Origin of the sequence: Paraglaciecola psychrophila 170 (assembly GCF_000347635.1) — a bacterium.
Lineage (GTDB): Bacteria > Pseudomonadota > Gammaproteobacteria > Enterobacterales > Alteromonadaceae > Paraglaciecola > Paraglaciecola psychrophila.
On sequence record NC_020514.1, the window covers coordinates 2,537,543 to 2,652,885 of the forward strand.

Annotated in this window: 89 protein-coding genes, 1 tRNA gene and 7 pseudogenes (1 of these 97 cut by a window edge); 64 read left to right on the forward strand and 33 right to left on the reverse strand. The window is 39.8% G+C overall.

Going from position 1 to position 115,343, the window contains the following annotated elements; all coding sequences use genetic code 11:
* Positions 1–300 precede the first annotated feature (300 nt).
* The 4 genes from C427_RS27460 (at position 301) to C427_RS24100 (ending at position 2,728) form a co-directional block, all read left to right on the forward strand.
* A complete protein-coding gene (locus C427_RS27460) occupies positions 301–585 on the forward strand; it encodes a hotdog family protein (protein ID WP_015430843.1) in 285 nt (94 codons plus the stop codon).
* 103 nt (positions 586–688) lie between these two features.
* Positions 689–1,666 (forward strand): hypothetical protein, encoded by a 978-nt coding sequence (locus tag C427_RS11130; protein ID WP_007635333.1) that lies wholly within the window; start codon positions 689–691, stop codon positions 1,664–1,666.
* 238 nt (positions 1,667–1,904) lie between these two features.
* Positions 1,905–2,276, forward strand: a complete 372-nt coding sequence (locus C427_RS24090; protein WP_015430844.1) for an alpha/beta hydrolase — start codon at positions 1,905–1,907, stop codon at positions 2,274–2,276.
* A 245-nt stretch (positions 2,277–2,521) separates the two neighbouring features.
* A complete protein-coding gene (locus tag C427_RS24100) occupies positions 2,522–2,728 on the forward strand; it encodes a hypothetical protein (RefSeq protein WP_015430845.1) in 207 nt (68 codons plus the stop codon).
* Positions 2,729–3,227: 499 nt separating this feature from the next.
* On the opposite strand, the gene C427_RS11140 is transcribed toward C427_RS24100, so the two are convergent.
* Positions 3,228–4,229, reverse strand: coding sequence for an AraC family transcriptional regulator (locus C427_RS11140; RefSeq protein WP_007635334.1), 1,002 nt, complete (start codon positions 4,227–4,229; stop codon positions 3,228–3,230).
* 139 nt (positions 4,230–4,368) lie between these two features.
* On the opposite strand from C427_RS11140, the gene C427_RS24105 reads away from it, so the two are divergent.
* Positions 4,369–8,250: a molybdopterin-dependent oxidoreductase gene (locus tag C427_RS24105; protein ID WP_051075191.1), complete on the forward strand. Its 3,882-nt coding sequence runs from the start codon at positions 4,369–4,371 to the stop codon at positions 8,248–8,250.
* Between the two features lie 772 nt (positions 8,251–9,022).
* Positions 9,023–9,430 carry a DCC1-like thiol-disulfide oxidoreductase family protein gene (locus tag C427_RS11150; protein WP_007635336.1) on the forward strand — a complete coding sequence of 136 codons (408 nt, stop codon included), beginning with the start codon at positions 9,023–9,025 and terminating at the stop codon, positions 9,428–9,430.
* 118 nt (positions 9,431–9,548) lie between these two features.
* Here C427_RS11150 and C427_RS11155 read toward each other — a convergent pair whose 3' ends face one another.
* Positions 9,549–11,195 (reverse strand): class I adenylate-forming enzyme family protein, encoded by a 1,647-nt coding sequence (locus C427_RS11155; RefSeq protein ID WP_226991056.1) that lies wholly within the window; start codon positions 11,193–11,195, stop codon positions 9,549–9,551.
* A 375-nt stretch (positions 11,196–11,570) separates the two neighbouring features.
* On the opposite strand from C427_RS11155, the gene C427_RS11160 reads away from it, so the two are divergent.
* The gene (locus C427_RS11160; protein WP_007635338.1) at positions 11,571–11,810 is read left to right on the forward strand and encodes a hypothetical protein; all 240 of its coding nucleotides are present in this window, start codon (positions 11,571–11,573) and stop codon (positions 11,808–11,810) included.
* Between the two features lie 320 nt (positions 11,811–12,130).
* Here C427_RS11160 and rho read toward each other — a convergent pair whose 3' ends face one another.
* Entirely contained in the window at positions 12,131–13,096 is a 966-nt protein-coding gene (rho, locus tag C427_RS11165; protein WP_007635339.1) for a transcription termination factor Rho, read from the reverse strand.
* A gap of 715 nt (positions 13,097–13,811) precedes the next feature.
* Positions 13,812–15,803, reverse strand: a complete 1,992-nt coding sequence (locus tag C427_RS11170; RefSeq protein ID WP_007635341.1) for a metallophosphoesterase family protein — start codon at positions 15,801–15,803, stop codon at positions 13,812–13,814.
* A gap of 394 nt (positions 15,804–16,197) precedes the next feature.
* Between C427_RS11170 and C427_RS11175 the strand changes: the two genes are divergently transcribed.
* Positions 16,198–17,376, forward strand: coding sequence for a PrnB family protein (locus tag C427_RS11175; RefSeq protein ID WP_007635343.1), 1,179 nt, complete (start codon positions 16,198–16,200; stop codon positions 17,374–17,376).
* Positions 17,373–18,509, forward strand: a complete 1,137-nt coding sequence (locus C427_RS11180; RefSeq protein ID WP_007635345.1) for an aminotransferase class V-fold PLP-dependent enzyme — start codon at positions 17,373–17,375, stop codon at positions 18,507–18,509. Before C427_RS11175 ends, C427_RS11180 begins: the two co-directional genes overlap by 4 nt.
* Before the next feature lie 113 nt (positions 18,510–18,622).
* Here the strand turns inward: C427_RS11180 and C427_RS11185 are convergent, their stop codons facing one another.
* Positions 18,623–19,177 carry a hypothetical protein gene (locus C427_RS11185; protein ID WP_007635348.1) on the reverse strand — a complete coding sequence of 185 codons (555 nt, stop codon included), beginning with the start codon at positions 19,175–19,177 and terminating at the stop codon, positions 18,623–18,625.
* Positions 19,178–19,456: 279 nt separating this feature from the next.
* Here C427_RS11185 and C427_RS27465 point away from each other — a divergent pair, with 279 nt between their 5' ends.
* The 6 genes from C427_RS27465 to C427_RS11205 all read left to right on the forward strand — a co-directional run bounded on the left by C427_RS27465 (position 19,457) and on the right by C427_RS11205 (position 24,858).
* Positions 19,457–19,909, forward strand: a complete 453-nt coding sequence (locus tag C427_RS27465) for a DUF3336 domain-containing protein (protein WP_015430847.1) — start codon at positions 19,457–19,459, stop codon at positions 19,907–19,909.
* Complete coding sequence (locus C427_RS11190) at positions 19,909–20,943, forward strand: patatin-like phospholipase family protein (RefSeq protein WP_015430848.1); 1,035 nt, start codon at positions 19,909–19,911, stop codon at positions 20,941–20,943. Before C427_RS27465 ends, C427_RS11190 begins: the two co-directional genes overlap by 1 nt.
* Before the next feature lie 152 nt (positions 20,944–21,095).
* Positions 21,096–21,968, forward strand: coding sequence for an SMP-30/gluconolactonase/LRE family protein (locus C427_RS11195; protein WP_007635350.1), 873 nt, complete (start codon positions 21,096–21,098; stop codon positions 21,966–21,968).
* Between the two features lie 463 nt (positions 21,969–22,431).
* The gene (locus C427_RS28220) at positions 22,432–22,980 is read left to right on the forward strand and encodes a serine hydrolase domain-containing protein (protein ID WP_015430849.1); all 549 of its coding nucleotides are present in this window, start codon (positions 22,432–22,434) and stop codon (positions 22,978–22,980) included.
* A complete protein-coding gene (locus C427_RS24925) occupies positions 22,913–23,701 on the forward strand; it encodes a serine hydrolase domain-containing protein (protein WP_269079245.1) in 789 nt (262 codons plus the stop codon). The genes C427_RS28220 and C427_RS24925 overlap by 68 nt, the downstream gene beginning before the upstream one ends.
* Before the next feature lie 503 nt (positions 23,702–24,204).
* Entirely contained in the window at positions 24,205–24,858 is a 654-nt protein-coding gene (locus tag C427_RS11205; protein WP_007635352.1) for a DUF2989 domain-containing protein, read from the forward strand.
* 473 nt (positions 24,859–25,331) lie between these two features.
* On the opposite strand, the gene C427_RS11210 is transcribed toward C427_RS11205, so the two are convergent.
* Both C427_RS11210 and C427_RS11215 read right to left on the reverse strand, forming a co-directional pair.
* On the reverse strand, positions 25,332–26,621 hold the full coding sequence (locus tag C427_RS11210) for an O-acetylhomoserine aminocarboxypropyltransferase/cysteine synthase family protein (protein ID WP_007635353.1): 1,290 nt from the start codon (positions 26,619–26,621) through the stop codon (positions 25,332–25,334).
* 158 nt (positions 26,622–26,779) lie between these two features.
* Positions 26,780–27,440, reverse strand: a pseudogene (locus C427_RS11215) (tRNA-uridine aminocarboxypropyltransferase).
* A 99-nt stretch (positions 27,441–27,539) separates the two neighbouring features.
* Here C427_RS11215 and C427_RS11220 point away from each other — a divergent pair.
* Positions 27,540–28,088, forward strand: coding sequence for a GNAT family N-acetyltransferase (locus tag C427_RS11220; protein ID WP_007635355.1), 549 nt, complete (start codon positions 27,540–27,542; stop codon positions 28,086–28,088).
* Positions 28,089–28,113: 25 nt separating this feature from the next.
* Here C427_RS11220 and C427_RS27470 read toward each other — a convergent pair whose 3' ends face one another.
* Positions 28,114–28,935, reverse strand: coding sequence for a M1 aminopeptidase family protein (locus tag C427_RS27470; RefSeq protein ID WP_236613755.1), 822 nt, complete (start codon positions 28,933–28,935; stop codon positions 28,114–28,116).
* Positions 28,929–29,213, reverse strand: a complete 285-nt coding sequence (locus C427_RS27475) for a hypothetical protein (protein WP_236613756.1) — start codon at positions 29,211–29,213, stop codon at positions 28,929–28,931. Before C427_RS27475 ends, C427_RS27470 begins: the two co-directional genes overlap by 7 nt.
* 903 nt (positions 29,214–30,116) lie before the next feature.
* Here C427_RS27475 and C427_RS11230 point away from each other — a divergent pair.
* From C427_RS11230 to C427_RS11265, 8 genes are all read left to right on the forward strand, one after another.
* Positions 30,117–30,524, forward strand: a complete 408-nt coding sequence (locus C427_RS11230) for a DUF2750 domain-containing protein (protein ID WP_007635358.1) — start codon at positions 30,117–30,119, stop codon at positions 30,522–30,524.
* A complete protein-coding gene (locus C427_RS11235) occupies positions 30,524–31,066 on the forward strand; it encodes a DUF6942 family protein (RefSeq protein ID WP_007635359.1) in 543 nt (180 codons plus the stop codon). Before C427_RS11230 ends, C427_RS11235 begins: the two co-directional genes overlap by 1 nt.
* Positions 31,067–31,221: 155 nt before the next feature.
* Positions 31,222–31,857, forward strand: coding sequence for an ANTAR domain-containing response regulator (locus C427_RS11240; protein WP_226991058.1), 636 nt, complete (start codon positions 31,222–31,224; stop codon positions 31,855–31,857).
* Positions 31,858–31,874: 17 nt separating this feature from the next.
* Positions 31,875–32,999, forward strand: coding sequence for a CmpA/NrtA family ABC transporter substrate-binding protein (locus C427_RS11245; protein WP_015430855.1), 1,125 nt, complete (start codon positions 31,875–31,877; stop codon positions 32,997–32,999).
* 530 nt (positions 33,000–33,529) lie between these two features.
* Positions 33,530–34,870 carry a CmpA/NrtA family ABC transporter substrate-binding protein gene (locus C427_RS11250; RefSeq protein ID WP_407636111.1) on the forward strand — a complete coding sequence of 447 codons (1,341 nt, stop codon included), beginning with the start codon at positions 33,530–33,532 and terminating at the stop codon, positions 34,868–34,870.
* Positions 34,871–34,946: 76 nt separating this feature from the next.
* Complete coding sequence (locus C427_RS11255; RefSeq protein ID WP_407636112.1) at positions 34,947–35,912, forward strand: ABC transporter permease; 966 nt, start codon at positions 34,947–34,949, stop codon at positions 35,910–35,912.
* Between the two features lie 73 nt (positions 35,913–35,985).
* A complete protein-coding gene (locus C427_RS11260) occupies positions 35,986–36,843 on the forward strand; it encodes an ABC transporter ATP-binding protein (protein WP_007635364.1) in 858 nt (285 codons plus the stop codon).
* Between the two features lie 101 nt (positions 36,844–36,944).
* Positions 36,945–38,171, forward strand: a complete 1,227-nt coding sequence (locus C427_RS11265; protein WP_007635365.1) for an alginate export family protein — start codon at positions 36,945–36,947, stop codon at positions 38,169–38,171.
* Between the two features lie 126 nt (positions 38,172–38,297).
* Here the strand turns inward: C427_RS11265 and C427_RS11270 are convergent, their stop codons facing one another.
* Complete coding sequence (locus tag C427_RS11270; protein WP_007635366.1) at positions 38,298–38,714, reverse strand: DoxX family protein; 417 nt, start codon at positions 38,712–38,714, stop codon at positions 38,298–38,300.
* A gap of 85 nt (positions 38,715–38,799) precedes the next feature.
* Here C427_RS11270 and C427_RS11275 point away from each other — a divergent pair, with 85 nt between their 5' ends.
* Complete coding sequence (locus C427_RS11275; RefSeq protein WP_007635368.1) at positions 38,800–39,153, forward strand: VOC family protein; 354 nt, start codon at positions 38,800–38,802, stop codon at positions 39,151–39,153.
* 50 nt (positions 39,154–39,203) lie between these two features.
* Here C427_RS11275 and rnhA read toward each other — a convergent pair whose 3' ends face one another.
* A complete protein-coding gene (rnhA, locus tag C427_RS11280; RefSeq protein ID WP_007635370.1) occupies positions 39,204–39,665 on the reverse strand; it encodes a ribonuclease HI in 462 nt (153 codons plus the stop codon).
* Between the two features lie 151 nt (positions 39,666–39,816).
* On the opposite strand from rnhA, the gene dnaQ reads away from it, so the two are divergent.
* From dnaQ to C427_RS11315, 7 genes are all read left to right on the forward strand, one after another.
* Positions 39,817–40,524, forward strand: a complete 708-nt coding sequence (gene dnaQ / locus C427_RS11285) for a DNA polymerase III subunit epsilon (protein ID WP_007635372.1) — start codon at positions 39,817–39,819, stop codon at positions 40,522–40,524.
* A 24-nt stretch (positions 40,525–40,548) separates the two neighbouring features.
* Positions 40,549–42,030: a TIGR03503 family protein gene (locus tag C427_RS11290; RefSeq protein WP_007635374.1), complete on the forward strand. Its 1,482-nt coding sequence runs from the start codon at positions 40,549–40,551 to the stop codon at positions 42,028–42,030.
* 174 nt (positions 42,031–42,204) lie between these two features.
* A tRNA-Asp gene (locus tag C427_RS11295) sits at positions 42,205–42,281 on the forward strand.
* A gap of 150 nt (positions 42,282–42,431) precedes the next feature.
* The gene (locus tag C427_RS11300; RefSeq protein WP_015430856.1) at positions 42,432–43,505 is read left to right on the forward strand and encodes a CNNM domain-containing protein; all 1,074 of its coding nucleotides are present in this window, start codon (positions 42,432–42,434) and stop codon (positions 43,503–43,505) included.
* A gap of 15 nt (positions 43,506–43,520) precedes the next feature.
* Positions 43,521–44,246 carry a lipoprotein-releasing ABC transporter ATP-binding protein LolD gene (gene lolD, locus C427_RS11305; protein ID WP_007635376.1) on the forward strand — a complete coding sequence of 242 codons (726 nt, stop codon included), beginning with the start codon at positions 43,521–43,523 and terminating at the stop codon, positions 44,244–44,246.
* Complete coding sequence (locus tag C427_RS11310; RefSeq protein WP_007635378.1) at positions 44,246–45,481, forward strand: lipoprotein-releasing ABC transporter permease subunit; 1,236 nt, start codon at positions 44,246–44,248, stop codon at positions 45,479–45,481. Before lolD ends, C427_RS11310 begins: the two co-directional genes overlap by 1 nt.
* Positions 45,482–45,569: 88 nt before the next feature.
* Positions 45,570–47,864 carry an FdhF/YdeP family oxidoreductase gene (locus C427_RS11315; RefSeq protein ID WP_007635379.1) on the forward strand — a complete coding sequence of 765 codons (2,295 nt, stop codon included), beginning with the start codon at positions 45,570–45,572 and terminating at the stop codon, positions 47,862–47,864.
* Positions 47,865–48,023: 159 nt separating this feature from the next.
* On the opposite strand, the gene efpL is transcribed toward C427_RS11315, so the two are convergent.
* Positions 48,024–48,596, reverse strand: a complete 573-nt coding sequence (efpL, locus tag C427_RS11320; RefSeq protein ID WP_007635380.1) for an elongation factor P-like protein EfpL — start codon at positions 48,594–48,596, stop codon at positions 48,024–48,026.
* A 173-nt stretch (positions 48,597–48,769) separates the two neighbouring features.
* Here efpL and C427_RS11325 point away from each other — a divergent pair, with 173 nt between their 5' ends.
* From C427_RS11325 to C427_RS11380, 12 genes are all read left to right on the forward strand, one after another.
* Entirely contained in the window at positions 48,770–50,713 is a 1,944-nt protein-coding gene (locus C427_RS11325; RefSeq protein WP_007635384.1) for an ATP-dependent DNA helicase, read from the forward strand.
* A complete protein-coding gene (gene tsaB, locus C427_RS11330) occupies positions 50,710–51,396 on the forward strand; it encodes a tRNA (adenosine(37)-N6)-threonylcarbamoyltransferase complex dimerization subunit type 1 TsaB (protein WP_007635385.1) in 687 nt (228 codons plus the stop codon). Before C427_RS11325 ends, tsaB begins: the two co-directional genes overlap by 4 nt.
* Before the next feature lie 111 nt (positions 51,397–51,507).
* Positions 51,508–51,810: a hypothetical protein gene (locus C427_RS11335; protein ID WP_007635386.1), complete on the forward strand. Its 303-nt coding sequence runs from the start codon at positions 51,508–51,510 to the stop codon at positions 51,808–51,810.
* Between the two features lie 113 nt (positions 51,811–51,923).
* Positions 51,924–52,565, forward strand: coding sequence for a Slp family lipoprotein (locus C427_RS11340; RefSeq protein ID WP_007635387.1), 642 nt, complete (start codon positions 51,924–51,926; stop codon positions 52,563–52,565).
* A 99-nt stretch (positions 52,566–52,664) separates the two neighbouring features.
* Positions 52,665–53,504, forward strand: coding sequence for an alpha/beta fold hydrolase (locus tag C427_RS11345; protein ID WP_007635388.1), 840 nt, complete (start codon positions 52,665–52,667; stop codon positions 53,502–53,504).
* 161 nt (positions 53,505–53,665) lie between these two features.
* Positions 53,666–55,321 (forward strand): long-chain-fatty-acid--CoA ligase FadD, encoded by a 1,656-nt coding sequence (gene fadD / locus C427_RS11350; RefSeq protein ID WP_007635389.1) that lies wholly within the window; start codon positions 53,666–53,668, stop codon positions 55,319–55,321.
* 79 nt (positions 55,322–55,400) lie between these two features.
* Positions 55,401–56,567 carry a ribonuclease D gene (rnd, locus tag C427_RS11355; protein ID WP_007635396.1) on the forward strand — a complete coding sequence of 389 codons (1,167 nt, stop codon included), beginning with the start codon at positions 55,401–55,403 and terminating at the stop codon, positions 56,565–56,567.
* Positions 56,567–56,842, forward strand: coding sequence for a YcgL domain-containing protein (locus C427_RS11360; RefSeq protein WP_007635397.1), 276 nt, complete (start codon positions 56,567–56,569; stop codon positions 56,840–56,842). The genes rnd and C427_RS11360 overlap by 1 nt, the downstream gene beginning before the upstream one ends.
* Complete coding sequence (locus tag C427_RS11365) at positions 56,842–57,822, forward strand: lytic murein transglycosylase (protein ID WP_007635399.1); 981 nt, start codon at positions 56,842–56,844, stop codon at positions 57,820–57,822. The genes C427_RS11360 and C427_RS11365 overlap by 1 nt, the downstream gene beginning before the upstream one ends.
* A gap of 4 nt (positions 57,823–57,826) precedes the next feature.
* Positions 57,827–58,492 (forward strand): fumarylacetoacetate hydrolase family protein, encoded by a 666-nt coding sequence (locus C427_RS11370; protein ID WP_007635401.1) that lies wholly within the window; start codon positions 57,827–57,829, stop codon positions 58,490–58,492.
* Between the two features lie 194 nt (positions 58,493–58,686).
* The gene (locus C427_RS11375) at positions 58,687–58,875 is read left to right on the forward strand and encodes a hypothetical protein (protein ID WP_007635404.1); all 189 of its coding nucleotides are present in this window, start codon (positions 58,687–58,689) and stop codon (positions 58,873–58,875) included.
* Between the two features lie 24 nt (positions 58,876–58,899).
* Positions 58,900–59,391 (forward strand): YcgN family cysteine cluster protein, encoded by a 492-nt coding sequence (locus C427_RS11380; protein WP_007635405.1) that lies wholly within the window; start codon positions 58,900–58,902, stop codon positions 59,389–59,391.
* A 154-nt stretch (positions 59,392–59,545) separates the two neighbouring features.
* Here C427_RS11380 and C427_RS11385 read toward each other — a convergent pair whose 3' ends face one another.
* The gene (locus C427_RS11385; protein ID WP_007635406.1) at positions 59,546–60,919 is read right to left on the reverse strand and encodes a dicarboxylate/amino acid:cation symporter; all 1,374 of its coding nucleotides are present in this window, start codon (positions 60,917–60,919) and stop codon (positions 59,546–59,548) included.
* Between the two features lie 162 nt (positions 60,920–61,081).
* On the opposite strand from C427_RS11385, the gene C427_RS11390 reads away from it, so the two are divergent.
* Positions 61,082–63,361 (forward strand): Ig-like domain-containing protein, encoded by a 2,280-nt coding sequence (locus C427_RS11390; protein WP_007635407.1) that lies wholly within the window; start codon positions 61,082–61,084, stop codon positions 63,359–63,361.
* A gap of 81 nt (positions 63,362–63,442) precedes the next feature.
* On the opposite strand, the gene astB is transcribed toward C427_RS11390, so the two are convergent.
* Entirely contained in the window at positions 63,443–64,780 is a 1,338-nt protein-coding gene (gene astB, locus C427_RS11395; protein ID WP_007635408.1) for an N-succinylarginine dihydrolase, read from the reverse strand.
* 310 nt (positions 64,781–65,090) lie between these two features.
* Between astB and topA the strand changes: the two genes are divergently transcribed.
* From topA to C427_RS11410, 3 genes are all read left to right on the forward strand, one after another.
* Complete coding sequence (topA, locus tag C427_RS11400; protein ID WP_007635410.1) at positions 65,091–67,733, forward strand: type I DNA topoisomerase; 2,643 nt, start codon at positions 65,091–65,093, stop codon at positions 67,731–67,733.
* An 81-nt stretch (positions 67,734–67,814) separates the two neighbouring features.
* Complete coding sequence (locus C427_RS11405; protein WP_007635411.1) at positions 67,815–68,384, forward strand: DUF2058 domain-containing protein; 570 nt, start codon at positions 67,815–67,817, stop codon at positions 68,382–68,384.
* A 1,359-nt stretch (positions 68,385–69,743) separates the two neighbouring features.
* Complete coding sequence (locus tag C427_RS11410) at positions 69,744–71,921, forward strand: exonuclease domain-containing protein (RefSeq protein ID WP_015430858.1); 2,178 nt, start codon at positions 69,744–69,746, stop codon at positions 71,919–71,921.
* Between the two features lie 251 nt (positions 71,922–72,172).
* Here the strand turns inward: C427_RS11410 and C427_RS11415 are convergent.
* From C427_RS11415 to C427_RS11455, 10 genes and pseudogenes are all read right to left on the reverse strand, one after another.
* Positions 72,173–73,903, reverse strand: a pseudogene (locus tag C427_RS11415) (cation:proton antiporter); the annotation flags it as partial.
* Positions 73,904–73,967: 64 nt separating this feature from the next.
* Complete coding sequence (locus tag C427_RS11420; RefSeq protein WP_007635419.1) at positions 73,968–74,219, reverse strand: hypothetical protein; 252 nt, start codon at positions 74,217–74,219, stop codon at positions 73,968–73,970.
* A gap of 291 nt (positions 74,220–74,510) precedes the next feature.
* Positions 74,511–75,758, reverse strand: coding sequence for an ABC transporter permease (locus C427_RS11425; RefSeq protein ID WP_007635423.1), 1,248 nt, complete (start codon positions 75,756–75,758; stop codon positions 74,511–74,513).
* Between the two features lie 29 nt (positions 75,759–75,787).
* Positions 75,788–77,103: pseudogene (locus C427_RS11430) on the reverse strand (ABC transporter permease).
* A gap of 18 nt (positions 77,104–77,121) precedes the next feature.
* The gene (locus tag C427_RS11435) at positions 77,122–77,835 is read right to left on the reverse strand and encodes an ABC transporter ATP-binding protein (protein ID WP_007635425.1); all 714 of its coding nucleotides are present in this window, start codon (positions 77,833–77,835) and stop codon (positions 77,122–77,124) included.
* 54 nt (positions 77,836–77,889) lie between these two features.
* On the reverse strand, positions 77,890–79,182 hold the full coding sequence (locus C427_RS11440) for an efflux RND transporter periplasmic adaptor subunit (RefSeq protein WP_007635426.1): 1,293 nt from the start codon (positions 79,180–79,182) through the stop codon (positions 77,890–77,892).
* A gap of 117 nt (positions 79,183–79,299) precedes the next feature.
* Positions 79,300–80,562 carry an ABC transporter permease gene (locus C427_RS11445; protein ID WP_007635427.1) on the reverse strand — a complete coding sequence of 421 codons (1,263 nt, stop codon included), beginning with the start codon at positions 80,560–80,562 and terminating at the stop codon, positions 79,300–79,302.
* Positions 80,559–81,299 carry an FtsX-like permease family protein gene (locus tag C427_RS27485; protein WP_015430862.1) on the reverse strand — a complete coding sequence of 247 codons (741 nt, stop codon included), beginning with the start codon at positions 81,297–81,299 and terminating at the stop codon, positions 80,559–80,561. The genes C427_RS11445 and C427_RS27485 overlap by 4 nt, the downstream gene beginning before the upstream one ends.
* Positions 81,268–81,864 (reverse strand): ABC transporter permease, encoded by a 597-nt coding sequence (locus C427_RS27490; protein ID WP_015430863.1) that lies wholly within the window; start codon positions 81,862–81,864, stop codon positions 81,268–81,270. Before C427_RS27490 ends, C427_RS27485 begins: the two co-directional genes overlap by 32 nt.
* Positions 81,864–83,162, reverse strand: a complete 1,299-nt coding sequence (locus C427_RS11455) for an efflux RND transporter periplasmic adaptor subunit (protein ID WP_007635430.1) — start codon at positions 83,160–83,162, stop codon at positions 81,864–81,866. The genes C427_RS27490 and C427_RS11455 overlap by 1 nt, the downstream gene beginning before the upstream one ends.
* Before the next feature lie 187 nt (positions 83,163–83,349).
* On the opposite strand from C427_RS11455, the gene C427_RS11460 reads away from it, so the two are divergent.
* The gene (locus tag C427_RS11460; protein ID WP_187292389.1) at positions 83,350–85,518 is read left to right on the forward strand and encodes a molybdopterin oxidoreductase family protein; all 2,169 of its coding nucleotides are present in this window, start codon (positions 83,350–83,352) and stop codon (positions 85,516–85,518) included.
* A 77-nt stretch (positions 85,519–85,595) separates the two neighbouring features.
* Here C427_RS11460 and C427_RS11465 read toward each other — a convergent pair whose 3' ends face one another.
* The 3 genes and pseudogenes from C427_RS11465 to C427_RS11475 form a co-directional block, all read right to left on the reverse strand.
* Positions 85,596–86,771 carry a hydroxymethylglutaryl-CoA reductase gene (locus C427_RS11465; protein ID WP_007635433.1) on the reverse strand — a complete coding sequence of 392 codons (1,176 nt, stop codon included), beginning with the start codon at positions 86,769–86,771 and terminating at the stop codon, positions 85,596–85,598.
* Positions 86,772–86,914: 143 nt separating this feature from the next.
* Complete coding sequence (locus C427_RS11470) at positions 86,915–87,427, reverse strand: RNA methyltransferase (RefSeq protein WP_007635435.1); 513 nt, start codon at positions 87,425–87,427, stop codon at positions 86,915–86,917.
* A 59-nt stretch (positions 87,428–87,486) separates the two neighbouring features.
* A pseudogene (locus tag C427_RS11475) lies at positions 87,487–88,504 on the reverse strand (aldo/keto reductase).
* Between the two features lie 173 nt (positions 88,505–88,677).
* Here C427_RS11475 and C427_RS11480 point away from each other — a divergent pair.
* Positions 88,678–89,043: a tellurite resistance TerB family protein gene (locus C427_RS11480; protein ID WP_007635439.1), complete on the forward strand. Its 366-nt coding sequence runs from the start codon at positions 88,678–88,680 to the stop codon at positions 89,041–89,043.
* Between the two features lie 205 nt (positions 89,044–89,248).
* On the opposite strand, the gene C427_RS11485 is transcribed toward C427_RS11480, so the two are convergent.
* From C427_RS11485 to C427_RS11495, 3 genes are read right to left on the reverse strand one after another with little or no spacing between them, the layout of a single operon-like run.
* Complete coding sequence (locus C427_RS11485; RefSeq protein ID WP_007635441.1) at positions 89,249–92,338, reverse strand: efflux RND transporter permease subunit; 3,090 nt, start codon at positions 92,336–92,338, stop codon at positions 89,249–89,251.
* On the reverse strand, positions 92,331–95,729 hold the full coding sequence (locus C427_RS11490) for an efflux RND transporter permease subunit (protein WP_007635443.1): 3,399 nt from the start codon (positions 95,727–95,729) through the stop codon (positions 92,331–92,333). Before C427_RS11490 ends, C427_RS11485 begins: the two co-directional genes overlap by 8 nt.
* Positions 95,730–95,738: 9 nt before the next feature.
* Positions 95,739–96,881 carry an efflux RND transporter periplasmic adaptor subunit gene (locus C427_RS11495; protein ID WP_007635450.1) on the reverse strand — a complete coding sequence of 381 codons (1,143 nt, stop codon included), beginning with the start codon at positions 96,879–96,881 and terminating at the stop codon, positions 95,739–95,741.
* Between the two features lie 523 nt (positions 96,882–97,404).
* On the opposite strand from C427_RS11495, the gene C427_RS28525 reads away from it, so the two are divergent.
* The 6 genes and pseudogenes from C427_RS28525 to C427_RS11520 all read left to right on the forward strand — a co-directional run bounded on the left by C427_RS28525 (position 97,405) and on the right by C427_RS11520 (position 103,496).
* Complete coding sequence (locus C427_RS28525; protein ID WP_007635452.1) at positions 97,405–97,575, forward strand: hypothetical protein; 171 nt, start codon at positions 97,405–97,407, stop codon at positions 97,573–97,575.
* Positions 97,576–97,662: 87 nt separating this feature from the next.
* Positions 97,663–97,770, forward strand: a complete 108-nt coding sequence (locus C427_RS28530) for a YfbK domain-containing protein (protein WP_307528076.1) — start codon at positions 97,663–97,665, stop codon at positions 97,768–97,770.
* A gap of 258 nt (positions 97,771–98,028) precedes the next feature.
* Positions 98,029–98,244: pseudogene (locus C427_RS11500) on the forward strand (VWA domain-containing protein); the annotation flags it as partial.
* 277 nt (positions 98,245–98,521) lie between these two features.
* Positions 98,522–98,740 (forward strand): hypothetical protein, encoded by a 219-nt coding sequence (locus C427_RS11510; protein WP_007635458.1) that lies wholly within the window; start codon positions 98,522–98,524, stop codon positions 98,738–98,740.
* Between the two features lie 892 nt (positions 98,741–99,632).
* Entirely contained in the window at positions 99,633–100,079 is a 447-nt protein-coding gene (locus C427_RS11515; RefSeq protein WP_007635465.1) for a YaiI/YqxD family protein, read from the forward strand.
* 240 nt (positions 100,080–100,319) lie between these two features.
* On the forward strand, positions 100,320–103,496 hold the full coding sequence (locus tag C427_RS11520; RefSeq protein ID WP_007635466.1) for a TonB-dependent receptor: 3,177 nt from the start codon (positions 100,320–100,322) through the stop codon (positions 103,494–103,496).
* 364 nt (positions 103,497–103,860) lie between these two features.
* On the opposite strand, the gene C427_RS11525 is transcribed toward C427_RS11520, so the two are convergent.
* A complete protein-coding gene (locus tag C427_RS11525) occupies positions 103,861–105,177 on the reverse strand; it encodes a DEAD/DEAH box helicase (RefSeq protein ID WP_007635467.1) in 1,317 nt (438 codons plus the stop codon).
* Positions 105,178–105,393: 216 nt separating this feature from the next.
* A pseudogene (gene rne / locus C427_RS11530) lies at positions 105,394–108,272 on the reverse strand (ribonuclease E).
* Positions 108,273–108,888: 616 nt separating this feature from the next.
* On the opposite strand from rne, the gene rluC reads away from it, so the two are divergent.
* Together rluC and C427_RS25920 are read left to right on the forward strand one after the other, a co-directional pair.
* Entirely contained in the window at positions 108,889–109,842 is a 954-nt protein-coding gene (gene rluC, locus C427_RS11540; RefSeq protein ID WP_007635469.1) for a 23S rRNA pseudouridine(955/2504/2580) synthase RluC, read from the forward strand.
* Between the two features lie 31 nt (positions 109,843–109,873).
* Positions 109,874–110,471, forward strand: a pseudogene (locus tag C427_RS25920) (HAD family hydrolase).
* On the opposite strand, the gene C427_RS11555 reads toward C427_RS25920, so the two are convergent.
* On the reverse strand, positions 110,460–111,086 hold the full coding sequence (locus C427_RS11555; RefSeq protein ID WP_007635475.1) for a Maf family protein: 627 nt from the start codon (positions 111,084–111,086) through the stop codon (positions 110,460–110,462). The pseudogene C427_RS25920 and the gene C427_RS11555 sit on opposite strands and share 12 nt — an antisense overlap.
* Before the next feature lie 117 nt (positions 111,087–111,203).
* On the opposite strand from C427_RS11555, the gene yceD reads away from it, so the two are divergent.
* The 6 genes in view from yceD to fabG are tightly spaced (at most 31 nt apart) and all read left to right on the forward strand, a layout consistent with a single transcriptional unit that may run on beyond the window.
* Positions 111,204–111,731 carry a 23S rRNA accumulation protein YceD gene (gene yceD, locus C427_RS11560; RefSeq protein WP_007635477.1) on the forward strand — a complete coding sequence of 176 codons (528 nt, stop codon included), beginning with the start codon at positions 111,204–111,206 and terminating at the stop codon, positions 111,729–111,731.
* A gap of 10 nt (positions 111,732–111,741) precedes the next feature.
* On the forward strand, positions 111,742–111,912 hold the full coding sequence (gene rpmF / locus C427_RS11565) for a 50S ribosomal protein L32 (RefSeq protein WP_007635479.1): 171 nt from the start codon (positions 111,742–111,744) through the stop codon (positions 111,910–111,912).
* Between the two features lie 17 nt (positions 111,913–111,929).
* Entirely contained in the window at positions 111,930–112,958 is a 1,029-nt protein-coding gene (gene plsX / locus C427_RS11570) for a phosphate acyltransferase PlsX (protein ID WP_007635481.1), read from the forward strand.
* The gene (locus tag C427_RS11575; protein WP_007635483.1) at positions 112,959–113,918 is read left to right on the forward strand and encodes a beta-ketoacyl-ACP synthase III; all 960 of its coding nucleotides are present in this window, start codon (positions 112,959–112,961) and stop codon (positions 113,916–113,918) included. It abuts the gene before it with no gap.
* Between the two features lie 23 nt (positions 113,919–113,941).
* Complete coding sequence (gene fabD / locus C427_RS11580; RefSeq protein WP_007635484.1) at positions 113,942–114,868, forward strand: ACP S-malonyltransferase; 927 nt, start codon at positions 113,942–113,944, stop codon at positions 114,866–114,868.
* A 31-nt stretch (positions 114,869–114,899) separates the two neighbouring features.
* Positions 114,900–115,343, forward strand: the 5' portion of a protein-coding gene (gene fabG, locus C427_RS11585) for a 3-oxoacyl-ACP reductase FabG (RefSeq protein WP_007635486.1). The gene runs 294 nt beyond the window's last position; the window shows 444 of its 738 coding nt (coding positions 1–444); it begins with the start codon at positions 114,900–114,902; its stop codon lies beyond the right edge, outside the window.

Genomic DNA, 115,343 nt, shown 5'->3' on the forward strand with positions numbered 1-115,343 from the left:
ATTGATATTGTTTGGTAATATCTCAATTTTGCAGGCTTCTGATGCTTTGTGAGTGACCATCTTAAGCGCCCATTGTAATGTAATTAAATATTTTATCTTTTTAGGCGTCGCTATGAAAAATGAAGCATTTCAAGAATGTTATCCGGATGACTTAAGTCATTGTTATGGTTGTGGCAAAAATAATCACAGGGCCATCATTTAAAAAGTTATTGGCATGGTCAGCAGACTATCGCTCATTTCACTCCTGAGTCTTATCATACAGCGATCCCAGGTTTTGTTTATGGCGGTCTGATTGCCTCATTGATTGATTGTCATGGCACGGGCAGCGCTGCAGCAATGGCATTTCGTAATGAAGACAGAGCCATGGATACACTGCCAGCGATACGATTTGTGACAGGTGCCTTGAATGTTAATTATTTAGCACCCACACCGCAAGGAGTTGAGCTTGAATTAATGGGTTCTTTTTCAGAGATCAAAGCACGTAAAATCATTGTTGATATTGTCGTTTCAGCCAATGGTGTTGTATGTGCCAAAGGCACTGTCATTGCGGTGAAAATGCCTCAAAGTATGGCAATAAAAACTTAATTAGGAAACTTAATTAGGCCACCCATAATAATTTGACGTTTTTTGTTCTGCGCTAAGCTTTAATAACACCAATTGAAATAGCATAAATTGAAAGGAGTCTCTTATGCCTAAGCCTCGTTCATCTCAGGTCAGCCTTATTTATACCCCCTATTACCATTGCGTATCACGGTGCGTTAGACGCGCCTTTTTATGTGGTATTGATAAATATTCAGGTACGAGTTACGAGCACAGACGGGCGTGGGTAGAAGATAAGGTATTGTGGTTATCGTCAGTATTTGCCATTGGTATATGTGCATATGCAGTGATGAGCAATCATGTGCATTTGGTGCTGTGTGTGGATAAAGACAAGGCCATGTCTTGGTCAGATAAACAAGTGGTAGGCCGCTGGCATCGGTTACATAGAGGTACGTTACTGAGCCAGAAGTTCATGCGTAACGAGTTGTTAAGTGAAAATGAATGGATAAGCCTTAAAGAGACTATTGGCGTATATCGTCAGCGTTTGTATGACATCAGTTGGTTGATGGCCAGTTTAAGCGAGCCTATTGCCAGGCAGGCCAATAAAGAAGACGGCTGCACAGGCAGATTCTGGGAAGGCCGCTTTAAATCCCAAGCGTTGTTAGATGATGCTGCAGTCTTATCCTGTATGGCGTATGTCGACTTAAACCCGATTAGAGCTAAGATTGCGAAAACTCCTGAAACCTCACAGCACACCAGTATTCAAAAACGAACTGAGGCCATACAACAGCACAAACGCCAACCTTATAAGTTATTACCCTTTGTCGGTAACCCCAGACAAGATATGCCCCAAGGCATTGCTTTTTCTTTACAAGATTACTGTGAACTGGTTGACACCACAGGCCGCATTATCCGAGCAGATAAAGCAGGTACTCTCGACTCAGCACACAGTCCAATTCTGAGCCGATTAGGTTTATCAGAAGAGCAATGGATAACCCTGACTACCGAATTCGAACAACACTTTTGTTATGCAGCGGGCGCAGAGCAGATGATGCAAGCATTCAAAACCCATACCCACAGAAAACGAATAGGTGGGATGAAGCAGGCCAAACGACTGCTATCGTAGGAATACCCAACAAAGATTTACCCTGTTTTGTACTTTTTAAATTGAAGAGGACAAAATATGCATAAAAATCAGGGTTTCACTCTAACTACCCAAAATACAGCCAACATAAACAAAGTTTTCCCGCTGCTTTTACCCATCTAATATTTTAAGTCCAAAATTAAGTAAGAAATATGTACTTTTTATTTAATTTTATTATGGGTGGCTTATTAAGAGTAATGAAAACTACAATAAATGGGGAATGTCTGGAGGCGCGAATAATTTTCTAGATTTTATCGAAAAAGAACTTATCCCTTATGTTAATAAAAGCTATCGTACAAACAATTTCAAAATACTATCTGGTCATTCTTTAGGTGGATTACTAACTGTTTATGCATTGCAGTCTAGACCATACCTGTTTCAAGCCCACTTTGCCTTTAGCCCAAGTTTATGGTGGCATAATCAAGTAATATTTGAAGATGCAAAAAACTTTTTAGCAAACACGCCGCAATTAAATAACTACTTATATTTAAACTTGGGGAACGAAAAGGGAGATATGTTTAGCGCTTTTAATAAATACACTGACTTATTGAAAACACATACCCCAAAGGCTTTAGCTATAATTCAGAGATAGATGAACAAGAAAGTCACGGTACAACAGCTCTTGTTGGCCAAACTCACGCGTATCGTTATCTATATAAATCATTACAGTGCCCAGATGAAGTTATTGCCGAAGGTTTACCTGCTATTAAAGGGTTTTTCAAAACACAATCTGAAAAATACGGCTACGAAATCAAACCTACTTACCGAGCAATTAACCAAGCTGGCTATATTGCTTTAAATAAAAAAGTCTTTAACAAGGCAATAAAGCTATTTGAAATGAACGTGAAAAACTACCCATACAAAGCTGATGCATATGACAGTTTTGCTGACGGGCTTGAAGCGAGTAAACAGCTCAATAAGGCGTTAAACATGAGGAATATGGCTATTGAAAAAAGTATAAATGAAAATGTTGAAAATAATGCTTATCAAACTCGTCTAGCCAACTTAGTAGCCTTAATTAAAGAAAATGCGCAAAGCAATTGAGTTGCCTACTCAATTGTATTCAAATAAAACTAAACGGTTGATTACCCTGTGCAAAATTTGAAATGCCCTCGATTAACTTTTATCTAAGCGGAGGGTATATCAATGTTCAGACTGAATCGTCACGTAAACTGAGTCAACAAACATTCACCATATGGCAGCTTCACGCTTAAACTGATCGTAAACATAGAATATCGACATAGCTAATGTCACACTAACTATCACTAATTAAAGAATGACTCGACTGTCCGGTATTAGGCTCGAAGCTGCCGTTGGAATTCTACTTATGAACGCTAATTTTTGCCACATTTCAGAAGTTTTTGTACCTCGAAACCAGGTCAATTTAAGATCCGCTCCCAAGACTATAGAGGTCATTTCTGTAACTAATATATTATGGCCTAGTAAGTGTTGTATCAGTTCTTCTAGATAACCGGGAAAGTTCAACAATATCAAAGCTAAATTGATGTGACTTTTCGGCTTTATAAATCAAAAAATTTAACGTTTATTTTACTGATATGAGATATTCACCAGGTGTAATGCCCATCCACTCTTTAAAAGCTCTAATAAATGCGCTTTGCTCTGAATATCCAAGTAAAAAGGCTATCTCTAAAGATGTAAATTCGCCATCAACTAGATACCGTTTAGCTAACCGACAACGTGAGTCTGCGAGTATAGAGCGATAATTATGATCGTTGTTACTTAGTTTTCGATAAAATGATCGAAGTGAAAATCCCATTTTTACACAAACAGTGCTCGCACGAGTATCACCGTCTTTCATCGCGACCAATATTTGTTCTCGTAATTTTAAGAGAAAAGGTTCAAACGTTTCATTTTGATATTTTGTTTCTGTTAATAAAAATCTAGCTTGTTGATCAAAGATTTTAAGCAGTGATGGATCACTTGTTGAAATATTCAATAACATTAAATATGTAGGTATATTTACCCGTAATGTAGGAGAGTTAAATTCAACTGGGCAGCCTAAAATCGCTTGATAAATATTAATGTCTTTAGGTTCTTTAATGGGTAAAGCGACAGATACAGGTGCAATTTTCCGATTAATTAACGATTGGTAAAGTGTAATAAATATTATCAAACCAAATTCATATAACAGCCGGTTATCTACACCTCGTAACATCCATTGATGACTACAAGCATTTTCTTGAATTTCTATTTTAGCTGCCAAATCAGTTAATATTAATGTTTGGTATCGACCATATCTAATTAACGCTTGTTTAAGCGTGCTGCATGATGTTATTAAATTTCCAACTAAGCCAAAATCTTCCGGTTTTGCCATTGCCCCAATGCGTAACCCTAATGCTGGTAGAGGAGTTAACTGATAAATTTGATCTAATAATTGTGAAAACGTCAGCGTATCGACGCGTTTTACTTTAGATAGTTCTTGAAGTGTTTCTCTTAAGCTTTTTGCTTCTAATGCCTGCTCATCTATGTATCGCGTTAAAATATTAAGGAAGCTAATGGGAACATAAGCTTTGTATTGTGTCATTTGTTTCTAAAAAAGTGCGATTAATTTTATTAGACTAGCATGTTGGCACGTTATGTCAAAGGCTAGTAAAATTGTCAATATTTACCTAACGATAGAGCATAAAATAATATTCTTTCATCAATAGCATCTGGAGATTATTATGGCTTATGTTGTAACACAATCATGTATAGGAAATAAGCATACCGATTGCGTAGACGTTTGTCCTGTTGATGCATTTAGGGAAGGTCCTGAAATGCTCTACATTGACCCTAATGTATGTATTGATTGCAATGCTTGTATCACAGCATGTCCAGAACGTGCTATTTACTCAGAAAGTTCTGTTCCTAATTTAATGCGAAATTTTATAGCCTTGAATGCGGAAAAATCTTTAATATATCCTGTAATAACAGAAAGTATTAGCCATAATATTGCAGTATCACCAATGGTTAAGTTCTCAGGTCATTTTGCAGTCATCGGCTCAGGACCGTCCGGTTTTTATACCGCTGAAGAAATATTTAAACAAATGCCATTAGCTAAAGTCGATATGTTCGAACGTTTACCAACACCTTTTGGCCTTGTTCGTTATGGGGTTGCTCCAGATCATCCTCGTATTAAATCTGTATCATCTAGCTTTGAGCGTATTGCACAGAATGAGCGGTTTCGTTTTTTCGGCAATGTTGAGTTGGGCCGTGATATTCAACGAAACGATTTACTTGACCAGTATGATGCGGTTGTTTATGCAACCGGAGGCTCTAAAAGTCGACCTTTATCAATTCCGGGGGCTGAATTACCTAATATTTTCGGCTCTTCTACCTTTGTTGGTTGGTATAACGGCCACCCTGATCAAAGTAAACTTTCTGTAGACTTGTCATCACAGACCGCTGTTGTTATCGGTATGGGGAATGTGGCATTAGATATTGCTCGAATGTTAGTATTATCATCCGAGCAACTTGAAAAAACAGACGTTGCAGATGAAGCGTTAAGTGCCTTTAAACAAAGCTCAATACAAGAGGTAATTTTAATAGCTCGTCGGGGTATTGCTGAAGCGGCTTTCACGCCCAAAGAATTAGAACAATTAATGGGACTTGATGATGTAGACTTAATTATTGATGCTAACGATTTAGCATTAGATCAACAAAAAATTGTTCATACAGAACTACCTGAGTTTAGTGAAGTAAAACAAAACATTAACTTGCTTAAAGTAATTTCTCAACGTCAGCAGTCTGATAATATTCAGCAGAATAAAAAACGCATCCGCTTTATATTTTGCCATAGTCCAGACTATATTGATAACGATGTAAATGGGCACAAAACATTACATCTTACCCGTAATGAAATTATTCGAGATGATGATGGTCGTATTTCTATTAAAACAACCCGCGAAAAATCACTTATCAATGCCAACCTCATCGTACATGCTATTGGTTATCAAGGTGATGCGATTGAAAACGTAGCCTTCGATGAACAACGTGGCGTTATTCTTAATCAACAAGGTCGAGTAGATATTGTTAATCATAGTTCACAAGTTAAGTCCGAAGGGAGTGCTTTAAACCAGGAGTATGCCGTTGGGTGGATAAAACGTGGCGCTAGTGGTGTAATAGGCAGTAATAAGCATTGTGCTCAAGATACCGTAAATCAATTAATCACCGATTTTGTTGATGCAAATATCTCGTCTGCAAAAGTCGTCCGTCAAGATACTGAGGATTTTCTTGTAGAACGTAACGTTGAATATATAAGTTTTAGCGATTGGCAATTACTTGATCAATATGAACAAGAGCAAGGACATTTATTAGGCCGGCTACGACGTAAAGTGACTAATATCAAGCGAATGTTAGATATAATTAGGGACACTCGCACAGAAAAGTTAGCCAAAGAACAGCAAAGAACAAATTTACCAATTAAAACCCATCTACGAAACTGTACGCTTTGTGAAGCGATGTGCGGTATTCAAATCAAATATCAAGGCGATAAAATTATATCTATCGCGGGTGATAATGAAGACCCACATAGTGGCGGGCACATTTGTCCTAAAGGCTATTCCTTACAAGATTTGCATAACGACCCTGATCGTTTAAAAACACCAATACAAAAAGTTAACGGTCAATGGTTACCCATTAGTTGGGATGATGCATTTGACCGCGTCAGTAAAGAAATAGTCAATATTCAAAGTCAATATGGTGATGATGCAATTTCCGGGTATTGGGGGAATCCTGCATCTCATAACTTTGGGATATTGACAGCGATAGGTAAATTTCGTAAAGCCTTAGGCTCTAAAAACATGCATTCAGGTGGTTCATTAGACCAAATGCCACATCAACTTATGTCTTATTTAATGTTTGGCCATGGACAATTATTTACTATACCGGACATAGATCGTACAGATTATATGTTAATGCTTGGTGCAAACCCAGCAGCCTCAAATGGTAGCTTAATGACGGCTGGTGATGTGCTTAAACGTTTAGAAAGTATAAAAGATCGCGGTGGAAAATTAATCTTAATAGACCCACGCAAAACCGAGACTGCACTATATGCATCTGAACATTTATTTATAAAACCAGGCACCGACCCGTTATTTATTTATGGTCTGATTCAATATGTTATTCAACAATCTTTGTATGACCCAGCTCACTTATCACCTATTTTAGATGGCTTCGATCAGCTACTTGGGATGTTTGATCAGTTTACTCTCGCTGAAATAAGTGATGTTTGTGGTATATCTGAAGAAAATATTAAACGTATAGCAACAGAATTTGCTATCGCCGATAGTGCTATTTGTTATGGAAGAATGGGCTTGTCCACACAAAATTTTTCAACGTTAAATCACTGGTTGGTAAATATCTTAAATATTATTACCGGTAATTTAGACAGAAAGGGTGGAATGATGTTTACTAAACCTGCTGTAGATATGGGAGTTCAAGCGTCTACAGCCGGAAGTTTTGCTCAATACCATAGCCGAGTTAGAGGCTTGCCAGAATTTAGTCGTGAACTACCTACATCTATCTTAGCTGAAGAAATGTTGACACCTGGCGTAGGGCAAGTGAAGGGGTTTATTTGTACTGCCGGAAACCCAGTATTATCTGTTCCTAATGGCCGTCAGTTAGATGAAGCCTTAGAAAATTTAGATTTTATGGTTTCTATTGATTTTTACTTAAATGAAACGTCTCGTCATGCTGACATTATTTTGCCACCTACAGGGCCGTTAGAACATGAGCATTATGATTTGGTTTTTAACCTTTTAGCCGTACGCAATGTCGCTAAATATTCAGAAGCACTATTTGAACACGCTGAAGATGAACGTTCTGATTTCGATATTATGACAGGTTTAATGCAACGAATTAACGCGCTAAAACGTGGCATTGTCGATACGGGTAAACACCCTAAGATGACTACTGAACAGATTCTAGACTATAGTTTGCGCAATGGTCCCTATGGAAAATCTTTTACTTCTTATGAATCAGGTAAAGAAATTAAACATGATTACGGTCTAAGTTTAGAGGTATTAAAACAATACCCTCACGGTTTAGATCTTGGGCCTTTACAGCCGTGCTTACCTGAATACTTGTTTACTAACGATAAACTTATTCATTTATTACCTGAGCCAATACTAGATGACTTTCAGCAAATGAAAGTACAATTTTCAAGTAAAGCATCCAAGTCGTTGATGATGATAAGCCGTAGAGATTTACGTACAAATAACTCATGGATGCACAACAGCCAGCGTTTAATTAAAGGCAAAGACCGCTGTGCTTTGTTAATTCATCCTGAAGATGCAAAAGAAAAAGGTATTGTCGATAGAGGCAAAGCGTTCTTGAAATCAAGGGTTGGGGAATTGAAAGTTGATGTAGTTATTACAGAAGATGTTATGCGAGGTGTTGTTTGTTTACCCCATGGTTGGGGTCATGATAGAGAAGGTATTGCTCTGCGTGTAGCGCAAACTAATCCAGGGGTCAGTATGAATGACTTAACAGATGATCAACGGGTTGATAGTTTGTCAGGAAATGCAATATTCAATGGCGTACCTGTCGAAATAGCACCTTGTTAAAAGTCATTTTTTGATTCAGTTCAGTAATGAACTATCGCAGGCTGTTGAGAAGTATGAATTAACGTCTATTCAACGACATAATGAGATAAAAGGAAACGGTGATCAGGCTTTAGTTCTATAAAATCAATTTTTCTTTTTTGGCCAAGGAATGAGTCTTAAAACCTATTGCGTCAATGGCCAATAAGTCGAATATTCCAGCCTGACCTATCATCCTGCTTAGTTCAAATAGAGGGGGGGTAGTTCTCTATCAGGATAAAGTTAGAGCTACTTCTTCTGAATACTGCTACACAGCTCAAAAAGCTATCGATGCTAATGTCCTCTTTCGTATCAAAGTGACTGAAAAATGCCTTAAAAATTGTGCATTGCTAATGACGGCTTCAGGTCGATTTAAGCCTTTTCTAGACTAGAACCTTATGTCGACTTTTGGCACAAATTTTTCCTTCAGGTTTAACACTCGACTGTCCGGTTTAGGCTGTGAGATCAATCGGTCACTAGCTAATAAGCTAGCAAAAGTATGATTCTTAATTGTAAGGTATGACACCTTATTGTCGGCCTTCAGCATAACGCTGTCTTTGTGGCATTTTGCAGCCATATGCAAAAGTAGGAAGTAGCAATGAGTAAAGATCTTTTTGAACATAAAGTGGATATGTTTGATGAGATGATCATCGCGTTTAAAATGTCGAAAATATGGTTAATGCTATAGTGGGAAGTGTCAGTTTAAATCATCAGATGCATGTCATGCGTTTTATACCTTAAAAGGCGAGGGGACCCGATGCTCCGTGAAGAAATTTTACTCGTATATGATCGTGAATGCCCAGCTTGTAATGCTTATTGTCAAATAGTGAGGATCAAGCAATGTGTGGGTGATTTACGTATTGTGGATGCAAGGGAAAATAGCGAGGTGATGAATGAAATCACCGCACAAGGTCTCGACATCGACCAGGGCATGGTTTTGAAAATGGGAGAGCAACTTTATTATGGTGCTGATGCTATACACATGCTGGCATTGATAGGCAGTCGTTCCGGAATTTTTAATCGCTTTAATCATTGGATGTTTAAATCAAAAACGATTTCAAAAATTATCTATCCACTTCTTAAACTTTGTAGAAACCTGCTACTAAAAATACTACGGAAAACAAAAATCAACAATCTGAAGAATAAAGCGAATGAAAAATTCTAACGGTGTTTTGGAAATTACGCGTCACCCATGGTGAACATCATCAAATGACTCTAAATATTTGATAACATTACAATGGGCATCAGCATGTTTTATTGGCGTGTTTCACATAAAATTATACTTACCGAAGCGCTTTTTTATCAATTTTCCCTACTGCTGTCAGTGGTATGGCGTCAATAAAGTGAATATGTTTGGGGGCTTTAAAGGCAGCCATGGATTCACGGCAAAAGGTTAATATTTTATCTTTCACTGTGTTTTGATCCGCATCTTTATAATGGGCTGATAACTCAACATACAAGTTGACTATATCGTTGCCCGGACGCCCTTTATCTTCGGTACCAATTACCGCACAAGCCCCAATTTCAGGTATTGCAGAAAGCTTATCTTCTACTTCAACTGAGAATACTTTATAACCACCAACAATTAGCATGTCTTTGGCGCGATCACACAGAAAAATGTAACCATCTTCGTCCATATACCCGACATCTCCGGAAAACATCCAGCGCTCCCCATCAATCTCTCGCAATGCTTTAGCTGATTCGTTAGGTAAGTTCAAATATCCTTTCATGACTTGAGGCCCGGTACAAACAATCTCTCCTGGTTCGCCGAAGGGCATGTCATGATTACCTGTCTCAACATCACGAATACGTACTTTCGCATTAGGCACAGGGAAGCCAATTGACCCAAGTTTATATTGCTTAGGTGGATTTACCGTGTAGCAAGGTGCAGTTTCGGTCATACCAAAAGCATCAGATATCTTCTTTTCGCCAATAATAGCTGAAAGAGCGTCGTAACTGCCGCGAGTGAGTGGGGCGGCTCCGGATACAGCCACTCTTAGTTTAGAAAAGTCGATGTCAGCAAATGCAGGGTTAGCAACCATCATGTCGTATAATGCTGGGACACCAATCATTACATTTGGAGGGTTATTTTTAAGTTGAGCACAAATAAAATCTGTATCCCGTGGATTGGGTACTAGAATCATCTTGCCACCATAAATTGCTGAGGCAATAGCATTGGCAAGTCCTGCAATATGAAACATTGGAAACGCGCTTAAGAGTGTCTCTTGGCCTGCATCAAAAGGGTTCACGGCTGAAGATTGCGCTGTATTATGCATCACATTTCGCTGAGACAACATTGCACCTTTAGGTTTGCCTGTAGTGCCCCCTGTGTATTGGATCATGAAGGTATCGTTCCAATGGACATCGGTTTGAATATATTCATCTGATGCCGATTGAGTGAGACTTAAATAAGATAACACTTCACAATCTTTAATTTTTGGAAGATCAAAATCTGTTGGCGCTAGAAGGTCTGTCGCTGCTGTTACAATTGCATATTCTAAGCAATCTGGCGTTTTAGGCATGGCTGATAATACTAATGAAAGTTCGCTTAGCGTGATAATGACTTTAATGCCAGCGTCTTGAATTTGATATGCCACTTCTGGCGGTGCTAAGAGCGGCGAAATACCCGAACCGATTGCACCTATTTTACTGATTGCCGCTAGCGTGATGGGATATTGTGGAATATTTGGTAAATGAATGCCTACCACATCACCTTTATTAACACCCAAATTAACCAAAGCATTGGCTAAGCGATTGGCTTGTTCATTGTATTCTGAATAGCTAATTCCACGTGCTACATACCACATAGCGATTGAGTCTGGCTGAGTACGGGCATGTTCCTCAATGAAACTACCAAAAGGTTTATCTTCAAACTCCGGGGTAATAATGCCCAAAGATTCATAGTGTGCTAACCATGGTAAATTCATCATGCGTTCCTTTTAGTTTAATGATTATAAAGTTATGTTTAAGCGTTTCAATAACTTATAAATGTTAATGTAATGTGTCAGGTTATTTACAATGCGTCTACTTCTTTCATTCCGCTAATTAAATTTTTTCATGATATTCAATAAGTATCATATTAAGTAATCTGAGCCTAAGACGGTTGAATTTGTGCCCGTCGATTTGAATTGTAGATAGTCTATTGAACTAAACCGTTACCAAACCACCCAATGTAAATATGCTCAGGTGACTCTAAATATTTGATTATGTTACGCAAGCCTCTGTATGCTTTGTGTGTATAGCCATATCAAAATGAGTTTTATGCAGTTTTGCCAAGCATTTACTTTGTGTCATTAAGGATTTATATGCGGTATGAGATGTTGTTAAGTGGTTTTATAGTGATAGGTTTAAGTGCCTGTGCGCAACCAAGAGTGGTTGCTGCGGATCCTACTGAAGGTGGGAAAATTAATATTAACCAAGCATTTGGTGAAAAATGTGAGAATGCCAAATATCAACTTGATAAAACGGTTCAAGAAGGCCAATTATCTGAATTGAGAGAACTAAAACGTAATATTGAATTGTATTGTGTTTGGCGCAGAAATTAATATTTATAACTGTGAATTGGGTACGCTTAAAACGTGCGTATTTATCATTTTTTTGGTTTGAATAAGCAGCGTGTTGACCCCCTATGTTTTACAAAATACCGTGTGTCAGATACCTAGAACTGCATGCTTTTTATTGATCTTACTTTTGAATAAAAATAAATGACAATTGTTCTGCTTTTTTTTGCGATAAGTCTGTTTGTTCAATGCGGTGTAAAGCGCCTGTCTTTTGATTAAAGACAGTATCTCGTTATGAATAAACCAACTATTGTAAAAAGGGGCAAATGATTGTAAATATTTAATCTAGCTACAATTAGGGTGGATTATAGTTCGGGTTTTGGTATAAAACAGTTTAATAGCTCTGCATTTGTTGGATATTTCTCAAGTAACTCAGCCAATTTCCTAGCGCCTTCTAAAGGTTTTAGATGGGAAAGTGCCCTACGCAAAACTCTGACTTTTTCGATATCTTTCGGATCTAAAAGCAGCTCTTCACGGCGGGTACTACTTTTGGCAATTTCTAGAGCAGGGAAAATTCGCTGATCTGCAATACTCCGTGATAAAACGATTTCCATGTTCCCAGTGCCTTTGAATTCTTCAAATATCACCTGATCCATCTGGCTTCCAGTATCAACCAGTATGGTCGCTAAAATAGTGAGTGAGCCACCATTTTCAATCTTTCTAGCAGAGCCAAACAGTTTTCTTGGTACTTCTAAGGCTCTAGAGTCAAGCCCGCCGGACATTGTTCGACCGCTGCTCTTTCTACTTGCATTATGCACTCGAGAGAGCCTTGTAAGAGAATCGATGACAATCATAACGTCATGACCTTCGCCTGCTTGCTTGCGAGCGGAGTTAAGCAGTTGATTCGCTACGCGTACATGTTGCTCATAGCTTGAATCAGTAGATGAGGCGTGAACTTCCGCTGGCACACTACGCTTAAAATCAGTCACTTCTTCTGGGCGTTCATCTATAAGTAAGGCATAAAGCTTTATTTCGGGATAGGCTTTTCCTACCGCCTGACAAATATGCTTTAAAATGGTGGTTTTTCCGCAGCCCGGTGGAGCAACAATTAAACCTCGTTGACCCATTCCTATCGGCGTGATCAAATCCATCGCTCGGGTAGTGAATTCTTCAGAGCCTAATTCTAGGTGAATACATTGAGTTGGATTGACGGCTACGCCATTTAAAAAACGTTTTTGTGGATCATCGTGTTTTAAATCTTTGGCCACTTTATTAACTTGTTTAGGTTCTTCATTTCTTTTAACTTTCAAAGATAATATTTTTCTTGTCATGATATCGCTTTATAACTTTAGAGGATTTGGTGTTTTCTAGCTACTTGAGTCAATTATCTTAAGTGTATATTTAATTGTTTTTAACAACAGATAACATAATAACAAGGCTCGTGTGTGCACACCCGAGATGTCAACTCACTAGTGTCCCTTATGCTGAGTAGCAACATAAAGTTTTGTTTTTCTTGTTCCAGCTTGACTAATGCTCTGTAGCTAAACCTAAGAGTGGTTTAATTTTGACATATTTTAAGGCTCTTAATGAAAATAATATGGAAATAATTTTCATGGAAATAGATCTTAATATTTCAGACCTTAGATATAGTCTAAGGTGAATACCTTATGGATTGCAACTATAGGATACATCATACCTTAATGACCTTACATTCATCCATCGTGAATATTGTCTGAGTTTAGTCTAATGACCGCCTTATAGGCTTAATTATTAAATTGCGAGCGTTTTCTTCATCATACTCAACCATTATTCGTAGTACTACCTCACAACAGAAAACGGTGGATGCGTATCATTATCGCTAATTTGTAGTGTTATCTTAAGTATCAATACCTGTTGGGGAAGGGTGGTAACGCTCATCTTAAAACCCTAACACAGAATATAAAATTAGGAAGGGATGGACGTATTACACTCGATATTGGGTTGATATTAATAAAGTAACAAGGAGCCAAGCAGGCTCCTTGTTAAAGTTGAGACCTAAATAGTCTTTTAGCGTTTTATTAATGCCAGTTGTGTATCTTGATTAAGTACTACCCACCAACGGTTCCCATAGTTATTATCGACGCCAACTAATGGTTCCTCGGCGCAATTATCTGGTCGGCTAGGTGTTATGTCGAGCATGGTATCTGACCAAGGTAGTTCAACAATACACTCTGCTTTGGTAATAGGTTGCCAGATACCCGCTACTTTATGTGCAAGATTCACTGTGCTTGCATCCATTTTAGCTACGCCTGTAAATTGCACTGCATAGGTGTCAGATACCGCATCACTGATATCCCACTTTTTACTAGCCGTTGTCGGCAACGTTACTGCTGATTTAGCGCTTCCATCTGTTTGTGATCTGGCTAAACCTGTGTCCACGGTAATGTCTTTGTTGCCACCATAGGCATTTTGATACATACCTGTTTGGTTTTGTGTGCCGCTGACAATCAAAATATCAGATTCAGTCTCGTTAGCAGTTAACCAACTTAAGGTAATATATTCTTTTAAGTCGATGGATGTTTCGGGAATGATTAATTCATTTGCAGCTTCATCCGGTATGGCGCGATTTGGGCTATTAAGGTTTGGGGTCCATTTTTCGTGGTAAACAAATAACCATTGGTAAGCAAGACGAGTAAGGTCCATTAACGTTTCTGCGCGGCTAAATCCTGGCGTAAAACTAAAATCTCTAGTGCGGGTATCGGTTCGATTAAAAGTATCATTACTGCCCCCTACTAATCTTGCAAATGAACCGTCATCACCGTAACAATCGTTGCTTAAATATTGGGTTTGAAAAACAAGGACAGGACGTGTACCAGCTGCAATAGAGTTCGGGTAGACCATGGTTTCACAGCGGTTTGTGGTACGTGAAAATTTGTCCATTAAATGCCAATCAGCAGTAAACGCATAACTGTCATCATTGCTTTTAGCTTGATGCTCTGCGTAGTAGGCCTCATAATCAACTTGTTCACCTTGAAAGGTTAACATTGCTGAGTTGACATCATAATGATCAGAACCATTTCCTTGGTTATAAGTGGCATTTTTTTGTGAAACTAACATTTGTACCAGCTCACGTTCGCCATATCGATATTCATAACCCTTATATGATGCATTCCCAGACATAATTTGTGTATAAGCACCCATACGGTAATTTCCACCAGTAGGAGTAGAACTCGATGGTAAGGTCTCTAACGTATTTTTGGCTGTAATGAGCGAGCGTTGATATTGATGTTCGTGCCCTTGAACGTAAATAACATCGTTGTCTGAAAAAAATTGACGGATTTCTGGCTGAACATCGTAAACCCAATTGTCATCTTTTGTACCATCAACGATTTGTTCACGTGTTTGGCCATATTTGGCTCCAATCAAGCCGTCGTGGCTGGCAACAACAATGTGTCTAATATTGTCTTGTTTTGATAGTATCGTGTCTTTTATCCATTGAAACGCAACCGGTAAGTTGTAATAGGCTAAACCGAAAATCAGTACGTTTTCACGTACCACATAATAGTTCATCCACTCATATCCTGGCATGTGAACTGCATCTTCGGGAATGTAGTTTTTCATGTTGTCTATCCATTCGACAGTATATGCGTGACTGGTTTCGTGATTCCCCATAACAGGTAAAAACTCGATGCCTTTATCTTTGTATTGTTTGGCGACCGATATCCATTCTGCAAATTCTTCGGTACTGCCACCATCAGTTAAATCACCCAGTGCCAGTACCATATCAACACCGGCAGATTTTTGGTGACTAAGGACGTTTCTCATGGGGTGCAATGCTACATGTGTTTGGCCTGTTTCGTCGCTTCCTCCCTGTGTGTCAGGTAATAGGCCAATAATAAATTTGGGAGCTGGAATTGGCGCTGGTAGCAAGCTAGGTATGGGTTTAACAGGGATTTCTACAAAACTGTCAGTGCCTGAACCGCAGGCAAAAAGAGTCATTGCTAATGCTATTGATATAGGTGCTTGCAGAGTTTTACGGATATTAATACTGTTTTTCATGATTTCACTTATCTTTGATTACGGTTAGTAAAAAACAAGTTAATCAATAAAGTATTACTGAATAGGTTTATTTGTATGAATATTTTATTAAGTTTATAATGAGCGGCATTGTAGTTTGCTGTAAACACTTCTGCTCAATCATGCCTAATTATTGAGCAGAAGTGATCAAGGTGACTATTCAACTAAAAGGCAGCAGCTGAGAGGTGTTTTCTTAGATTAGCTAAACCCACCAAAATCTAACGACATATTTACGCCTTGGTCCTTATCAGATTTGGGCATGTTGTACTATTGCAGCTGTTAACTTGCTTATTTTTACAATGGTTGGCAACATATTTCTATATTTTCAAGAGTTGGTATGACTCGCACGGGAAACGAACATAATTACTAGGAAAACATGAAATTACTGACGCCAAAAACACAAGCCTTTGATAGCTGGATCCGCAGCCAGTTTGTGCAGCTTAATGATGAATTAGAAGGTCTCTATTTCCAACAAGAAGACAAGTCTAATGTCCAGGGAATAGGTGATGATACAAAACAAACATTGGAGAGAGAAGGACGAGATTTAATAATAGAATTATTGGCTGAGGGTAATACTGATCAGGGCTTTGACAGCGCTTTTGATTTATTAGGGAATGTGGGCCTTTATATGGCTGCCTGCCGCCGCCACGAAATTACTGAGCCTAGTCGTGAGACGACTTCACCGTTAGTTGAAGCTTCCGCTTTAGCCATGCATATTGGTGCCTCGATTGGCGTTACACCGCGTTTCGCTACAGCCCATTTAACTACTCATAATAGTGCCCAAAATGGCACATATAAACGCTTCACTAGTTTGCAAGATGAAAAGCTATTTTTAGATTATAATACCCGCGGAATTTTGGCTTACAAAAGAGCTGCAGAGGCACTTTTAAAAATTCAACCGCTGGGGATTTCGCATCCTATCTGCCATGATTTATTGGTATCATGTCAAAAGGCATTGCAGGAAGTAATAGATTCGAATGCTATCTTATTTGAACGCTTAGATGCGACTCGCTTTTTCTATTGTGTTCGTCCTTACTATAAACCTTACCGTGTGGGTTCCCAAGTTTTTCGTGGCGCCAATGCTGGCGATTTTGCGGGTATCAATGTTATTGATATGCAGTTGGGTTTGTGTTTGGCAAACGACCCCGATTATTCTCAGTTATTAGTGGATAAGTTTCTCTACATGATGCCCGAGGATCAGACTTTATTACGTGACTGTATGCGACGCGAAAGTCTTATGAACAAATTTCTGGAAGCTGAAAATCATTCCGATCAAGACTGGTATCAGGCCAACGTATCCCAATTCTTTAAAGCGTGTACCTTACATGGCGAAACAGCTAATCAGCATCATGAACAATTGGTCAATAAGTATATTACACAACCTGCCAGTCAGTTAACTCAAACCCATTTAAGCACCGTGACGGCTAGTGGTCCTCCTCTAGCTTCTTTGCTAAGCGGATTAGAAAAACTCAAAGATAAACGCATGGCAAATGAGAGAAGCGATATTCTGACTCGCTTTGATGATCTCAAAATACTTAAGGCTAGCCTTAGATGACATTAGCATTATCTAGCAAGGATTATAAAACAGACTTTTGCTTACCTGAGAAAGGCTGTTATCTGCTGAATCACTCGGTTGGTCGCCCCCTTAAAAGCGCACAACAGTTTTTTCAGGAGGCATATTTTAGCCCTTGGCAAAACCTGAGTACAGAGCCTTGGCAGCAATGGCTTAGCAGCATCGAAACATTTCAGTCTGCATTGGGGCTTCTATTCAACCACGGGCCGGAAAATTTTTGTCCTCAGGCCAATTTATCTAGTGCCTTGTGCAAGCTTGTTATGTCACACCCCAGGTTGACGAAGCCATTCGCCAAGGTGCTAATGAGTGAACAAGATTTCCCCAGTATGGGGTTTGCAATTAGTCATGCTTTACCTGAATGTGATATTTCTTTTATCCCTAAAAACTTAGACATTACCTCAGCAGACGTGTGGCACTCACATTTAAGCCAAGACATAGACTTAGTGTTTATCAGTCAAGTCTATTCTAACTCTGGGCAACAGGCGCCCGTTAAATCCATAGTCGAAGTAGCTAAACAGCAGGGCATTCTGAGTCTAATAGATGTGGCACAATCGGCAGGCCTAATTCCTTTAGACTTAACCGAAATAGCCCCTGACTTTATGATTGGCTCATCTGTGAAATGGTTATGTTCAGGTCCAGGTGCGGCTTACTTATGGGTACATCCTAGTCAGATAAACCATTGTGAACCAAAAGATGTCGGTTGGTTTTCCCATGACAACCCCTTTGAGTTTGACATACACAACTTTCAATATCGTGAGGGGGCATTACGTTTTTGGGGCGGGACACCGTCAGTGACTCCCTTTATTCTGGCGGCTCACGGTATAGGTTATGCTAACCAAATAACGCCCGGCCTAGCCAGACAGCATAATCTTAGGCTTTTAGCTCTGCTGGATAAAGCGTTTGGGGAGCAACTTGTGTCACCTAAGGATGCCCAAAAATGCAGTGGCACAGCCATACTTCAGTTTGGTAAAGCGCAAAGCTCCGTACTCAATGCTTTAAAATTAGCTCAAATAGGGGTTGATGCTAGAAGTTTAGGGATCCGGGTCTCGCCACATATCTATAATGATGAAGATGATATCGAGTATTTGATCCAGGTGATCAATCAAGCCTGTTAATATTAGAGGGCATTTTCCCCAAAACATACATAGACATTATTGCTTATGAAAGATAGCCGACTAATGGCTGCCGCTAGTCATAGAGGGTAAGTACTTAAATTTAAAACATTATTTTAGGCACCATTTAAAGTACTATTTAAGGCATCTTTTGCTTCAGGAAAAAGCTGTACGATACCACTTTTCCCATCCCAGTCAGCGACTAGCCAAATTTGTTCAAAAGGATGAGTAGAGGGAATTTTTATACAATGTTGCTGAGTTAGGATTTCCTTCTTGTCCCAAGCTGGATGAGTATTCCTGATCACTAACCAAACCCGTTTGGTTTTATAGCGCTTATAGGACTTATTAAATAGAATTCGGTTTAGGGCAGTTAAGAGTCGAGCATCAGGCTCAGTGGTTTTTTCTAATTGTTGCAGTTCTTGATGGGTTTGCTCACTTAATTCCCGTTGCAGTATTTGCATAGCTTCTTGCTCACTGCCATATAAATGTGCCACTTCTAAATCTAAGCGCTCTCCTTGAAAACAACAAGACACATCTGGTTTGGCGGGGCGGTTATGCCAAAGGTGGTGTATTGGATTGCCAGTCTCGTGTTCATGCCAGCGCATAAATAGTTTTGCCGCCTGATGCTCCAGCTCTATTTTTTCATACTCACTGTTATTTAATTCAGACACTAGAGGATTTCCTAGTCCAATTGGCCATAAATTAGCAACAAAGATGGCCAAAGAAAAGTATTGTTGTGACAAATTCTGACATCGTCATATATGAGTGGTGTTGGGTTAATGAAGATTAAAAATAAATGATTGATTTTTGATAGATGCTGGCGAAATTCTTTAAAATACCATTAATCCTCATTTTTTCTTTTATGTTTATATCAGTTATCTTGATGGTTCCCCCTTTTTATTTTGATTATACTGTTTCATGCATTTTTATTATTGTGGAACACTGGCTACATGCTGTCTATTTCTTCTAGTTTTTCTCTTACCCGTTTGGAGCGTAAAATGCTTCGCGCCGATAGTTATGCTGACTGGAAAGTTGCAGCGCTTGAGCATGACGCTAAGTCTGGTTTTGATACATGGAAAAGCAAGGAAGAGTCAAAAAGTTATGATTATGTGAATATTCGTTCCAGAATAGACGCACTAAAACAGCTCAGACGTCAGGGAGACGACATTGGGCTACTATTCGCTTTAAACGAGGGAATTCATGGTAATCAGGGAGGGATGGGCAAATCTATCCTTTATGAAAAAGCTAAATTTGGCACTAAAAATCTTATTGAAGAGTACGTTGATGAAATAGTAGGTGCCCTCGAGCACATATCTAACATTCCTGAGTCTAGTGACGTCACCAAGGAAGATAAGCTGGATTTTTTGAACGTGCCAGTCATTGTTTTGGCCGTTCTGCTTTGATGTTGAGCGGTGCCGGATCACTGGGGCATTTTCATCGTGGGGTCATAAAGACCTTATTTGAACATAAAGTGTTACCTACCGTTATATCTGGTTCAAGCGCGGGTGCAATCTCTGCTGCCATACTAGGTACCTATTCTGACGAAGAATTACCGTCTGTATTAGAAGGTGAACAGGTACTTGATCCGCTACAGGCTGAGATTGATAATCGTCCTAAAAGCCTTCTCCGTAAGCAGTCTGATCCAGCATCCTTGAAAATAATGTTAGAGGCAATTATTCCTGACATCACCTTTCAGGAAGCCTATGAAAAGACAGGTCGAATGATCAGCATCACTATTGCGCCTTATGAAGAACACCAGTCTTCTAGGCTAATGAATGCCATCACTGCACCAAATGTTTATGTGCGTTCGGCAGTCATGGCGTCTTGTGCGGTGCCGGGTGTCTATCCACCTGTGATGTTGATGGCGAAAAATGTTTACGGTGAGGCTCAACCTCATTTACCGGATCGTCGTTGGGTAGACGGAGCCGTTACAGACGATTTACCCGCTAAAAGACTCGCCAGACTTTATGGCGTTAATCATTATATTGTCAGTCAGGCGAATCCGTTAGCGCTAGCCATTATGAAGGGTGAACAATATATACCTGTGTCTGAAGGGGCAAAAAAAGTTTTACGATTATCCACACACGAAATTCTGAAGAGTGGTGAAAAATTTAGTCGACGTTATTTGAGAAAAATTCCTGATGTGGGTAAAACGATGAGTATGTTCTATTCGGTTATGGCTCAAGATTACAAAGGTGATGTGAATATTGTCCCTAACTTTAATTTTGTCGATCCTCAAAAACTTCTAGGGCAACTCACCTCTGATGAAATCCAAGAATTGGTTATTGAAGGAGAGCGATCTACCTGGCCACAATTAGAGCAGATTAAAATTTGTTCTAAAATTGGACATAAATTAGATGAAATACTCGATCACCACACCGAGCACAATATCAAACGTTTTTACAAAAAACGCCGCGGGGTCGTAACGAATATTTAGTGCATGTTTAGAAAATATGGCGGAGTTAACGTAAATACATCTTTATTATAATTATACTAAAATTATCGATTAAATCTATTAAATCGACGCTTGTTGGGGAGAATGAACCGATTGTTCATTCTTTGGATCTAAATTTATAAATCAGGATACTAATGACACATTCAACCACATTAATCGACGGACTTTATTTTGGCGAAAGCCCACGCTGGCAAAATGACCGCCTCTGGTATAGTGATTTTTACGACCAAGCAGTGAAATCTGTTGATCTGCAAGGCGACAGTAGATTGGAGTTACAATTAGATGAGCAACCTTCTGGTCTCGGTTGGCTACCCGATGGACGTTTACTAGTTGTATGTATGGAGTCCTTAGCGTTAATGCGGCTTGAAAAAGACGGTTTGGTTTTACATGCTGATTTGTCTAAATACTCAACACATCTATGTAACGATATGGTGGTTGATAAGCAAGGTAATGCCTATGTAGGTAATTTTGGTTTTAACTTGGATGAGGAGATGCAAGCTCGTGGTGTAGAGTCAGTGATTGCTGATCATCCCAAGGCCAATATTGTGAAAGTGACACCACAAGGAGATGTGAGTATTGCCACTGGTGGTATGAGTTTCCCTAATGGCTCTGTCATTTCAGCTGATGGCAAAACCTTAATTGTCGCCGAAACGTTGGGACTGTGTTTAACCGCGTTTGATATTCTTGAAAATGGCTGTCTTGACAATAGAAGAGAGTGGGCTGCGACAGGTGCACGAGTACCCGATGGGATCTGTCTGAATGCCGACGGTAATATATGGATCGCAAACGCGGTTAGCAACGAATGCGTCCTCTTTGCACCAGGCGGTGAGGTGTTAGAGATAGTCAATACCAGTCAAAATTGTTATGCCTGTATGCTGGGCGGAGATGATGGTAAAACCTTATTTATGCTTACAGCTCAGAGCTCTCAAGCAAAAATAGTTAGCGTAACGAGAGCTGGAAAAATTGAAGTGGCTAATGTTGCATCGCCTGGGGCGGGTCGTCCTTAAATCTGGTTTGGATTATACTTTAGACATTATTACAGTCAGAGATAATATCTTAATGGCTTATGCTGCTTTGAGTTTATCTCTGATTTCGCCTTTATTTAGCCACCTCATAGACTACTTGAGTCATAATAATTATTACCTGAGAGTAAAGGGTCAACATAACCTGATTCGAGTATTTGATAATTTAAGCAATCTTTTTCTAAGAGTTAAGTGTCAGTTTAAGTGTCTAGGGTCACACTAAATCACTTAGTACACTCTTTTCCTCGCTGCAGCTAACAATGGCTTTTAATTTTCATCATTTTTTTGATTATCCGGTCCACAGACTTTAAGTTGAATAGACTCAGTACATCGTTTACTGTTCTGACGCTTAGTTGTGTTTTATGTAACTAGGCAGAGTTAAAATCAAGCAGTTCAATGCCGCTGGATTCATTGCATATATTATAAAAAACGACTTGGATTAAACACAATGACAAAGAAAATTACGCAGATAATTAAAATTAACAAAATCAATAGAGTCATTGTTTTTGCTTTACTGCTTTTTAGTCCTGTATTACTTGCGAAGGATTATAATTTTACTGCTGCCGAGAGTATTATAAATGGATATGTAGACACTCATAAAATTGCCGGGGGAGTCATTCTTGTTATGAAAGATGGTAAGGAACTTCTGCATATAGCCGTCGGTAAACAGGATGTTGAAGCTGACAAAGACATGAAAATTGATAGTTTGTTTCGTATTGCTTCGCAAACTAAAGCGCTCACCTCAGTAGGCGTAATGATATTAAAAGAACGAGGACTCATTAACTTTACAGATCCTATCTCAAAATATATTCCTTCCTTCAAAAAGACTAGCGTTTTAGTTGTGCATAAAGATAAGTCTTATACTGAAGTGCCTGCAGTACGCGAAATAACTGTACATGATCTCCTTACCCATTCTGCGGGCATAAGTTATGGATGGGGGGATAATAGAAGAAAAATGGAAGGAGATTGGACTTCACGGCTGGTATTTTGCAGATAAAAAACAGACCATGAAACAGGCCTTAGCGCCGCTGACAACTTTACCTCAACAAGCTCAGCCGGGTTCAGAATTTGTTTATGGTCATAGCACCGATTTACTGGGTGTTATAATCGAATCCATATCAGGGAAAAATTTAAAAGAATTTTTTGAGACAGAAATCACCGGTCCTCTGGGCATGATTGATACACATTTTTATATTCCGAAAAGTAAACTAAGTCGCCTGGCTGCTGTATATAACGCCACTGATAGTCATATAAAAAGAGCAAGTGATACCAATACAGCAGAAGATTATATGCTTAGCCAAGGTCATTATGCTGCTGGACCAATGCAAGCATTCTCGGGTGGTGCTGGGTTGGTATCAACCGCTAGTGATTATTCAAAATTACTCTTAATGTTACTGAATCAAGGAACGTTGAATGGAACCAAGATACTCTCGCCTTCATCTGTAGTAGAAATGACAAGCAATCAAATACCTTACATTGATATGGATTGGAACGATGGTTTTGGTTATGGTTTTGCTTTAACAATAGGCAAAGCAGGGGATTTAAAAGGGAAAACACTGCAATATGAGTGGGGCGGTGCATACAATTCAAAATATTATGTTCGGCCTGAAGATGGGGTGATAGTGATTTATCTTACCCAGTTAATACCAACAAGTGGGCTTAAAGACTGGGAAGAAATTAATGCCGTTATTAAAATAGCATTGGGTATAGCCCCTTAAATTAATAACCTCAACCTACTGCATAAATCCAAAAGTGCTTCAGCACAGAATCACGCTAAAATTACTTACGTCAAAATTATGAAAAGGCAAAGGGGTTGTGCATTTGGAGCCACTCTAGCCGAATATTTCCTCCGTTACCTAGTATGTGAATATTAAATCGGTCTGATATCCACATGCTAGCTAAACCGCTAAATTGCGATTTGATAAGCTTAATTTATCTTAATGTATTTTACTGGATGTGGATGCACCTTACAGCATGCTAATGTTGGGCCATGGCTTATTCGCTATACCTCCATCGTCATATGAGTCAAAACGCAACAAACAATGCATAATACAAAACACTCAGTTTGTTCCCATTGTTTAGATCACTGATAACGTTTATTCTGAACACACACAATAATCTTTTTTGTGAAAACTTAATTCGTAATATCCTACTTATCTTTATATCTGTGTTCATACAGTCATGCTCAAAAGAGGGGAGTGAGAGTTTTCTCGGCTCCAGCATGCTGATATGTAAAGATAAAAAATATCAACAGATATGTGATTTAACCCATGATGGTGCTTTATGCAGTAAACAAAGAATTGACTCTATTAACTCACTGGTTATGCAACAAAATGAGAAAAGTGTTAAGAATGGTTATGCTGCACTTACCCAGCTCGATACTTATAAGGCATGCCTCGAGAATTCAGTGTTAGCACAAAGCAGCAGGGAAAAATCTGATGAGGTATCTCGTTATTTCGCTATTGCTAATATATCCGACTATCAAAATAAAATAGTGATAGAAACAATAGGCATCAGACCCGAAATCAATTTGTGGCTTTACCAGAAGACTGGCAATACTGATCATTGGGAATCAATGGTAAATGGTGTGGCAATGACAGAGAGCGTTCATAGAGATGTTTACTTTGTGATGATGGCTAATGCGTCTAGTCGAAGTATGGATGAGGCTAAGAAAATCGCTGGCTTACAGCTTGCTCGTACAGAATTATTGAACGAATTAAACCCCGATGTTTATGAGTTTTATGTCAGGTATCACACAAATAAAGCCGATAATTTTAGAGCCGCTGTTTGGTATGGTCTGCATGCAGAATATGTAGAAAATACCCACGGGATAAATAATCAATATTTTAAGCTGTATGAAAAAATGAAAAAATGAAAAAATGAAAAAATGAAAAAATGAAAAAATGAAAAAATGAAAAAATCAAAGTTAGATGATGCTCAGAAGTTAGTTGATAGCATTGTATTTGATACAGATTGGATGGGGTTGAAGATTAAGGATTTTGTTAAACTGATTTGAATAAGCAATCATAACCCCCCAGTTCATCGTGCAGTAAATTCACGTGATTTGTCATTATCAATTAGCCTAAGCTAATTGTGTCATATGCCATAATTACTTCATGTCCCAACAAATAAAGTACTTATCGCTGATGTAAACCACGTTAATTCAGTTGTGACATATGGGTTTGAAAGCCTAAATCAATATAAAAGGTTAGAGAATTTTAAGGAGGCTTAATGAGAGTGAATACTCTGACATCGTGCTTTTCCATTGGCTTTACTGAGTTGTTGCTAACCTATTAATATATGTGGTTGGACGTACCAATTTGTTCGTCCAACCTTTTTCTGTTTTTTCTATTTCACTGAATCAAGAGCCTGACTAACATCTGCAATGATATCGTCAATGTTTTCAATACCGACTGAAATTCTGACTAGATCTTCACTAACACCCGCTTTCGCCAGTTCTTCTGGATTTAGCTGCCGATGAGTAGTGGACGCAGGATGGCATGCTAAGGATTTAGCGTCGCCAATGTTTACCAGTCTCAAAATCATTTGTAAGGCATCAATAAACTGACCGCCAGCGACTTTGCTGGAACATTCAGCGGTGGTTTTGATACCAAAGCTTAAAATACCTGATGCTTTGCCATCCGTTATCTTTTTGCACGTTGCTTGGTATGGACTATCTGCTAATGCAGCGTAATTAACCCAGCTTACTTTTGGATGGTCAGACAAATAGACAGCTAGTTTCTCAGCGTTTTCGCAATGGCGTTCCATACGCAAGCCTAGTGTTTCAAGTCCCATTAAAATATTGAACGAGTTAGTAGGCGAAATAGCTGCGCCGGTATTACGAAGCGGAGCAACACGACAACGACCGATATATGCCGCCGCACCCAGTGCTTCAGTATATACCACTCCGTGATAAGACGGGTCAGGTTGATTTAATATTGGGAAACGCTCTTTGTTAGCTACCCAGTCAAATTTACCTGAGTCAACAATAATGCCTCCAATCGAGTTGCCATGGCCGCCTATATATTTGGTTAACGAATGAATAACAATGGCTGCACCATGTTCAAACGGGCGACATAAAAAAGGTGTGGCTACAGTATTATCAACAATTAAAGGTACACCGTGTTTAGCACCAATTTCAGCTAGCTTTTGTATATCCACCACATTACCTGCAGGGTTACCAATAGATTCACAGAAAATCGCTTTAGTATTTTCATCAATGGCGGCTTCAAAGGCTGTATAATCATCACCAGAAATCATGCGTGCTTCTATGCCTTGATTGGGCAGTGCATGTGCAAATAAGTTATATGTTCCGCCATATAACTGACTGGTGCTAATAATATTATCACCCACAGAGCAAATACATTGGATAGCATAAGTAATTGCAGCCATTCCCGATGCAACCGCTAAAGCTCCGATTCCACCTTCCATAGCAGCAATTCGTTCTTCAAGAACTGCTGTGGTTGGATTCATGATCCGGGTGTAAATGTTTCCTGGTACTTTTAGGTCAAACAAGTCTGCGCCATGCTGGGTGTTGTCAAAGGTGTAGGACGTTGTTTGATAAATTGGTACAGCAGCTGATTTGGTGGTTTCTTCTGATGTGTAACCATGATGTAAGGCTAAGGACTCTAGTTTCATATTTTGCGCATCCTGTGATGATTAGATTTTAATATTCTCATAAGTCAACTTTATCCCGTTATCTCTGATGAGTTCAAATAGAAGTACTTACATTATTGTGCTTATTTGGAATAAGGTATGCGCCTAATTATAAAGTTGTTCTGGAAAATTGCTTGGCGTTAAATAAGGGTTAAGTGCGCCTTACCCGCAATATAGGCTTTTTTGAACTGATAGAAGTATTCTCCAAGCGCATCTGCAGCAAGCTTGTCGTCTGCCATTTTCAACACCTCAATGGCAACCTCTGCGGTACACAGTTGATGTACATGTGCGGCTTCACGGAGTTGATAAGATGATGCTTTTTCAGGTTGAATACCTAATACGGGTAATGTGGCAAAACAAGGACTTTTAAACATTTTACTCGCCTCTCGCCAAGTCCCGTCCAACATCACAAAAAGTGGTGTTTTACCTTGTTGTATATCGACTAAATCTTTAGGTGAGTCGATACATCTTTCTGCTGCGGCATATTGTTGAGGAAATACCAAGATAGGAGCGTACTTTGGGTTTTCTAGTAACGCGATCAGTGCAGCATCGGGGGCAACTCTGTCCCATCTAAATGCATAGTTGTCAGGTATTACATCTGCGATGAGTTTGCCAGTGTTGGTTGGTTTGTAATATTCATTTTTTATACATCACCATACAAAAAGCGCTATCACTGGTAATTGATGGGCGCTGGGCACAGATACATTTTTTTTCAGGGATTAAACAATCCTCGCAGCGTTTAACTTTATAACCTCGCGCCTTAAAGTCCTTAGTCGATAGCGCTAACTGCTGTTTGCGCAAAATGTGTACTGTATTGATATGGTGACAAAAAAATCTCGTGAAATATTAACTCTAATTGTAATATCATCGCCTTTTTTAGAGATTTTAAATAGTTAAAATATGAAAATTCAGATTGATAAAGATATTCACATTGAGCTACTCGTGCCGTTATTCGCCGAGCGTTTATATGGTTTGACGAATCAGAACCGAGCCCATTTAAAAAAATGGTTAGGGTGGTTAGATTTAGTGAAAACATTCGAAGACACACAATTGTTTATCGACACCGCTGTTCACCAACACAATAATCATCAAGCCACTACGTTTGCTATTTTGTTTCGAGGTGAGTTAGTGGGTGTGGCGGGGTTTAATCATTTTGATTATCAACACCAATGGGGTGCAATTGGATATTGGCTTTGTGCTTCTTTTACAGGCAGAGGTGTGATTACCAAAGTGGTACAAACATTATTGGAATATGGCTTTGTCGAGCAAAGTCTCAATAAAATAGAAATACGCTGTGCACAGCAAAATCATCACAGCAGGGCCATTCCCGAACGTTTAGGATTTACTTATGAAGCGACCTTACGTCAATGTGAATGGTTATATGATCAGTATGTCGATCATGCAATTTACTCAATATTAGCCTGTGAATATAAGGCTAACCTGAAGTGATACTTCAGAGCAGATTATTGCTTACTTACGAACGTTTTTTATCACGCTTAGCCTGATTTTCTTTGCATAAAACTATGATAGGTAAATACCGCAATACTTTCATTTTTGGGTCGATAATAATGTGGTCTTTTTTATTCACTTCCAATATTATTTGGTCATCTATAGTGGTGTAAGTGGCACTTTCACCATTGATTGAAATCGTTATTGGCATCGGAAAAGCCAAGTTGTCAGATGTTTGCCATTTAAGCACTAGCTTGTCCCGAGTGCGTGTTTGTTTCAACTCTGGTAAAGCGGCCTGCTTTAAATACACCTCAAATAGCCACGTGTAATCCTCTCCAGTTAACCTATTAACGATATTAATAAAGTCTTGAGTATTCCTATATCTAGGGGCAATAGGGTAGGGTATGTTGTAAGTCTCACCTTTAGCATAGAGTAGTTCTCGAGTGGCTTGCCAAAATAATTCATCTCCTATCAGCCATCTTAGTGTATGAAAGGTCCAACCCCCTTTGCTGTAGATATCAGAATTAAACGCTTGGTCTGAGGTTATGACACCTTCCATTACCACCGGGTGACGATTAACCAGTCCTAAATACGATTGATACATGCTGTGCGTATAAGCGGCTTCGCCAAACTTGTATAGGCTGTAAATTGGTTGCATATAAAGGCCAAAACCTTTGTGTAACCATGCATCGTTAAGTTTCTCGTGGATATGAAATTTCCATACCATACCATTTGTGAGTGAGTTCATGGTGTAGTAATCAATCAAGCCATTCTTATCCCTGAGATACTTTTTTACCATAAGCGTTGATTGTTTGGTGTTCCATGCCAAGGTGCGGTGTTTCAACAAAACCTAATTTGATCACCCCAAGGGTAGGGACCCAGTAACTCCTCAAAAAAACTAATTTGATGTGATAAATCATTTTTTATCATGGCCTGGTCTTTATCGGAGTTTTCGTTAAGTGCCCAAAACTCTATTGGCACCGACACACCATTAACGCTGCTGTAGGACTGCTGAATTCGAGTGAAAGGGTCAATGTTTAGCGCTATATTGTAATCACTCGCGGGCACTGATAGTTTCCAATTAAACTGGTGTTTATATTTGCTAATATTGATTACCGATTGCAATACACCACTTGTCACTGCGCTAAATGTCTAAGGTACAGTTAAGGATATTTCAATGCTGTCAGCTTTGTCTGAAAAATGGTCTTTACATGGCCAGAATAAATCACATCCTTCACCTTGCAAGGCAGTAGCTATACAAGGTGTGTCATTTTTTGTTTCACTCCCAATAAACCCGCCAGACCATGGTGCGCGAAGAGGGATGTGTGGTTTACCTGAATAATGTATCGCTATTTTGACTTTGTTTCTGTTTATTCTAGGACGGCCGAGGTTGATGTTAATAATGCCTCTAATTCGTTGGAAATAAGCAATTTTCTCATTAACGAATATCTTTGAAATGTCGAAACGACTATCTAGCTTTAACTCAACTTGTGAGGTGCCTTGTGTGATTAAAAATTAAGTGTTTCCTACTCCGGTAATGCTTTTAGTTTGTGGAAAAATTTCCAGTTCTAAGCCATAACTGTTTATATCGGTACGGTTCGCTATATTTGAAAAAGGTTGAGCTGTGTCACTGATAATTGGGTCCAGTGGCAAAATGGCTGTAGAAGCTGTTAAAAGAACTAAACAGCTAAATATGGTCAGTTTTCGAATGATACTTGTTTCTAAAGCTACAATAACTGTCCTGCTTGATACTTATTGGGAGTATCTTTACATGACTTAATCAACTGCACCAGCTTGTCGATTTAGCATTTCTTTGTTGCTTTAGACTATTCTAATGAGTCGAAATACCTAAGACTGAAAATAACGGCGGTGGCGATTATCAGCTAAATCCACGTTTTACTCTTTGGAGCTTAGGGTATATATAAGGTATTATTAGCATCGTTTCTGCGTATATATTGGCTTTCCTGCTTATTTAATTTTTAAATAAGGTTAATAACGGCCGAAAATCAAAATTAGGATATTGATATAATGAATGAAATTTCGCAGGAAAACTTTCTTGCTCTAAGTAAAATGTTACCCGAATTGCGCTTTGAATACGCATTGACGCAAATGATTGAAAAACAGAGCTTATGGGGATTGTATGGCGAAAATGGTTGGGTGATGCTCAAAGCTGATGATGATGCCTGTATACCTATTTGGCCACACAAAGAATTTGCCGAGGCTTGGGTAAAAAATGAATTTCCTGATTGCCAGCCCAAACAAATTGATTTTGTGGAATGGATAGGCACGTGGCTTCCGGGAATGAAAAACAACAATACCTTAGTATTGGTCTTCCCATTAGGTGACGATGAAGAAGGGATCATGCTTGAAGCTGAAGAAATGATTGATTGTATTGAAGAGGATTTAAAAAAGTTAGCAGCAAACGACCCTAGTTAATGCCTATAAGTGACGAAGTGTCTGGACTAGGTGACGAGTGTGCCCAGTTTAATGTCTATATCGCCAATCGTCCCGCTTCCTCTGACTATTCAAACCTAGGCCGCATTAAGCCGCTGTCTGCAGGAGAGATTCATGCTATTGGCCTTACTTGTGGTAATGGTTGGCGTAAGGTATTTAATGTGTATGCTAAACTATTGTTTGAACTTAATGCCGAAAATATCGTTTCGTTGCAAAGCTCTCAGAGTTGGCAGCATTTTCGGGATCATGTTTTATTACAAGACTCGTCCAATACACGTTTACTTTTTTTAGCGCCACAACTCGATAATATTGAAGATTCAAATAGTAATGTCATACACATTATTATGGGTAAAACCTACGCTAGCTCACTTAATTTACCTTACTCATTGACATGGCTAGATCACGAATTTGCTATCGACACGCATAACAAATTACTGGTCTGTCCCTATTTTGACTATCGCCAGTTATCAAATATTAAAATAATGCGGCTTGTAGAATTGATAAGAAAATTGAGGAAGACATAATTTATTTTACATAACAGCACCAATCTGGTGCGCTTGCACTTGTTTGGCCTTACCAAACACAAGCTATTGACAAAAACTTTATTAACTAACTGATATATATGGTCATTAAATTTGGCTCATGGCTTGCTAAAGTTAAGTTACGAAAGTTCATTATTATGGCTTGGAAAGATAGCTTGCAATATACCTCCTCACTTAAACAACAAAAAAATGTGATACCAGAGTTGCGTATTTTGTTGATCGATGAAAACCGCCAAAGAGCGGAGTCTTTGACGTCGGCTCTAAATAACTCTCGATACAAAATTAATCACTTAGCCAATCCAGACATGTCACTGTTAAAACAGGTAGATGAAATCCAGCCAGATATTATTGTGATCGATATAGAGTCCCCCAGCCGTGATATTTTAGAAAGTTTAAGTACCATTTCTCATTACAACCCTAAACCTATAGTGATGTTTTCTGGGGAAAAAGATACTGATACTATTAATCAATATATTGAGTCAGGGGTCAGCGCATATGTTGTCGGTGATTTGCAAGCCGATCGAGTAAAACCGATTTTGGATGCTGCAGTGGCGCGCTTTCGGGAATTTCAAAAATTAAAAGTAGAATTAAGTGACACCAAACAACAACTAGCCTCACGAAATCTGATTGATCAAGCTAAAAGATTATTAATGAAGAAAAGAAACCTATCGGAAGATGATGCTTTTAAAGCTATGCGAAAAACAGCCATGGACACAGGTCAAAAGCTAGATGATGTAGCGAAAACGCTTATTTCTTTTCTAAACACAATTTAAGGTACTAGGTCAAAAGTATGATTGAACCTGAACAAACCGATCTAATATTAGGGTTTATTCCGTTAACTGATTCCGCGCCATTAATTGTGGCTAAAGAAATGGGTTTCTTTAGCCAATGGGGGCTGAATGTTAAATTACAGAAACAAAATTCTTGGGCAACCCTTAGAGACAAATTACACGCCGGATTATTAGACGCAACACAAATGTTAGCGCCCATGCCATTAGCCAGCTCATTGGGTTTAGGATGTGCCAAAGTGCAGGTGATTACTCCATTAGTACTTAGCTTAAATGGCAACGCTATTACGTTGTCTGAAAAGCTACATCAAGAGATTTTGCAAGAAAACAACCTCGCTCATGTGACGTTGCCACTTGCTGCATACTTGCTGCAGAAAGTGATTAACGTGCGTAAAATACGAAAGCGTCCTAAGCTTCGTTTTGCGACTGTTTTTCCATATAGCTGTCATTATTATCAACTTAGAGATTGGTTATCCTCGGCTAATATTTCAGAAGAAGACTTAGACATCGTGGTTGTGCCCCCCGTGAATATGGTGGCATTTTTACAAAGCGGTGAAATTGATGGCTGTTGTGTAGGTGGTCCTTGGAACGCTAAAGCTGTTAGAGCAGGTATTGGTTTAACCGCTTTGACATCTTTTGATATATGGCAAGATAGCCCTGAGAAAGTGCTAGGTCTATTAGCCAGTTTCCAGCAGGCTAAACCTAATACAGTTATTGCTTTAAGCGCTGCGTTGAAGCAAGCCTGTATCTGGTTAGAAAGTATTCCAAATAGGTTTGAGGCAGCACGTTTACTGAGTTCTGACCAATATTTAGATGCGTCTGTTGATGTGATTGCACCATCATTAATTGGCAGTTGTCTTACCCATATCACTATGCCGCCTCGTGCTATCCCGTCGTATAATCAGTTTTCCAAATCTACTAAGAATGCGGCTAGCACTAGTTCAATTAATGTACCTGAATATATTAGAGGTGAATGGTTAATTAGCCAAATGAAAAATGCAGGACAGTTAAAAGATATTGATGTACCTGCTGATTTAGTCAGAACAGTATTTAGGCCAGACATATATCATCAAATGCGCCTGAAACTAGAAGATCAGTCTGTGCAATTTTTTCGTCGTTCAGGCTAATAAAAATATCGGTATGACAATAGTGTGTTATCAGGTGCTTACTTGTGGTGTGCTTGACTTATTTTAAAGGTAAGCATTTAAAGATAAGGTTTAGTCTTCTTGTATTATATTTTCTCGGCTTAATCAGTGTGCACATAATTGCCATAGCACTGTGGTAGTGCAAATGTGCACTCCTTTGGCAAGAATATTGTTTTATAATATTTAGGTGCTGCTATTAAGTCACTGAAAAGCAAGGCAAATAATAGTTGGCACTGTTACTGCAGCACAAAGCATGAATGAGCGACTTCTTATAACAAGAATAATTGTCCTCAATAATTAGAAGACGTTAAGCGTCCTCACGCGTTAAACAAATAATTGTAATTATGCGATGTAGCGTTGTTACAAATAGGCAATGCAGCCCGCAAAGACTTTCCGTGTCCTGGAGTCTTTGCGGGTTTTTTTTTGGCTAATAAAAATCGGAGTAGAAAATGACCAATCTAAAGTTATTAAGTTCGTTAAAACTAGTTGTTAAATCACTCCGAGTAGGGGTGATGTCAACGCTTTTAACAGGTTCAGTTATCGCAACAGGCTTATCAGCACAAGAGTTGGGATGGCCAGAGAAAGAAGAATTAAAATTTGGATTCATTAAATTAACAGATATGGCACCCCTTGCGGTAGCTTATGAAAAAGGGTATTTCGAGGAAGAAGGCCTTTATGTAACGCTTGAAGCACAAGCCAACTGGAAGGTATTACTTGACCGAGTGATCGATGGGCAGCTCGATGGTGCGCATATGTTAGCGGGACAACCTTTAGGTGCAACAATTGGGTATGGCACTAAAGCAGATATAATCACGGCATTTAGCATGGACTTAAACGGTAATGCCATCACAGTTTCCAATGATATTTGGAAAGAGATGAAAAAGCATGTTTCACACGAAAATGGGAAACCAGTTCACCCCATCTCAGCGGTTTCTTTGAAGCCAGTAGTTGATGATTTCAGAAGTAAAGGTAAACCGTTTAAAATGGGCATGGTATTCCCCGTTTCTACGCATAACTACGAATTACGTTATTGGTTAGCTGCTGGAGGTATTCACCCTGGATATTATGCACCGCATAAAGGGGATACTAGTGGTCAAATAGATGCTGAGGCCTTGTTATCTGTCACGCCTCCACCACAAATGCCCTCTACCATGGAAGCAGGCACTATCCATGGTTATTGCGTAGGTGAGCCTTGGAACCAACAAGCTGTATTTAAAGGCATTGGTGTGCCAGTTGTCACCGATTATGAAATTTGGAAAAATAATCCAGAAAAAGTATTTGGTGTCAGCAAGGGTTGGGCTGAAGAAAATCCTAATACGCATATACGTGTGGTTAAAGCGATGATCAGAGCAGCCATGTGGTTAGACGAAAATAACAATGCTAACCGTCCAGAAGCAGTGAAAATTCTTTCTAAAAGTCAATATGTCGGTGCTGATTACGAAGTTATCGCAAACAGTATGACAGGCACATTTGAATACGAAAAAGGCGATAAGCGTGACGTGCCTGACTTTAATGTGTTTTTTCGTTATAACGCGACGTATCCTTTTTATAGCGATGCCATTTGGTACTTGACGCAAATGCGTCGTTGGGGACAAATTTCGGAGCCTAAAGCTGACTCTTGGTATAAGGATATTGCTAAGCAAGTTTATCGCCCTGATATATATGCTCAAGCTGCTAAGGCTCTAATAGCTGAAGGCAAAGCCAAGGCAGTCGATTTCCCTGAGTTTGCAACAGAAACAGGTTTTAAGCCTGCTCAGACACACTTTATTGACAATATTGTGTATGACGGAAGTACACCTAATGCTTATTTAGAGAAATTTGCTATCGGTCTTAAAAATGACAGCAAAATTTAACTAGCGATGTGAGCTGATGGGGGCATGCCCCATCAAGCATGGAGTGTTTCAAATGAGTAAACAGCAAGCAGTTCCTATGATTTTTAATCAAGTTAGACAAATTAATTGGCCATCTCTTAATCAATTTTTAACTGCCACAGCACTGCCCATTGTCGGAATTGTGATATTCCTAGGGTTATGGAGTTTGATGGCAAAGAATATTGATACTTCGTTGGGCAAGTTCCCTGGTCCTGCGTCAGTATGGCAGCAGACTATTGTTTTAGTTGATGAACATAATGCGCAGATGGACAAAGCCGATAAGTTTTACGAGCGTCAAGAACAACGTAACGCCGCACGTTTGGCTAAAGACCCAAGCTATGCGTCTAAGATTAGAGGTTTTACCGGTGCGCCCACCTTCTTTGAGCAAATTTGGACGAGTCTATACACCGTGATGGTGGGTTTTATTGTTGCTTCATTGTTGGCCATTCCGATAGGCATTTTGTGTGGGTTAAGTAAAAATGCTTATACGGCTATTAACCCATTGATTCAATTATTTAAACCGGTATCACCTTTAGCATGGTTACCCTTGGTCACTATGGTGGTAAGTGCTGTGTATGTCAGCTCTGATCCGATGTTTTCAAAATCGTTTATTACCTCCGCAGTAACCGTTGCACTGTGCTGCTTGTGGCCCACTTTAATCAATACTGCTGTTGGTGTATCGAGTATCGACAAAGATCTAATTAATGTAAGTAAAGTGCTGCGACTAAATGGCTTATCACATGTGACTAAGATTGTATTACCTTCATCGATTCCTGCCATTTTTACCGGTTTACGTTTATCCCTTGGGATTGGCTGGATGGTTCTGATTGCTGCAGAAATGCTCGCCCAGAATCCTGGTTTAGGTAAGTTTGTGTGGGATGAATTTCAAAATGGCAGCTCAGAGTCATTAGCCCGTATTATGGTGGCAGTATTAACAATTGGTGTGATTGGTTTTGCGTTAGACAGAATAATGTTAGCGCTGCAGAGAACATTTAGTTGGGACAAGAGTGCGGTATTGCGTTAAGCCTTTTATTAAGACGTATAGTCACCAAAAATTTTGACTGGTAGTAACCAAAAGTATATTCGAGGATAAAGTAATGAGTCACAAACATCATTTAGAGTTGACACAAGTTGGAATGGATTTCCCCACTGCTAAGGGACAATTTAATGCTTTGCAAGACGTTAACCTGCGTATTAATAAAGGTGAGTTTATTTCATTAATTGGTCACTCTGGCTGCGGTAAGTCGACCGTTTTAAATATTGTAGCAGGCTTATATCAAGCGACTAAAGGTGGCGTTATCTTGGATAACCGAGAAGTAAATGAGCCTGGACCAGAACGCGCAGTGGTATTTCAAAACCATTCATTATTACCTTGGTTGAGCGCTTATAAGAACGTTGAACTAGCGGTTAAACAAACCCCTAATGGTCGTTCAAAAAAAGAAATCAAAGAGTGGGTTGAACATAATCTAGAACTGGTTCATATGAGTCACGCCGCTGACAAGTTACCAGCTGAAATTTCTGGGGGCATGAAACAACGTGTTGGTATCGCGCGCGCTTTGGCAATGGAGCCAAAGGTATTGTTGATGGATGAGCCTTTTGGTGCACTTGACGCATTAACTCGTGCACATCTACAGGACTCAGTTATGGAAATTCATGCACAATTAGGTAATACCGTTATTATGATCACCCATGATGTGGATGAAGCCGTGTTACTTTCAGACAGAATTGTGATGATGACCAATGGCCCTGCGGCCACTATTGGCGAGATTTTACCTATTGAATTAGACCGACCCAGAAATCGTATCGAATTAGCTGACAACCAAGAATACAATCACTATCGTCACGAAGTACTAAAGTTCTTATATGAAAAACAGCGCAAAGTAGAATCTGTTGACGAACACCGTAAAAAACAATCCAAACGCAAGAGTGGGGCAACTCGCAGCAATGTGGCTTAGTCACAGTATTACCCCATAACTTTTATTCAATAAAATTAGATAACTGCTAACAGAAAACCCTGTGAGAAGGTATATCTGTCCTTAAAACTAGAGAGAAAACAATGAAAACAACCATTAAAAAAATGAACAAACATGCCATCAACATAGCTCTAGTAATAGCACTTGTTGGCTCTGTTAATAGTCAAATGGTATACGCACAAGGATTTATTGAAGCCCTTACCTCAGGTAAGGGCAGCGTTGATTTAAACTTGCGTTACGAAAGTGTTGACCAAGATAATGCCCTTGCAGATGCCAGTGCGCTGACATTACGTACATTATTGGCTTATGACACTGGCAGCTATAAAGGATTCTCGGCTAAAGTTGAAATGGAAGACACCCGCATTGTGTTAGGCCAAGGTGATTATACCGTTGGACCAAGTGGCTATAACCTTGGTCTATATTCGGTTATTGCAGATCCTGAGCATACTGAATTGGATCAGGGTTACATTCAGTATAAAAATGCTGGTTTTAGTGCAAATTTAGGTCGCCAAGTGATCACTATGGACGGACATCGATTTGTTGGTCATGTTGGCTGGCGTCAAGATAGACAAACCTTTGATGCGTTATCTGCAAAATATACCGCTGTAAAAGACTTGACGTTGCAATACGCTTATATTACTCAGAGAAACCGTATATTTGCTCAAGATGCTGATTTAGATTCAAAAGATCATTTAATCAATGCGTCTTACAAAACATCAGTGGGTACATTGACAGGTTATGGTTATTTACTTGAAGTTGATAATAATACCGATAATGCTTTAGATACTTTTGGTATTAGCTTTGCTGGTAGTACTAAAGCGGGTGATTCTAAGATCTTGTATCGCGCCGAATACGCCAGCCAGACCAGTGAGTCAGCGGTGGCGGACTTTGATGTTAATTATTTAAACCTTGAAGCCGGGGTCGTCTTTAGTGGTATGACTGCTAAAGTTGGCTACGAAGTGTTGGGTTCAGATAATGGTGCCTTTGGATTTTCTACCCCTCTTGCCACTTTACATAAATTTAACGGTTGGTCTGATCAGTTTTTGGGCACCCCTTCACAAGGATTAGTCGATACTAGCTTTATGTTAACAGGCAAAATATTGGGTGGCGGATGGACAGCTGTTTATCATAAATTTAACGCTGATGAGGCCAGCGAAAGCGTTGATGATTTAGGCAGTGAATTTAACTTATCATATGTCAAAAAATACGCTAAATATTACACCGCAGGTATCAAATATGCGGCATATTCTGCTGGGGATATTAAAGTAGACACTGATAAAGTTTGGATATGGGTTGGCGCTAAGTTTTAATGATATGAAATGATGAAAAAAGAAGTCAACATTATGAATAATGTTGACTTCTTTTTTATAAAATTATCTAAAGTAAGCATACGACCAATGGTCAAATTGTTAATTAGATTACAGAACTAATTCAGTCTAAATATTTTTGGCTTTTCGATTGTCCAGACTTAGCCAACCTGTGCCCATGCTTGAAACAATAAGCAATCCAGCCATGATCCCCATATTTTTAAAGAAGTTTTGAGTTTCATGGGTGCGTTCTAAACTTTCTGCCATGCTCCAAAAATCGTGCATGTAGATACTAATAACTAGAGTTAATCCAGCTAAAATTAGAGCGGCGAGCTTGCCTTTAAAACCGATTATAATGGCTAAGCCTAATGTAACTTGGATAACAATGGTAGCGGGCAATAAAAATGCGGTAGCAGGCACATTGTGAGCAAGCATATAGTCTGTCATTGTCTGATAGCTGGTTATTTTCTGTAATCCCGGCAAAATAAAATAGATGCCCATTAACAGTCGACCTAATAACAAACAGATATTTTCAATTACGCGCATTGGTTATCCTCAAATTTAGTAAATTTTAGTGCATTATTACACTAACAACTTGCTAACATGATGCTTTAAACAAGTGGATAATACTATGAGCCAGCACCATAAAATTAATTATATTGAAATTCCAGTAAAAGCCTTGGCTTCAAGTAAAGCCTTTTTTAATCAGGTGTTTGGTTGGACATTTGTAAGCTACGGTGACGACTATGCTGCTATTTCTGGAGCTGGCATTGCAGGTGGTTTATACGTTTCTGAACATAGTGTGTCTGCTGATAAAGGCAGTGTGTTAGTTGTGTTATACAGTGATGATTTAGTTAAAAGTCAAGCCGCAATAGAAGCTGCTGGTGGCAGCATTAAAATTCCTACTTTTGAATTTCCTGGTGGACATAGGTTTCACTTTTGCGATGGAAATGACAATGAATATGCAATGTGGAATGATAAGTAGTTTGCAGCTACTTATCATTTATTAACCTGAATCTGGAGTTGAAGCATTACTCAGCCAGAAAAACCGCTATCTACTGGCATGTTTTTACCTTCAGCTGCTTTTCGAGCAAGTTGGTCACAAGCTTCATTTTCAGTGTGACCAGAATGACCCTTTACCCAAAACCAACTGACTTTGTGTTTAGCGACTTGTTCGTCTAGACGTTGCCATAAGTCGACATTTTTTACTGGATTTTTGTCTGAAGTACGCCAGCCATTTCTACGCCAATTTTTAATCCATTGGTTAATCCCATTTTTTACGTACTGGCTGTCCGTGGTTAAGTTAACAGAACACTCTTCAGTTAAAATAGCCAGTGCTTCAATAGTAGCCAGTAGCTCCATTCTGTTGTTGGTGGTATGTTTAAATCCTTGACTGAGTTCTTTGCGATGTTTGTCAAAAATCATCACCGCACCATAACCACCAGGACCAGGGTTACCTAAGCAGGAGCCATCTGTAAAAATTTCTACTTGTTTCATATTTGCCTAATTTTAAGTGTATATCTGGATAAAAATTCAGGAATTTATTGTTAAGCGCAGTATAATGTCCGAGTCGGTTAAAACCACAAAATTCTATAATTCGATTAATTTTAGAGTTCCATCAATTTTATAGTTCTATAAAGAGTCTGAAATGCGTCAAGTTGTATTAGATACCGAAACCACTGGATTAGATCCGAAACAAGGCCACCGTATTATTGAAATAGGCTGTGTGGAAATGATAAATCGTCGTCTGACGGGAAATACCTTCCACGTTTACATCAATCCTCAGCGCCTAGTCGAGCAAGAAGCGATAGGGGTCCACGGGATCACCAATGAATATCTGACAGACAAGCCTGTCTTTAAGTCGATAGCTAATGAATTTATTGATTTTATTAGTGGCGCTCAGCTGGTGATCCACAATGCACCATTTGATATTGGATTTATGGATCATGAATTTAATAGGCTGACAGGTCTGGCAGTCAAAGAGTCTGCCAAAATGTGTACTGTGCTCGACACACTAGATATGGCAAGACAGATTCATCCGGGGCAAAAGAACAACCTTGATGCATTGTGCAGGCGTTATGGCATCGATAACTCACATCGAGAGAAACACGGTGCGTTGTTAGATGCAGAGATTTTGGCTGATGTGTATCTGTTGATGACAGGTGGCCAAACTGACCTTAATTTAAGTGGTAAGGCTAGCGGTGAAGGTGGCTTGCAAGTAGAAACTATTCGTCGACTGTCTGCTCAAAGAAAACCATTAAAGGTTGTTATGGCAACGGCCGATGAATTAGAACAGCACGAAATTCGCTTGGATTTAGTGGCTGAAAAAGGTGGCGCCTGTATATGGCGTGAATAGCGACAAATAGTGAGTTGAGTAAACATGTTAAAACAGAATGTATCGGCTCTTGTTTTTTGTCTTATTGCACACGTTAGCTGGTCGGTTCAAGCTACTCCCCAAGGTCAGCAGGACAGTGAATTATCTGCAGTTAGTCAAAGTTCTGGTTCGCCTCTGACGCAATTAGGTACCGATTATCACAATGGTATCGAGTTACTGCAAAATCGTTTTAGAATCGATTTCGAAGTTGACGAAATTACTATGATATTTTTTCGTGACTTCGGCTCTGCTCCCATTGTTTTAGTGCAGCCTGATGGATCCAAAATATTTCAGTCTAGTGCCGATGGTAGCAGTGTCTTTTGGTTTGATAGCAGTACCTACGACATGATCAGCATTAAAAACCCTATGCCTGGACCATGGCAAGCGGTTGGTCAGATTTCGCCTGAAAGCCGAGTTATGGTGATCAGTGATTTAGCATTACATGCCGACCCTTTACCTAATATTATATTTTCTGGTGAAATTCTTAAAAAAACGGCCTATTTGACCAATAATGGAGTGCCCATTGATTACACTGCATTTAGAGATGTGGTTGAACTGACTATTTCATTGGCGAGTACTAATAATCCAAATTTTAATAATTTTGGTGCCAACAAAGAAATCATCGCGTTTTTTGAAGACAACGGTAAAGGTATGGATGAGTTACCTTTGGACGGGGTATTTACAGGGCAATTTAACCTTGCAATTGCCGATGGCGAATGGGTCCCTATTTTTGCTGTATCTACACCTATGTTTACCCGTGAGCAGGTTGATCCTAATATTACGCTGTTGGCCAATCCTATTAAAGTGACGTTTGAGCTGGATGGTGGGGGCGAGGGTCATCACAAACTTAAAGTGGATGCTCAACGTGAATATGTTGATATGTCGACTTTATTGATCGATGGAAAAGTTCGCTTTCCAAATGGCGATATACAGAATTTTTCTATTACAGATATGTCATCTGATGTTCGAGAGTATTTAATTGTTAGTTATGAGTATGGCGTATACCGCGTTAAATTGACTGCCTATGGAAATACCACACAAGGCAGAGAGTTTATTTTGGATGTGCCAGAATATAGCTTCTTAACAGTGGAGCCAGAGCCAGTTGTTGTAGCTGTTGAACCAAATAGTGTGGACCCATCTCTAGAGGATAATGCCAGCGTGCAGAACGCATTGCCCAAGCAAGAATTACCTTTAGTTGATGAAAAAATGTCAACTTCAACCCTTGTCTCATTGATTGTGAGTATTAATCTGTTTCTTTTAATTGTGGGTGGCGGGTTAATTTGGTGGCTTACCTTAGAAAAAAAACCTGATTTTAAATTTATGAAAAGATCTAAAAATATTGTTGTTGCTAAAGACACTAAAAATTCTCTGAATTTTTTAACAAAAATGTTTAAACGCAAACCCAAAGGGACAACAGCAGAAAAGAAACCTCAGGCTAAAGATAAATCTGACCCTGGGTTTATGGACATATGCCTCCCTAAAGAATGATTATTGTCCGCTTAATCAACAAATTGTTTAATACTACAGCAATCAATGCTTTTAACTGAATATCCTACAAAAAAGCTATTGACTAGTATGGGGTGAACCCGTATTATCTGCGCCGCGGTTGGGAAGGGAGTTAAATAAATTCTTACTTAACCGTTTGATAACATTGAAAATTATGGAGTGGTAGTTCAGTTGGTTAGAATACCGGCCTGTCACGCCGGGGGTCGCGAGTTCGAGTCTCGTCCACTCCGCCATTAAATTGTTTGCTAGTCTCTTCTTATGTGAAAATTCTTTTTCGACCCTATTAACACTACGCTATCTGCTTATGGTTTGATAATATTGTGTTATGTTCTATATCTATATTTATATGATGCTTTGACGCTATCCTCTGAGAATTAATCCCTATGCTTTTGTTGTTGTTATATATCGTTATCGCGTTAGGCTTTTCGTTTGTTTGCTCTATAGCAGAAGCGGTTATCCTAAGCATTTCTTCTGCCTATATTTCTGTATTAGAAAAAAAAGGCCATCCATCAGGGAAGTTGCTGAAAAAGCAGGTCAGTGATATCAATCGACCTCTTGCCGCTATTTTGAGTTTGAATACCATTGCGCATACGATGGGAGCAGCTGGTGCAGGCGCACAGGCGGCTGTAGTGTTCGGGGATGCTTATTTAGGCATTGCTTCGGCTATTTTGACTTTGTTGATTTTAGTTTTTTCTGAAATTATCCCTAAGACCCTTGGAGCAACTTATTGGCGTAAACTTGCACCAGCTACCGCCTATTTTTTAAAATATTTGATCATTGTTTTGTGGCCATTTGTACAAATGGCGCAAAAAATGACATCCAAAATGCAAGATGAGTCACCTCTTATTGGTTTGAACCGCGATGAATTATACGCGATGACTGCGTTGTCTTTTGAAGAAGGTCAAATTGCTGCCCGAGAAGCTACTGTGATGCAGAACCTACTTAGCTTAAAGCAACTTAAAGTTCGGCAAGCCATGACCCACAGAACAGTCGTTTTTTCGTTACCTGATAATATGATTGTTGAGAATTTTTTACAAAATCACGCTGATGTGTCATTTTCACGGATCCCTATCTATGAAGATGGTGAGCCAGAAAAAATTACCGGTTATGTATTAAAGTCAGATTTATTATTGGCCTACGCTCGTGGCAATGCTGACAAAGAGCTTAAGACTTACCAAAAGGATATGGTCACCATACTAAGCAGTATGTCGTTAGCCAATGCCATTGCACCCTTACATTCACAACGAGGAAATATGTTACTTATCGTGGATGAATATGGTGGTTTAGAGGGGGTGTTAACGGTTGAGGATTTAGTTGAGAGCTTGTTCGGTATTGATATCATTGATGAAAGCGACCAAGTGGTAAGCATGCGAAAATTAGCTCGAATATTGGCTAAAAGAAGAGAAAAGAAGCGTTTACGTAAGCATCAGAAAACCAACAGTTCAAATGCAAATTAGGGAAATATGCTGATTATGAGTGAGTTACTCAAATGTACCAATCTGTCCAAAGAATATAACGATGGAGAAAACAGGGTTAAGGTGCTTAAAAACATCAATTTTTCTATTAATAAAGCCGAGCAAGTTGCCATTGTAGGCAGTTCAGGCTCGGGTAAAAGTACCTTATTACACTTGCTAGGGGCTCTAGATAAACCTACCTCAGGGCAAGTGACGTTTGAACAACAAGACATATTTACTTTTAGCAGCAATCAACAAGCTCAATTTCGTAATCAATCCCTTGGTTTTGTTTATCAGTTCCATCATTTATTACCCGAGTTTAGTGCGTTAGAAAACGTCGCTATGCCTCTATTAATAGCTAAAAAAGCTATTAAACAAGCAAATGAGTCAGCCATGGCTATGTTGGATAAGGTCGGGTTATCTCACCGATACAAACATAAACCTGCTGAATTATCGGGTGGTGAACGGCAACGTGTGGCTATTGCCAGAGCTTTGGTGACCCAACCCAAATTAATACTTGCAGACGAACCGACAGGCAACCTAGATCAAAAAACCGGTGAAAGTATTTACCAGTTACTCAGTGACTTACGCGAGCAAATGCATACCAGCTTTGTGGTGGTGACCCATGATACTCAATTGGCTAAAAGATTAGACCGCTCTTTACACTTAATCGACGGCTGCTTGAGTGATGCATCCACTGAAACAATAGACATTTTAACAAACGATATAAAGGGCACTATCTAGTGCATTTGGTGTGGTTGTTAGCGTGGCGTTTCCGTTCAAATAAACGCCAGAATGGTTTTATATCATTTATTTCGGCTTCTTCAACTTTTGGGATTGGCTTAGGGTGTTTTGTGCTGATCCTGTTGTTGTCGGTAATGAACGGTTTTGAAAAAGAATTAAAAGATCGTTTGTTGTCTGTTATTCCCCATGCAGAATTTAAATCTGTTTATGCCAGTGGCATTGAAAACTGGCCTGCAGAAGTAGAAGCTTTGCAGCATCACCCCGAAGTGATTTTTGTCGAACCTTATGTAAACGCCACGGGAATGTTGCAAAAAGGCAATAACATGAAGGCGGTTGAGATGACCGCCTTAGATCCCCTTTATGCATCTGATGGTGTTATCCCAAGTTTAGTTTCAAGCGAACAATGGCAGCAATTTCAATTAGATGAAAACGCCACTATGTTAGGCATCGGCTTGATGCAAAAGTTAGATTTGGTAGTCGGTGATAAAGTACAAATTTTATTGCCTCAGCTATCAGAAGATTTTAGTTTAAGTGCCCCAAAAACTCTGCGACTAAATATCATTGCCAGTTTAGATATGGGCGGTGAACTGAGTAATCATATTGGCTATATGCATATGTCTCTGGCTGCACAGGCACAAAATATTAAGTATGGTGCCCAGGGAATACGTTTAAGATATCGAGATGCTTTTAGTGCAAGGGAATTAACACGTGAAATTGGCTATAAATTAACACCTGAAGTATATATGTCGGATTGGACTATTAACGATGGCAATCTGTATCAAGATATTCAGTTGGTGAGGGCGGTGGTGTATATCGCATTAAGTTTGGTCATCGCCGTGGCGTGTTTTAACATTGTTTCTACCCTAGTGATGGCGGTTAACGAAAAGCAAAGCGAAATTGCGATGCTTAAAAGTATGGGGGCAAAAAACAGCCTGATTATTTCAGTTTTCATGTTACAAGGTACATTTAATGGCCTGATTGGCACAATAGTAGGCGTAATATTTGGGGTTTTGGCGGCGACTAATTTAGCCGCTATTGCGAGTTTTATTGAAGATTTGTTAGGTGTACAATTCTTATCAGGCGATGTTTATTTTATTAATTTTTTGCCTTCAGAATTAAACTGGAATGAAGTTTATTTTACCGCTCTCATTGCTATAGTTTTGAGCATTTTAGCCACACTTTATCCAGCAATAAAAGCCGCGAGAATTAATCCTGCAAAAGTCTTGGGGCACTAATTTTTTATCTACAGCAAAATTAACAACGATAGTCATAATAATAGTGGTGCTGGGCGCTGCTGTATATTCTGAGTTAGAGGAAATTTAGATGACAAAAAACACTATTGAAGTAAAAAACTTGCAAGTAACCAAACAAAAAGACTGGGCAGCAGGGTTAACGGCTGTTGTGTCTGCATATAAAAATGTCAGTACTAAAGTTGGTCCCATTAAAGGTACTAGATTACTCACTCAACTCAATCAAATTGAAGGCTTTGACTGTCCCGGTTGTGCTTGGCCAGATCCCTTATTAAAGCGTTCGACCTTTGAATTTTGTGAAAATGGCGCCAAAGCCATAGCAGATGAAGCCACGTCAAAACGGGCAACATCAGCATTTTTTGAGCAACATAGTATTGAAGATTTAAAATACAAGTCTGATCGTTGGTTAAATGATCAAGGACGTTTAGTTGAACCGTTATTTCTAGCTGAAGGTGCTAAACATTATCAACCCATCAGTTGGTCAGATGCCCTCGAACTGATTGCAAAAAATTTAAGTCAACTCGACTCACCCAACCATGCTGCCTTTTATACATCTGGGCGCACCAGTAATGAAGCTGCGTTTTTGTATCAGTTATTTGTTCGTCAATTTGGTACTAATAATTTACCCGATTGTTCAAACATGTGTCATGAGTCCAGCGGTGTTGGATTAACTGAAACCATCGGTGTGAGTAAAGGTACGGTGTCATTACACGATTTAGAAAATAGCGAAGCTATTTTTATTTTTGGGCAAAATCCCGGATCAAACCACCCACGAATGCTGACTTCACTACAAGCCGCTAAACGTCAAGGTGCTAAAATTGTCGCTATTAATCCGTTAGATGAAGCGGGTTTAAAACGTTTTAAAAACCCACAAGAAGCGGAGGGTCTTATTGGTGCGGGTACTGCGTTACGGGATTTGTATTTGCCAGTGAAAATAAACGGTGACGTGGCTTTTCTTAAAGGATTGTGTAAAGCATTAATTGAAAGAGATGCAGCTGGGCAAGATGTTTTAGATCATGGGTTTATCGCAGAATATTGCCATGGTTTTACTGCTTTTGAACAGAACATGCTTGACACTTCTTGGACTCATATTGAACAGCATAGTGGATTAACGCAAAACCAAATTAATCAAGCCGCTGATATCGCTTGTGCCTCGAAGAAGACTATTTGTTGCTGGGCTATGGGTATGACTCAACATAAAAATGCGGTGGCTAATGTTCAGTTGATGACCAATTTTTTAATGTTGCAGGGCAATCTGGGTAAACCTGGCGCGGGTGTATGTCCAGTGCGAGGGCACAGTAATGTGCAAGGTGATCGCACTATGGGAATTTGGGAGAAACCGTCAACTGCTTTTTTAGATGCTTTGCAGCAAACGTATGATTTTGAAGTGCCAAGAGAGCCTGGCTACGACACTATAGAAACTATTCAAGCAATGGCGAAAGGGCAGGTTAAAGTATTGTTTGCACTAGGTGGTAATTTTTACCGAGCCACACCAGACCATACAGCGACTAAGCAGGCTTTGGCTAATTGTGAACTTACTGTTCAAGTTTCGACTAAATTAAATCAATCACATTTGTACACAGGTAAAAACGCGTTGATTTTGCCAGCGCTAGGACGAACTGAACTTGATCAACAAACATCTGGTATTCAAACAGTTACCGTAGAAAATTCTATGGGCGTAGTGCAAACGTCTCACGGAAAAATTCCACCTGCATCTAATTTACTCAAAAGTGAAGTGGCGATTGTAGCTGATTTAGCTACGTTAACGTTGCCGAATAGCCAGATTAACTGGCTGCAGATGAAGGCAGACTACCGATTAATCCGTGACGGAATTGCCCAGGTAATACCTGACTTTGAACGTTTTAATCAACGAATCGAAGAATTTGGCGAATTTGAATTGCCTAATGTGGTTAGAGATGAGCGTAAGTTTGTAACTGCCAGCGGAAAAGCAAATTTTATAGTGCATGATATAGAGTCTGTGCATGTGCCAGCGGGCTGTTTATTAATGATGACTATTCGTAGTCACGACCAATTTAATACTACTGTATACACTAACAATGATAGATATCGTGGTATTCATGGTAGCCGCCGAGTTATTTTTGTGAATGCAGAAGATTTAATAGATTTAGGCTTACAGGCTGGGCAACAAATAGATATTCACAGCCATTGGCAAAACGAAAAGATACACACTAGAACCGCAGACGATTTTACCCTGGTGGAATATGGCATACCTCGAGGGTGTGCAGCCGCTTATTATCCTGAAACCAATGACTTGATCCCCCTGAGTAGTGTCGCAGATAAAAGTAATACCCCCGCATACAAGTCAGTCGTGATCAGCCTGCATAAGAAAACAGATAAAGAAAACTAATACTAAAAATAGTGCTTTAGTGTTAATTTTAAAGATAAAAAATATTTTAAACCACCGAGGGAAAAGAGAGCATAGAGAAAAGCAAAAAAATATTTTAGTTTTAATCCATTTTTTCTTCTGGGTAGCGCTCCTTTTCCTATGTGGTGTATAATTTTAGCCTTATGAGTCTGCGCGACCCATAAATTTACTTTCTGATGTGTTGACTTTGATTTTTTCACCAGAAGCTATGTATTCAGGTACTTGAACCACTAATCCTGTGGCTAATGTGGCGGGTTTTGTGCGAGCGCTGGCCGATGCACCTTTTATAGAAGGGTCGGTTTCAGTGATAAGCAAGTCGACAGAAGCTGGTAGTTCAACGCCCACTGGTTTTCCTTCCACTAATAAAATTTGCAGGCCTTTAGTATCTTCGGTGATAAAAGGTAATTCTTCACTGATGGTGTCTGAGTTTAATGAGTATGGTGAATAGTCTTCGTCATCCATAAACACATACTCGTCGCCATCAACATAGGAAAAACTCACTTTATTACGGTGGAAATCGACTAAATTGAGTATTTCATCGGCTTTAAAACTTTCATCTGCCTTTGCACCTGTGCCCACTTCATACAAACGCATTCTATATAAACTGGCTCCAGCACGACCGCTTGGTGTCATTTTATTGATGTCTTTAACAATATAAGTTTTGCCATTATATTCAACGGCTGCATTCTTTTTAATTTCACTGGCTTTTGGCATGTTTAGGACTCTTTAAAGGGCTTTATGATATTTTACGGAAAAAATAACATGAAAACCAAAATAGGCAAGTGAAGTTGTGTTTTATAATCAACAACTTTTCACTCGTTAGTTGTCATGCTTTTTGGCATAATCTCACTCTACGTTTATTACTCTTCATCATTTATTAAGGCGTTATGTCCAAAACATCATCTTTGTTTGCTGTCGATGGCAAATTATCTGAGGCTATCGACGGGTTTGTTCCGCGCCAAGCACAAACTGATATGGCTGTTGCCGTTGAAAGTACTATCAAAAATAAAGCCGCTCTTATTGTTGAAGCTGGTACTGGAACAGGTAAAACCTTTGCTTATTTAGCCCCTGCATTATTATCTGAAAGAAAAACTATTGTCTCCACTGGGACTAAAAATCTGCAGGAGCAGCTTTTTTATCGTGACTTACCTCTGATAAAGAAAGCCCTGGGTTCAAATAGTAAGACGGCTTTGTTAAAAGGCCGTGCTAACTATTTGTGTTTGCATCGGTTAAGACAACATGGTGGAAACAGCACGCTAGTTGATAGACAAACACTGACCGAACTCACTCAAGTCAGGGTATGGGCTTCAAGTACTAAAACTGGCGATATGGGTGATATGAGATCGTTGGCAGAAGATGCTAAGGTGTTGCCTTTTGTCACTTCTACAGCAGATAACTGTTTGGGTAAAGATTGCCCAGACTATGAAGACTGTTATTTGGTCAAAGCACGTCGTAAAGCACTTGATGCTGATGTTGTTGTGGTTAATCACCATTTGTTTTTTGCTGATATGGCTTTAAAAGATACCGGCTTTGGTGAGCTTATTCCTGAGGCTGACCTAGTCGTATTTGATGAAGCCCATCAAATACCTGACATTGCTAGTGAGTATTTTGGTGAGACATTTTCAAGCAGACAAATGCTGGACATCAGCCGCGACGTCGAAGTGGTGTATCGCACTGTACTTAAAGACGCTAAACAATTACAAAGTGCTGCTGAAAAATGCAAAATGATTGCCGCAGATCTTCGCATTCTATTCCCTGAAAATCCCGCCAAGGGCAATTGGCGTCAAATGTTGTCTCGAGACGATGTACAAACTCAAATCAGTAAGTTAACTGATAGCCTCAATGTGTTGTACGAAGTACTAAAATTACATGTTGGCCGTGATAAAGACCTTGATACCATCTTTGAGCGAGTGTCAGAATCTAGAGGTAAGTTAGCACGTTTAACCGATACTACGCAGTTAGGTGTGAGCCTTTGGTATGAGACCACGATGCGGCATATAGTCTTGCATTTGACACCATTAAGTATCTCGAAAAAATTTGCCGATTTTATCGCTGAGCCAAAACGCAGTTGGGTCTTTACCTCGGCCACCTTGATGGTTGATGGCGCTTTTACCCATTTTCAACGTCAGATGGGATTAGACAATGCAACGACTTTGTCTTTGGATAGCCCTTTTGATTACCCTAATCAAGCCATGTTATGTGTGCCGCGTTTCTTGCCAGAGCCTAACGCTCGAGAAATGCGCGCCACTCTATTAGATATTTCTATTAAATTGGTTAAAGCCAGTCGTGGTAGGTGTTTTTTATTATTTACGAGTCATGCCACACTTAATGCTATTGCTAGTCAGCTAGAAGATAAAATCGATAACCCTATTTTAGTTCAGGGATCTACGACCAAGCGCGCATTGCTGGAAAGTTACATAGAGAATAAGGATGCCGTGTTATTGGGCACCGGGGCATTTTGGGAAGGCGTGGATGTTCGAGGCGACGATTTGACTTGTGTGTTAATTGATAAATTACCTTTCGCGTCACCAGACGATCCGTTACTACAGGCAAGGATCGAAGATTGCCGTAAAAGTGGTGGTAACCCTTTTGTACAGTTACAAATCCCCCAAGCCGCTATTGCCTTAAAACAAGGGGCAGGGCGCCTAATACGTGACGAGACTGATAAAGGTGTATTAGTCATATGCGATAACCGATTGGTTACTAAAGATTATGGAAAAATTTTTATGGGGAGTTTGCCAGATATGCATCGCACCCGTGACTTACAAAAAGCAGTGGATTTTTTACACAATATTCACAGCGATAAAGATGAAGTTGAGATTCAATCATGAATATTTTAATTATCGATACTGCGACCGAGGCATGTTCAGTTGCCCTTGAGGTCAACGATCAAATTTTTAAGCGTTTCGAAATTTGCCCACAGCAACACAGTCAACGAATATTGCCAATGATTGATGAGGTATTAAAAGAAGCAAACGTAACACTTCAAGACTTAGACTATTTAGCCTTTGGTCGCGGTCCCGGAAGTTTTACCGGGGTGCGGATTGCGACTGGGGTGTTGCAGGGATTAGCACTCGGAACTGGACATAAAGTGGTGGGTATATCAACTTTAGCGGCTATGGCACAGCAAGGTTACGCAGAAAACCAAACAGAACAGGTAACTGCAGCAATAGATGCTCGTATGTCTGAAGTGTACTTTGGCCAGTATCAACTTCAAAATAACATCATGACTTTGATTGGCGAAGAACAAGTGATACCACCACAGGATGCCGCTTTGCTGCTCAAAGATAACTCTTCAATGGCCGGTGTTGGAACTGGGTGGCAGGCATATTCAGAATTAAATACGGCGTCTAAGGTCAAGGTGCTAACCGCTGTTTTATATCCAAATGCGTTGTATATGTTGCCCTTAGCTAAAGCCTTAATCGCTGCAGGTCAGGCTGTCGAAGTAGAGGACATCCAACCCGTTTATTTACGTGACAAAGTGACCTGGAAAAAATTACCAGGACGCGAGTAAATACTGGATAGAATAATTTGGAATGATTCTTGTATTACATTAGCGGTAGATTCTTGTATTACATTGGCACTAAAAGTTTGTTGGCATTTGTTCTGTGATTAGGAAAAGTTGTTGAGTATAGATTCACTATCTTTATTAAAAGCATCTGATATCGCCCGTTCATCCCGGGATAAGCCTCGTGAAATAAAGTCAGATAAAGGCCATGATGAGAATCTGCAAAATGCTCAAATTTCTATTATCCGCAAGGGTGACAGTGAGACGCTTGAAAAAGCAGCCTCATTTAAGCAACAAACTGACTCTCTTTCTAGCAATAGTTTAAATGAAAAGGCAGCCATTGCTGCTTATCAAAGCATGGATAAGGAGCAGCAACGGCAGGGCATTCAATTATTATTGGGTGTTGATACCTTCGTTTGATCTATTCTTCCTTCTAATAGATATAAATATAAACTCAAAATTCAGTAGCTGTTCAGTTACTATAAATAAAATAACAGATAAACATATCTTGTTTGATCTATCTGAGGAAAATTATGAATATTCGCATATGTACTATATTAATCACTTTGTTTCTGGTTGGCTGTTCAACATTTCCTGACAAGCTTCAGCTTGATGATACTACCCAATTAATCTCTTATGAGGATGCCGCTTCAAAGGCCGAAGAAGTTAAAAACAAGACGTTGCGATGGGGAGGGGCTATCGCAAAAGTCGAAAACAAGCCTGATTATACTGTTTTTGAAATGGTTTATTATCCATTAAACGGTTATGGTCGTCCGGTTTCAGGTGAGGAGAGCATGGGACGTTTTCGTGTTCGGGTAAATGGCTTTATGGATCCTATGGTTTATCAAGTGGGACGTTTGATGACATTTACTGCACAGTTAAATGGTTTAGAAAAAGGTTTAGTTGGTGAGCATGACTACGTATTTCCAACAGCATCTGTTAATTCTTATTATTTATGGAAAAACGTGCAACGTATTGATGTTAGCGGGGTGCAATTATGGCCATATCGCTATTGGAACTCAGGGTACCAAAATTGGAACTACCCGCGACACTACCGTAGAAATGTAATTATTCGTAGTTCGGGTGGAAATAACAATCATAAAATTAAGTCATCTCGCCCAAGCGGTGCGACGAGTTATCCTAAACCTGTCAATATAAAAAGAATTGAAAGATAGCGGTAACCACATGCCAAGCCGGCAATTTATCGCTGAATAAGCGGCAAAATATTGCCGCTTTTTTGTGTTTAAAATTTGTAGTTTAAAAAAGGAAGATTTGTGCAACAAGACCTTGAATTCCCTCTTGCAAATATTACCCTTCGTGGTGTCGGTTATGGTGATCATAGCAAACCTATGATTTTGGCATTGCATGGTTGGTTAGACAATGCTTTAAGTTTTCAGCCTATTGCTGAGTACCTAAGCGATTATTATATTTTGGCATTAGACATTACTGGTCATGGGTTGTCTTCGCATCGTAGTAACGGTGCTCATTATCATCTTATTGATTTTGCCTACGATTTACATGAGTTGATAGAGTCCCAAGGTTGGCAGTCTTTTATATTAATGGGGCACTCAATGGGCGGCATTATTTCAACTATTTATACCAGTTGTTTTCCTGAACATGTCAGCAAACTTATTTCAATTGAGTCTTTTGGGCCTATGACCAAGGATACTCAAAATAGTCCATCCCAACTCAGGGACTCAATTCTAAGCAGGCTAAAAACCCAGCAAAGTGAAGCAAAACATCCCAGTAGTATTGAGCGAACGGTGGAAGCCAGAGCAAAGGTCGGGGATATCACATTAGGGTCAGCTAGATTATTGATATCGCGTAATATCCGTGTGGAAAATGATAAGTTATTTTTTACTACAGATAGACGTCTACGCACCTTTTCATCTCTTAGAATGACAGAACCCCAAGCTGAAGCTTTTGTGCGTAATATTAAATGTCCCACGTTAGTGATAACAGGTTCACAAGGTTACGAGTCGATGCGCACCATCGTTCAAAATAGGTTGGAGTGGGTTGAAGACTTAACAGTAGCCGAATGTGAAGGGCATCATCACTTACATATGGACAATCCTCAGTCCGTAGCAGAAAAAATTGTAGAATTTTTAAGCTGAAATGGAACTGGTCTAAGTTGTAAATCATTTGTTGATTTATCTTTGCTAAAGCTTTAGGTAGAATCAAAGGACATTTTCATATTCTATTACAATAATAATAATATGTTGATTTTTGCGACTTCATCAAAGTATTAGCTTAAAACCAACGGCCTGGAGGCACAATGGAAAAAATCTGGTTGAATAATTATGACCCTAGGGTTCCTGCCGATATCGATCCTGATCGTTATTCATCTATAGTAGACATTTTTGAACAATCCATTGAAAAATATTCAGCAAATGTCAGTTACATCAATATGGGTAAAAGTATTACTTTTGCCGAGTTGGATACGCTTTCTCGTGACTTCGCAGCATATTTACAAAATTCTGGGTTAAAAAAGGGTGATGCGGTGGCAATTATGATGCCTAACCTCATTCAATACCCCGTGGCCCTTTTTGGCATACTTCGCGCAGGTATGACAGTGGTAAATGTGAATCCTCTATATACCCCCAGAGAGTTGCAACATCAATTAACAGACTCAAACGCAAAAGCAATTATTATTGTTGAAAATTTTGCCTGTACCTTGAGTGAAGTCATTAAAGATACCGCGCTAGATATCGTATTATTAACCTCACTTGGTGACATGTTAAATCCACTTAAAAAAGTCGTCACCAACCTGGTGATCAAACATGTCAAAAAAATGATCCCTGCTTATAATTTACCTCATGCGATAAAATTTTTAAAAGCGCTTAAGCAAGGCCATAGTCAATCTTATCAGCGCCCCGAGGTGACGGGCGAAGATTTAGCGTTTTTACAATATACAGGTGGCACTACAGGTTTGTCTAAAGGAGCCATGCTTACTCATAGAAATATAGTGGCAAATTTGGAGCAAACCTCCACTATCTTAGAAAATATAGTTGAGACGGGTAAAGAGTTAGTCGTCACGGCTTTACCTCTGTATCATATATTTGCTTTACAAGGTAATTGCCTGACCTTTGTTAAATTTGGTTGTCCTAATTTGTTGATCACCAACCCTCGTGATATGCCGGGCTTTGTGGCTGAGATGGCCAAGTATCCTTTCACTGTTATTACTGGTGTTAATACATTATTTAATGGATTGCTTAACACCCCCGGCTTTGCTGATTTGGACTTTAGTCGATTAAAATTTGCCTTGGGTGGTGGTGCAGCAGTTCAGAGACCAGTAGCTGAACGCTGGCAAAAAACGACCGGACTTGTTTTGCTCGAAGGTTATGGATTAACAGAATGTTGCCCAACTGTGACAGTAAACCCGCCACAACTTGAAGCCTATAAAGGCTCTATTGGTATGCCAGTTCCTTCAACCGATATAAAACTAGTAGATGAAGAAGGAAACGAAGTTCCACTAGGCGAACCGGGTGAAATGCTCGTTAAGGGGCCACAGGTGATGAAAGGTTATCTTAATCGCCCTGATGCAACTGCAGAAATGATTGTTGACGGTTGGTTAGCCACGGGTGATATAGCAATATGTGATGAAGATGGTTACTTTTATATAGTCGATCGCAAAAAAGACATGATTTTAGTTTCAGGTTTTAATGTCTTTCCAAATGAGATTGAGGAAGTTGCCGCTATGCACGATGACATCGTAGAGGCGGCCGCAATCGGAGTGCCACACGAGGTTTCTGGCGAAATTGTGAAATTAGTGGTGGTGCGTAAACATGAGAACTTATCTGAAAAAGACGTGATTGAACATTGCCGTATACACTTAACCGGTTATAAAATACCGAAAAAAGTTGAGTTCACAGACGAGCTTCCTAAAAGTAATGTTGGTAAGATACTGCGCAGAGAGTTAAGAGATAAATAGCCTAATTATTTTACACTTATGTAAAAGCCGGCATTAGCCGGTTTTTTTATGGGTCTTGTGACCACTAATTTGGAAATCCATGCAATACAACTTTATAACCAGTAACCAAGAACTCGCAGATTTTTGTCATCAAGCCAGTCAAGTAGAAGCCATAGCAGTAGATACCGAGTTTGTTCGCACACGGACCTTGTATCCTCAACTGGGGCTAATTCAGATTTATGATGGCAAACAACTAGTTTTAGTCGATCCGTTAGCGATTGATGACTTTTCAAGTTTGACGGCATTGTTGACTAATCCTAATGTGGTCAAAGTTTTGCATTCTTGCTCTGAAGACTTAGAAACCTTTTGGCATGCGTTTAAAGTGATGCCTAGCCCGATTTTTGATAGCCAATTTGCTGCCAGCATTGTGGGTATGGGTCCTGCTTTGGGTTATGCCAAGTTAGTGGAAATAATGCTTGAAGTGACAGTTGATAAGGGCGAGTCACGAACTGATTGGTTAGCTCGACCTTTACGTATTGAGCAATGTGACTATGCGGCTAAAGATGTGTTGTATTTATTTCAGCTTTACCCGGAGCTGAAAGCTCGTGTAATAGAACAAGATAAACTATCTTGGGTGTATTCAGAAATTGCGCATCTATCAGTAAAAAAACAAACGCTCTTACCTTTAGACTCAGTGTATTTAACCATTAAAAATAATTGGAAACTATCAAGTAAAGCAGTGATGATTTTAAAAAAATTGGCTGCTTGGCGCACATCTACTGCAAGACTGTGTGATATGGCGCTAAACTTCGTAGTGCGAGAAGAAAATTTACTTTCTATTGCCATGCTGCAACCTACTAGTAAAAATGAATTACGCTCAATTCCAGGAGTGAACCCTCACGAAGTACGGATCCACGGTGATGCACTGTTATCCATTGTGGCCGATTGCCAAAACGTAAGTGAAAATGCTTACCCGCCAAAGGTAAAACGACTAAATGATATCGAAAATTATAAAAACACTGCCGCTAGCGTTAAAAAATTATGTTTAGAGATTGCTGAAAAACATGCTATTCCGCCTGAATTAGTCGGTTCCAAAAAACAAATTAATCAATTACTTAAATGGTGCTGGTTTAATCAGGATGAAACTCGAGACATGGGTCTACAACCTGATTTGTTGAGTAATTGGAGACGAGCACTTTTTGTGCATGAACTGGTTAAAATTGAAGGATTAAATTTATCGAGTGAACTGCTTAAGGAAATTTCATAATGTTATGTGCGGTATATAAAAGCAGTAAAAAACAAGAAACTTATTTATATGTGCCTGGCAGGGACGACTTTTCTAAGGTGCCTGAAGCATTATTAAAAACATTTGGTACACCTGTTTTCTTAATGATAATGCCACTTAAAAAAGACCGTGAACTGGCCAGAGTAGATATTCATAAGTTGCGAACTGAGCTTAAAATAAAGGGGTTTTATTTGCAGCTGCCCCCACCAACTGAAAATTTATTGAAAATTCACCTTCAACAACAGAACGTCGACTAATGGCTATGAAATTTAACTATATATTGTTGTCTATGTTGTTACTTTTAGTCAGCCAATTTTTAAGTGCCAAACCTTCCTTTGAGCAGTACTTGGTTGACTTAAAGTTACAAGCCATTGAACAAGGTTACACCTCTGAGTTTGTTGACCAAGTGTTTGAAGGGGTTAGCTACCGTAAGAAAACAGTCACAGCTGACAAAAATCAACCTGAAAGAAAATTAACTTTAGATAAATATTTGGCCACACGAGTACCAGATTGGAAAGTTAAAAAAGCTGTCGATTTAATGGCGCAACACCAAGTATTATTAGACCAAGTCGAGCAACAGTTTGGTGTGCAAAAGCGTTTTATCGTGGCGTTATGGGGCAACGAGAGTAACTTTGGCAATATTATGGGTAAGCACTCAGTGATTAACTCATTAGTAACCTTGGCATATGACGGCAGGCGAGAGGCCATGTTTAAAAAACAGTTATTTGCCGCCTTAAAAATTCTACAGCAAGGCCATGTTGAGCTTGGTAATTTTGTTGGCTCATGGGCTGGAGCTATGGGGCAGAGTCAATTTATGCCTACTTCGTTTTTAGACTATGCAATAGATTTTGATAACGATGGTCGCAAAGATATATGGAATAATAAAGCTGATGTGTTCGCCTCAATTGCTAACTTCTTAAAATCTGAGGGTTGGAGTAACCACATTACATGGGGACGCCAGGTCTCAGTACCTGATGATTTTGATTTTAGTTTGGCGGGTCTTAAATCTTCATCAAAGCGATTGTTAGCTGATTGGCATGGGTTGGGGGTTAGACGTTATGATGGCCGGAATTTGCCTAACTTACCAATCAAAGGATCGCTTATTGCCCCTGACGGTAAAACTGGGCGTATTTATCTAGTCTACGAAAATTTTCATACTCTAATGAAGTGGAATCGTTCCAGTTACTTTGGTGTATCAGTGAGTTATTTGTCTGATCGTATTAAAAAAGGATCCTGAAGCGTTGTTTGAATATAAACATATTGATATTGATGGCAAAACCATTGACTTGCCAGTGGGTAAAGTGGTCTGTGTTGGCCGTAATTATCTGCAACACATAAAAGAATTAGATAATGATGTGCCCAGTGAGCCATTGTTGTTTATTAAACCTTCTACAGCATTATCTGCTTTAAATAGACCTGTTTTAATCCCTAAAAATTTAGGTCCTTGTCATAATGAGTTGGAAGTCGCTGTTTTGATTAATAGCAGACTCTGCCATTCCTCAATAAAAGATGCAGAGGCTGCAATCTGGGGCATAGGTTTAGGTTTAGATCTAACGTTAAGGGATGTACAAAGCGCATTAAAAAAGCAAGGCCACCCATGGGAACGTGCAAAAGCGTTTGACCACAGCTGTCCTATGTCGCAATTTGTGGTGAAGGACAAAATGGGACCTTTATCTAGTATAGACTTCAGTTTGAATGTGAATGATGAGATAAGGCAACAAGGCAATAGCCAAGAGATGTTGTTCCCTATATTAAAACTACTAGTAAATATTTCTAATACCTTTACTCTTCTACCTGGGGACATAGTCATGACAGGCACACCAACAGGCGTGGCGGCTTTATCAGTTGATGATCAGCTAACAATCGAATTGAATGGGCACTTTTCAATTAGGACAATTGTTGTATAAATAATGAAATTTTCTTTTGAATTTATAACAGATCCAGCGAATAAAATATTGATTTGCGAGGCTTTTGGCGAAGTTGTTGACGTTCTCGATCTTGAACATATGTTAAAAACTATTGTAAAAATCAAGTAAAAAATATAGTGCTAGATTGTACAATATTTAAAATCCTCTGCTCCAACCAAGAAATAGCTCAATTGATGATAACCACCCAAGAGAATGATTGGCTTAGTAGTCTAAAAATCGCAATGATCATCAAATCGGAACTCAATGTGCATAATATAATCGAAGGACTCGCCGAAAACCTATCTTTGACGATTAAAAATTTCGAAACATGCAGTGATGCTATGCTTTGGTTATTGTTTGATAAAGTACGAGAGGAACGTTAATGAAAAATGAAGATAGGTACTGGCATGGATAAATATTGGGAAACCACTACCCTTGAAAATATGACTGAGAAACAGTGGGAAGGCATTTGTGATGGCTGTGCAAAATGTTGTTTACACAAGTTCATTGATGATGACGCAGTCACTGAAGCGGCGCCTACAAGCCATATTCAACAGGGTGAAAAAATTCACTACACTAATATTGCATGTGGATTACTAAACACCAAAACGTGCGCATGTTCGCGATACGCTGAGCGAACTACTTTGGTACCAGAATGTGTCAAGCTTACCAAAGACAATCTTCAAGACATCTTTTTTATGCCTCACAGTTGTAGTTATCGCAGACTTTACGAAGATAGGGGCTTACCCACTTGGCATCCATTGTTAAATAAAGGCAAAAAATCCGTAATGCATAAAGCAGGCATGTCCGTAAGGGGCAAAACTGTTGCTGACCATGACGTTGATTTAGAGCAATTTGAAGATTATATAGCACTGTGGCCGATGGAAGATTTGGATTAGTCTTTTATTTATCAGCTATTATTCACCCAAAATAGTGTGAATATGCATTCGTTAAATCTTTGAACCGATTGTATATGACCGAATGACATTAGCATTCGCTCATATACAATGAAGCCTAGTGCGTTGTTAAATATGAATTAACGCTTTGGGTTTATTAACTGTTTTTATCTAGATGTTCAAAATCGACTTCCTCGTCTTTTAAGCCTGCATCTGGGTCGTTGTATACATGAATATCTAATTCATTCTCACTTTTACCCACGATACAAGCCACCATACAGTCACCTGTCACATTAACGGCTGTTCGGGTCATGTCTAACAACCTGTCCACACCAATAATAAGCGCTATGCCTTCAACAGGTAAGTTAACTTGCTGTAAAACCATGGCAAGCATAATAAGGCCAACGCCTGGCACACCTGCAGTACCAATGGAAGCAAGTGTTGCAGTGAGAATGACCATCATATAATCACCCAAGCTTAAATCTACAGAGTAAACCTGGGCGATGAATACCGTGGCTACACCTTGCATAATAGCGGTGCCGTCCATGTTAATCGTAGAGCCAAGAGGGATCGTAAAAGAAGCAACAGAGCGCTTAACCCCTAGCTTTTTAATCGCAGTTTCCATGGTTATCGGTAACGTTGCGCTACTGCTCGAGGTGCTAAATGCAAATATGGCAGCATCACGCATTTTTCTAAATAAGACTATCGGGCTTAAGCCACTGAGTACTTTTAAAATAATAGGATATGAGACAAACGCGTGAACGAACAATACAAACACAACCAATAAAAAATATTTTAATAGGCTGGCAATAGTTTCAAAACCAATGGTAGCAAACAATTTGGCCATCAAAACAAATACACCATATGGTGCAAGATTCATTAAAATAGTGACAAGTTTCATAATCACTGTACTTAGGTCTTCAAAAACTGCGGTCAGCCTTTTACCCGTATCTCCTGTCATTGCCATCGCGATACCAAATAAGACAGCAAACACAATGATTTGTAACATGTTGCCTTCGGCCATGGCATTGATGGGGTTGGTTGGCATCATATTAATGATGACTTGACCTAAGGAAGGGGCCTCTTTTGCTACATAAGTAGATTCGGTTGTTAAGTTTAAGCCTTCACCGGGTGCCACTAATAATGCAAATGAGACGGCTAAACTGATGGCAATGGCTGTAGTGACTACATATAAAAGTATCGATTTTCCGCCTAATCGACCGAGCTTGGAAGGATCAGACAAACTTGATGTGCCACACACCAAAGAAACAAACACCAAAGGTACAACCAACATTTTTAAGCTGGCGATAAAGATACTACCCACTATATTAAATATACCTTCGATCAAAAGTGCATACGTTGAAACATGCAAGCCGAATACATTAAAAGAAAAATCTCCGCTATCATCAAACAACCATTGTAATAAAGCTCCGATAATTATTCCGGTTATCATGCCGATAAAGATCCGAGCGGTGAGTCCGAGTTTTTGTGAATCGGGTTTTTGTGATGACACGTTTGTAGATGTGGTCATGGGAATCCTAAGCTTTATTATTGTTAAAAGTCGCGGGTATTAGTGCTATTGAATTTGGTTATCTTGTATAACCTGAACCTAGGTTAGCAAGATTGTCGGTCAAGCTGAACTGTTAAAGTGAATTTGCCATCACAATATGGCTCATGTGTATAGGAAAGGATTATGATTTTACGTTTTAGAACGCTGTTTGGATTTTTGGCTTTACTGAGCCTTTTTTCATGTGGAGGCGGCGGGAGCCTTTCCCGTGATGATAGTACAAACGGCGGAACTATTGTAGGTGGAACAGTTACGGTCACAAGAAGTATCACGCTGGCTTTTACTGATGTTAATGGACAGCCATCAACATCACTCAGTGAATCCAATCCTTTAACGCTCAGTGCTACTGTGACTGATTCAAATGGTGATCCAGTTACTTCTACTTTGATTACATATAGGTTCCAACCTGAAGGGTTGGCTGATTATGGCAATGATGCAGGCACCGCTTCTACTGATGCAAATGGTGTGGCAACTATTCAAATAATCGTTGGTGCAAACTCTGGCGCTGGGGAAATAGTAGCTACTCTCAGTTCAGGAGAAGAAGCAACGACTACTTTTAATTCAGCTGGAACAACACTCATAGGTGAACAACCTGCATCATTGGATTTGTTTGGCAGCTCCACTCAACTAGCCTCTAGTGGCTCCGATGATATTGAACTCATCGCTTTAGTAAAAGATGCAAATAACGTACTGCTTGAAGGGGTTGATGTGACCTTTTCCGCTAATGCTGGTGCAAGTCTGCAACTTGAAAACGGTGGAAGTGTTGCGGTAACTGGTGTTGATGGTATTGCTAGAGCTACTCTTTCTACCCAAAATAACCAAGAAAACCGTACTATTGAGGTGACCGCTATTACTGCGACTTTCTCTCAAATATTAGATGTTCAAGTTGTGGGCACACAGATAAATATCAATGGATCATCATCCGCGATTTTAAATGATCCCGTTCCTTTAACCATCAGTTTGGTAGATTCAGACGGAAGTGGTATTGCAAATCAGGAGGTTAGCCTGATTGCAATTAATGGGCAATTGAGCGAGACCAGTCTATTTACTTCTTCTGAAGGGCAAATAACGGTTAACTACAGCGGTGATGTGTCAGGGTCAGATACTGTGACTGCTAGAGCGCTAAATTCAGTATTTGATTTTCCTATAATAGTTCAAGAAGATGATTTTTCTTTTGTAGATGAAGCCACCGATGAGGAAGCAGTCGAAGTTTACCTTTATACTCCAACTGAATTGACTGTAAAGTGGTTAAAAAATGGTAGTGCGTTTGCTAATGGAACCGTCACGCTTACTTCTTCAAGAGGTCGAGTGGACGTAGCAACGGATATTACTGATAGTGAAGGTAACGTGGCATTTTTTATTCAATCTAACAATGCTGGTTTTGCTTCAATCACTGCAACAGGATTAGATGCAGAGGGCAATGAAGTGAATGCCAGAACTTTAGTGGAATTTGTCGCAACAATTGCAGATAACATTATTGTTGATGGTACTCCCGACTCTGTTGCCCCAAGCGGCCAAACCATTACTATTACTTCAGTGGTACGCGATCCAAATGGTAACCTAGTCAAAGGTAAAGTTATTAATTTTGTAGTGGATGATGTCAGTGGCGGCACCATATCACCGAATCAATCAACAACTAATAGAAGCGGCATAGCATCAACAGTTTACACCTCCAACGCAGTCAGTAGTTTTGAGGCCGTTAAAGTTTACGCAACTGTAGCTGATACTCCCACTGTCAGTAATTTTACAAGTTTGACTGTTGGCGACAGGGCTTTTGATATTTCGATTGGAACTGGACGTTTAATTGAAGAATCTGAGCAATCTTCTTACTCAAAAGAGTTCTCAGTTTTTGTGACTGATCCAGACTCAAATCCTGTACCTAATGCGCTTATGACTTTTTCTGCACCTCCAGTGAAATTTTCTGATGAGGGCGAATTTCGTAAAGGTTACTGGAGTTATGACGAAGATAACGATATTTGGTTACAAGTCATCACAGCTACCTGCCCTAATGAAGATATCGATGGTAACGGAATACTGGATGTGGGTGAAGATGCCAACAATAACGGAATATTCGACGAGGGTGAAGATTCCAATGATGACGGAATATTTGATGAGGGTGAAGATTCTAATAAGGACGGACTGCTAACACCTGGAAACGTGGCAAGTATCCCTTCTAAAAGTACCACAGATGATAACGGTCAAACCTTGATTAATATATTGTACGCGAAACAATTCGGAGCATGGGTAGACGTAGATATTTCGGTTGATGCAGAATCTGCTGGAAGTGAATCATCAGAGAGCCAAGAATTCTCTTTACCAGTTGCAGCTGCTGATTTAGTTGATGAGGCTTCTCCACCACCTAACAGTCCATATGGAATAAGTTCTAACTGTAATGACACAGATTAATCTATAGAAGTAGATAAAAAGCCCGATATTATCGGGCTTTTTTATATGCATGCTTTTTAGAATAAAAAGGTTAAGGTATATCTACTGCTGAAACGGATAAACCGAACCTAAACTCAACAATTGCGTCAACTCATCCAAAGCCGTTCTAGACTCAATTAGTAATTGTGGATCGCACAAATCTTTCACATGTAAAGTGTCGCGGTAATGATTATCAACCCAAGTATTTAAGCGCTCAAACTGATTGTCGTTAATTAAGGTACTTTGATTGACTGCGGCATGTTCTTTGTTGGTCATGGCGACTCTTAAGCGCAAACAAGCGGGTCCGCCACCGTTACGCATACTCTCTTTAACATCGTGGTAGTACACATGTTTGATCGGTGTGTTTTGTGCAACTAAATTTGTTAAATAGGTCGATACTGCTGAGTTTTCTTTACAGTCAGTCGGCGCAATAATGGCCATGTCACCATTAGCTAGGGTGATAATTTGCGTGTTAAATAAGTAACTTTTAATGGCGTCTTGCACACTAACTTCTTCGGTTTTTACGCAAATTAAGTGCAAGTCATCACCCACAAATTTTTGTTTTATCTCAGCTATCGCTTGTGATGATTGATAGAAAGCTTGTTCGTGATAAAACAATACATTTTGATTACCTACCGCAATAACATCATTGTGGAACACACCCTGATCGATTAAATCTGGATTTTGTTGCACATACACCACATTGTCATCCTTAAGTCCGTGTAATCTAGCTACCGCCTGACTCGCTTCTAATGTCTGACGGGCAGGGAATTTTTTAGGTGCGGGTTTACTGGTATCAAAAGCATGGCGTCCGTACACAAACATTTCTAGACCAGTTTTGCCATAATCGCTGCAAAGACGCGTGTGGTTAGCTGCGCCTTCATCCCCAAAATGTTCGTTATCGGGTAAATGAGCATGATGGGCAAAATATTCTTTGTTGGCAAAAGTGGCTTGCAGAATTTTACCCGTGACTTGCGGTTCGAGAGAACGATGATATTTATTGGTTAAATTTGCTGGGGTAAAGTGAATTTTGCCATCACTGGTATCAGCACTAGGTGAAACCGTCGCGGCGTTCGCTGTCCACATACTGGATGCTGAACAGCAGGCTTGAAAAATAGCCGGAGCTTGTTTAGCTGCCATGGCTAAAACGTTGGCATCGGTTCCACTAAAGCCTAACCTGCGAAGCGAAGCAATGTCAGGGCGCTCCTGTGGCGCCAGAACACCTTGAACCATACCAAGGTCAGCTAGGGCCTTCATTTTCTTTAACCCTTGCTTAGCGGCCTGTTTAGGGCTGCTTGAAGCGCTAGCATTATTTAGCGAGGCTACGTTGCCGTATGATAATCCAGCATAATTGTGAGTTGGTCCTACTAAGCCATCAAAATTGGCTTCAAATTGTTTCATTTAAACCTCTATTATTATTGTCTACCACTGGCAAATGGGCGATTAAAACCCAATGTTTATTATCTGGAATCGCTTATAAAAAACGAATTGTCGAGCATTATACTGTTTTAGTTTGTTATGCCAATCAGGCTGTTCGAAAATTAAGCAGTGTTAGCCACTGAAAAAAAAGAATATTAGATAAGTATGAAGAAGAACTTGTTTTCTATTCATTTTGTCGATATATGTTAAAAAGCATTTTTGAGAGGTAATCGCCATATGGTGTATACCTAACCAATAAAAACCTATAAAAATCAAAGGTTAAAACCAATTTATGGCAAAACATCTAGTCATTGTCGAATCACCGGCAAAGGCAAAAACGATTAATAAATATCTCGGCAAAGATTTTATTGTTAAATCTAGTGTCGGTCACGTTCGGGATCTTCCTCACAAGGCTGTGGGCAAAGTTGCGCCTAAAAAACCAGCAAAAGAACTCAAACTTCTCTCCGAAAAAAAGCGTGCAACCTATTTGCGCGATTATGAATATAAGAAACTTGTTGATCGTATGGGTATCGACCCTAAAAATGATTGGCAGGTGCATTACGATGTACTCGAAGGCAAAGAAAAAGTTGTTAACGAACTTAAAAAGTTGGCAAAAAATGCTGACACCGTCTATCTCGCAACGGATTTGGATAGGGAAGGGGAAGCGATTGCTTGGCACTTACGAGAGTTGATTGACGAGCCAGGCAAAGATTTTCAGCGTGTGGTATTTAACGAGATCACTAAAAATGCCATTCAAGAAGCCTTTGCTAAGCCAGGAAAATTAAACATTGAAATGGTGAATGCCCAACAAGCCAGACGTTTTCTGGACCGTGTTGTAGGTTTTATGGTATCTCCATTACTTTGGAAAAAAGTTGCACGAGGTTTGTCTGCGGGGCGGGTACAATCAGTAGCTGCTCGTTTAGTTGTCGAGCGCGAAAGAGAAATAAAAGCGTTTGTACCTGAGGAATTTTGGGACCTACATGCAGATTTAAATACCGCAAAAAAAATCAGTTTGCGGATGCAAGTTGTCAAAGAAAGTGGCGCAGCATTTAAACCGGTCAATAAAGCTCAAACTGATAAAGCGGTAAGTTTTTTAGAAAGCGCTAGTTATCAAGTGGTAAGTCGCGAATCAAGGCCAACTCAAAGTAAACCTTCTGCTCCACTCATTACCTCTACTTTACAACAAGCGGCGAGTACACGTTTAGGCTTTGGTGTGAAGAAAACCATGATGATGGCACAACGGTTGTACGAAGCTGGGCATATTACCTATATGCGAACTGACTCTACCCATTTAGGTAAAGAAGCTGTTGATGGCTGTCGTGATTATATTAATGAAAATTTTGGTGAAAAATACTTACCGGAAAATCCAATTAAATATGGTAGCAAAGAAGGAGCTCAAGAGGCGCATGAAGCTATTCGTCCGTCTAATGTGTTACTTAAATCTGAAGCCATTAGTGATGTAGAGCGCGATGCTCAGCGCTTATACGAATTAATTTGGCGCCAGTTTGTCGCATGTCAAATGACTCCAGCAAAATATGACGCTAGCACAATCAGAGTTAAAGCGGGTGATTTTGAATTAACCGCAAAAGGGCGTGTATTGAAGTTTGATGGTTGGACTAAAGTACAGAATCCGCAGCGTAAAAAAGGCGAAGAAGATTTATTATTACCTGATGTGAAAGAAGGCGAAAATTTAGATCTTAGCTCCCTTGATCCTAAACAGCATTTTACTAAACCTGTTGCGCGTTTTAATGAAGCATCATTGGTAAAAGAGTTAGAAAAACGTGGCATTGGTCGTCCTTCTACTTACGCCAGTATCATCTCAACCATTCAGGATAGAGGTTATGCAAGAATCGAAAGTAAGCGATTCTATGCGGAAAAAATGGGTGAGATTGTAAACGACCGTCTGATGGAAAATTTCGACGATCTAATTGGTTATGATTTTACAGCCAATATGGAACAACAGTTAGATGCAGTAGCAGAAGGAAAGGCCTCATGGAAAGGAGTATTAAATGAGTTCTATGAGGACTTCGAAAAGAAGCTAGTTATTGCTGAAAAATCGCCTGAAGAAGGCGGTATGCGTTTAAATCAAGCCGTACCTACGGATATTGCTTGTGCAAAATGTGAACGACCCATGAATGTCCGAACAGCTAGTACAGGTGTGTTTTTAGGGTGTTCTGGCTATAGCTTACCCCCTAAAGAACGCTGCACAGGCACCATGAATTTAACTTCTGGTGATGAAGTAATCAAGGTTGAAGATGAAGAAGAGTTAGAAACCGAAGTGTTACGCTCAAAACGACGTTGTGACATTTGTGGTACGGCTATGGATAGTTATTTGGTGGATGAGTCTCGTAAGTTACATGTATGTGGAAACACACCCACATGTGAAGGGATTTATGTGGAAAAAGGTACCTTTAAGATTAAAGGGTATGAAGGCCCGCTTCTTGAATGTGACAAGTGTCAATCCAACATGGAGCTAAAAAGTGGCCGCTTCGGTAAGTATTTTGGTTGTACTAATGAAGAGTGTAAAAACACCCGTAAATTACTTCGAAATGGCGAAGCTGCACCTCCTAAAGAAGATCCCACTGACTTACCAGAGTTGGAATGCGTAAAATCTGATGCTCACTTTGTACTCAGAGATGGTGCATCTGGCATCTTCTTAGCCGCGCATAATTTCCCTAAATCAAGAGAAACACGCGCCCCTAAAGTTGAGGAGCTTGCTCGTTTTAGAGATAGGATTTCGCCTAAGTTTTACTATTTGGCCGATGCACCCGCTAAAGACCCTGATGGAAGTCCGGCTATCGTGCGTTACAGCCGTAAAACCAAACAGCAATACGTGATGTCAGAAAATGAAGAAGGTAAAGCGACTGGCTGGTCTGCATGGTGTACCGACGGCAAATGGATTGTTGAAGATAAGCGTAAGAAACCCAAAAAATAATTTTTAATCTTAGTTTTTATTCTTTTACGGCAGCTCTTAGCTGCCGAATTATTTTAAACTTAATAATAATGGCATTCAATTATGGCCCTCTCGTTACAAGAACAATTACTTAAAGCTGGTTTAACCAATAAGAAAAAAGCCAATCAGGTGCGCCAACAAAAAAACAAACAAGTCAAAGCGCAAAAAAACCATAATGTAGTACAAACCAACGAAGCAAAATTAGCTGCTGAAAAAGTAGTGGAAGCAAAAAAAGCCAAAGACAGAGAGCTTAACCAAAAAACCAAACAAGAAGCTGAGAAAAAGGCACTTGTGGCACAAATTAAGCAATTAATTGAAGCCAATAAACAACCCAAATTTGGAGGCTCTGGACGTAAAGAAGAAGTAGTATGCAACTTCACCGATGGTACGTTGATCAAACGTATGTATGTCAGCCAAGTTACTCAAAAACAAATCAGCCAAGGTAAGCTTGCCATCGTAAAATTGAACGATGGTTATGAGTTAGTACCTATGCCTGTAGCCAATAAAATTGCTGAACGTGATGAAGCCAGTGTGATGTATCGGGCGGATGATATTAGCGATGCAGATCAGAAAAGTAGTGAAGATGATGACTGGTATGCTGAATATGATATTCCGGATGATTTGAACTGGTAGAGGCACAATCGTTTTAATCCCAAGGTTCATTCATAAATGAACCTTGGGGAGAATACTGCTCGTTTTCCATGTGATTTGAATGACTCAGGGCGTGAAACAGACATACGACAGGATGAAAGGCGAATGAATCCTGCACGTTTTTACTGCTAATTTATCCTTCTCAGAACGCTAATTTTTACATCATTTGAGACATTAGCTAAGAAGCGCCAAACAACATTTCAAATTAGATTTTGTATTGAATAATAAGCAAACAACTATTTACTTAGTTGACAGTTGCTTTTGTTTTTGGGCGGACGCCCCCTGCATATCATGATATTGCTTCTAGCATCTTTGACCTTCCTGAACAAATCATTCTAATTCAGATAAAAATTTATTAATTCCATCTTTCCGTTTAGAAAAACACTTTCCAATAGGAATAACCATAGATGTTTTCGATATTCGCAGGTTTATCTTCTTGACCCTTTTCCCCCAAGGCCATCGAGTAACATAAATTTACAGCTATTAAGCACTGTCATGGCAGGTAAAAAGTCAATGGTGTCGTTATTAATATTTGTGACTGGCAAAAAATGAGGCTCAGGCGACTATCAAACCAGATTTATCGAGCCTGTGGTATGACCGCAATTGGCACACTTTAGCCAAATAGATACAAGCAGTGCTGCGCACCATCTTCTCGCGCGGCGTCCGCCCGATGTTTCTCACACAGAATTCCTTCTGTGTGACTTACTTTTTTCTGCAGGCAAAAAAGCTCGCTCGCTAAACTATGTTCTCATCCAATTATTTATGCGAGTAGTAGAACAAAAAAAGTCGGCTTCGCCGATATCCGCTTGGGTGTCTCAGCCATTGATTTTCTGCCTTTAAAGTTTCAGCACAAAAAGACTTATTTAAAGTTCAAATGGCAAGCAGACGCCGCGCGGGATGCGATTTGAGTAGAAGTTTGAGGGACACATTTAAAACGACAACACGGTTGGCGCCCATAAAATAAGTCTTTTTGTGCGGATAAGAACTTTAACAGCAGCGGCATTTTTCTGGTTACTCTATTTTTTGCTGTTGACCATATTTACGGGATAAATATGGAACAGCTTTAGCTGGCCTGAAAGGTAAAGTGCAAGAACGCACTTTATAAAAAACGTCGATGGCTCGGAAGGATTTGAAAAAAACCATCACAGACAATGGCGCGAAGCGTACTTTTAGCTTTAAATAAATAGCCTGCGCAGCAGGTCCGTTGACTGTTTGATTAGCAAATGTTTAGTTTTGGACAGTCAAGTTTTACGCAGCCTGCAACCAAAATTTGACATACGATTTTACAACTGTATAAACTACTGTATATAATATCCAATTTATCCACAACTAGTGTCCCAAATGCGAAAATATCCCAAGGAATTACCAGAAAAATATTACCTTGATCATTTTAATGAATTTATTCATTTCATTACCAAACAGTGTGCGCATCTATTAGATCAAGAACACCAAGAATTTGTGAAATGTTACCAACAGTTGGGCCACGATACTCAATGTATGTTTGTAAGGACAATCAACCGCCAAGGTTGTTTTATAGCCTTAGGAAAGATGACATATATCGAGATCAACGACTGCTCAAGTCAATTGACTTCGCTACAAAGGTCAAATTTATTGAGGGAGCTAAATTCTGACGATATCAAAATTTGGCTGCAACAATTAACCAAAATACAGTTGCTTGAAATTCTAGATCAATATGCTGTTATTGGAATAAAAAGAAGTGTCGCGAAAAAAGCTTTGTTAGATCAAGTTATTGATTCTTGCACTATTACTCAATGCCTCACATCAGAGCTTGCCCAGCAATTCCTAGTCAAAAATTTTGAGTGTTGTTTAGGTTATTTATTATTTTTATTTTTTGGTGATACCAGTAGTGGTTTAGATAAGTTTTCTATGCGTGATCTTGGGATGTTAAAAACACGGTCTGATCACACACAGCCCAGTGCTAGATTCATTAACTTAGAACAGTCGCAGAGTGTTTTTTATTACAGTTTTAAACTAGGGCAACTAAGTCGAAACGAATTAGATATACAGGAATACGTATTAAATAATACAGGGATAGCAACTCACCCAGATGCACTTATTTATTGTGCACAATCCAAACAACTTAAAGATGAGTATTTTTACTTACTAGGTAAGCAATTATTGCTTGAGCACCCTGTGTTGGGATTGGAATATCTTGGTGCATCTAATCACTATAAAGCGCAACAAAAGTGGCTAAGAGAATTGTACAAGCAAGGTGATAAAGATAGGGTGAAAGTTGAGTTAGAACAAATCATCGATAATTCTTTGGATGATGCATTATTGCTTTTCGCTGAAGATTTTTATCAACGCAAATTCCATCATGTAAAAATCAGCAAGCTAACCCAAAAGTTACGTGAAGACAGCTTTAACTTGGTAATTGATGAAATACATAAGGATCAAGTTGAAAAGGGCGTTAAACATCATTACCAGCGTTTAGGCATTATTGCCTTTAGGACCGAAAACCGTTTGTTTAACGCATTGTTTGGACTGACATTTTGGCGAGAATTGTTTAATCATCAAATCGATTCAATAGCCACCGAGTTTGACCGCAGGCCTAAAGTTGTTAAAGAAAATACGATTTACCAAGAGCTAGAGCAAGCCATTGAACAACGTTTGTTGATGTTTTCAAAACCACATAGTGCTGTCGCCTACCTAACAAAAATAGCGACCCAGTATTACGGGCAACCTAATGGTATGTTCCGCTGGAATCCACAAATCATTCAGATTATTTCAATGTTTCTAACCGCCGCACCTCCTAAGGCAGTAGAGACTCATTTGAGAGCTATGGCGCAAAACTATCATGGTTTAAATGATGGTTACCCTGATTTGATGATTATTGAAAATGGACGCCTGCGTTTTGAGGAAGTCAAGGCACCAGGAGATAGCATTCGTCCAAACCAGTTTGTTAGCATGAACGCTTTACAATTTGCAGGCTTCGACGTACGAATTTGTCGAGTTAACTGGTTCGTAGATCCTATGCAACCATACGTGGTGGTTGATGTTGAGACCACCGGTGGTAAACAACCCCAGCATCGTATTACTGAAATTGGCGCAGTGAAAATAGTTAATGGCGAAGTGATAGATACGTGGACGAGTTTGATTAACCCGGAACGTCACATATCAAAGTTTATTACTACATTAACTGGCATTAGTAATTGTATGGTCAAAGACGCGCCTCTTTTTTGTGAGGTAGCCGATAAGTTTAGTGAATTCACTCAAGGGAGCATCTTTGTGGCTCACAATGTCAACTTTGATTATGGGTTTATTAAACAGGAATATCAGCGAATTGAGCGCAGATTCAGTATGCCAAAGTTATGTACGGTAAGAGAGTCAAGAAAGTATTTCCCTGGCTTAAAGTCCTATTCTTTAGCTAATCTTTGTGAACACTTTGATATATCCCTTACTAGCCATCACCGAGCATTGTGCGATGCTCAAGCTGCAGCAGAAATATTGAAGTTAGTGAATGAGCGTAAATATGTTCAATGTGATGTTGTTGCTTAATTAAACATGTAATCAAAACCTATAATTTTTTAAGTTGTCAGTCTGTTTTCCATGGTGTGTGGATACATTATCGATATGTCTAAGTTTAAAAGCATGAATCAAGATACATGTTATCTGAAAAGACAAATTACCATATTTGTTAAACATGGGAATTATATTAAAATGCTCTGTTGTTAATTTATTGCAGATTATTAAACATAACAAAAAAGTTTACACCTAAAAAGTTGTGACAGTGATTTTTAATAATCTGTTTAGATCAATGAAGTACTAGCCTCAACTGACTTTTCTTCTGTAATAAAACTCACAATACGCCAATCTGATTTAGGATGAATGTTCTTTAAGCTCGTGAACATTTTCACTTTACCATTTGGCTCAATAGCGCATAACCGGATTGAGCGTTTCTGGTAATCTTTCTCATAGTATTCATAGCTGAACGCATCAGATAGTCTAGTGGTTTTTATGGTGCCGCCCTTGTTAACATACCCAGCTAATTTTGCATAAGTCACATCTTCATTAAAAAGGCATAACTTCGCCGCGTATGACTCCGATACTTGGTGGCTTGCCCGCTTCTGAGGTTCGTTGACAGTTAAGCCTAGTACTGCTCCTTTACCCAGTTCGTGTTCGAAGTGATAGGTAACCAATGGATTGAGTTGTTTGTAAGGCGAAATAACCAATACGGTGCCATATAGCGATAAATCTACAGTGCGACCGGCATGCTCAGACATGGGGTTACCGTAATAGGTAGGAATATTGTCCATACGTGCCAATCGTATCGATTCCCAGTTAGTATCAGCTACGCGCACAGTGACATCTTGCACCATTAATTCCTTAGCGAATAATCTTGAAAAAAGACCACCACCAAAAATTAAAAAACCATATGGAGCTGGGGCGCGTTGCTCAAGCATTTTTGCCACTTTAACGGAAGTAAGGCTTTGAATAACCACTGTGGCAATAATAACTAAAAATACCATGGGTACCAATAATTCAACCTGGTCGTAGTTCAGCGCCTCTAATTTTAAAGCGAATAAAGCAGATACCGCTGCTGCAACTATGCCGCGGGGCGCAATCCAGCTCAAAAGTGCCACTTCTCGCCAATTTAAATTTGTGCCTAATGAGGATATAAAAACAGATATTGGCCTAGCAACAAACATGATAACCAGCAATACTACAATGGATCCCCAGCCTAAATTAAGCATGGCACTTAACTCAATTCTTGAGGCTAGAAGAATAAATAAACCAGAAATCAACAATACGCTTAAGGTTTCTTTAAATTCCAAAATATCATCGACTTCGACCCGTTTCATATTTGCCAACCATATACCCATGATTGTGATTGTTAATAAACCAGATTCGTGAGCAATCATATTAGAGCCCTCAAATGCACCTAACATTAAGGTTAATACGGCGGTATTGACTAAATAATGCGGGATCAAATTATTACGTAGAACTATCCCCATTAAATAGCCCGAAAGTGCGCCGATAATAACGCCGACTGAAATAGTCTTAGCGAAGGCAAATAACGTGTGGCTTAGTGCATCTTGGGTAGACACAATGTATTCAAAAACTAACACTGCTAATAAGGCACCGATTGGATCGATAACTATACCTTCCCAGCGTAAAATATTGGATATTTTAGTGCTAGGTCTTACTGTGCGCAACATTGGTACTATTACCGTGGGCCCCGTTACGGTAACAATAGCACCAAACAGAAACGCCATCTCCCATGACATACCCATAGCATAATGAGCAACAGGTGCGGCAATGACCCAAGTGATCAGAGCTCCAAATGTGCATAAATTGCGCACCATAGAGCCATGACCACTTAAATCTTTAAATTTAAGGGTCAGTGAGCCTTCAAACAAAATAATAGCCACCGACAGAGATACTATTGGGAAGAGCAAGTCACCAAATAATAAGTCGGCATTAATGATGCCAGTTACCGGGCCAACAATGATCCCTGCAATTAATAGCGGTAAAATGGCAGCACCTCAGGTAAGTAACAGTTGTTGTCATGGTTTACCTGAGGGGTTATTGTGAATTGAGGGTTTAGTCTACCGCTTTGAGTTCGGTTATCTCTTGATGTAATTGATACTTCTTATCGGTCACTATTGCTTCAAGCACTTCTAGTCTGGTTTTAACCGATGCTAATTCGTTTTGCATATTTTCTTTTTCAGATATATTTAAATTAGCATTGACCTTCGCCATTTCTTTTTTATGGGATGTCCAAGTACCAATCAAAACTATAGGTAATACAAATGCAAATAAAATAATTAATACAAACACCATACCTTCGTCCATTTTTGTTTCCTCGCTTGTTTAAAGTAAACTTTTCAATTGGTTAAGCATAGTTTAGACCAGCTTTATTAATCTATATAAAACAGTGTCTTAAGTATTATTATGAATATTAGTCGGTGATAGTGTTAGTCTTTTCAACCAATTTTTAATCAAAAAGACAAACATAAACACAGTCTAACAATTCTTTCTTGGTGTCTATTTTTGGCATGATTTCAGTTGTTTTAGGCCAAGTTTTTTTGTGTGAGGATACCAAAAGCTGGCTAGTATTTTTGGTATCCTTCATGACTAATAGGTTTAAACCGTTCGAGTGGCTAGGGCCGGTGGAATATTGGCCGCTTTTCTGGCGGGACCAAACACAGCACCTTGGCCGACTAACCATAGTACCAACATGCCAATTGGGATGTAGAACCAGTCAATTCTGTTCAGACCAAAGGTATTCACTAATATAATATTCAGGCCAATAGTTAACGCCGCTCCCAAAATCACGCCTATGCTGCTGATCAAGAAGTTTTCTAACATAAAATAGCGAATAATAGCAGATTGACTTGCCCCTAAAGCGCGTCTTGTTCCTATTTGTTTTTTACGTTGATTCACACTGAAGCTAGCTAAGCCAACAATGCCTAATGCTGTCACTACGGTTAAAATGATCATCACTGTAGTCAGGATTTTAATCATGGCAGTATGCCCACGGTAACTGCGTTCACGGGTTTCTTCGATGCTACGCATGTTTTGAATTAATCGGCCTTTGTTACTGCTGGCCAGTAATTTTTCTACTTGTTTCATTATTGTGTCTCTTTGACCCGGCTCAGTGCGGATAAAATACCGACTACCTTTAAAGTCCATTCTTTCAGGGGACAACATCGCATTTTCTAAATTGTTCCAACCGACCCAAGGCGCTTGTAGCTTATCAACAATACCAACCACAATCATTGGATCGGTGTCATTGATATACACCGTTTTGCCAACAACAGTGGCATAAGGAATATCTGGAAACAAGTTTTCAGCCATGGCCTTGGTCAATATGGTTTTATTAGGCCATTTAACTTGGCCAACCTTGCGCAAACTTATGTCGGTAGGTGCAAAGTTTTCACCAGCGATAATCTCCAGATCCAAGGCATTAACACCATGGTCATCAACCATATACACGGCTGTGCCAACGCTATCATATTCGACCCCTGACTGGGTTTTTAAGCCCATTGACCAACCGCTACCGCTATTTGGCACTGCATTTATTTGAATGGCATCCACGATGCCGGGCAGTGAACGCAAAGCATACATATCTTCTTCTACGCTAATAGGTACATTGTAGTTTTCCGCAAAACCGACACTTGTTAAGGAAAAACTATTGGCATTATCTATGCCGCTGTCGCGCTGCATTTCTTTGCTACGTTCAACAATAATGTATACCGAATTAACGATTATGGTCATTGTCACGGCAATTTGTAGGGCGATTAAGATTGCGCCCACTTTGTTTCGTAACATGGCACGAAAAATAGGTCCAATTTCCCAATTAATTGAGATGCTCGTTTGAGTATTTAACATGTTCTGGCTCCTTTATTGGCCGACCGGCGCTATTGGCTTTTTAATTGGCTGGCAGGGACGATATTACAGGCACGCCAAGTAGGATATAAACCAGCGGCTATGCTAGACAACAAAGCAATGAACAGTGTGAATGACACCATACTGATGTCTAAAGTTGCTAGGTCACCTACAAAGTCGCCGTATAGGCTTTTAATACCTTGTAAACCAAGAATGGCAATGCCAAGTCCTGCGAAACCACCCAGCAAACCGATCATCGCGGTTTCGACTAAGTGTTGTTTGAATAAGTCAGCTTTTGATGCGCCTAATGCTAAGCGCAAACCAATTTCGGCCGATTTTCCCGTGAACTTGGCCAACAACAAACCAATGGTATTCAGTAAACACACTAACAAAAACATAAAGGAAAGCCACATCATCATCTTGGCGTCTTCTTCCACCACTTCTTGTCTTTCCATCCACTGCATCACATTTGATAAGCGATTTTTAAGAGGGCGAGGAAAGCGACCGAGTTCTTTCTGTTCCATCACATAGTTATTCAAATAGTCCATATATTCAGCTTTTGCTGTTGCGTTTGGTAGCTCAACCCACATCTGAGTGTTAATACATTCTGATTGTAAAAATGCTTTATAACCTTCGCCGTCAGGGCTTTTCCAGCAATTGTTGTTGCCCCAGTTTGGCAGCTCCAATTCTTCTTTAAGAGTGAAGGGCATAAACAACTCTTCAGTTTCGTTAAATGCACCGTTATTAACGTCATAAAACTTGGGCATAGGTTGCCAATCGTCTATCACACCAACAACTTGAAAACTCCTGCCAGCAACCACAATAGTTTTACCTACTGAGTTTTCACCGCCAAACACACTTTCGTTAGTTCGTTTGCTTAGTACTATCACTTGTTCTCGATTGGTGTCCGATCGGCTATCCCATGGGCTACCAAAGATAAATGGCACATCAAACATGCCAAAGAAATCGGTGTAAGCCAGTCTAATGGAGGCTTCAAAGGGTTTAGCATCGTCATCAGAAGGTTCAATAATGCCACCAGACCTACCCATAGCAGATTGTCGTAGTGCTTTTTAGCAAGAGTGAAGTTGGTCGCATCTGTCCAAGTTAACTGATTCGGAAGAGCATCATCATCATCATTAAACGCATTATTGGGATCCCAGCTGTCTACTTGTATATGAAACAATTGATGACTTTTGTGCGGAATAGGATCGGCAGACATCAGGTAGTTAACAGTGATAGTGGTCATGCTAGCACCAATACCCAAAGCAATAGCTGTGACCATCAGTAAACTCAGGATGGGGTTACGTTTTACGCTTTTGAGCGCAAGTTTTATATAATAACCAAACATAATGGTGGCTCCTAAGCGTTAAACGGCAGCAAGCTGCGTTGGCATAGCGATATCAACATCAACATCATTAATCTCACTGACCTTACCATCACGCACATAAATATTGCGCCTAGCCTGCTTCGCTAAATTTTCATCATGAGTCACCATGATAATAGTGGTGCCAGCAGCGTTAATGCTTTTTAATAAGTCCAGAACACTGTTAGCCATCTGGGTGTCTAAATTACCCGTTGGCTCATCCGCTAACAAAAAGCGAGGCTCGCCTGCAAGTGCTCTGGCAATCGCGACGCGTTGTTGTTGTCCACCAGAAAGTTGCGAGGGTAGGTGTTTCATACGTTGCGCTAGCCCCACCATTTCTAAGCTGTTTTCGATACGTTTTTTACGTTCAGCGCTGTTAAAACCTCGATAACGTAAGGGTACGTCGACGTTATCGAACAAATTGAGATCGGGGATCAAATTAAAGCTTTGGAAAATAAAACCAATTTTTTCGTTTCTGAGTTGACTGCGTTTTTTATCATTTAAATTACTGACATCTTGGCCGTCTAGTTCGTAGGTGCCGCCATTAAATGTTTCGAGGAGGCCTGCGATATTTAAAAATGTCGTTTTGCCCGACCCTGAAGGGCCAGTCACCGCCACAAAGTCACCTTCACCCACATGCAAGTTAAAATCCCGCAATGCATGAGTTTCGACTAAATCGGTACGAAATACCTTTTTTACGTCTGTCATTTTTAACATAAGAATTGTTCCCTAATTTTAATAGTAACGAGTATTTTACTATTCGTTTATAAATCACTGAGTAATTAGCACACTTTGTGCGCCGTTAAATTGGTCCGTACCTGAAACTATGATGGTATCGCCTAATGAAAGGCCGTTAAGCACTTCCACACTAGATAAACTGCGTGCTCCAGTATCAATAGGTGTGCGTTCCGCCATGTCATTTTTGACTATATAAGCGACCCTACCATTACTGGTTTCTAGAAATTGACCTCGCTGCACCATTAGCACATCTTGTTTATGTTCCATCAGAATGCGGGTCGTTAAACGTTGATTTTGACGTAAACCTTGTGGCTGAATCATGTCGGCATCAGAAAGGGAGATGAAACGCACTCTGCCCGTAACCTGATTGTTCTCAATTTCAGGTGAGATGGTCACGAGTTTTGCTGAATGTGTTTCACCATTGAGGTTGATCTCAGCGGCCATGCCTATGGCTAAGTCATCGGCGTAACTTTCTGGAATATCCACTTCTATTTCAAATTCAGATAAATCCACCACGCTTAAAATGGATTGATTTTTTGCCACTTGATTTTTTTGCTCAACAGACAAGTTACCTACTAAGCCATTAACGGGAGACAGTAAGGTCAATTCCTCAACTTGGCGGATAAGCTCGGCGACCAAAAGATTTTGGCGCTCTACGAATAGACGTTTTGTTTTTACCTCAAACTCTAAACTTTCTAAATTTAGCTCTGCATCTTTGACTGAATGTTTAAACACTAAACGCGCATTTTCTAAATCGTCTTGAGCTTTTTCGTAATCAATCTGGCTAACTGACTGACTTGCATAGGCCTTGTCAGCTCGGCGTTTTTCTCTATCAGCGGCGGTTAGAGCGACTTTAGCTAAATCAACCGTTTTCTGATTAACCAGTGCTTGTTTACTAGATTGGATTTTTTGTCTGTCGAGTTCCATTTGTAAGCGTTGCAAGGCTGATTGCTCTTGTTTAAGCTGGTTACTGAGCTCTGGACTATCAATGGTGGCTAATACTTGGCCTTTTAGTACTGTGTCGCCAGCATCCACTTTTAACGAAATAGTGCCTTGTGCAGGACTATATAACCTAGGACTGACAGCCGCTACTACAAATCCTTGAACGGATAAGTCGCGCACAAAGTCGCCTTGGGTAACTTTAGCTAAACGTACTCTTTGTGCAGAAATGCTGACGTCTGAGTTGGACCAGTTGCTGATAGTGGGTGCGAGGATGACGTATACCAACACAGCAACTGAAATGAAACCTAATGCTAACCATTTGGCTTTATTATTGGATGTTTTTAAGACAGCGGTATCTTGACCGCTGGTGTCTGCTATTTTCATCTGTATCCCTGAAATTTTTGAACCATCACTGACTAAGTCGTAACAATAATCAAAAAGGTTTAAAAAAGATAAAAATAATTATTGTCGTTGAATGGTTCATGCAGTTTATACCGAAGCTTATTGGCTTCTTGTTGCCGCTGCAGGAGAAATATTCATGGCTTTTAAAGCTGGTTTTAATATGGCCAATATGCCTAATACATACAAACAAATCATGGCACTTATAATATAAGTCAGAGGCAGCTTGGGTAAGGCATATTGAGACACCAAAAAGATATTAAGACCTACCGCTAGTAAGCAACCAATCAAAATACCACAAGTGGTTTGTATGATATTTTCAGCAAAAAACTGACATAGAATATCTACTTTATTTGCACCTAATGCGCGCCTAATACCGATTTGCTTATGTCGCACAAGGACATTAAAACTAGTTAAACCTGCTATGCCCATTGCAGTAATAATAGTCAGTGCAATCATGACAACCAACAAAATTGTAACTGCCGCGATATCGGGTCCATATACTTGTTGTTTCATGGTTTCTATTGTTTCTACTTTACGGATCATGCGCTGCTGATTGCTCATCGACAGATACCGCTCTGTAGTGGCAATAGTGTTCTGCAATATAGTTGGCTGAGTACGAATTAGGTAGCGAGATGAGTTACGCGTAACTACTCTTGGATATATCACACTGTTTTCTATTTGACCTGCTGGGCTCCAAGGAGCTTGAAGTTGTTTCACAATCCCTTTAACAACAGCGCTATGTGTTGCATTAATATAAAGGGTTCTACCCACTACGGATGACCAGTCTACAGTGCTAAATAAGTCGGTTGCCAGATTACTTGTGATTAGAACGACACTCGGAAATGTGCTATTGCTTTCTGTCTGCCAAAGTACTTCACTAGGACTGAAGTTTTCTCCGGCAATTAGCGATATTCCTAATGCGTCTATGCCGTGTTCGTCTAATTTGTAACTTGCTGCAGGCACAGTATTTTGGTCGCTACCTGCAACGGTTTGTAATTCGTCCCAATCACTGCTGCCACTAAACGGAAAAGAGTAGGTGGCGACTGCGTTGATAATATTTGGCATCTGTCTAAGGGCTGCTAAATCAATTTGTATGCTAGTTTTTGGGTTAAAATCTTTGGTGAAGCCAGAGCTAGTTAATACAAAAATATTAGACTCGTCGATACCACTGGGTCGTTGTAATATGTCTAAACGCTGAGAGACAATAAATAGTCCATTACTGATAACGGCTAAGGTAATTGCAATTTGTAAGACCAACATAGCCATGGCATATTTTTGCCTGAGTAATGAACTTATAATAGGTCTAAATGCAATGCGAGAAAATGGTAAATGATTTATAAAGGCTTTAAGGTCCATCATCATTTTAAATATCCCGCTGGTGCTAACATACACACTTTAATGCTGGGTATTAAACCTGCCAACACACTAGATAAAATACTCACTCCAATAGTCAATAGCATCAATGTCATATCTAGATACACAAATGTAATAAAATTAGGATAAAGGGATTTGATACCCTCAAGCCCAAACATATAAAGTACTAAACCTATCAGTGCTCCTATACAACCCAATAAAATTGTTTCTGTCAGGCATTGGGTAAATATAGCTAGCTGGTTTGCACCCAAAGCTCTTCTGAGGGCTACTTCACTATTCTTAGCCGTAAATTTGGTGCTTATTAAGCTAGCGGCGTTAAACAAACAAACCAATAAAAATAATAAAGCTAAGTAGAAGAACACATACATGTCTGAACCGACTACTTCCTTGTGTGCAAGCCATTGGTTGATATCTAGCAAAATATTATTTGTGACCTTAGGAAAGCGTCCGAGTGTTTTTTGTTGTTTAACATATCCCTGTAAATAGTTTTCAAATTGTTGTTTATGTTGATGGCTGGATAATTCAATCCAAAGATTAAAGTTGACACATTCAGAGTTGAGAAAAGCCTGATATTCGTCACCAATGTCCGTTTCCCAACAATTAGTACTGCCGCCATGAGGCAGTTCCAGTTCCGCTTTTATTTGCAAAGGTAGGTATATATCTTCAGGTGGGTAAAACGCCCCGAACGACATATCAAAAAAACTTTGGACTGGGTTGCCATTCATCTAACACGCCTACTACTGTGAAAAGTTGACCTAACATGGGTAATGTTTTACCTACAGAATTAACACCGCCAAATACTCGTTGATTAGTGGCCTTGCTAAGCACTGCGACATATTCAACATGGTTAAGCGGGTAATTTTGCCAACCTTGCCCATATAAAAATGGGACTTCAAACATCGGGAAAAACTCACCCTGAGTGGCTCGGATAATACCCAAAAATGGCGGTACGTTTTTATCTGATGGGGTTACCATTCCCCAAGTTATGGTATGCGCAGCTTGAAACTTAGCTTGTTTTGCATGCACGATATTTATGGCATCTTGCCAGGTGACTTCTTCAGGTGGTAAGTCGGGTAAAACAGCGGCAGAATTGAGCTTCCAATTGTCTAATTGCAGATGATAAACCCTGTCGCTTTTATTCGGCAAAGGGTCTTTGGACATTAAATTTATCAGCGAATATGTGATCATACATGCCGCGATACCCATCCCCAATGTTGCAGCAATTAATACACTTAAGCCTTTCTGACGGCTAATGCTTTTTAGCGAAAGGGAGGAGTAATAAGCAAACATTATTGACTGATCAATACAGTTTTAGCAGCACTAAATTGGTCGGTACTTGAGATAATAATCTGTTGCCCTTCAGTTAATCCGTTAAGCACTTCTACCACAGATAAACTGCGCGCCCCGGTATTGATAGTAGTACGAGTTGCCAGCCCGTCTTGCAACACGTAAGCAACATTACCATTGGCGCTTTGTAAAAATTGCCCTCGCTCTACAATAAGCACATCACGCTTACTTTCCATTAATATGCGTGTGGTTAAACGTTGGTTTTGTCTAAGCCCTAATGGGGAAGACAGCTGATTATTGTTTGAGTCTGTTTTGGCAAAACGCACTCGTCCTGTCACTTGATTGTTTTCAATTTCAGGAGAAATAGTCACTAAAGTAGCTTGATGGGTCTGTCCATTTAAATTGACTTCAGCCACCATACCTATAGCTAAATCGTCGGCGTAACTTTCTGGAATATCCACGTCCAACTCAAATTCAGTTAAATCCACTACGCTCATAATTCCTTGGTTTTTACCGACTTGGTTTTTTTGCTCTACAGCTAAATTACCCACTATCCCATTGACAGGAGAGAGCAGGGTGAGATCAGTTTCTTGCCTAGATAATTCATTTACCTCTAAAGCTTGTCTGTCTACCTGTAGTTGCTTTGTTTGCACTTCAAACTCGAGACTTTCGATATTCAATTTGGCATCTTTGACTGAATGTTTATAAACTAACTTGGCATTTTCTAAGTCGTCTTGGGCTTTTTCAAAATCAATCTGGCTAATGGAATGACTTTGATAAGCTTGATCAGCTCGACGTTTTTCTCTATCTGCGGCGGTTAAAGCGACGCTGGCTAAGTCTGATGATTTTTGGTTTTCTAGGACTTGTTTTTTACTTTGGATTTTTTGTCTTGCTAACTCAAATTGCATTCGTTGTAAGGTGGATTGTTCTTGTTTGAGTTGATTGGATAACTCTGGACTATCTATAGTAGCTAATATTTGTCCTTTTAAAACTGAGTCACCTGCGTCAACAATAAAAGTGATAGTGCCTTGGGCAGGGCTATACAGCTTGGGGCTGATTGCCGCTACAACTCTTCCTTGAATAGATATGTCTCGAACAAAGTCACCACGCTTTACGGTGCCTATACGGATGCGGTCAGCTGAAACTGTCATTGATGACTCAGACCAGCGGAAAAAATATGGATATAACAATACAAGAATGAGGATGAGTGTTAAAAATAACACACCGCCAAACACATAGGTGCTTACTGATTTTTTAGGGATGATGACAGCGTCTTGGGCACTGGTGTCAGTGATTTTCAACTATATTCCTTGAAAGTGTTATGAACGAGGTGTCGATTAACCATGCGAATATGTTATAGGGTAAAATAGTTATACGATTGTGTCTAGAGCCTAAAATGGGCGCAAGAAATCATCAGTAAAAATGATGCTTGTGTATAACAGCGTTAATCGCTAACTTTTACCTATTAACAATTTTATGACATTGATTATGCCGACTGAAAAACAAAAACATTATTCAACTTGTACCTTATGTGAAGCCATGTGTGGCATAGAAGTTACCACTCAAGACAGAAATATTTTGTCTATTGTAGGTGATAAAGCTAATCCCTTTAGTGAAGGACACGTTTGCCCAAAAGCAATGGCACTTAAAGATTTATATGAAGATCCTGAACGTATTCGCACACCCATTGAGAAAACAGCAGAGGGTGGCTGGCAAGAGGTATCTTGGGATTATGCATTAGACAAAGTAGCAACTAACTTGTTCGATATTCAGCAAAAACATGGTGTTGAATCTGTCGCTACTTATCTTGGCAACCCGAATGCCCATAATATGGGTTCCATTTTATTTGGCCCTTATTTTTATCGCTCCCTCAAATCACATAACCGATATTCAGCTACGTCGGTCGACCAACTGCCACACCATATTGTTAGTCGGCAGTTATTTGGTCATCAATCACAAATCCCCATCCCGGATATTGATCATACCCAACATTTTATGATTATTGGTGGTAATCCGTTAGCCTCCAATGGCAGCATAATGACAGTGCCACATATCAAACGTAGACTAAAAGCGATTCAAGCCCGTGGCGGTAAAGTGGTGGTAATTGACCCTAAAAAGTCTGAAACGGCGGACATGAGTAGCGAACACCACTTTATAAAACCAGGTACCGACGCCTTATTGATGTTAGCAATGATCCACACCTTGTTCGATAAACAACTTATTGCAGCTGATGCATTGCTAGGTTTCGCTGCTGATTTACTAAGCGTTGAAAAATACGTGGTGGATTACCCTCCTAAACGAGTGGCTAATCTAACAGGAATGAGTGAATCGCAGATAATTGCATTGGTTGAATCATTCTGCGCTGCAGGCCCCGCGGTTTGTTATGGAAGAATGGGTGCCAGTGTGCAAGCCTTTGGTACCCTTACTCAATATTTGATTATGTTGTTTAACATGCTCACAGGCAATTTGGATAGACAAGGTGGCATGATGTTTACACAACCCGCTGCCGATTTATTACCACATTCTGGTCGAGGGTCTATTGCAAATTTCTTTACACGTGTGCGTAATCTGCCGGCTTTTGCTGGTGAATTTCCAGTATCAGCTTTAGCCGAAGAAATGCTAACCGATGGTGAGGGGCAAATCAAAGCCATTGTGATAGGGGCGGGTAACCCTATTTTGACTACGCCTAATGGCCAGCAATTAGACAAGGCATTTGAAAATTTAGACTTTGTTGTCGCAGTGGATTTTTATATTACTGAAACCTCACGCCATGCTGATATTATTTTACCGCCAGTAACGGCGCTAGAACGTGACCACTACGATATCGTGTTTCATAATTTTGCTGTGAGAAATAGCACCAAGTTTTCCCCAGCTATTTTTCCGCCTGCTGAAACAACTAAAACTGATTGGCAAATATACCTTGGCCTAGCCGAGCGTTTAGATAAGTTAAATGGTTTACCCACCGATAAGTATCAAACACTTTGGCAAAAAGAGCCAAAAGGAGTAGTGGATGACTTACTGAAAAGCGGTCGTTATCGTCATGAAGGCGAAGTATTAAGTATTGATTTATTGTTGAAAAAACCTCATGGAATTGACCTTGGCCCGTTGCAACCTGATTTACCCGAAGCCATTTATCATAACGACAAAAAAATCGACCTAAGCTTTGACTATTTTATGGCTGACTTAACCCGCTTAGACAAACACTTCTTTGCTTCTGAGTTTTCTATATCAGAGGCATCAGGGCTAGCGACTGATGAAAGTTTGCAATTAATTGGTCGTAGACACCTTAAAACCAATAACTCTTGGCTACACAATAGCCAACGCATGGTTAAAGGTACGAATAACGGATGGTCGAGGTGTACTGCGCAAATTCATCCTGACGATGCGAGTAAACATAATATACAAGATCAACAGCTGATTACTGTCACTTCAAGAGTAGGAAAAGTAACATTACCTGCTGAAATTACCGAAAAAATTATGCCAGGAGTGATTTCGATTCCTCACGGCTGGGGACACAACAAAAAAGGCAGCCAATGGCATACCGCAGAGCAACATGCAGGAGTGAGTGTGAACGACTTAACCGATGAAATGGTGATAGATGAGTTGTCAGGGAATGCTGTTTTAAATGGGGTACCGGTGACGATTGAGGCTGCTTAGTTAGATACAAAAAGTCAAACAAAAACTATGGATATAAAAAAGCCCGGCCATGTACCGGGCTATTTATTTAAATAAAATTATTTTCTATTTCTTCCCATTTTGTCGTGACTGCTGACCCAATGACCAGCGATAACAGCACAACCCAAAGAAATATCACCTGCAAGCACTGTTGCCGCAACAATCTCTGCAAATTTTTCTGCTTTTCCTTTACCAACACAGCCTAACATTTCAAGACATTCTTTTTGTGTCGGTAGCCCTGTTCCGCCACCAAACGTTGCCACAATAAGCGATGGTAATGTGACTGACATATACAGATCGCCGTTATCTAAGAGTTCATGTGACAACATACCAGCGTGAGATTCCACAACGTTAGCTTCATCTTGTCCTGTGGCAATATACAAAGACGCTATGCCATTAGCGGAGTGAGGACCGTTATAAGCTGCGCCAGCCATTTGAGCGCCAGTATTGGCTAACACCGATGCACCAGCAAGCATTTTGGTATCCACCTTCATTACGCGTGCTAACACATCTTTTTTAAGGACTATTTCAGCAATTACGCGCTTGCCTCTTGAGTGCAGCATATTGAGGTGAGAGTGCTTTTTATCTGTATCCATGTTACCAGATAACATGTACATGCAAGGGATTGGCGAATTTGCTTTGATCCATTCACAGGCTATTAACGTTGCCTTGCCTACCATGTTTTGACCAGCAGCATCACCGGTGGTGTAGTTAAAACGTAAGTATTTAGTCTTAGACACAGACCATTGTTGAATATGTTCAAGCTTACCTACACTTGTTGTGGTTTCAGCAGTTGCTTTAATATTGTCAAAATTTTCATCTATCCAATGACCAAAATCTCTGGCTTCCCGTGCATCTTTAAAAAGAAACGCTGGAGCACGTTGCATAAAACCTTCAACAACAGTAGTTTTCACTCCACCACATTCGTTAATTACACGCATACCTCGGCTATAGCTTGCAACCAATGTACCTTCAGTAGTTGCTAGAGGCACATAGAACTCACCTTTAGCATGTTCACCGTTGACCAACATTGGACCAGCTACACCAACGGGCATTTGTACTACGCCAATAAAGTTTTCGATATTGCCGGGAAGTACAGCGGGATCGATACTAAACTGGCCTGTATGAACCAGATCTGCACCCGTTTTTTGTTTGATAAATTCTCTACGGACTTCGGCCATTTCACGTGTATGGTCGTTTTCTGAATTACGTGGGATGCGACTATCATCACTCATTAGATTTTCCTTCTATATTATTGTGTGATTTAAATACAGTATGTACGACTTGATTTAATTTAATATTCACACGGTTAGCAGGAGATGACAAAGGAAATGTTTAAGCGATAACAAAAAAAGTTAACATTATATTAACTTGAGTCTCATTTGTTCACCAAACCCAATTTAGTTCGGTTGTTTGTATCTCGACTGGTTTTGATTATGTGGTCATCACTGGGCATCACTGTCATTTTTGCTAAGCGATCGTAAAGTAGTACATTGACTGTTGCCGCCAAATTCATACAGCCAACAGTTGGGATATAAACAACGAAGTCACAATGGTCGACAACATCTTGTTCAATAGAACCGTCTTCCGGACCAAAAATATATAAGGCATCTTCTGGATGTTCAAATAGAGGCAAAGGTGTGGCTCCTTCAACCAGTTCTATCGCAACTTTGGTTAGGTTTTTGTCGTTTATAGGGTCAATAATTGTTGGTACTTGTGTCACCATTATACTGAGGTGAGCATTCTTTGTGTCAGTGCTGAAAGTTTTAGCTCTTGCATAACGTTCGCCAGTATAGCGGATGCTTTGTGCTTGATAACAACCAGCGGCCCGTAAAATACTGCCCATATTTTGTGGGCTTTTTGGATTGATAATACCTAAGTGAATTGACAATTTACTGTCCTAATAACGTACGGGTTTTGGGATTAATAATAGCTTAGCGTATTGGAAAATTACTTTCCTAAAATATTATCGATGTGAATTAACTCTTGTTGAGTAAATTCTAAGTTATTTAAGGCCGCCACACAGTCTTCAATTTGACTGACTTTACTGGCACCAATAATGGCGCTTGTTACCGCTTGATTGTTAAGTACCCAAGCGACTGCCATTTGTGCAAGTGATTGTCCTCTTTGTTCAGCTAATGCATTTGAGCTGAACCACCTTGGCGACTTTTTCTTGACTGATACTGTCCTCGGTAAAATAAATCTGTTCGCTGCGTGATGCCCGTGAATCTTTTGGAACACCTTTAAGATACTTATTAGTTAAAAAACCTTGAGCCAATGGAGAGAATACAATCGAGCCGACCCCTTCCTCCAATAAAACGTCTGTCAATCCATCTTCTATCCATCTATCAAACATATTGTAACTTGGCTGATGAATCAGCATTGGGGTGCCTAAATCTTGTAATATACGAATGGCCTGTTTGGTATGAACCGGCGAATAGCTTGAAACGCCTGCATATAAAGCACGTCCGGAACGAACAATATAATCTAATGCTTGCATGGTTTCTTCAAGCGGAGTGTCGGGGTCATAACAGTGTGAATAAAATACATCAAAATAATCAAGCCCGGTGCGTTTTAAACTTTGGTCGCAGCTAGCGATTAAATATTTTCTTGAACCACCAATACCGTAAGGTCCAGCCCACATATCGTAACCCGCTTTACTGGATATGAGCATTTCATCTCTATACGGTTTAAAGCTTTTTGCCATAACCTGACCAAAAGTAGATTCGGCAGAACCAAAAGGAGGACCATAATTATTGGCTAAATCAAAATGATTAATACCTAAATCAAATGCACGATGTAACATGTTTTGAGCATTTTTAGGAGAGTCTGTGGCACCAAAATTTTGCCACAATCCTAACGATAATACGGGTAATTTAAGGCCGCTTTTACCGCATCGACGGTAGGACATGTTTTCATATCGATCACTTGCCGCTAAATATTCAGGGTTAGGGTCATTTTTTAGCATGTTGAGTCCAACTAATAGTTACGCAGAATAAAATTTGCGTTAGCCTAAACCATAGCAAGCTAATTCTCAATTTAGCTTGTACACAAAGCTTCACTTAAATTCTAACTTTTGATGATTAGGTATTTTATTTTTAAGAGGTGACAGATGAAATTTGATTCGTTTATACAATCGATATGGGGCGTTGCCAAGATCAACAGCAACGTGAAGCATTGTTCGATTTAGTATTATTTTTAACTGTTGCTGACGGAGTCATTACTGAACAAGAAACTGAATTTATGCGTAACTGGCTTGATACCATCAAATGGAGCGCAGAGGTATTTAAAGAAGAGTATTACAACACCGCTCTAATCAAATGTTACGCCGCTATTAAAACTAACAGCACTGACGATTATCTAACTCACAGGGCCAAGTTGTTGATTGATGCGGATATGAAGCAACAAGCCATGAAATTAGTCAGGGAAGTCGCTATTGCGGATGGTAAATTAGATGATGCAGAACAACAGGCTATTAACCTGTTGTCTGAGGTGTTAGAAAAGTAAAGCTTATCCGTTGCTTCTGGTTTTAGGATGAGGGCTTTTCCTTGGGAAAGCTCTTAACCAGAAGGCTAACTCAAATATAAAACCAAGCAATAAGAACATAATTAAAGTGGAAGAGTTGCCAATGCTATAAAAGAATATAACGGCTATAGTTAGTAGCGGTAATATGATCCATCTGCTTAACTTATTCATGATTTTCTCCGGCTGGTTAAATACTGATGACTCGAGTGATCATTCGTTTGCTGTTACTGATCATTTCTAGGGTTTTTGACCTCAGCTTAAGCAGCAACAAGTAGGCTAATGGCACTAATACTAAACTGGTTAATGTAGAAAATATCAACCCTCCAATAATCGAAATTGCCATGGGTGAATAGGGTGGACCATCGCCTCCAATTCTCGTGCTCCCTATTGCCATTGGCACTAAGCCTAATACAGTGGTAGATACAGTCATTAGTATTGGCTTAACACGTGTTAAGCATGCTTCTATGATTGCTTGTTGCACCGCGAAGCCCACATTGATTAGCTGATTTATTCTATCCACCAGCACGATGCCATTGTTTACCACTATTCCCATTAGTATTAACATACCAATCATACTCATAATTGACATCGGCAAACCTGCTGCAAACAAGGCCCAAAATACGCCTGTCATGGAAAACAACAATGAGGTGATGACTGCTGTAGGTAAAAGTAATGATTCGAATAATGCTGCCATCACAATATAAATCATAATTAAGGCCAATAACATATTGGTTTGCATCGCATCTTCGTTTTGAGTTTGGCGTTTAATGCTGCCATCAAATGTCCAATCGTAGCCTGTGGGTAATTTGATGTGCTGCATCACGCCTTGAATACTTTTTTGTGCATCTTCTAAGGTAAAACCGTCTTGTAAATTGCCGCCAATGGTAATGGATGTTTGACGATAGCTACGGTTAATTTCTGAGAGTCTTGGTTTGACTGTTAGTTTAGCAATCATATCCAATGTGACATTTTGACCTAAACTGCGAGTGATCGTTAAGTTTTTCAGAGCGTTTACTGAATTTTGTAAAGCTTGGTCGTACATCAAACGAATATCTACTTCACCGCTGTCGCCATAGCGAAAAGTGCGCAGGTTAGCACCGCGCAGTGCGGTAGAGACAACACGAGAAATATCATTACTATTTAACCCAAAACGAAACGCCTTTTGCCTGTCTATAACAATCTGTAATTCCTGTTTTTGTCGGCTAGTATCCGTTTTGACTTGTGACAACCCTTTTATATTCGCCAATATTGGAATGATTTGCTCAGCAATTTGCTCTAGTCTTTCGGATGAATCGCCTATTACCGTCATTTCAATGCCACCACCGTTTCCTTGCTCCCATTGGAACGAAGGTTTTGCCCTGACAAACTTAGGCAGGCTTTCAGTGATTTGTTTTTTCACTTCTGATTGTGACACGGGCAAATCATCTATTAAGGTAATACCCGATACGGCAAAACCAGCGGTGTAATAGGTATAAACCTGTTTAATGTGAAATTTCTGTTGATTGGCATATAGATACTTTTCCATTTTGCTAACTGTTTTTTCAACTTCTTCCAAGCTAAAACTGCCCTGAATATCATAGTTCATCCATACGCGATTCTGGTCGTTGTCGTTATCATCATCACTGGTGACGTGCTGCATTGGCAGTGCTGTACTCGCAAGGATCAACAATGCGATTAAGCTGGTCTTACCTTGATTTTTAAGCGTCCAAATAAGAATACTTTTATACCACAATGCTATTTTCCCAGCTGGTTTTGGTTGGGTGTGATGGTCGCTTTTCGATACTTTCGATTTGATTTTAGTGGACAGTAGAGGGATAAGCGTTTGAGATATGAGTAATGACGCAAATAACGAGATACATATTGCAATGGCAACATGCTCTAAAAATATAGTGATGTTCACCTTGGCACCGACAATATTAGGTAAAAAAACAATCGCAGTGGTAATAGTGCCTGCTATGACGGCTAAGCTTACCTTGGCCACCCCGGCTTTAGTGGCGGCAACAACATCAGGGTTTTTGGCTTTTTCTTGTGTGATACTTTCAGTGACCACCACGGCATTATCAACCAACATGCCTACTGCTAACATCAGGCCCATCATAGATAAAATGTTGATGGTATAACCCATCATGTACATGCAACCTAAGGTAATACAAATACTAAAAGGTACCGATAACACCACCAGTAAAGTACTGGTCACATTACGTAAAAAGGCGTAAAGCACTAGTAACGATAACAATGCTCCAATCATGCCTGCCGTGAGTAAATCAGAAAGGGATTTGGTGACGCTTTCTGCTTCGTTCTGCATAATAAATAAGTGTATGCCATTAAATGCTGGATTTGAATTGGCATCATCAATCACCTTTAAAACTTCACTGGAGACCTCAACCATGTTACTGGTCGACTCCCGAAAAATGTTAAATCCTACTGCATAGGACTGGTCCAAATGCCGACCTTCAATGCGTTTGGGTTTTTCGTATTTAACCAAGGCAATATCGCTCAGGCGTACACCCTTTTTAACCATCAAATCACGGATTTCCTGCAAGCTAGTAAATTCACCTTGGGGATTGACCGTGATCTTTTGTTGAATACCTGAGTCAACAAAACTCCCAGCGGTTAGGGAAAAATTAGCATTACTTAAAGAATTGGCTAATTCATTGGTATCTATTTGCAGTGATGCCATTAGCTGTTGATCTAGACGAATAGATATTTGTTTTTTTGTAACCCCATAAAGTTCGACTTTAGACACCCCAGCGACTCTTTCGAGTGGGCGTTTTAAGTTTCGGTCAAGTAAATCGTAGGCACTAGATAAGTCACGTTCACTAGATACCCGCAACGAAAAAATCGGCATGTCGTTAGTGTTAAATTGGTAAACCAAAACACGTTCGACATCAGTAGGAAGATCTGCCCGTATGGCATCTATTTTTTCTCTGGCTTCAATGCCTTTTGCTTTGAGGTTCTCATCCCATGCAAATTGTAATTGAATTTCAGCACCGTCTTCAGATGAACGAGAACGCAAACGTTTGATGCCAGACATGGTGGCTAATGCTTCTTCTACCGGCCGTGTGATCATTTTTTCCACTTCCACCGGCGTGGCATCATTGTAAGGAATACGAATTGCGATTTCAGGGATATCAATGCTGGGAAATTTTTCCAGTGGCAATAGCTGACTGGATATAATCCCAAATACCAACAGAGATAAAAACAACATCATGATAGTAACTGGGCGACGTATCGCAAAATCCGCTAATGCTGAACCCGCACTTTCAAACTTATCCATAAGTTGTCTCCTCTTTATTTGTGCTTATTGGTAATTCCTCAGCTTGTGGGTCGAGCTCTTTTCGTTCAAATTTTTTACGGTCAAATAAACTGTAGATAACGGGGATAAAAAATAAGGTCAGAAGGGTGGCGAAGAGTAATCCATAAATGACGGTAACAGCCATAGGTGTGCGAATTTCAGCTCCATCCCCTAAGCCAATTGCCATAGGTAATAAACCTAATGAAGTCGTCAAAGTGGTCATTAAAATGGGTCGAAGTCGACTTTGAGCCGCCTCGATGATAGCCGCAGTTTTTTGTAGCCCTGTTACACGCAATTGGTTAATTCGGTCGATTAGCACTATGGCGTTATTAACTACGATACCTGCTAACATAATTAGTCCGATAAATACCACAACACTAATATTGGTGCCTGATAGGTACAATCCATAGATAGAGCCCGCACAGGCTAAAGGCACGGTCAATAAAATCAGTAGTGGGTGCAACAATGACTCAAATTGAGAAGCCATGACCAGATACACTAAAAATATAGCCAGTGCTAAAGCAAATAGTAAAGATTGGAAACTGTTTTCCATTTCTTCACTCTGTCCGGCTACTTTGGCTTGCATGTTTAACGGCAATTTTAAGGTATCTATATGTTGTTGCACCGCTAATACTGCTTCATTTAAGTCACCATAATGCAAATTAGCTGATATAACTGCAACTCGCTCTTGACCTATACGCGTTATTTCACTTGGACCAATTGACATACTAATATCTGCCACAGCTGCCAAAGGGATTGCTGGACTGGCACCAGGATTCACAATTAATTGCCCAATATCAGCAATGGAATCACGTTGTTGTTCAATGGTTCTGACTAAAATATCGACTTTTCTGTCTTCAATACTGTATTTGGTCGCCACTTCGCCACCAATTTGTACAGAAAGCAGTTTAGCTACATCGGGTGCATTAATACCGAGTTGAGCCAATTTTCCATGGTCGAATTTAATTTTAAGCTCTGGATTCCCTGATTGTAATGAGGATTTTACATCGGCGAATCGTTTGTCGCCTTGCATAATAGCCTCCATCCTCTGACTATATTTAACTAGGTTTTCAAGATCATAACCTATGATTTGCACAGCCAAAGGTGTCGCAAAGGTAAACAATGCAGGTTTACCAAACTTACTCTGAACCCCTGCTTGTTTTGATAAATAATCGCGCATTTCATGCATTACTCGCTGATTTGTCTGAGCAGAACTAGACGTTTGCATTACCACATTTAGCTTGCCCCAATATTCACCCCCTTGACTGGCTGATACATTCATTAAACTTCCCGTTCCCGCTAAAGCATAAGTACGAGCTACACCTTCAAGGTCAGCAGTAAAGATAGCTAAGTCAGCAATCACTCGATCGGTATTTTCTAATTGAGAGCCTGTGGGTAAATTGATTTCTACAAAAAACTCACCTTGGGACATATCAGGTATCAGCTCCATACCAAGCTTAGGTAATAACAACACCGATGCCAAAGAAACGCTTATAACGGCAGTTAACACCATCAGGCGAGCATCTAATGCATGTTTAAGCGCAGCTAAATAAATTTTTTCGATTTGCACAAAACTTTTATCAAATATCCATAATAGCGGACGGAATAACGTTCCCAACACTTTGCTTAACACTCTGAACAACAAAATAATTAAAGATGTAATCAGAAAAGGAATAAAATGGAAAATTAGTTGCACTACCCAATAAAGAGGCAGTGATAAGTAATGAAATAACCAGCCCATTTTTGATGTTGGAATAGTTTTTTCTAAGCTTTCACCAAGATCTAAGGAGTGCTCATTATTCGCTGCATCCGTTGATTTTTCTCGTGATGCCAACATAGGGATCAATGTGAGTGCCACAATTAACGATGCCGCCAAGGCAAAGGTAACAGTTAACGCTTGATCACTGAACAGTTGCCCAGCTATGCCCTCAACAAAAACTAAGGGAAAAAATACTGCCATGGTGGTTAATGTTGAAGCGATGATGGCCATCGATACTTCTTTGGTGCCTATGATTGCAGCTTGCTTAAAATTTTGGGTTTTAGTTTTATGCCGAGCAATGTTTTCTAATACCACTATGCTGTTATCTACTAGTAGGCCAATAGCTAGCGCGATACCCCCCAAACTCATGATGTTAAGACTAATACCATTGCCATACATAAGGTTAAAAGTCGCAATAATAGAGACAGGAATAGAGATAGATATGATCAATGTCGACCAAATGTTTTTGAGAAACAAATACAACATCAACATAGCTAGCAAACCACCGATAATAGCGGCTGACTTTACCTCATCAATAGCACTGGAGATAAACTTAGATTGGTCGTATACCAACTGCAATTGATATTGGCTGGGCATATCATCTTGTAACTGGGCAATACGAAACTGTATGTTTTCAGCTACTTGTACAGTGTTTGCATCACCTTCTTTATAAATGGCAATTTCCACTCCTTTAAATCCATTAAAACGATTTATAGAAGTTGGCTCTTTGTGAGCATCTTGCACTATGGCAATGTCGCCTAAACGAATATTTTTGCCTTCCCGATTAGCAATAAATAGGTTGCGTATATCGTCTAAGGTTTGAAATTGATTTAAAGTACGTACTAAATATTCTTGTGAGCCATCTTTTACTCGGCCACCAGATGAATTTACGTTTTCGTCTTTTAAACGTTTAATGATTTCATTAACGGTAATGTTTAGTTGACTGGTTTTTTGTTGGTTTACTAACACCTGAATTTCATTTTCTAAGCCACCACCCACTTTGACCGATGCTACACCGACTACTGATTCGAGTTGCCGTTTGATTTGTTCTTCAGCATAGATACGTAGAGCTTTAATGCCCTGGCTGGTTAGTACCACTTGCTGACTGTCTTGTACTTGGGAGGTTTCTGCTAATGTTGAAGGCTTGGTGAGTGTTTCGACTGTTACAGCTTGTTTACCTGATGCGCCTCCTAGGCCAAAACGCATAACCGGGTCTAAGCTAGGATTAAAGCGCAATAATAATGGTTTTTTGATATCTAAAGGTAATTGTAACGTGTCTAGTTTTTCACGCACTTCCAAGCTGGCTAAGTCCATATCTGTACCCCAATCAAACTCGAGTAACACATCAGATTGACCGGCTTTAGACGTTGAAGTGACCGTGCGCACCCCTTTAACTACACCGATGGTCTCTTCAATCGGTTTGGATACCAGTTGTTCGATTTCGCCAGGCGCAGCGCCAATATAATCAGTACGGATGGTCAGGGTAGGGTAGGACAATTCTGGTAACAGGTTTATTGCTAAACGGGATAGTGAAACCATACCAAATAAAATTATTGCGAAGGTAAACATCCATACTGTGACGGGTCGCTTGACCGCTATATCAACAATGTTCATAGCCCGCCCCTAACCGTTAGCTAACTGACTGGTGTTTTTCTGGGCTAGCTCTAGAGGCTCGATGTGGTTAACATCATCATTGACCAACTCTACAGGGGATTGGTCTCTGAGATTTTGATGCCCAGTAATAACAACTTTTTCTGTTCCTGATAAACCGCTTAATACTTCTACTAACTCACCTTCTTGATAACCTACGGTGACGGCTTGTTTACTTGCGATGCCATCTTTAACCACAAACACATTCACACTGTCGTCTATGGCAAGCAGCGCTTTGCGTGGAAGCAGTACCACGTTTTGTTTGGTGTCGTAATTTAATTTTACTTGGGCAAACATGCCTGACATAAGTAAGTTATCAGGGTTAGGTACACGGAATGTGACTTTAAACGTCCCCGTTTTTGAATCAATCACTGGGCTAATACGTTCCACAAAGGCAATAATATCAGCGCCATCGAATGCCGTTAAGTCTAAAGAAGCTTGTTGATCTTTATGCACTTTAGAGAGTTCTTTTTCAGGTAAATAGACTATTCCATACAATTCTTTTTGTTGAACAATATGGAACATTTTTTCACGCTGGAAAGACTCACTAAGATTTCCCACTTTGGCATTCCGTTCCGCAATGTAACCGGCTATAGGGGCTACTATTGTGGCTTCTTTTAAATCCAGTTCAGCGAGGGCGCGGGTGGCTTTTGCTGATTCATATTGAGCGGTCAGTTTGTCATAAGTGTCGTCACTGACTAACTTTTTGTGGTGCACCTTATTGACCTTCGCTAATTCTTTCTCAACGCCGACTAAATTAGCTTTTGCTCGGTCTAGGTTCAAGTGGTAACGGCGCGGTTCTATTTGCGCCAATATTTGGCCTTTTTCTACATAGTCACCTTCTTCTATATAGATATGTTCAATGATCCCAGAGGCTCTTGGTACTACAAATGCTTCTTCTTTAGCTTCTAATACAGCTGTTGTAGCATAATTTGAAGATATATGACCTATGGTTAATGATGCAACTTCCACAGGGACCGATATAACTAGTTCTTGTTTGGTGTCCTTGCCTAATGCATCGGCTTCGCCACAACTACTAAGAAGACTAACTGATAGAAGAATAGGCAATATCGTCAGTAATCTACGACTATTCTTTACATTTATGATTGATTTCATTTTTGGGTCCCTGAAAAACAAGTTAATAGTGAGTATGTGTATCTGAGGTAATGATCAGATTTCGTTGCTTGATAGTTAGCATCGACTATGCCAATTCAATAAAGCTCATATATAACAGTCGGTTAGTAGAATAAAGAAAATTACAAACAAGTTTTTAATATCAACCTTTAGTGATATTCACCATTTGTTGGTTTAAATGATTAACTGATTCGTTGGTATGAAAAACCTTAAAAAACCGAGCAAGAAAATTTCGTCTGCAACATTTACGTAGTTTGTACAGCCTTGCTCGCACTCACAGTGGCATGCAGTTCAGGTACAAATGAAAATAAGACGACAAAGCAATCGATAAAACAAACCAAGTCAGAGATGTCGGTTAGTCGACCGCTAGAGGTCGATTTGATTGATGAGTCTATAGCTGGTCTTCAAAACTTGAATAAGCGAGCTGCTTAGCATTCTCAGCCGTATCTTTAAGGTTGGGTTTAACCGAGTTATCTTAGCCACAGATAGTGATTTTAATGTAGGTATGACCAATCATGAACAATTAATTGAGTTGATCAAACACAAACGGCTCAAAGGTATAGCCTTGATCACTTTGGGTTTTGGGCGAGGTAATTACAATGACTACCTAACAGAGCAATTAGCCGATGCAGGTAATACATTGATACTATTCATGATGCACGAAAGGTATCAGTAGATGATATGAACGCCAGACTTATTAACCATTGCTAAGGACATTAAAATCCAAGTGTAATTTAACCCTGATTTGGTAGCATAATATCGTTTGTTAAGTTTCGAAAATAGTGCATTAAAGTGTGAAGGTTTTAATAATGACAAGGTGGATGCGGGTGATATTGGCGAAGGTCACACATTACTGCTTTGTTTGAGCTAACTTTAAATACATCTAACAATCATGATCTTAACCCCTTACGTTATCAACAGGCTCAAAAAAATATATTGCTAATACACCGAATGGTCAATTTACTGATGAGTTAGCTTTGGTTAAAATGCATTACGGGCTTGTTAATAGTGAATAGAGCCTATTCATATTTCAAGCTGTTGAGGTGGGGCAAATCACTGACTTTAAAATGATGACTTTAGGTTTGCTACTAGCGTTGTTGGGTTTGCCCATTTATTAAAACAGAGTCATAATTGGCAAGATATGAGTTATCAACACATTATCGATTTAGCACAGGGCGCAAAAGGCAAAGATGAGTTTGACTATCGAGCCGAGTTTATTAACATGGATCGCAGCAGCGCTGCTTTACAAGTTAATATTCCTAGACAGCCAGAGCAATCTTTGGATTCAGTGAAATTGAATCTTCAAGGTTTTGCCAGCAAATTGAGGCTAAACCTACTTTGTTAACTTCTTATTGAAACAACCTGTGTGCCCTAGAGCTCATTATGCTGAGTCATTACACTCTATTGATGAGTCAGCAGATTATTTACGAAAAACAGACACCAGCCTGATGTTGCATTATAGCGCTGGAGTTCTTCAGGCATTTGAAACCTTATATAATAGACACAAAGGCGGTCTGTATCGTCATTTTATACGGCATATTTCTGAGCCTAGTTTGGCAGAATATTTGTATCAATATATATAGAAAAAGTTAATATTACAGCCTACCACTTAGTTATATACTTTGGCCCACAACAAATTAGTCGACCATTTGCGTTATCTGTCTGTAGTTAATAAGGTTGTGGTTCGCAGTTATGACTCAGAAGTAACCGAGGATAATGAACAATTCAAACAGACACATATTGATAACGAGCTGGTAATTGAATTGACCCGCAAGAGACGCCGAATCTCTGAAACAGTTATTGGTCGATTACCCCAACCTAAAAAGACAGTTTTTTGTTAAAAGAAGAGGCTGGGCTTTCAGTTAAACGCATTGCAACAGTTCTAGATTCTAGCTTTGGATCCAATAAGAGCCGTTTGTGTTATGCCTATAAAAATCTACGCCAATGTTTACACATTAAGACGGGGTGTAAGATTTTATGAGTAAAGACAATAAGGGTAAACCTTTGTACTTATCACCCCATGTAAAAAAATTAGCGAGTTTTATCAGAACAACAAACAACGTCAAGGTGAATAACCTAGCGCGCAGTTAGATTCTGAAATAATTACTATGGCCGCTCTAATTGTTGGCTTCTTTAGGTCTTGTAAGTGTTTTGTTGATGACTCAAAAAGATTATTTTATTCATCCAAATAATATTGTCGCAGAAGATACAAGTATAGTGGATGAACCTGTATTGAGCACTTCGAGTGTTAGTGCTACTGGCACTTTAACAGATGAACTATAGGCTGAGCGGCCTTTTCAATTAATGAAAATTGAGGCTTTATCTTAAAAATCGGACGTTCTGTTAGACAGTGAGTTAAATTTAATGACAAGAAAAACAATCTCGGTCAGTCACACACCAAGAGCATTAAAAAATGAGATGTAGGATGTGTTTAAGCTCTAAGACAACATAGCTAAAACGTCTGCTATTTCATTGTCAAAACTGTCTAAACTGGCAGAACTATTAAAACTTGAACTAACTACACAAAATATGACAGAGATTAAAGCGAATGCTTCAAGCATAAAGATCCAACAAACATTATTTGAACATTTGCCTATGTGTCAAAAAAGTCATGTAGAATTAAACTAACTGAAGAATACTTGAGTTTGTTGACAGATAAAAAAGTACAACAATTGATGTCAATATCGACTAAAGCTGTTCTAGAAGATTAATTTTAAAAAAGAGAGTGTTACATTGAAAATTTGGGTAGATGCTGATGCATGTCCAGTGGTCATAAAAGATATTTTGTTTCGAGCTGCAGAGCGTAAAAAAATTGAAACTATTTTTGTGGCGAATCAATATATTCGTACACCACCGTCTAAATTTATTCGCTCTATGCAAGTCAGCGCTGGGTTTGATGTGGCTGACGACGAAATTGTTAGGCAAATTGAACATAATGACTTAGTGATTACCAGTGATATCCCCCTTGCTGCTGAAATAATCGAAAAAGGCGGACAAGTATTAAGTTCAAGAGGTGAGTTGTTTACCACTGAGAATATCCGTTCTAGGCTTAATATCCGTGACTTTATGGATACCATGCTGGCCAGTGGCGAACAATCTGGTGGGCCACCTCCACTTAATCAAAATGATCGGAAAAACTTTGCTAATCATCTGGATAGAATACTGACTTGCAATACGTAGAGCAGTATCTAAGCTGATGTTTATCTTAGATAGTTAATTTACCTTACTTAGCCACTTTTATTCGAGTGAATACATGTATGTATATTGTTGATATGCAGGGGGGTAGAAGCTACTATGCGATCAGACCAAATGGTCAGTATTTAATAGCTTTTATTACGCCATCGGTCTTTAGTTCAGCAATTAAAATAACAAGTCTTAATAAAGCTAATATATCATTTCGAACAACAGGACGAGACACTAATGAATAAAAAACACACACACAAAATAACAAGAATGACCCGAATTGCAATGGTTGTTGCTGCAACATTTGCGTTAACTAGCCAAGTAGAGGCACAAGTCACCTCATCTAGTCTTCGTGGGCAAGTGGTTGATGTTCAAGGTAATCCTGTTGTTGGCGTCACCGTAGAAGTTGTCAATACACTTACTGGTAGTCGCAAAACTTTAACCACATCAGAAAACGGTGTGTTTCAATCCAGTGGCTTACAAGTTGGGGGGCCTTATGAGGTAAAACTGCAGGAAGGAGCAAACTATAAAGCACAAGCTGTTTCAGATCTTTTTTTGCAGTTAGGCCAAACCTCAAATGTCTCTCTACAAGCCTCGGCAAGTGGCGCGCAAGTGGAAGTGATCGAAGTGAGGGGCGTCGTTAGTATGGCTGCAGCCTTTAAAAATGGGCCAGGTACTGAGTTTACTGAAAATGATATTATCAATGCTCCAGCCATCAGCCGTGACTTTAAATCGATACTTAAAAGGGATTCAAAAATAGTTGTTGATAACACCGTTGATGGTGGCCCTGCGTTATCTGTAGCGGGTGGCAACATTCGTGGCAATAGTTTGACAGTAGATGGTGTTAAACAAAATGATGACTTTGGTTTAAATAAAAATGGTTACCCAGGCCGTCGCTCACCCATTTCTTTGGACGCTATCCAACAACTATCGGTAAATATAGCGCCGATTGACGTTACTTATGGTGGATTTCAGGGCGGTAACATAAATATTGTCACAAAGTCTGGGACTAATGAGTTTCATGGTTCAGCTTTTTACTTTCGTTCAGATGACTCGCTGATTGGCGATAAAAGTAAAAGCCAAGATTTAAATATCGGTGAGTTTGAAGAAGATACTTATGGGTTTTCTCTTGGCGGTAAGATAATTGAAGATAAATTGTTCTTTTTTGCTGCTTATGAAAAATTTGAGTCTACTTCGCCTTATCAATTTTCGCTAGATAATCTTGATGGCAATATCGATGCAAACGAGCGTAGAGGAGTCAGCCAGGCTGATTTCGATCGTATCGCTCAGGTTGCCAGCGAGGTATGGAATTATGATATTGGTGGTTATGATGTGCCAAAAGAGGAAGAAGCAGAAAATTTACTGCTAAAATTAGACTGGAACATTAGTGAAGATCATCGAGCGTCATTAACTTACCAAGATAATGAAGGAAATACGGTTCGAGATTTTTGGGCTGAATCATTTCCTAGTGCCGCAACCGCAACGGCCGAATCAAACCGTTATAATCAGGCTGAAACCTTAGAAGCTATCGTTTTACAAGTGTTCTCAGATTGGAGCGACGATTTTTCGACGGAATTTAAATTGTCTAATAAGAAAGTGACCACTGCACAAAATCCGTTATTAGGTGCCAATTTTTCACAGTTTTCGATAGGCACGCCTAATGGCGGTTCATTATTCATTGGTCCTGATCAGTTTCGTCATGCGAATGTACTAGAAAACGAACGTTTTAGTTGGAAAATTAAAGGCGATTATTATCTAACTGATGACCACATGCTTACTGCAGGGTGGGAACATGATGAATTAGATATTTATAATTTATTTGTATTTGGCTCTTTAGGTTTTGCTCAATTTGCGAGTATTGATGATTTTGAAAATAATGTTGGCTTTCATGTTTATCAAAATGCTTTGAATGGCGATGCGTTGAGCGCAGTAGACGAATTTCAGTATGATATTGATACAATATATCTACAAGACAAGTGGGTGGCCACAAACGAATTAACACTTACTTATGGTTTGCGCTATACGAAATATAGTAATGATGATTTACCGGCATTAAATCAAAATTTCGTTGATAGGCACGGTTACAGTAATCAAGGTAATTTTGATGGACTGGATTTGTTGGAGCCACGAGTCGGTTTCACCTATACCTATGATGACGATACAGTGATCCGCGGCGGCTTCGGTTTATTTGGTGGTGGTGGGCCAAATGTATGGTTATCCAATTCTTATGGCAATGATGGTGTACGCAAGACTTTTGCCGGATGTTTTGGTGGCTGTTCTGATGGAAAAGGAACACCACAAGAGGTGTTAGATTTCCTCGCTGCAGGTGGTTTTAGTGGTGGCGACAGTGACACTAACTCAATTGCACCAGACTTCGAAATAAATAGCGTGTGGAAAATTAACCTAGGTATGGAGCGTAATCAGGATCTAGGCATTTTAGGTGAAAGCTGGTTATTATCCGCAGATGCGATCATCAGTAAGGTAAAAAATGCGGGCATTTACCGTGAACTAAACTTCGAGAAGGTGGATACAGCACCGGACGGTCGTCCAATCTATAATGAAATCGGTCCTTTTGACTTATCATTGGAAAACACCGATAAAGGCGGTTCACAAGTATGGAGCTTTTCGGCAGCAAAAAATTTCTATACGGATCATGGAAATTATAACTTTAACATTGGTTACACCTATCAGGATGTAACTGAAGTTAACCCGGGCAACGCTTTTATCGCTTTTGAAGGATATGCTATGCCGGCAAATTCTGACTTTCAATCTGAAACAGAATTTAATTCAGAATATGAAGTACGTCATTCATTTACCAGTAATATAACATGGAGTGACGAAATATTTGCCGGTAACCTGAGTACTATCTCTGTTGCTTATTCTGGGCGTTCAGGGCGACACTTTAGCCATACTATGAACTCATCCCTTGAAACTTTTGGGGGCTTTCCTGGAGCTGACTTTGCCGATTGGAATGCATTTAATTCGCAGTCTTTGTATATTCCTAGCGGACCAGATGATGCATTAGTAAGCTATGCTGCAGGTTTTGATAAGGATGCGTTTTTTGCCTATATCGACTCTGAGAGCTGTTTATCCGGTAATTCTGGTACTATTTCCAGACGCCATGCTTGTGCTAGCGATTGGATCCATCGTTTTGATATACGCTTAATGCAAGAAATTCAAATAACCGATGATCAAGCTATTGAAGTGATCCTCGATTTGGAAAATATTGGCAATATGTTGAATGATGATTGGGGCCGTGCGGAAAGTTACAATCAACCGTTTAACGCACCTGTTCTCGACGTTGCTATTGATGGTGGTCAATTTGTCTACAGTAACTTTACACAGCCAGTTCCTGGTGTCGCTAAAATTCCTTCTGTATGGAAAGTGCAGTTAGGTGTTCGTTATAAGTTCTAAGATATAGACACACTAGTCTTGAGAAAATAGGAGTTAAATCGGAGATAATTTAATTATTTCCGGTTTTTTTTGTCTCAGTAAAGCTGATAAATCCGTCCACTTGAAAATCTGGGATCACGCTGATTAAAGGAAACTAACCTGAATGGCAAGGGGATCATAACGCTGCGATGCAGTACATCGATCGTTATTCATCTAGCTAACGGTGGCGGGGTAAGGGAGTATGGGAAATTAGGGATACAAACACTAACCAGCTTTGGCGGGTAGCGTCTAAAATAGCGAGAAGTACAATACTGACTGTAAATACATAGTGTTTGTGGTTCTTAATGTGCAGGTGTTATAACCTGCACTATTAACGCTTAAATTATCAACGATTTCCAGAGTTGCCACTGGATTGGCTTCTACTTCTGTTCCGTGACTGATTATTTTTAGGTGGCTGTCCACCAGATGAATTACGTCCAGAACGTTGCCCATCTCTGTGACCAGACTGAGCTTGTTTTGGCTTTTTAGCTTTAATTGGTCGTTGACCAAGCTTTGATTCAGGTAGCGGCTGAGTGGGTTCAAAGCCGGGAGTTATTTTTCGCTGAATAAGTTGTTTGATCAATATTTCTATATCGACTAATTCCTTGAATTCATCTTGAGTCACCATCGATATGGCTTGACCTGTTGCCCCAGCGCGACCCGTTCGTCCTATCCTATGCACATAATCCTCGGGTACATTGGGTAAATCAAAATTGACGACTTGCGGTAATTGATCAATATCCAAACCACGTGCAGCAATATCAGTCGCAATCAAGGCTTTCACTTTACCTTGCTTAAAGTCTGCGAGAGCTTTGGTACGTGCGCCTTGACTCTTGTTGCCGTGAATGGCTGCAGAACTTATACCATGCGCTTCTAGTTGTTTGGCTATTCGGTTTGCACCATGTTTAGTGCGACTAAAAACCAATACCTGTTGCCAATCATTTTCTTTAATTAAGTGGGTAAGCAGTTGAGATTTTTTACTTTTATCAACCGGGTATACCCATTGTTCAACTAAATCGACAGTTGTGTTTGCTGGAGATACCGATATTTCTACTGGGTTATTAACTAAACCTTTGGCTAATTTACGAATATCGTCTGAAAATGTGGCTGAAAACATTAAATTTTGACGTTTTTGCGGCAACAATTTGATGATTTTTTTGATGTCGTGAATAAAGCCCATGTCTAACATGCGATCGGCCTCATCCATAACAAGGATTTCTAACTCGCTAAACTTCACTGCATTTTGGTTGTATAGGTCGAGAAGACGTCCCGGTGTGGCGACTAATATGTCCACACCTTTACGTAATCTAATCATTTGTGGATTAATACCCACACCACCAAATACCACGGCTGATTTTAACGGTAGGTCTTTGCCATATGTTTGCACACTTTCAGCAATTTGTGCTGCCAACTCTCTGGTTGGAGTGAGGATCAGTGCCCTGGCTTGGTTAGGTCTAGCTGATTGTCCTTTGCTCAATAAATGTAATATGGGCAAAGTGAACCCAGCTGTTTTTCCGGTGCCTGTTTGCGCAGCAGCCATTACATCACTTCCTTGCAATACCGCTGGTATGGCTTTAGCTTGAATGGGGGAGGGAGTGGTATACCCTTTACTGGCAACAGCGGATAAAATTTTTGGTGAAAGGCCTAGATCGGCAAAACTCATAGATAATTCTCAAATAGGGTGATTAGCATATATATCAGGTTTAGACTGTTTGACTAGGCCGCAGACCTTGTCTGAACGTAGATTGAAATTTAAACAGCTAAAAATAGTCGCAAGAGGATACAGTAATTAACTCATAATAGCACTTAGACTATGAATAAAAATGCCGCAACACAGTGAAGTCTTGCGGCATTTTATAAACTCTCACGAGTATTAAGTTTACTCGCTTTGCGAACCAGGGCGAGTCGCAGGTGCCGCAGCTGCATTTGATGAACTTGAATATACAGCAGACTTACCAGAGCGTTTAACTTCTGGTCTGGCAGCGTCATCAAGTGAACCAATTTTGACATCTACAAAAGCATCATCAATTGATGCAGGTCGAGCCATAGGAGCTGAAACTGATTCCTTTTTGACTGGTTTTGCTGTCACTTTCAAAGACGCAGCCTTTTTAGGCGTTTTCTTGGCTGGTTCTTTTTTGATTGGCTTAGCAACGTCTTCTTTTACAGACTCGGAAACAGCCGCTTTACTTTCCTGTAAAGTGTGTTTCTCATCTGGCTGTGTAACTGGATTCGGCGAATCAATAACGTCAACAGATTCAGATGTTAATTCCATCGCAACTTGCTCTGGTTTTTCATCAGCAACCAATACTTCAGGTGTCTTTTCGACTTTAGGCGCAGCTACAGGTTCATCAAATTGTAGCTCGTCTTGTGTGACTTCAGACGCATCAGCTGTTTCAGATTTTACTGCTTCGTCTTTCTCGTCACCTTCTTTACGACGCTTTTGACCTGCAGCTCGAATATGCCTTGGAGAACGACGACTGCGAGTACGAGGTGAAGACTCTTCATCTTTATTTGTGTCGCTAACTGCTTGAGCGTCTGTCGTTTCAGAGGCAGGTTCTGCGTCTACTTGTGGTGTTGCAACCGTTTTTTGATCAGTAGACGCTTTATTCTCTACAACTGCATCATTTTGAACCACTGTTTCAGGATTCTCAATGATGGCTGCCTGAGTTTCTTGAACATCAGCAACGACTTTATTTTGCTCGTCATTAATATCATCAACCCTAACACTTCGTCTTGTGTCACGGCGTTTTCTGCGTTCTGCTACCTGTTCTTTTTTCTTTACCGGTGCAGCTGTTGGTGTTGGAGCGTTGGGTTTTGTGACCATTTCTGCATCTTGTGTTGCATCTACAGGTTTATCATCACGACGTGGTTTTCGGTTATCGTTTCTTGGTTTACGATCAGTACGTTCGTTTCTGTCGTTTTTATCAGAGCGTTCGTTACGATTAGCAGATTGCTCACCGTTCTCTTTACGTTCGTGATTTTTGTTATTACGTTTGTTTTTATCAGGGCGTGCATTTCTGTTTTGACGCGGATTGGTTGATTGATTTCGAGTATGAGTCGTTTTTTTAGGAACGACCACTTCCTCTGCTTTAAACAACCCAGAAATCCATTTGCTGGCTTTATCAAATAAGCTTTCAGACTTAACTGCAGTAGTAGGGGATGCTTTTTTCTGCTCAGGAGCAATCAGGCTTTGCAGCGCAGGTTGTTCTTTTGCCATCGCGGGAGCAACATTTTTATCGGTAATGTTTTCTTCTTGTTCAATTAATGGCAAGTTATAACTCATTTCCTGAACCGCGTCATCTGGGCGTCTACGTGCAACGCTATATTGCGGCGTTTCCATATTCGGGTTAGGAATAATAACTAACTGTACGCTATGACGCTTTTCTACACTACGAACTGAATTACGTTTTTCATTTAATAAATAAGTAGCAACATTAACAGGTAACTGTGCTTCTATTTGCCCTGTATTATCTTTGATGCTTTCTTCTTCCATGATACGCAGCACCGATAATGCTAAAGACTCTGTACCACGAACCGTACCGTGACCACTACATCTTGGACACACGTTATTGGCTGAATCACCTAAAGAAGGGCGTAAACGCTGACGAGACATTTCTAGTAAACCAAAGCGTGAAATACGGCCAAGTTGTACTCTTGCTCTGTCACCTCTAACGGCGTCTTTCATGCGGTTTTCGACTTCACGTTGATGACGAACCGGTGTCATATCGATAAAGTCGATAACCACTAAACCGCCAGCATCACGTAAACGTAGCTGGCGTGCAATTTCGTCTGCCGCTTCAAGGTTGGTATTGAAAGCGGTTTCTTCGATATCACTACCTTTAGTCGCTCGGGCAGAGTTGATATCTATTGAAATTAACGCTTCGGTAGGATCAATGACTATTGAGCCGCCTGAAGGAAGCCTTACTTCACGTTGGAACGCTGATTCTATTTGACTTTCGATTTGGTAATGGCTGAACAAAGGTACATCGCCAGTATAAAGTTTCACGCGATTAGCATAGTCTGGGCGCATCTGCTCAACGTGTTTTAATGCTCTTTCATGGACTACAGCATTATCAATCAGAATCTCACCAATATCGCGTCTTAGATAATCTCTAATAGCACGAACTACTACATCACTTTCTTGGTGGATAAGGAAGGGAGCAGAGCGAGAGTCGGCCATATCTTTAATGCGGCCCCAACCTGATACTAAGTAATCAAGATCGTATGCAAGTTCTTCAGTTGTTTTACCAACCCCAGCGGTTCTGACGATCAAACCCATGCCGTCTGGAAGGTCTAAACCGCTCAATGCCGCTTTTAATTCAGTACGCTCATCGCCTTCGATTCGTCGAGATACACCGCCAGCACGAGGATTGTTTGGCATTAACACTAGGTAACTACCTGCAAGACTAATAAAGGTGGTTAAAGCCGCGCCTTTTTGGCCGCGTTCTTCTTTATCAATCTGAATAATGACTTCTTGGCCTTCCTTGATCACCTCTTTAATATTCGGGCGACCTTCAAATCTATAACCTTGAGGGAAGTAAGTTCTAGCAATTTCTTTTAAGGGAAGAAAACCGTGACGATCTGCACCGTAATCGACAAATGCAGCTTCTAAACTAGGCTCTACGCGGGTAATAGTACCTTTATAAATATTGGATTTTTTTGTTCGTGACCTGGACTTTCAATGTCCAAATCATACAGTTTCTGACCATCTACAAGTGCAACTCGCAATTCTTCTAGCTGAGTGGCATTGATTAACATTCTTTTCATTCTTGTTAGCTCGGTAAAGTACCGATCACCACAAGTAAAGAACTACGCAGTAATGTGACAATTATTCAATGCAACCTCACGGCTGTATACTAAAAGTTTAAGTTTTTTTGCGCCTAAGTGTTATTACCATTAATTGTTTAATGCACTGTTTTTTTTAACACTTTACCTATATTTTATAGGTGCTAAACAAGGCTACGTGTTTAGCTTACTGATACGTTATTTTAAAACTTAGTTGTATTCGAAAAAGGAATGCTTGTCTGGCTACCTCATTCTTCAAATATCTTGTCAATTCTTTTGTATTCTTTACATCAATGGCGATCAATAGGTTAATTATATCGCTGATGTAAGGGTTCTGTTTAATCAAGCCTGCGAAAAGTTACTCACTTCACAGTTGACTAGCCGTATTAGGCTTGCAAGTCACGCTTTATGATAAACGAGGCACGACAAATTGGTCGTTTTTGCATACAGAACTGATTAATCCATCTGTTTGTTTTAAACATTCATTACATGTTTTAAAACGATTTTATTATCACATTAAAGCACTGACACTGGCAAGACATTAAAATACTGGACATCTACCATGGCAATTCAGTTATAATACGCACCTATGACTGACTTATTATTTCAAAAAGTACAATTTGTTACTATCGAACCTGAGCTTGAAGGGCAAAGGATAGATAACTTTTTACGCACTTTCTTAAAAGGAGTGCCTAAAAGCCTTATTTATCGCATTTTACGCAAAGGTGAAGTGAGAGTTAACAAAAAACGGGTTAAGCCCGAGTATAAATTACAGCCCAACGATGAGTTGCGGATTCCCCCTGTTCGCGTATCTGAGCCTACAGATTTACCTTCTACTAAACTCAATAAAGTATCAAGTTTAGAAAATCACATTTTGTACGAAGATGACTGTTTGATTGTGTTGAACAAACCCTCCGGTACAGCAGTACATGGTGGCAGTGGTTTAAGTTTCGGGGTGATTGAAGCGCTTCGAGCATTGCGCCCACAACAAAAGTTTTTAGAGTTAGTGCACCGGCTAGACCGCGATACCTCGGGTTGCCTACTAATTGCTAAAAAACGTTCAGCTTTAAAAAGCCTGCATGAACAGCTTAGGGACCGAAAAGTAGATAAACGTTATCAAGCCTTGGTTGCTGGAGAATGGCCCGCTAATCGTTTTAAGGTGAAAGCGCCATTATTAAAAAATACTTTAAAGTCTGGTGAAAGAGTGGTTTTGGTTAATGAAGAGGGTAAACCATCAGAAACACGTTATCGTATTTTGGAATCTTTTAACCATGCCACGTTAGTAGAAGCTTCGCCCATCACAGGCCGTACTCACCAAATTCGAGTACATTGTTTACACGCTGGTCATCCGATTGCTGCTGATAACAGGTACGGCGATAAAGATTTTGACCAAAGAACTTCCAAGTTAGGTCTCAAACGATTATTTTTGCATGCACACTCTTTGGCATTTATTCATCCAAGTACTGAAGAACGTGTTACCTATAAAGCACCCTTAGAACCCTGTTTGGTGAGTGTTTTAAAGAGATTTAGAAGTGAAATATAAAGCAATTGTGTTTGATTGGGACGGTACACTGATGGACTCCATCGGTAAGATTGTTGAAACTATCCAATCCAGTGCCAAACACATGGGTTTGCCTATTCCCAATTATGACCAAGCAAAAGATGTGATTGGGATTAGTCTGTTACCAGCGTTACAAAAATTGTTTAATATCGATGATGAAAAAGCCGCAATGGATCTTTTTAACACTTATAAAGCACATTTTAGAGACCATACACAAATAAGCAGTCCACTTTTCAGCGGTGCCATAGAATTGTTGGAAAAGCTGAAACAACAAGGTTATATTAGCTATAGCTACTGGAAAAGCTCGGAGAGGCTTAGACCACAATTTACAGCATTCTAATACGCAACACTTTTTTAGTGTTTCCAAAACTGCAGATGATGCTCAAAGCAAACCCTCACCTGATATGTTGCAGAAAATATTGGCTGAATTAAATTTGTCAGCAGCTCAAGTGCTTATGGTTGGCGATACTGCTTATGATATGGCAATGGCTGAAGCAATAAATATGGACCGCATAGGTGTCAGTTTTGGCGTACACAATGCTGATGCTTTAAAAAAACATCAGCCTTTAGCTGTGATTGATGCTTTGGATGAATTATTGCTACATGTTTAAGTTATTGTTTGGCTGCATATAATCAAATAAGTCCACAGACATATTTCTGAATAAATCTATTAATGCAATCAAAGGTAAACCAATTAATGTATTGGGGTCTCTGCCATCGAGAGATTCAAACAAAGCAATACCCAAACCTTCACATTTGAAACTGCCTGCGCAATCGTATGGCTGCTCAATCCGTAAGTATGTTGAAATTTGTTTCTCAGTTAAGATTCTAAATTTCACATCAAACGTCTCCACTGTTTGTTGTATTTGCGGTGCTAGTTGTTTTGTAGCTGAATGGACTAAGCACAAGCCAGTGTAAAACTTGACCGTTTGGCCACTGAACATCAGCAGCTGTTGTCTAGCGGTAATAAAATCTCCTGGTTTACCTAACACCTCACCGTTAAAACTGGCCAATTGGTCTGAGCCAATGACATAACTATCCAGATTCGTTATTTCTGTGGCTATGACTAGCGCTTTATTTTTTGCAAGACGTGCTACCTGTGCTGAAATTGATTCACCGGCTACTGGTGATTCATCAATATCGGGTGCAGTAAAAGAGAATGGAATATGCAATTTCTGTAAAATGGATTGGCGGTATGTGGAACTCGAAGCAAGAATGATTTTCATAAGTAATGTGTACTGTTTCTAAATATAATAGGCAAAGCATATAAAATGCTGTGCCTAGTGTCATTAACTATGATTTTCTTTGACTAAGTTGAGTTGTTTCTATAATATGCGCGCGCTATGCAGAGAGTGAAACTTCCCAAGCTGGTAGACCCAGTAAAAAACGCCACTATACGTTCCGATTATCGGGGGGTTGTTTTGTCGTCTGAAATGCCTAGACTGCTTGGGGCAGTTGCTGATATTGCCAAAGAAATTGATGTTGAAATTAAGTTTGCTAAAGACGAGCAGGGTCTTACTTACTTTCAAGGTCATATGGCATGTTCTACATCACTTATCTGTGAGAGATGTAATGAAGTCTTTGAGCATCCTATGGATGTGTCTTTTTGTTTTAGCCCCGTGCAGAGTGCTAAAGAAGAAGACAAAGATGAGTTACCGGATGTTTACGAACCGGTTGAGGTCAATGACCAAGGAGAAATCAATTTATTTCAAACTCTTGAAGACGAACTGATTTTATCATTGCCGATTGTAGCCCTTCATGCAGAGAAGGATTGCAAACAAAAGCGCGATAATATGAGCTTCGGAACAATTGAACCGGTCGATGAACGTCCAAACCCGTTCGCAGTTTTGAAAGAACTTAAGCGAGACTAGGAGTAAAGTAATGGCTGTACAGAAGAGTAAGAAAACTCGTTCAAGACGTGGCATGCGTCGTTCACACGACGCGCTTGGTACTGCGACTTTGTCTGTAGATTCAACGTCAGGTGAGACACATATACGTCATCACGTGACCGCTGATGGTTACTACAAAGGCAAAAAAGTTTTATCTCTTTAATCTAAAGTGATAGAACTTTGAGTCGTCTAACCATAGCGTTAGATATCATGGGGGGCGATAACGGCCCCCATATTATTTTCCCCGCTGCATTAACAGCACTGCAACAAACCCCTCATTTACATTTTATTTTCTGTGGTCCTTTAAATGTCATGTCACTGTGGCTAAATCAACAATTACCCAATATTCAAGCTCGTATCACCTTATCCGACTGCCCACAAATCGTAACTATGGACGATGCGCCTACTCATGCTCTGCGGTACAAGAAGAATTCTTCGATGCGACGTGTTTTAGATTTAGTAGACAAAAATGAAGCCGATGCTTGTGTCAGTGGCGGTAATACTGGTGCCTTAATCTGTATGGCCTATTACGTACTAAAAACATTACCAGGCATAGACCGTCCTGCACTTATCACATTGGTTCCCACAATTAACAACGGCAAAGTGTATTTCTTGGATTTAGGTGCAAATATTAATTGTGACTCAGAGGTGTTATTTCAATATGCAGTAATGGGTTCTGTTTTGGCCGAGCAAATTTCTCATATCAAGCAGCCAAGAGTGGCTTTACTGAACGTGGGTTCGGAAGATATTAAAGGTAACGACCAAGTTAAACAAACCTCTCGATTATTAACTGACTCTCAAAACATTAATTACATTGGATATGTAGAGGGTAACGATATCTTCTCTCAGAAAGCAGATGTAATTGTAACCGATGGTTTTGCCGGAAATATTGCGTTGAAATCGTGGGAAGGATTGGTCAATTTTGCGATTCAAGAATTTAAAAAAGCATCACAGCATAATTTATGGTCGAAAATTGTGGCAAACATTGCGATGCCTTTGTTCCGTGGTATTTATTTACGTATGAAACCCGACCAGTATAATGGTGCTAGTCTGATAGGATTGCGCGGAATTGTGGTAAAGAGTCACGGTAACGCTTCATCAGAGGCTTTTTTGTATGCGATCCGTGAAGCAATACAACAAGTCGAGATGCAGGTTCCAGACAAAATAAAAGGCAAAATCGAAGCCGTCCTGATGGAGCGCCACGAATAAATGAATTCCAGAATAATTGGCACCGGTAGTTATTATCCGAGCGATGTAAGAACCAATGCTGACTTGTCAGTGATGGTTGATACGTCAGACGAATGGATCACCGACCGTACCGGGATCAAAGAAAGACGCATCATTGGCGATCACGAAACGGCCGCTACTATGGGCTTTGAAGCCAGTAAAAAAGCATTAGAAGCGGCAGGTATTGATGCTAAATCCATAGATATGATTGTATGTGCCACTACGAGTGGTCGCTACGCGCTTCCTAGTACTGCTTGTGAAATTCAAAAAGCGTTAGATGTTGATGGTATCCCTGCATTTGATGTAGCAGCTGCCTGCGCCGGTTATTGTTATGCGTTGAGTGTAGCTGATCAGTATATAAAGAGTGGCATGGCAAAGCGAATATTGGTGGTTGGTACTGATTGTTTGAGTCGAATGATTAGTCCTGAAGACCGAACTATGGTGATATTATTTGGTGATGCTGCAGGCGCCACTATTATTGAAGCAAGTGAAGAGCTTGGTATTTTATCAACCCATATTCATGCTGCTGGCTCCTACGGTGATTTATTAACCATAGGCAACCCACAACACGGTAATGAGCAATCCGTTTATGAAAACTGGGGGAGCATGAAAGGCAATGAAGTTTTTAAAGTTGCTGTCAATAAGTTAAGTGAGGTAGTGGAACAAACGTTAGCTGCTAACAATATGAAAAAATCAGATTTAGATTGGTTAGTACCACACCAAGCGAATTTCCGAATTATTAAAGCGACGGCAAAAAAATTAGAGATGCCGCTTGAGCGGGTGGTTATGACCCTTGAACAATATGGTAATACTTCTGCTGCTACAGTACCAACGGCCCTAGATACCGCTATACGAGATGGCAGAATTAAACGCGGACAGAATCTTCTTCTTGAGGCTTTTGGTGGCGGTTTTGCTTGGGCATCTGCGTTAGTACGTTATTAAAATACTATTTTAGAGAATCAATTATGAGTAAACAAGCATGGGTTTTTCCTGGTCAAGGATCCCAAACCTTAGGTATGTTAAGTGAGCTAGCTTCAGAATATGCCATCATTCAGGAGACTTTTGCTCAAGCCAGCGAGGCCTTGGGTTATGATTTGTGGGATGTGGTACAAAATGATGAGAAAAAACTCAATCAAACCCATATTACCCAACCCGCTTTATTAGCTGCAAGTTATGCAATTTATAAACTTTTAGTGGAAAAAGAACTCAGTCAACCGTTATATCTGGCTGGTCATAGCCTTGGAGAGTATTCCGCTTTAGTGTGTGCTGGAGTCATAGATTTTACTGATGCTGTTAAATTGGTTGAAGCTCGTGGTCAATTTATGCAGCAAGCTGTGCCTGCTGGAACAGGAGCTATGTTCGCCATTATTGGTTTGGATGACGACAAGGTTGTGGCAAGTTGTGAACAGGCAGAAACAGAAACCGATGAAGTTGTGGCCGCAGTAAACTTTAATTCGCCAGGGCAAATTGTGATTGCCGGGAATAAATATGCGGCGCAAGTAGCTGCGAATTTATGTAAAGAAAAGGGTGCAAAACGTGCTTTACCCTTGGCTGTTAGTGTGCCGTCGCATTGTGCATTGATGAAACCGGCCGCTGAGCAGTTGGCAAGTTTACTCAATGATATTCAGTTTCATACACCAAAAATCCCTGTTATTAATAATGTTAATGTGGCTTGTCCAAATGAAGCTGATGCGATAAAACAGGCTTTGGTTGAGCAGTTGTATAGTCCAGTTAGATGGACAGAAACTATCACCATGTTGGCTGAAATTGGAGTCGAAGAATTATTAGAAGTGGGGCCCGGCAAGGTATTAACTGGATTAACTAAGCGGATTGATAAACGCCTAAGTTGCACCGCGATTAACACGGTTGATTCCGTTAACTTATTAATTTAACTTATTTAAATATTTTTTGTTGAGAGAATGTATGGCTAATTTAAATGGCAGTATTGCACTGGTAACTGGTGCAAGTAGAGGAATTGGCAGAGCGATAGCTGAGAGGTTAGCCGCAGATGGAGCAACGGTTATAGGTACCGCAACTTCTGAAAATGGAGCTCAAGCGATCAGTGATTATCTGCAACAAAGCGGTGAAGGTAAAGTACTCGATGTCGCCCTACCTGAATCAATGCAAGCTTTGCTGACTGACATTACCGAAAAGTACGGCACTGTAGATATATTGGTCAATAATGCTGGGATCACCCGTGACAATTTATTGATGCGTATGAAAGATGATGAATGGCAAAGTATTATGGATACCAATTTGACCTCCATTTTTAAAATGTCTAAAGCAGTGTTACGCGGTATGATGAAAAAACGTAAAGGACGTATCATTAACATAGGTTCAGTGGTTGGCTCTACAGGCAACGCCGGT

What these genes read in the sequence shown, in the direction of transcription:
- C427_RS24105 (WP_051075191.1), top strand. Translation starts at nt 4,369, where the DNA reads ATGGCTTATGTTGTAACACAATCATGTATAGGAAATAAGCATACCGAT.
- C427_RS11270 (WP_007635366.1), bottom strand. Translation starts at nt 38,714, where the DNA reads ATGCGCGTAATTGAAAATATCTGTTTGTTATTAGGTCGACTGTTAATG.
- C427_RS11445 (WP_007635427.1), bottom strand. Translation starts at nt 80,562, where the DNA reads ATGATGATGGACCTTAAAGCCTTTATAAATCATTTACCATTTTCTCGC.
- C427_RS11420 (WP_007635419.1), bottom strand. Translation starts at nt 74,219, where the DNA reads ATGGACGAAGGTATGGTGTTTGTATTAATTATTTTATTTGCATTTGTA.
- C427_RS11180 (WP_007635345.1), top strand. Translation starts at nt 17,373, where the DNA reads ATGACATTAGCATTATCTAGCAAGGATTATAAAACAGACTTTTGCTTA.
- C427_RS11245 (WP_015430855.1), top strand. Translation starts at nt 31,875, where the DNA reads ATGATTGAACCTGAACAAACCGATCTAATATTAGGGTTTATTCCGTTA.
- C427_RS11375 (WP_007635404.1), top strand. Translation starts at nt 58,687, where the DNA reads ATGATAACCACCCAAGAGAATGATTGGCTTAGTAGTCTAAAAATCGCA.
- C427_RS11440 (WP_007635426.1), bottom strand. Translation starts at nt 79,182, where the DNA reads ATGAAAATAGCAGACACCAGCGGTCAAGATACCGCTGTCTTAAAAACA.
- yceD (WP_007635477.1), top strand. Translation starts at nt 111,204, where the DNA reads ATGCAGAGAGTGAAACTTCCCAAGCTGGTAGACCCAGTAAAAAACGCC.
- dnaQ (WP_007635372.1), top strand. Translation starts at nt 39,817, where the DNA reads ATGCGTCAAGTTGTATTAGATACCGAAACCACTGGATTAGATCCGAAA.
- rnhA (WP_007635370.1), bottom strand. Translation starts at nt 39,665, where the DNA reads ATGAAACAAGTAGAAATTTTTACAGATGGCTCCTGCTTAGGTAACCCT.
- C427_RS27485 (WP_015430862.1), bottom strand. Translation starts at nt 81,299, where the DNA reads ATGAATGGCAACCCAGTCCAAAGTTTTTTTGATATGTCGTTCGGGGCG.
- C427_RS11195 (WP_007635350.1), top strand. Translation starts at nt 21,096, where the DNA reads ATGACACATTCAACCACATTAATCGACGGACTTTATTTTGGCGAAAGC.
- C427_RS11485 (WP_007635441.1), bottom strand. Translation starts at nt 92,338, where the DNA reads ATGGATAAGTTTGAAAGTGCGGGTTCAGCATTAGCGGATTTTGCGATA.
- C427_RS11160 (WP_007635338.1), top strand. Translation starts at nt 11,571, where the DNA reads ATGCGGTATGAGATGTTGTTAAGTGGTTTTATAGTGATAGGTTTAAGT.
- C427_RS11520 (WP_007635466.1), top strand. Translation starts at nt 100,320, where the DNA reads ATGAATAAAAAACACACACACAAAATAACAAGAATGACCCGAATTGCA.
- C427_RS11340 (WP_007635387.1), top strand. Translation starts at nt 51,924, where the DNA reads ATGAATATTCGCATATGTACTATATTAATCACTTTGTTTCTGGTTGGC.
- C427_RS11480 (WP_007635439.1), top strand. Translation starts at nt 88,678, where the DNA reads ATGGGGCGTTGCCAAGATCAACAGCAACGTGAAGCATTGTTCGATTTA.
- lolD (WP_007635376.1), top strand. Translation starts at nt 43,521, where the DNA reads ATGAGTGAGTTACTCAAATGTACCAATCTGTCCAAAGAATATAACGAT.
- C427_RS11190 (WP_015430848.1), top strand. Translation starts at nt 19,909, where the DNA reads ATGTTGAGCGGTGCCGGATCACTGGGGCATTTTCATCGTGGGGTCATA.
- topA (WP_007635410.1), top strand. Translation starts at nt 65,091, where the DNA reads ATGGCAAAACATCTAGTCATTGTCGAATCACCGGCAAAGGCAAAAACG.
- C427_RS11175 (WP_007635343.1), top strand. Translation starts at nt 16,198, where the DNA reads ATGAAATTACTGACGCCAAAAACACAAGCCTTTGATAGCTGGATCCGC.
- C427_RS11390 (WP_007635407.1), top strand. Translation starts at nt 61,082, where the DNA reads ATGATTTTACGTTTTAGAACGCTGTTTGGATTTTTGGCTTTACTGAGC.
- C427_RS11220 (WP_007635355.1), top strand. Translation starts at nt 27,540, where the DNA reads ATGAAAATTCAGATTGATAAAGATATTCACATTGAGCTACTCGTGCCG.
- C427_RS11490 (WP_007635443.1), bottom strand. Translation starts at nt 95,729, where the DNA reads ATGAACATTGTTGATATAGCGGTCAAGCGACCCGTCACAGTATGGATG.
- astB (WP_007635408.1), bottom strand. Translation starts at nt 64,780, where the DNA reads ATGAAACAATTTGAAGCCAATTTTGATGGCTTAGTAGGACCAACTCAC.
- C427_RS11230 (WP_007635358.1), top strand. Translation starts at nt 30,117, where the DNA reads ATGAATGAAATTTCGCAGGAAAACTTTCTTGCTCTAAGTAAAATGTTA.
- C427_RS11210 (WP_007635353.1), bottom strand. Translation starts at nt 26,621, where the DNA reads ATGAAACTAGAGTCCTTAGCCTTACATCATGGTTACACATCAGAAGAA.
- C427_RS28525 (WP_007635452.1), top strand. Translation starts at nt 97,405, where the DNA reads ATGACCAATCATGAACAATTAATTGAGTTGATCAAACACAAACGGCTC.
- C427_RS11130 (WP_007635333.1), top strand. Translation starts at nt 689, where the DNA reads ATGCCTAAGCCTCGTTCATCTCAGGTCAGCCTTATTTATACCCCCTAT.
- C427_RS11435 (WP_007635425.1), bottom strand. Translation starts at nt 77,835, where the DNA reads ATGTTAAAAATGACAGACGTAAAAAAGGTATTTCGTACCGATTTAGTC.
- C427_RS11300 (WP_015430856.1), top strand. Translation starts at nt 42,432, where the DNA reads ATGCTTTTGTTGTTGTTATATATCGTTATCGCGTTAGGCTTTTCGTTT.
- C427_RS11255 (WP_407636112.1), top strand. Translation starts at nt 34,947, where the DNA reads ATGATTTTTAATCAAGTTAGACAAATTAATTGGCCATCTCTTAATCAA.
- C427_RS27465 (WP_015430847.1), top strand. Translation starts at nt 19,457, where the DNA reads ATGCTGTCTATTTCTTCTAGTTTTTCTCTTACCCGTTTGGAGCGTAAA.
- rpmF (WP_007635479.1), top strand. Translation starts at nt 111,742, where the DNA reads ATGGCTGTACAGAAGAGTAAGAAAACTCGTTCAAGACGTGGCATGCGT.
- C427_RS11235 (WP_007635359.1), top strand. Translation starts at nt 30,524, where the DNA reads ATGCCTATAAGTGACGAAGTGTCTGGACTAGGTGACGAGTGTGCCCAG.
- C427_RS11150 (WP_007635336.1), top strand. Translation starts at nt 9,023, where the DNA reads ATGCTCCGTGAAGAAATTTTACTCGTATATGATCGTGAATGCCCAGCT.
- fadD (WP_007635389.1), top strand. Translation starts at nt 53,666, where the DNA reads ATGGAAAAAATCTGGTTGAATAATTATGACCCTAGGGTTCCTGCCGAT.
- C427_RS11260 (WP_007635364.1), top strand. Translation starts at nt 35,986, where the DNA reads ATGAGTCACAAACATCATTTAGAGTTGACACAAGTTGGAATGGATTTC.
- C427_RS11155 (WP_226991056.1), bottom strand. Translation starts at nt 11,195, where the DNA reads ATGATGAATTTACCATGGTTAGCACACTATGAATCTTTGGGCATTATT.
- C427_RS11275 (WP_007635368.1), top strand. Translation starts at nt 38,800, where the DNA reads ATGAGCCAGCACCATAAAATTAATTATATTGAAATTCCAGTAAAAGCC.
- C427_RS11360 (WP_007635397.1), top strand. Translation starts at nt 56,567, where the DNA reads ATGTTATGTGCGGTATATAAAAGCAGTAAAAAACAAGAAACTTATTTA.
- C427_RS11405 (WP_007635411.1), top strand. Translation starts at nt 67,815, where the DNA reads ATGGCCCTCTCGTTACAAGAACAATTACTTAAAGCTGGTTTAACCAAT.
- tsaB (WP_007635385.1), top strand. Translation starts at nt 50,710, where the DNA reads ATGAATATTTTAATTATCGATACTGCGACCGAGGCATGTTCAGTTGCC.
- C427_RS27490 (WP_015430863.1), bottom strand. Translation starts at nt 81,864, where the DNA reads ATGTTTGCTTATTACTCCTCCCTTTCGCTAAAAAGCATTAGCCGTCAG.
- C427_RS11315 (WP_007635379.1), top strand. Translation starts at nt 45,570, where the DNA reads ATGACAAAAAACACTATTGAAGTAAAAAACTTGCAAGTAACCAAACAA.
- C427_RS11385 (WP_007635406.1), bottom strand. Translation starts at nt 60,919, where the DNA reads ATGACCACATCTACAAACGTGTCATCACAAAAACCCGATTCACAAAAA.
- C427_RS11140 (WP_007635334.1), bottom strand. Translation starts at nt 4,229, where the DNA reads ATGACACAATACAAAGCTTATGTTCCCATTAGCTTCCTTAATATTTTA.
- C427_RS11380 (WP_007635405.1), top strand. Translation starts at nt 58,900, where the DNA reads ATGGATAAATATTGGGAAACCACTACCCTTGAAAATATGACTGAGAAA.
- C427_RS24100 (WP_015430845.1), top strand. Translation starts at nt 2,522, where the DNA reads ATGAACGTGAAAAACTACCCATACAAAGCTGATGCATATGACAGTTTT.
- C427_RS11410 (WP_015430858.1), top strand. Translation starts at nt 69,744, where the DNA reads ATGCGAAAATATCCCAAGGAATTACCAGAAAAATATTACCTTGATCAT.
- C427_RS11265 (WP_007635365.1), top strand. Translation starts at nt 36,945, where the DNA reads ATGAAAACAACCATTAAAAAAATGAACAAACATGCCATCAACATAGCT.
- C427_RS11365 (WP_007635399.1), top strand. Translation starts at nt 56,842, where the DNA reads ATGGCTATGAAATTTAACTATATATTGTTGTCTATGTTGTTACTTTTA.
- C427_RS11170 (WP_007635341.1), bottom strand. Translation starts at nt 15,803, where the DNA reads ATGAAAAACAGTATTAATATCCGTAAAACTCTGCAAGCACCTATATCA.
- fabD (WP_007635484.1), top strand. Translation starts at nt 113,942, where the DNA reads ATGAGTAAACAAGCATGGGTTTTTCCTGGTCAAGGATCCCAAACCTTA.
- C427_RS11290 (WP_007635374.1), top strand. Translation starts at nt 40,549, where the DNA reads ATGTTAAAACAGAATGTATCGGCTCTTGTTTTTTGTCTTATTGCACAC.
- C427_RS11325 (WP_007635384.1), top strand. Translation starts at nt 48,770, where the DNA reads ATGTCCAAAACATCATCTTTGTTTGCTGTCGATGGCAAATTATCTGAG.
- C427_RS24925 (WP_269079245.1), top strand. Translation starts at nt 22,913, where the DNA reads ATGGATGGGGGGATAATAGAAGAAAAATGGAAGGAGATTGGACTTCAC.
- rluC (WP_007635469.1), top strand. Translation starts at nt 108,889, where the DNA reads ATGACTGACTTATTATTTCAAAAAGTACAATTTGTTACTATCGAACCT.
- rnd (WP_007635396.1), top strand. Translation starts at nt 55,401, where the DNA reads ATGCAATACAACTTTATAACCAGTAACCAAGAACTCGCAGATTTTTGT.
- C427_RS11555 (WP_007635475.1), bottom strand. Translation starts at nt 111,086, where the DNA reads ATGAAAATCATTCTTGCTTCGAGTTCCACATACCGCCAATCCATTTTA.
- C427_RS24090 (WP_015430844.1), top strand. Translation starts at nt 1,905, where the DNA reads ATGTCTGGAGGCGCGAATAATTTTCTAGATTTTATCGAAAAAGAACTT.
- efpL (WP_007635380.1), bottom strand. Translation starts at nt 48,596, where the DNA reads ATGCCAAAAGCCAGTGAAATTAAAAAGAATGCAGCCGTTGAATATAAT.
- C427_RS11240 (WP_226991058.1), top strand. Translation starts at nt 31,222, where the DNA reads ATGGCTTGGAAAGATAGCTTGCAATATACCTCCTCACTTAAACAACAA.
- C427_RS11575 (WP_007635483.1), top strand. Translation starts at nt 112,959, where the DNA reads ATGAATTCCAGAATAATTGGCACCGGTAGTTATTATCCGAGCGATGTA.
- C427_RS11205 (WP_007635352.1), top strand. Translation starts at nt 24,205, where the DNA reads ATGCTGATATGTAAAGATAAAAAATATCAACAGATATGTGATTTAACC.
- C427_RS11465 (WP_007635433.1), bottom strand. Translation starts at nt 86,771, where the DNA reads ATGAGTGATGATAGTCGCATCCCACGTAATTCAGAAAACGACCATACA.
- C427_RS11525 (WP_007635467.1), bottom strand. Translation starts at nt 105,177, where the DNA reads ATGAGTTTTGCCGATCTAGGCCTTTCACCAAAAATTTTATCCGCTGTT.
- C427_RS11460 (WP_187292389.1), top strand. Translation starts at nt 83,350, where the DNA reads ATGCCGACTGAAAAACAAAAACATTATTCAACTTGTACCTTATGTGAA.
- C427_RS11250 (WP_407636111.1), top strand. Translation starts at nt 33,530, where the DNA reads ATGTCAACGCTTTTAACAGGTTCAGTTATCGCAACAGGCTTATCAGCA.
- C427_RS11495 (WP_007635450.1), bottom strand. Translation starts at nt 96,881, where the DNA reads ATGAAATCAATCATAAATGTAAAGAATAGTCGTAGATTACTGACGATA.
- rho (WP_007635339.1), bottom strand. Translation starts at nt 13,096, where the DNA reads ATGACAAGAAAAATATTATCTTTGAAAGTTAAAAGAAATGAAGAACCT.
- C427_RS28220 (WP_015430849.1), top strand. Translation starts at nt 22,432, where the DNA reads ATGACAAAGAAAATTACGCAGATAATTAAAATTAACAAAATCAATAGA.
- C427_RS11425 (WP_007635423.1), bottom strand. Translation starts at nt 75,758, where the DNA reads ATGTTAAATACTCAAACGAGCATCTCAATTAATTGGGAAATTGGACCT.